This window comes from Pseudomonas schmalbachii, from assembly GCF_017589465.1.
GTDB lineage: Bacteria > Pseudomonadota > Gammaproteobacteria > Pseudomonadales > Pseudomonadaceae > Pseudomonas > Pseudomonas schmalbachii.
Map to the genome: position 1 here is coordinate 576,230 of NZ_JAELYA010000001.1, position 109,635 is coordinate 685,864.

The 109,635-nt window shown below is 62.4% G+C and carries 121 protein-coding genes, 4 tRNA genes and 1 pseudogene (2 of these 126 only partly in view); 49 read left to right on the plus strand and 77 right to left on the minus strand.

Annotated features, from left to right (window positions below; genetic code table 11):
- Together JFY56_RS02375 and JFY56_RS02380 are read left to right on the plus strand one after the other, a co-directional pair.
- Positions 1 to 561, plus strand: the 3' end of a protein-coding gene (locus tag JFY56_RS02375) for a DUF1302 domain-containing protein (protein WP_208311873.1). 1,371 nt of this gene lie to the left of the window's left edge; the window shows 561 of its 1,932 coding nt (coding positions 1,372-1,932); its start codon lies beyond the left edge, outside the window; its stop codon occupies positions 559 to 561.
- 23 nt (positions 562 to 584) lie between these two features.
- Positions 585 to 1,955, plus strand: coding sequence for a DUF1329 domain-containing protein (locus JFY56_RS02380; RefSeq protein WP_208311874.1), 1,371 nt, complete (start codon positions 585 to 587; stop codon positions 1,953 to 1,955).
- Positions 1,956 to 2,368: 413 nt separating this feature from the next.
- Here JFY56_RS02380 and JFY56_RS02385 read toward each other — a convergent pair whose 3' ends face one another.
- Positions 2,369 to 3,223: a LysR family transcriptional regulator gene (locus JFY56_RS02385; RefSeq protein WP_208311875.1), complete on the minus strand. Its 855-nt coding sequence runs from the start codon at positions 3,221 to 3,223 to the stop codon at positions 2,369 to 2,371.
- A gap of 161 nt (positions 3,224 to 3,384) precedes the next feature.
- On the opposite strand from JFY56_RS02385, the gene JFY56_RS02390 reads away from it, so the two are divergent.
- The 3 genes from JFY56_RS02390 to JFY56_RS02400 all read left to right on the plus strand — a co-directional run bounded on the left by JFY56_RS02390 (position 3,385) and on the right by JFY56_RS02400 (position 6,084).
- Positions 3,385 to 3,522, plus strand: a complete 138-nt coding sequence (locus JFY56_RS02390; protein WP_208311876.1) for a hypothetical protein — start codon at positions 3,385 to 3,387, stop codon at positions 3,520 to 3,522.
- Positions 3,523 to 3,657: 135 nt separating this feature from the next.
- Positions 3,658 to 5,172 carry an FAD-dependent oxidoreductase gene (locus JFY56_RS02395; protein ID WP_208311877.1) on the plus strand — a complete coding sequence of 505 codons (1,515 nt, stop codon included), beginning with the start codon at positions 3,658 to 3,660 and terminating at the stop codon, positions 5,170 to 5,172.
- Positions 5,173 to 5,211: 39 nt separating this feature from the next.
- Positions 5,212 to 6,084: a patatin-like phospholipase family protein gene (locus JFY56_RS02400; RefSeq protein ID WP_208311878.1), complete on the plus strand. Its 873-nt coding sequence runs from the start codon at positions 5,212 to 5,214 to the stop codon at positions 6,082 to 6,084.
- Between the two features lie 328 nt (positions 6,085 to 6,412).
- Here the strand turns inward: JFY56_RS02400 and JFY56_RS02405 are convergent, their stop codons facing one another.
- The 9 genes from JFY56_RS02405 to JFY56_RS02445 form a co-directional block, all read right to left on the minus strand.
- Entirely contained in the window at positions 6,413 to 7,984 is a 1,572-nt protein-coding gene (locus tag JFY56_RS02405) for a class I adenylate-forming enzyme family protein (protein ID WP_208311879.1), read from the minus strand.
- 288 nt (positions 7,985 to 8,272) lie between these two features.
- Positions 8,273 to 9,964, minus strand: coding sequence for an AMP-binding protein (locus JFY56_RS02410; RefSeq protein WP_208311880.1), 1,692 nt, complete (start codon positions 9,962 to 9,964; stop codon positions 8,273 to 8,275).
- A gap of 140 nt (positions 9,965 to 10,104) precedes the next feature.
- Entirely contained in the window at positions 10,105 to 11,919 is a 1,815-nt protein-coding gene (locus JFY56_RS02415) for an SDR family oxidoreductase (protein ID WP_236032395.1), read from the minus strand.
- Between the two features lie 79 nt (positions 11,920 to 11,998).
- The gene (locus tag JFY56_RS02420; RefSeq protein ID WP_236032440.1) at positions 11,999 to 13,138 is read right to left on the minus strand and encodes an acyl-CoA dehydrogenase family protein; all 1,140 of its coding nucleotides are present in this window, start codon (positions 13,136 to 13,138) and stop codon (positions 11,999 to 12,001) included.
- Between the two features lie 33 nt (positions 13,139 to 13,171).
- Complete coding sequence (locus JFY56_RS02425; protein WP_208311882.1) at positions 13,172 to 14,314, minus strand: acyl-CoA dehydrogenase family protein; 1,143 nt, start codon at positions 14,312 to 14,314, stop codon at positions 13,172 to 13,174.
- Positions 14,315 to 14,572: 258 nt separating this feature from the next.
- Entirely contained in the window at positions 14,573 to 17,233 is a 2,661-nt protein-coding gene (locus tag JFY56_RS02430; RefSeq protein WP_208311883.1) for a LuxR C-terminal-related transcriptional regulator, read from the minus strand.
- A 231-nt stretch (positions 17,234 to 17,464) separates the two neighbouring features.
- The gene (locus tag JFY56_RS02435; protein WP_208311884.1) at positions 17,465 to 18,817 is read right to left on the minus strand and encodes a glutamine synthetase family protein; all 1,353 of its coding nucleotides are present in this window, start codon (positions 18,815 to 18,817) and stop codon (positions 17,465 to 17,467) included.
- A 26-nt stretch (positions 18,818 to 18,843) separates the two neighbouring features.
- Entirely contained in the window at positions 18,844 to 19,401 is a 558-nt protein-coding gene (locus JFY56_RS02440) for a helix-turn-helix domain-containing protein (protein WP_208311885.1), read from the minus strand.
- Positions 19,402 to 19,439: 38 nt separating this feature from the next.
- Positions 19,440 to 20,729 carry an NAD(P)/FAD-dependent oxidoreductase gene (locus tag JFY56_RS02445; protein WP_208311886.1) on the minus strand — a complete coding sequence of 430 codons (1,290 nt, stop codon included), beginning with the start codon at positions 20,727 to 20,729 and terminating at the stop codon, positions 19,440 to 19,442.
- Positions 20,730 to 20,972: 243 nt separating this feature from the next.
- Between JFY56_RS02445 and JFY56_RS02450 the strand changes: the two genes are divergently transcribed.
- Positions 20,973 to 21,485, plus strand: coding sequence for a hypothetical protein (locus tag JFY56_RS02450; RefSeq protein ID WP_208311887.1), 513 nt, complete (start codon positions 20,973 to 20,975; stop codon positions 21,483 to 21,485).
- Between the two features lie 67 nt (positions 21,486 to 21,552).
- Positions 21,553 to 21,825, plus strand: coding sequence for a type II toxin-antitoxin system RelE/ParE family toxin (locus JFY56_RS02455; protein ID WP_328824785.1), 273 nt, complete (start codon positions 21,553 to 21,555; stop codon positions 21,823 to 21,825).
- A gap of 532 nt (positions 21,826 to 22,357) precedes the next feature.
- Here the strand turns inward: JFY56_RS02455 and JFY56_RS02460 are convergent.
- The 11 genes from JFY56_RS02460 to JFY56_RS02510 all read right to left on the minus strand — a co-directional run bounded on the left by JFY56_RS02460 (position 22,358) and on the right by JFY56_RS02510 (position 28,045).
- Positions 22,358 to 22,606, minus strand: coding sequence for a hypothetical protein (locus JFY56_RS02460; protein ID WP_208311888.1), 249 nt, complete (start codon positions 22,604 to 22,606; stop codon positions 22,358 to 22,360).
- A complete protein-coding gene (locus JFY56_RS02465; protein ID WP_208311889.1) occupies positions 22,599 to 22,841 on the minus strand; it encodes a hypothetical protein in 243 nt (80 codons plus the stop codon). The genes JFY56_RS02460 and JFY56_RS02465 overlap by 8 nt, the downstream gene beginning before the upstream one ends.
- The gene (locus JFY56_RS02470) at positions 22,838 to 23,122 is read right to left on the minus strand and encodes a hypothetical protein (protein ID WP_208311890.1); all 285 of its coding nucleotides are present in this window, start codon (positions 23,120 to 23,122) and stop codon (positions 22,838 to 22,840) included. The genes JFY56_RS02465 and JFY56_RS02470 overlap by 4 nt, the downstream gene beginning before the upstream one ends.
- Entirely contained in the window at positions 23,119 to 23,436 is a 318-nt protein-coding gene (locus JFY56_RS02475) for a hypothetical protein (protein ID WP_208311891.1), read from the minus strand. The genes JFY56_RS02470 and JFY56_RS02475 overlap by 4 nt, the downstream gene beginning before the upstream one ends.
- 525 nt (positions 23,437 to 23,961) lie before the next feature.
- A tRNA-Leu gene (locus JFY56_RS02480) sits at positions 23,962 to 24,048 on the minus strand.
- Between the two features lie 158 nt (positions 24,049 to 24,206).
- A tRNA-Cys gene (locus JFY56_RS02485) sits at positions 24,207 to 24,280 on the minus strand.
- A gap of 38 nt (positions 24,281 to 24,318) precedes the next feature.
- Positions 24,319 to 24,394 (minus strand) — tRNA-Gly (locus JFY56_RS02490).
- Positions 24,395 to 24,459: 65 nt separating this feature from the next.
- Positions 24,460 to 25,020 carry a CDP-diacylglycerol--glycerol-3-phosphate 3-phosphatidyltransferase gene (pgsA, locus tag JFY56_RS02495; RefSeq protein ID WP_208311892.1) on the minus strand — a complete coding sequence of 187 codons (561 nt, stop codon included), beginning with the start codon at positions 25,018 to 25,020 and terminating at the stop codon, positions 24,460 to 24,462.
- 33 nt (positions 25,021 to 25,053) lie between these two features.
- Entirely contained in the window at positions 25,054 to 26,880 is a 1,827-nt protein-coding gene (uvrC, locus tag JFY56_RS02500) for an excinuclease ABC subunit UvrC (RefSeq protein WP_208311893.1), read from the minus strand.
- A 1-nt stretch (position 26,881) separates the two neighbouring features.
- Positions 26,882 to 27,526: a response regulator transcription factor GacA gene (gacA, locus tag JFY56_RS02505; RefSeq protein ID WP_208311894.1), complete on the minus strand. Its 645-nt coding sequence runs from the start codon at positions 27,524 to 27,526 to the stop codon at positions 26,882 to 26,884.
- Between the two features lie 318 nt (positions 27,527 to 27,844).
- Positions 27,845 to 28,045 carry a hypothetical protein gene (locus JFY56_RS02510; protein WP_208312533.1) on the minus strand — a complete coding sequence of 67 codons (201 nt, stop codon included), beginning with the start codon at positions 28,043 to 28,045 and terminating at the stop codon, positions 27,845 to 27,847.
- Positions 28,046 to 28,303: 258 nt separating this feature from the next.
- Between JFY56_RS02510 and JFY56_RS02515 the strand changes: the two genes are divergently transcribed.
- From JFY56_RS02515 to JFY56_RS02540, 6 genes are all read left to right on the plus strand, one after another.
- Positions 28,304 to 29,515, plus strand: a complete 1,212-nt coding sequence (locus JFY56_RS02515; protein WP_208311895.1) for a tyrosine-type recombinase/integrase — start codon at positions 28,304 to 28,306, stop codon at positions 29,513 to 29,515.
- 690 nt (positions 29,516 to 30,205) lie between these two features.
- Entirely contained in the window at positions 30,206 to 30,379 is a 174-nt protein-coding gene (locus JFY56_RS02520; RefSeq protein WP_408004376.1) for a helix-turn-helix transcriptional regulator, read from the plus strand.
- 440 nt (positions 30,380 to 30,819) lie between these two features.
- Complete coding sequence (locus JFY56_RS02525; protein ID WP_208311897.1) at positions 30,820 to 31,632, plus strand: replication protein; 813 nt, start codon at positions 30,820 to 30,822, stop codon at positions 31,630 to 31,632.
- Entirely contained in the window at positions 31,632 to 33,023 is a 1,392-nt protein-coding gene (locus JFY56_RS02530; RefSeq protein WP_236032397.1) for a DnaB-like helicase C-terminal domain-containing protein, read from the plus strand. Before JFY56_RS02525 ends, JFY56_RS02530 begins: the two co-directional genes overlap by 1 nt.
- A gap of 187 nt (positions 33,024 to 33,210) precedes the next feature.
- Positions 33,211 to 33,522, plus strand: coding sequence for a hypothetical protein (locus JFY56_RS02535; protein ID WP_208311899.1), 312 nt, complete (start codon positions 33,211 to 33,213; stop codon positions 33,520 to 33,522).
- A 122-nt stretch (positions 33,523 to 33,644) separates the two neighbouring features.
- Positions 33,645 to 35,309: a hypothetical protein gene (locus tag JFY56_RS02540; protein WP_208311900.1), complete on the plus strand. Its 1,665-nt coding sequence runs from the start codon at positions 33,645 to 33,647 to the stop codon at positions 35,307 to 35,309.
- Positions 35,310 to 35,582: 273 nt separating this feature from the next.
- Here JFY56_RS02540 and JFY56_RS02545 read toward each other — a convergent pair whose 3' ends face one another.
- The 17 genes and pseudogenes from JFY56_RS02545 to JFY56_RS02625 form a co-directional block, all read right to left on the minus strand.
- Positions 35,583 to 36,089, minus strand: coding sequence for an AAA family ATPase (locus JFY56_RS02545; RefSeq protein WP_208311901.1), 507 nt, complete (start codon positions 36,087 to 36,089; stop codon positions 35,583 to 35,585).
- Between the two features lie 35 nt (positions 36,090 to 36,124).
- Positions 36,125 to 37,644 (minus strand): annotated as a pseudogene (gene tnpC / locus JFY56_RS02550) (IS66 family transposase); the annotation flags it as partial.
- A gap of 61 nt (positions 37,645 to 37,705) precedes the next feature.
- On the minus strand, positions 37,706 to 38,041 hold the full coding sequence (gene tnpB, locus JFY56_RS24350; protein WP_328824786.1) for an IS66 family insertion sequence element accessory protein TnpB: 336 nt from the start codon (positions 38,039 to 38,041) through the stop codon (positions 37,706 to 37,708).
- Positions 38,038 to 38,391, minus strand: coding sequence for an IS66-like element accessory protein TnpA (tnpA, locus tag JFY56_RS24680; RefSeq protein ID WP_208312496.1), 354 nt, complete (start codon positions 38,389 to 38,391; stop codon positions 38,038 to 38,040). Before tnpA ends, tnpB begins: the two co-directional genes overlap by 4 nt.
- Positions 38,392 to 38,675: 284 nt before the next feature.
- Positions 38,676 to 41,777 (minus strand): type I restriction endonuclease subunit R, encoded by a 3,102-nt coding sequence (locus JFY56_RS02565; RefSeq protein ID WP_208311902.1) that lies wholly within the window; start codon positions 41,775 to 41,777, stop codon positions 38,676 to 38,678.
- Positions 41,778 to 41,798: 21 nt separating this feature from the next.
- Positions 41,799 to 43,106 carry an McrC family protein gene (locus tag JFY56_RS02570; protein WP_208311903.1) on the minus strand — a complete coding sequence of 436 codons (1,308 nt, stop codon included), beginning with the start codon at positions 43,104 to 43,106 and terminating at the stop codon, positions 41,799 to 41,801.
- Positions 43,107 to 43,109: 3 nt separating this feature from the next.
- Complete coding sequence (locus tag JFY56_RS02575) at positions 43,110 to 44,957, minus strand: AAA family ATPase (protein WP_208312497.1); 1,848 nt, start codon at positions 44,955 to 44,957, stop codon at positions 43,110 to 43,112.
- A gap of 386 nt (positions 44,958 to 45,343) precedes the next feature.
- On the minus strand, positions 45,344 to 48,580 hold the full coding sequence (gene zorD / locus JFY56_RS02580) for a type I Zorya anti-phage system protein ZorD (RefSeq protein WP_208311904.1): 3,237 nt from the start codon (positions 48,578 to 48,580) through the stop codon (positions 45,344 to 45,346).
- Positions 48,580 to 50,217, minus strand: a complete 1,638-nt coding sequence (gene zorC / locus JFY56_RS02585) for a type I Zorya anti-phage system protein ZorC (protein ID WP_208311905.1) — start codon at positions 50,215 to 50,217, stop codon at positions 48,580 to 48,582. The genes zorD and zorC overlap by 1 nt, the downstream gene beginning before the upstream one ends.
- On the minus strand, positions 50,218 to 50,955 hold the full coding sequence (gene zorB1 / locus JFY56_RS02590; RefSeq protein ID WP_208311906.1) for a type I Zorya anti-phage system protein ZorB1: 738 nt from the start codon (positions 50,953 to 50,955) through the stop codon (positions 50,218 to 50,220).
- Between the two features lie 11 nt (positions 50,956 to 50,966).
- Complete coding sequence (zorA1, locus tag JFY56_RS02595) at positions 50,967 to 53,162, minus strand: type I Zorya anti-phage system protein ZorA1 (protein ID WP_208311907.1); 2,196 nt, start codon at positions 53,160 to 53,162, stop codon at positions 50,967 to 50,969.
- Between the two features lie 70 nt (positions 53,163 to 53,232).
- Positions 53,233 to 54,585 (minus strand): restriction endonuclease subunit S, encoded by a 1,353-nt coding sequence (locus JFY56_RS02600; protein ID WP_208311908.1) that lies wholly within the window; start codon positions 54,583 to 54,585, stop codon positions 53,233 to 53,235.
- Positions 54,575 to 56,506 carry a class I SAM-dependent DNA methyltransferase gene (locus JFY56_RS02605; protein WP_208311909.1) on the minus strand — a complete coding sequence of 644 codons (1,932 nt, stop codon included), beginning with the start codon at positions 56,504 to 56,506 and terminating at the stop codon, positions 54,575 to 54,577. Before JFY56_RS02605 ends, JFY56_RS02600 begins: the two co-directional genes overlap by 11 nt.
- Positions 56,507 to 56,757: 251 nt before the next feature.
- On the minus strand, positions 56,758 to 57,087 hold the full coding sequence (locus JFY56_RS02610) for a DUF4258 domain-containing protein (protein ID WP_208311910.1): 330 nt from the start codon (positions 57,085 to 57,087) through the stop codon (positions 56,758 to 56,760).
- Between the two features lie 243 nt (positions 57,088 to 57,330).
- On the minus strand, positions 57,331 to 57,615 hold the full coding sequence (locus JFY56_RS02615) for a hypothetical protein (RefSeq protein ID WP_236032398.1): 285 nt from the start codon (positions 57,613 to 57,615) through the stop codon (positions 57,331 to 57,333).
- 7 nt (positions 57,616 to 57,622) lie between these two features.
- Positions 57,623 to 58,009, minus strand: coding sequence for an ADP-ribosylglycohydrolase family protein (locus JFY56_RS02620; RefSeq protein WP_208311911.1), 387 nt, complete (start codon positions 58,007 to 58,009; stop codon positions 57,623 to 57,625).
- Between the two features lie 138 nt (positions 58,010 to 58,147).
- Positions 58,148 to 58,630, minus strand: coding sequence for a hypothetical protein (locus tag JFY56_RS02625; protein WP_208311912.1), 483 nt, complete (start codon positions 58,628 to 58,630; stop codon positions 58,148 to 58,150).
- A 165-nt stretch (positions 58,631 to 58,795) separates the two neighbouring features.
- Between JFY56_RS02625 and JFY56_RS02630 the strand changes: the two genes are divergently transcribed.
- Positions 58,796 to 59,671, plus strand: coding sequence for a helix-turn-helix transcriptional regulator (locus JFY56_RS02630; protein ID WP_208311913.1), 876 nt, complete (start codon positions 58,796 to 58,798; stop codon positions 59,669 to 59,671).
- Between the two features lie 534 nt (positions 59,672 to 60,205).
- Here JFY56_RS02630 and JFY56_RS02635 read toward each other — a convergent pair.
- Positions 60,206 to 60,454, minus strand: a complete 249-nt coding sequence (locus JFY56_RS02635) for a hypothetical protein (RefSeq protein ID WP_208311914.1) — start codon at positions 60,452 to 60,454, stop codon at positions 60,206 to 60,208.
- Between the two features lie 87 nt (positions 60,455 to 60,541).
- On the opposite strand from JFY56_RS02635, the gene JFY56_RS02640 reads away from it, so the two are divergent.
- Positions 60,542 to 61,240, plus strand: coding sequence for an SOS response-associated peptidase (locus JFY56_RS02640; protein ID WP_208311915.1), 699 nt, complete (start codon positions 60,542 to 60,544; stop codon positions 61,238 to 61,240).
- On the opposite strand, the gene JFY56_RS02645 is transcribed toward JFY56_RS02640, so the two are convergent.
- The gene (locus JFY56_RS02645) at positions 61,227 to 61,493 is read right to left on the minus strand and encodes a hypothetical protein (RefSeq protein ID WP_208311916.1); all 267 of its coding nucleotides are present in this window, start codon (positions 61,491 to 61,493) and stop codon (positions 61,227 to 61,229) included. The two genes, JFY56_RS02640 and JFY56_RS02645, sit on opposite strands and share 14 nt — an antisense overlap.
- Positions 61,494 to 61,664: 171 nt before the next feature.
- On the opposite strand from JFY56_RS02645, the gene JFY56_RS02650 reads away from it, so the two are divergent.
- Positions 61,665 to 62,405 carry a hypothetical protein gene (locus tag JFY56_RS02650; RefSeq protein WP_208311917.1) on the plus strand — a complete coding sequence of 247 codons (741 nt, stop codon included), beginning with the start codon at positions 61,665 to 61,667 and terminating at the stop codon, positions 62,403 to 62,405.
- Here JFY56_RS02650 and JFY56_RS02655 read toward each other — a convergent pair.
- The 21 genes from JFY56_RS02655 to JFY56_RS02755 all read right to left on the minus strand — a co-directional run bounded on the left by JFY56_RS02655 (position 62,391) and on the right by JFY56_RS02755 (position 80,657).
- Positions 62,391 to 63,011 carry a YmfQ family protein gene (locus JFY56_RS02655; protein WP_208311918.1) on the minus strand — a complete coding sequence of 207 codons (621 nt, stop codon included), beginning with the start codon at positions 63,009 to 63,011 and terminating at the stop codon, positions 62,391 to 62,393. The genes JFY56_RS02650 and JFY56_RS02655 overlap by 15 nt on opposite strands.
- The gene (locus JFY56_RS02660; RefSeq protein ID WP_208311919.1) at positions 62,992 to 64,086 is read right to left on the minus strand and encodes a baseplate J/gp47 family protein; all 1,095 of its coding nucleotides are present in this window, start codon (positions 64,084 to 64,086) and stop codon (positions 62,992 to 62,994) included. The genes JFY56_RS02655 and JFY56_RS02660 overlap by 20 nt, the downstream gene beginning before the upstream one ends.
- On the minus strand, positions 64,086 to 64,550 hold the full coding sequence (locus tag JFY56_RS02665; protein ID WP_208311920.1) for a phage GP46 family protein: 465 nt from the start codon (positions 64,548 to 64,550) through the stop codon (positions 64,086 to 64,088). Before JFY56_RS02665 ends, JFY56_RS02660 begins: the two co-directional genes overlap by 1 nt.
- Positions 64,550 to 65,047, minus strand: a complete 498-nt coding sequence (locus tag JFY56_RS02670) for a phage baseplate assembly protein domain-containing protein (protein ID WP_208311921.1) — start codon at positions 65,045 to 65,047, stop codon at positions 64,550 to 64,552. The genes JFY56_RS02665 and JFY56_RS02670 overlap by 1 nt, the downstream gene beginning before the upstream one ends.
- Positions 65,044 to 66,213: a phage baseplate assembly protein gene (locus tag JFY56_RS02675; RefSeq protein ID WP_208311922.1), complete on the minus strand. Its 1,170-nt coding sequence runs from the start codon at positions 66,211 to 66,213 to the stop codon at positions 65,044 to 65,046. Before JFY56_RS02675 ends, JFY56_RS02670 begins: the two co-directional genes overlap by 4 nt.
- A complete protein-coding gene (locus JFY56_RS02680; protein ID WP_208311923.1) occupies positions 66,206 to 67,396 on the minus strand; it encodes a DNA circularization protein in 1,191 nt (396 codons plus the stop codon). Before JFY56_RS02680 ends, JFY56_RS02675 begins: the two co-directional genes overlap by 8 nt.
- Positions 67,397 to 67,406: 10 nt before the next feature.
- Positions 67,407 to 67,811 carry a tail fiber assembly protein gene (locus tag JFY56_RS02685; protein ID WP_208311924.1) on the minus strand — a complete coding sequence of 135 codons (405 nt, stop codon included), beginning with the start codon at positions 67,809 to 67,811 and terminating at the stop codon, positions 67,407 to 67,409.
- An 8-nt stretch (positions 67,812 to 67,819) separates the two neighbouring features.
- Positions 67,820 to 68,659, minus strand: coding sequence for a gp53-like domain-containing protein (locus JFY56_RS02690; RefSeq protein ID WP_208311925.1), 840 nt, complete (start codon positions 68,657 to 68,659; stop codon positions 67,820 to 67,822).
- A 12-nt stretch (positions 68,660 to 68,671) separates the two neighbouring features.
- Positions 68,672 to 70,453: a phage tail tape measure protein gene (locus tag JFY56_RS02695; RefSeq protein WP_208311926.1), complete on the minus strand. Its 1,782-nt coding sequence runs from the start codon at positions 70,451 to 70,453 to the stop codon at positions 68,672 to 68,674.
- 118 nt (positions 70,454 to 70,571) lie between these two features.
- On the minus strand, positions 70,572 to 70,835 hold the full coding sequence (locus JFY56_RS02700; RefSeq protein ID WP_208311927.1) for a phage tail assembly protein: 264 nt from the start codon (positions 70,833 to 70,835) through the stop codon (positions 70,572 to 70,574).
- Positions 70,836 to 71,195 carry a phage tail tube protein gene (locus tag JFY56_RS02705; RefSeq protein ID WP_208311928.1) on the minus strand — a complete coding sequence of 120 codons (360 nt, stop codon included), beginning with the start codon at positions 71,193 to 71,195 and terminating at the stop codon, positions 70,836 to 70,838.
- Between the two features lie 15 nt (positions 71,196 to 71,210).
- A complete protein-coding gene (locus tag JFY56_RS02710) occupies positions 71,211 to 72,680 on the minus strand; it encodes a phage tail sheath C-terminal domain-containing protein (RefSeq protein ID WP_208311929.1) in 1,470 nt (489 codons plus the stop codon).
- A gap of 1 nt (position 72,681) precedes the next feature.
- Positions 72,682 to 72,882, minus strand: coding sequence for a DUF2635 domain-containing protein (locus JFY56_RS02715; protein ID WP_208311930.1), 201 nt, complete (start codon positions 72,880 to 72,882; stop codon positions 72,682 to 72,684).
- A complete protein-coding gene (locus JFY56_RS02720) occupies positions 72,879 to 73,436 on the minus strand; it encodes a hypothetical protein (protein WP_208311931.1) in 558 nt (185 codons plus the stop codon). The genes JFY56_RS02715 and JFY56_RS02720 overlap by 4 nt, the downstream gene beginning before the upstream one ends.
- On the minus strand, positions 73,433 to 73,765 hold the full coding sequence (locus tag JFY56_RS02725; protein WP_208311932.1) for a head-tail joining protein: 333 nt from the start codon (positions 73,763 to 73,765) through the stop codon (positions 73,433 to 73,435). The genes JFY56_RS02720 and JFY56_RS02725 overlap by 4 nt, the downstream gene beginning before the upstream one ends.
- A 3-nt stretch (positions 73,766 to 73,768) precedes the next feature.
- Complete coding sequence (locus tag JFY56_RS02730) at positions 73,769 to 74,152, minus strand: DUF2190 family protein (protein WP_208311933.1); 384 nt, start codon at positions 74,150 to 74,152, stop codon at positions 73,769 to 73,771.
- Positions 74,153 to 74,188: 36 nt separating this feature from the next.
- Positions 74,189 to 76,249, minus strand: a complete 2,061-nt coding sequence (locus JFY56_RS02735; RefSeq protein ID WP_208311934.1) for a prohead protease/major capsid protein fusion protein — start codon at positions 76,247 to 76,249, stop codon at positions 74,189 to 74,191.
- A complete protein-coding gene (locus JFY56_RS02740) occupies positions 76,242 to 77,774 on the minus strand; it encodes a phage portal protein (RefSeq protein WP_208311935.1) in 1,533 nt (510 codons plus the stop codon). The genes JFY56_RS02735 and JFY56_RS02740 overlap by 8 nt, the downstream gene beginning before the upstream one ends.
- Positions 77,767 to 78,066, minus strand: a complete 300-nt coding sequence (locus tag JFY56_RS02745) for a phage head-tail joining protein (RefSeq protein WP_236032400.1) — start codon at positions 78,064 to 78,066, stop codon at positions 77,767 to 77,769. The genes JFY56_RS02740 and JFY56_RS02745 overlap by 8 nt, the downstream gene beginning before the upstream one ends.
- A 67-nt stretch (positions 78,067 to 78,133) precedes the next feature.
- On the minus strand, positions 78,134 to 80,089 hold the full coding sequence (locus JFY56_RS02750; protein ID WP_208311936.1) for a phage terminase large subunit family protein: 1,956 nt from the start codon (positions 80,087 to 80,089) through the stop codon (positions 78,134 to 78,136).
- Entirely contained in the window at positions 80,037 to 80,657 is a 621-nt protein-coding gene (locus JFY56_RS02755; protein WP_208311937.1) for a hypothetical protein, read from the minus strand. The genes JFY56_RS02750 and JFY56_RS02755 overlap by 53 nt, the downstream gene beginning before the upstream one ends.
- Before the next feature lie 317 nt (positions 80,658 to 80,974).
- Between JFY56_RS02755 and JFY56_RS02760 the strand changes: the two genes are divergently transcribed.
- The gene (locus JFY56_RS02760; protein WP_208311938.1) at positions 80,975 to 81,403 is read left to right on the plus strand and encodes a hypothetical protein; all 429 of its coding nucleotides are present in this window, start codon (positions 80,975 to 80,977) and stop codon (positions 81,401 to 81,403) included.
- Positions 81,404 to 81,451: 48 nt separating this feature from the next.
- Here JFY56_RS02760 and JFY56_RS24355 read toward each other — a convergent pair whose 3' ends face one another.
- The 10 genes from JFY56_RS24355 to JFY56_RS02810 form a co-directional block, all read right to left on the minus strand.
- Positions 81,452 to 82,192 carry a BRO-N domain-containing protein gene (locus JFY56_RS24355; protein ID WP_236032401.1) on the minus strand — a complete coding sequence of 247 codons (741 nt, stop codon included), beginning with the start codon at positions 82,190 to 82,192 and terminating at the stop codon, positions 81,452 to 81,454.
- A 425-nt stretch (positions 82,193 to 82,617) separates the two neighbouring features.
- Positions 82,618 to 82,869: a hypothetical protein gene (locus JFY56_RS02770; protein WP_208311939.1), complete on the minus strand. Its 252-nt coding sequence runs from the start codon at positions 82,867 to 82,869 to the stop codon at positions 82,618 to 82,620.
- A 317-nt stretch (positions 82,870 to 83,186) separates the two neighbouring features.
- Complete coding sequence (locus JFY56_RS02775) at positions 83,187 to 83,540, minus strand: hypothetical protein (protein ID WP_208311940.1); 354 nt, start codon at positions 83,538 to 83,540, stop codon at positions 83,187 to 83,189.
- A complete protein-coding gene (locus JFY56_RS02780; protein WP_208311941.1) occupies positions 83,530 to 83,748 on the minus strand; it encodes a DNA translocase FtsK in 219 nt (72 codons plus the stop codon). Before JFY56_RS02780 ends, JFY56_RS02775 begins: the two co-directional genes overlap by 11 nt.
- A complete protein-coding gene (locus JFY56_RS02785) occupies positions 83,745 to 84,149 on the minus strand; it encodes a VRR-NUC domain-containing protein (protein WP_208311942.1) in 405 nt (134 codons plus the stop codon). Before JFY56_RS02785 ends, JFY56_RS02780 begins: the two co-directional genes overlap by 4 nt.
- Entirely contained in the window at positions 84,146 to 84,313 is a 168-nt protein-coding gene (locus JFY56_RS02790; protein ID WP_208311943.1) for a hypothetical protein, read from the minus strand. The genes JFY56_RS02785 and JFY56_RS02790 overlap by 4 nt, the downstream gene beginning before the upstream one ends.
- Positions 84,310 to 84,594: a hypothetical protein gene (locus tag JFY56_RS02795; protein ID WP_208311944.1), complete on the minus strand. Its 285-nt coding sequence runs from the start codon at positions 84,592 to 84,594 to the stop codon at positions 84,310 to 84,312. The genes JFY56_RS02790 and JFY56_RS02795 overlap by 4 nt, the downstream gene beginning before the upstream one ends.
- The gene (locus tag JFY56_RS02800; RefSeq protein WP_208311945.1) at positions 84,587 to 85,201 is read right to left on the minus strand and encodes a replication protein P; all 615 of its coding nucleotides are present in this window, start codon (positions 85,199 to 85,201) and stop codon (positions 84,587 to 84,589) included. Before JFY56_RS02800 ends, JFY56_RS02795 begins: the two co-directional genes overlap by 8 nt.
- A 58-nt stretch (positions 85,202 to 85,259) precedes the next feature.
- Complete coding sequence (locus JFY56_RS02805) at positions 85,260 to 86,495, minus strand: DnaT-like ssDNA-binding domain-containing protein (RefSeq protein ID WP_208311946.1); 1,236 nt, start codon at positions 86,493 to 86,495, stop codon at positions 85,260 to 85,262.
- A 246-nt stretch (positions 86,496 to 86,741) separates the two neighbouring features.
- A complete protein-coding gene (locus JFY56_RS02810; RefSeq protein WP_208311947.1) occupies positions 86,742 to 87,065 on the minus strand; it encodes a CII family transcriptional regulator in 324 nt (107 codons plus the stop codon).
- Positions 87,066 to 87,390: 325 nt separating this feature from the next.
- Here JFY56_RS02810 and JFY56_RS02815 point away from each other — a divergent pair, with 325 nt between their 5' ends.
- From JFY56_RS02815 to JFY56_RS02825, 3 genes are read left to right on the plus strand one after another with little or no spacing between them, the layout of a single operon-like run.
- Positions 87,391 to 87,960: a helix-turn-helix domain-containing protein gene (locus tag JFY56_RS02815; protein ID WP_236032403.1), complete on the plus strand. Its 570-nt coding sequence runs from the start codon at positions 87,391 to 87,393 to the stop codon at positions 87,958 to 87,960.
- Positions 87,932 to 88,774 (plus strand): hypothetical protein, encoded by an 843-nt coding sequence (locus JFY56_RS02820; protein WP_208311948.1) that lies wholly within the window; start codon positions 87,932 to 87,934, stop codon positions 88,772 to 88,774. The genes JFY56_RS02815 and JFY56_RS02820 overlap by 29 nt, the downstream gene beginning before the upstream one ends.
- Positions 88,771 to 89,679 carry a hypothetical protein gene (locus tag JFY56_RS02825; RefSeq protein WP_208311949.1) on the plus strand — a complete coding sequence of 303 codons (909 nt, stop codon included), beginning with the start codon at positions 88,771 to 88,773 and terminating at the stop codon, positions 89,677 to 89,679. The genes JFY56_RS02820 and JFY56_RS02825 overlap by 4 nt, the downstream gene beginning before the upstream one ends.
- 71 nt (positions 89,680 to 89,750) lie before the next feature.
- On the opposite strand, the gene JFY56_RS02830 is transcribed toward JFY56_RS02825, so the two are convergent.
- Both JFY56_RS02830 and JFY56_RS02835 read right to left on the minus strand, forming a co-directional pair.
- Positions 89,751 to 90,164 (minus strand): type II toxin-antitoxin system PemK/MazF family toxin, encoded by a 414-nt coding sequence (locus JFY56_RS02830; protein ID WP_208311950.1) that lies wholly within the window; start codon positions 90,162 to 90,164, stop codon positions 89,751 to 89,753.
- 2 nt (positions 90,165 to 90,166) lie between these two features.
- Positions 90,167 to 90,451, minus strand: coding sequence for a hypothetical protein (locus tag JFY56_RS02835; protein WP_208311951.1), 285 nt, complete (start codon positions 90,449 to 90,451; stop codon positions 90,167 to 90,169).
- Positions 90,452 to 91,140: 689 nt separating this feature from the next.
- On the opposite strand from JFY56_RS02835, the gene JFY56_RS02840 reads away from it, so the two are divergent.
- The 22 genes from JFY56_RS02840 to JFY56_RS02945 all read left to right on the plus strand — a co-directional run bounded on the left by JFY56_RS02840 (position 91,141) and on the right by JFY56_RS02945 (position 100,961).
- Positions 91,141 to 91,410: a hypothetical protein gene (locus tag JFY56_RS02840; RefSeq protein WP_208311952.1), complete on the plus strand. Its 270-nt coding sequence runs from the start codon at positions 91,141 to 91,143 to the stop codon at positions 91,408 to 91,410.
- 22 nt (positions 91,411 to 91,432) lie between these two features.
- Positions 91,433 to 91,633 carry a carbon storage regulator gene (locus JFY56_RS02845; RefSeq protein ID WP_208311953.1) on the plus strand — a complete coding sequence of 67 codons (201 nt, stop codon included), beginning with the start codon at positions 91,433 to 91,435 and terminating at the stop codon, positions 91,631 to 91,633.
- Entirely contained in the window at positions 91,630 to 91,872 is a 243-nt protein-coding gene (locus JFY56_RS02850; RefSeq protein ID WP_208311954.1) for a hypothetical protein, read from the plus strand. The genes JFY56_RS02845 and JFY56_RS02850 overlap by 4 nt, the downstream gene beginning before the upstream one ends.
- A gap of 465 nt (positions 91,873 to 92,337) precedes the next feature.
- Positions 92,338 to 92,580, plus strand: coding sequence for a hypothetical protein (locus JFY56_RS02855; RefSeq protein WP_208311955.1), 243 nt, complete (start codon positions 92,338 to 92,340; stop codon positions 92,578 to 92,580).
- Positions 92,577 to 92,801: a hypothetical protein gene (locus tag JFY56_RS02860; RefSeq protein WP_208311956.1), complete on the plus strand. Its 225-nt coding sequence runs from the start codon at positions 92,577 to 92,579 to the stop codon at positions 92,799 to 92,801. Before JFY56_RS02855 ends, JFY56_RS02860 begins: the two co-directional genes overlap by 4 nt.
- Positions 92,798 to 93,418 carry a DUF3164 family protein gene (locus tag JFY56_RS02865; protein ID WP_208311957.1) on the plus strand — a complete coding sequence of 207 codons (621 nt, stop codon included), beginning with the start codon at positions 92,798 to 92,800 and terminating at the stop codon, positions 93,416 to 93,418. Before JFY56_RS02860 ends, JFY56_RS02865 begins: the two co-directional genes overlap by 4 nt.
- A 22-nt stretch (positions 93,419 to 93,440) precedes the next feature.
- Positions 93,441 to 94,166 (plus strand): 3'-5' exonuclease, encoded by a 726-nt coding sequence (locus JFY56_RS02870; RefSeq protein WP_208311958.1) that lies wholly within the window; start codon positions 93,441 to 93,443, stop codon positions 94,164 to 94,166.
- The gene (locus JFY56_RS02875; protein ID WP_208311959.1) at positions 94,150 to 94,365 is read left to right on the plus strand and encodes a hypothetical protein; all 216 of its coding nucleotides are present in this window, start codon (positions 94,150 to 94,152) and stop codon (positions 94,363 to 94,365) included. Before JFY56_RS02870 ends, JFY56_RS02875 begins: the two co-directional genes overlap by 17 nt.
- Before the next feature lie 74 nt (positions 94,366 to 94,439).
- On the plus strand, positions 94,440 to 94,628 hold the full coding sequence (locus JFY56_RS02880) for a YlcI/YnfO family protein (protein WP_236032404.1): 189 nt from the start codon (positions 94,440 to 94,442) through the stop codon (positions 94,626 to 94,628).
- A complete protein-coding gene (locus JFY56_RS02885; protein ID WP_208311960.1) occupies positions 94,628 to 94,873 on the plus strand; it encodes a hypothetical protein in 246 nt (81 codons plus the stop codon). Before JFY56_RS02880 ends, JFY56_RS02885 begins: the two co-directional genes overlap by 1 nt.
- 10 nt (positions 94,874 to 94,883) lie before the next feature.
- Entirely contained in the window at positions 94,884 to 95,636 is a 753-nt protein-coding gene (locus tag JFY56_RS02890) for an HNH endonuclease signature motif containing protein (RefSeq protein WP_236032405.1), read from the plus strand.
- On the plus strand, positions 95,608 to 95,856 hold the full coding sequence (locus JFY56_RS02895; RefSeq protein ID WP_208311961.1) for a hypothetical protein: 249 nt from the start codon (positions 95,608 to 95,610) through the stop codon (positions 95,854 to 95,856). The genes JFY56_RS02890 and JFY56_RS02895 overlap by 29 nt, the downstream gene beginning before the upstream one ends.
- A gap of 1 nt (position 95,857) precedes the next feature.
- Positions 95,858 to 96,058: a hypothetical protein gene (locus JFY56_RS02900; RefSeq protein ID WP_208311962.1), complete on the plus strand. Its 201-nt coding sequence runs from the start codon at positions 95,858 to 95,860 to the stop codon at positions 96,056 to 96,058.
- A gap of 128 nt (positions 96,059 to 96,186) precedes the next feature.
- On the plus strand, positions 96,187 to 96,543 hold the full coding sequence (locus JFY56_RS02905) for a DUF7673 family protein (protein WP_208311963.1): 357 nt from the start codon (positions 96,187 to 96,189) through the stop codon (positions 96,541 to 96,543).
- Positions 96,540 to 96,923 (plus strand): DUF7694 domain-containing protein, encoded by a 384-nt coding sequence (locus JFY56_RS02910; protein WP_208311964.1) that lies wholly within the window; start codon positions 96,540 to 96,542, stop codon positions 96,921 to 96,923. The genes JFY56_RS02905 and JFY56_RS02910 overlap by 4 nt, the downstream gene beginning before the upstream one ends.
- Positions 96,920 to 97,186 carry a hypothetical protein gene (locus tag JFY56_RS02915; RefSeq protein ID WP_208311965.1) on the plus strand — a complete coding sequence of 89 codons (267 nt, stop codon included), beginning with the start codon at positions 96,920 to 96,922 and terminating at the stop codon, positions 97,184 to 97,186. Before JFY56_RS02910 ends, JFY56_RS02915 begins: the two co-directional genes overlap by 4 nt.
- 85 nt (positions 97,187 to 97,271) lie before the next feature.
- Positions 97,272 to 97,469: a hypothetical protein gene (locus JFY56_RS02920; RefSeq protein ID WP_208311966.1), complete on the plus strand. Its 198-nt coding sequence runs from the start codon at positions 97,272 to 97,274 to the stop codon at positions 97,467 to 97,469.
- Positions 97,466 to 98,338, plus strand: coding sequence for a hypothetical protein (locus JFY56_RS02925; RefSeq protein WP_208311967.1), 873 nt, complete (start codon positions 97,466 to 97,468; stop codon positions 98,336 to 98,338). Before JFY56_RS02920 ends, JFY56_RS02925 begins: the two co-directional genes overlap by 4 nt.
- A 210-nt stretch (positions 98,339 to 98,548) precedes the next feature.
- Positions 98,549 to 98,851 (plus strand): hypothetical protein, encoded by a 303-nt coding sequence (locus tag JFY56_RS02930; RefSeq protein ID WP_208311968.1) that lies wholly within the window; start codon positions 98,549 to 98,551, stop codon positions 98,849 to 98,851.
- Between the two features lie 250 nt (positions 98,852 to 99,101).
- On the plus strand, positions 99,102 to 99,518 hold the full coding sequence (locus tag JFY56_RS02935; RefSeq protein ID WP_208311969.1) for a hypothetical protein: 417 nt from the start codon (positions 99,102 to 99,104) through the stop codon (positions 99,516 to 99,518).
- Between the two features lie 150 nt (positions 99,519 to 99,668).
- A complete protein-coding gene (locus JFY56_RS02940) occupies positions 99,669 to 99,911 on the plus strand; it encodes a DUF4224 domain-containing protein (RefSeq protein WP_208311970.1) in 243 nt (80 codons plus the stop codon).
- Entirely contained in the window at positions 99,912 to 100,961 is a 1,050-nt protein-coding gene (locus JFY56_RS02945; RefSeq protein WP_208311971.1) for a tyrosine-type recombinase/integrase, read from the plus strand.
- A gap of 121 nt (positions 100,962 to 101,082) precedes the next feature.
- Here the strand turns inward: JFY56_RS02945 and JFY56_RS02950 are convergent.
- Positions 101,083 to 101,170, minus strand: a tRNA-Ser gene (locus JFY56_RS02950).
- 130 nt (positions 101,171 to 101,300) lie between these two features.
- On the opposite strand from JFY56_RS02950, the gene JFY56_RS02955 reads away from it, so the two are divergent.
- The 7 genes from JFY56_RS02955 to JFY56_RS02985 all read left to right on the plus strand — a co-directional run bounded on the left by JFY56_RS02955 (position 101,301) and on the right by JFY56_RS02985 (position 105,550).
- Positions 101,301 to 101,966: a Bax inhibitor-1/YccA family protein gene (locus JFY56_RS02955; RefSeq protein ID WP_208311972.1), complete on the plus strand. Its 666-nt coding sequence runs from the start codon at positions 101,301 to 101,303 to the stop codon at positions 101,964 to 101,966.
- A 114-nt stretch (positions 101,967 to 102,080) separates the two neighbouring features.
- On the plus strand, positions 102,081 to 102,473 hold the full coding sequence (tusD, locus tag JFY56_RS02960) for a sulfurtransferase complex subunit TusD (RefSeq protein ID WP_208311973.1): 393 nt from the start codon (positions 102,081 to 102,083) through the stop codon (positions 102,471 to 102,473).
- The gene (gene tusC, locus JFY56_RS02965) at positions 102,473 to 102,832 is read left to right on the plus strand and encodes a sulfurtransferase complex subunit TusC (protein WP_208311974.1); all 360 of its coding nucleotides are present in this window, start codon (positions 102,473 to 102,475) and stop codon (positions 102,830 to 102,832) included. The genes tusD and tusC overlap by 1 nt, the downstream gene beginning before the upstream one ends.
- Entirely contained in the window at positions 102,829 to 103,134 is a 306-nt protein-coding gene (gene tusB / locus JFY56_RS02970; protein WP_208312501.1) for a sulfurtransferase complex subunit TusB, read from the plus strand. The genes tusC and tusB overlap by 4 nt, the downstream gene beginning before the upstream one ends.
- Positions 103,131 to 103,466 (plus strand): TusE/DsrC/DsvC family sulfur relay protein, encoded by a 336-nt coding sequence (locus JFY56_RS02975; protein WP_208311975.1) that lies wholly within the window; start codon positions 103,131 to 103,133, stop codon positions 103,464 to 103,466. The genes tusB and JFY56_RS02975 overlap by 4 nt, the downstream gene beginning before the upstream one ends.
- The gene (locus tag JFY56_RS02980; RefSeq protein ID WP_208311976.1) at positions 103,463 to 104,461 is read left to right on the plus strand and encodes a glycosyl transferase family protein; all 999 of its coding nucleotides are present in this window, start codon (positions 103,463 to 103,465) and stop codon (positions 104,459 to 104,461) included. The genes JFY56_RS02975 and JFY56_RS02980 overlap by 4 nt, the downstream gene beginning before the upstream one ends.
- An 87-nt stretch (positions 104,462 to 104,548) precedes the next feature.
- Positions 104,549 to 105,550, plus strand: coding sequence for a glutathione S-transferase family protein (locus tag JFY56_RS02985; RefSeq protein ID WP_208311977.1), 1,002 nt, complete (start codon positions 104,549 to 104,551; stop codon positions 105,548 to 105,550).
- A 107-nt stretch (positions 105,551 to 105,657) separates the two neighbouring features.
- On the opposite strand, the gene cysG is transcribed toward JFY56_RS02985, so the two are convergent.
- The 3 genes from cysG to JFY56_RS03000 form a co-directional block, all read right to left on the minus strand.
- Positions 105,658 to 107,040, minus strand: coding sequence for a siroheme synthase CysG (gene cysG / locus JFY56_RS02990; RefSeq protein ID WP_208311978.1), 1,383 nt, complete (start codon positions 107,038 to 107,040; stop codon positions 105,658 to 105,660).
- Position 107,041: 1 nt separating this feature from the next.
- Entirely contained in the window at positions 107,042 to 108,322 is a 1,281-nt protein-coding gene (gene serS, locus JFY56_RS02995) for a serine--tRNA ligase (protein WP_208311979.1), read from the minus strand.
- Between the two features lie 184 nt (positions 108,323 to 108,506).
- Positions 108,507 to 109,635, minus strand: partial view of a replication-associated recombination protein A gene (locus JFY56_RS03000; RefSeq protein WP_208311980.1) — the 3' portion only. The gene runs 197 nt beyond the window's last position; 1,129 of the gene's 1,326 nt are visible here — the last part of the coding sequence; the start codon falls outside the window, past its right edge; the stop codon is at positions 108,507 to 108,509.

The window sequence follows — 109,635 nt, forward strand, 5'->3', positions numbered from 1 at the left end:
CAGGCGCTGGGTGGCGATCTGCCGGGCTACAAGCGCATGCCGGTATTCCAGGCGCAGATGACCGCCACCAAGAGCTTCATGCAGGTGCTCGGCGGCGACCGCCTGACCCTCATCGGCGAGGTGGGCTACAACCGCATCAACGGTCTGGGCAGCTCCGACGGCACCGACGTGCGCTTCGGCCGCAGCCCGGTATTCGGCGCCGGCGAGTTCCCCGGCGGGCAGAACGCGCGGGTCTGCGCCACTACGACCAACCCGCAGCAGGAGTGCAACAGCCACGGCTTCTACACCACCGACTCCTGGGGCTACCGCGTCCGCGGGCGCATGGAATATCCGAACGTGTTCGCCGGCGTGAACCTCGCGCCGAGCATCGCCTGGTCCCATGACGTGGACGGCTGGGGCCCGAACTTCGAGGAAGGCTCGAAGGCCGTCAGCGTGGGCGTGGATGCCGACTACCAGAACACCTACACCGCCAGCCTGAGTTACACCGACTTCTTCGGCGGCCACTTCAACACCCAGACCGATCGCGACTACGTCGCGCTCAGCTTCGGCGTGAACTTCTGATCCACCTGGCAGAGGAACCAAGCATGAAATCCATCTCTGTACTGAAATCCGGCGCCCTGGCGCTGTCTCTGCTGGCCACCGGAGTCATGGCCGCCGTCTCCCCGCAGGAAGCGGCCCAGCTGGGCACCACCCTCACCCCGCTCGGCGCGGAAAAGGCCGGCAACGCCGACGGCAGCATTCCGGAATGGACCGGCGGCCTCAAACCCGGCGCCGCGCCGGTGGACGGCAAGGGCTTCCTGGGCGATCCGTTCGCCGGCGAGAAGCCGCTGTTCGTCATCACCAAGGACAATGTCGATCAATACAAAAGCAAGCTGACCCCCGGCCAGCAGGCGATGTTCAAGCGCTATCCGGACAGCTACAAGATTCCGGTCTACCCGAGCCACCGCACCGCGTCCGCACCGCAGAACATCTACGATGCGGCGAAGAAGAGCGCCGTGACCGTGGAACTGGCCAATGGCGGCAACTCCCTGGCCAACTTCACCGACACCCGCTACTACGCCTTCCCGATTCCGAAGAGCGGCGTCGAGGTGTACTGGAACCACATCACCCGCTACCGCGGCGCCAACCTGCAGCGCTTCACCGCGCAGGCCGCACCGCAGACCGACGGTTCCTACGCCGTGGTCAAGGCCACCGACCAGAACAGCTTCCCGCAGTTCATGGACGGCGTGGACCCGGCCGAAGCGAAGAACGTGCTGTTCTACTACATCTTCGCAGTGACCGGCCCGGCCCGCCTGGCCGGCACCGTGGCGATGGCCCACGAGACCATCGACCAGGTCGCCGAACCGCGCAAATCGTGGATCTACAACGCCGGCCAGCGCCGCGTACGCCGCGCCCCGGAACTGGCCTACGACGCTCCCGGCCAGGCTTCCGACGGCATGCGCACCTCCGACAACGCCGACATGATGAACGGCGCCCCGGACCGCTACGACTGGAAACTGATCGGCAAGCAGGAGCTGTACATCCCGTACAACAACTACAAGCTGCAGTCGCCGAGCGTGAAGTACGACGACATCATCAAGAAGGGCCACATCAACCAGGACCTGACCCGCTACGAACTGCACCGCGTGTGGCACGTGCAGGCCACCCTGAAGGCCGGCGAGCGGCACATCTACGCCAAGCGCGACATGTACTTCGACGAGGACACCTGGCAGATCGTCGAAGTTGACCACTACGACGGCCGCGGCCAGCTGTGGCGGGTCGGCGAGAACTTCACCTACAGCAACTACGAGCAGAACCTGAGCGCTCCGGCCGCCCAGTCCTTCTACGACCTGATCGCCGGCCGCTACATCGTCGCGGCGATGAGCAACGAGGAGAAACACGCCCCGCAATTCGGCATGCGCACCAAGATGGCCGACTTCACCCCGGCGGCACTGCGGAATGCGGGGGTTCGCTGATAGCTGATCCAGCTCCAACGCCTTGAATGACGCCCCGCCTTGCGGGGCGTTTCTTTTTCCGTAGGAGCAACTGTCTTGCATGGCCGCGAGGCTACCCCCTCACCCTAACCCTCTCCCGGAGGGAGAGGGGACTATTCGGAGTCGCCGGTTGGCACGGTGTACCACCTCACACCGTCGCGCCCCCTCTCCCTCCGGGAGAGGGTTGGAGTGAGGGGATCGCAACGCCGGAGTATTTGTAGGAGCGGGCCATGCCCGCGAATGGCATCGGAATATCGCGGGTATGGCCCGCTCCTACAAGGTTCCCCTCCCCTGGTGAAAAACCGCGAAGCCTGTCCACCTTCCGCTGAACATCACCGCCAGCCGGGTCGATTACGAAGGCGTCACCGTCGTAATCGAACCCGCCACTACGTGCTTCAGCGATGCAGAATCTCTGCTGTGACATCTCGCACGATCTGCAGGACAAGTCGCAGCGTCTCAGGCTGCGGATCGGCCGGGTACACCAGATAGGCCGGCAACTGGAAGTCCGGCGCGTCAGGGTGCCGATGCAGTTGCCTTGCAGCGAGCGCATGCTCGATCAGGCGTAATGGGAAATACCCGGCGCCGCCGTAAGCCAGGATGTGGGTCAGACCCAGCCAGCCGATATTGGCGCTCAGCCCCGCCCCGAGGAAATCCGGGAAGGCGGCACTGTGCTTGCTGGCGAACTCCGGGCCCCAGTCGATGTACACATAGTCCTCACCGGGCAGGCTGGAGTTGTCGTCGCTGGTGGTCACATAAACCAGTTGCTCTTCCAGCAATAGTTCAACCACCAACCCCGGCCGGTTCTGGGGCGTGTACATCACCCCGATGTTGGTGCGCCCCTCGACCAGTCCCTGAATGAGCTCATCTTCGAAGGCCATCTCGGCGCGTATGGCGATGTCGGGCACAGCCTTGCGGATTCGCGGCAGGCAGGCAAACAGCAGATCGTCCCAGAGTCCGAAACGTCCGCCGATGGTCACGGACGCCCGAAAGCCCAGGGCCACGCCGATGTCCTGGCGGGCACGCTCCACGGTGCGCACGAGCGTGGTTGCGAAGGGGTGGAAGGAAAGGCCGGCCGGGGTGAGCGTCGTGCCGGCCTTGTTGCGTACGAACAGGCTGCAGCCGAGTTGTTCCTCCAGTGCGGCGATTCTGGCACTGACGGTCGATTGCGTGACGAACAACCGCGAGGCGGCATTACGAAAGTTTCCCGCCGCGATGACCGTAAGAAAGGTTCGGGCAAGTTCGGTATCCATAAGCTGCAGTCCCCTCGATCGGTGATCAGGCGTATCCGGTGCCGTTCGGACAGCAATGCCGCCATCCGCCAAATGGATTCGATATCACCGATATTTACGGCCAATTTTTATCGTTATTCAAATTCATCCGGGCAGCGTAACGTCGGAGGTGACATCCGGAAATGGCTCCTGCCGAGGTGATCAAAATGCATTTGCTAGGCTCAGAAGATCGACAATCCCTGCGCAGCATCGCGATTCTGCTGATGGGTTTCCTGGTGATCGTTGGCGTCTTGATCGCTGTTGCCGTGGTGGTTGGCTGAGCGCGCGGGAATTGCCGAAATCGGGATACGCGGAGTGCTCCACGGTGACCTTTCCGGGTCTGGCGTCTCCCCCCTCGCGCTCTGTGCAAAACGGTTGCAACCCAGGCGGATTTTCCGCAGCAAAGGAGTCACGCCATGGCTCACTCCGATTCCCCTCCCCCCGGCCCCGATCTGACCAGGGGTGTGCCCTTGTCCAGTGTTCCGGCCGCGGGCGTACTCGCTGGCCACGTCGAAGGCAATCCCGTTCTGCTGGTACGCATGGACGATGGCCTGCATGCGGTCAGCGGTCTCTGTACTCACTACGGTGCGCCACTGGCCGATGGCCTGGTCGTCGATGAGGAGATTCGCTGCCCGTGGCACCACGCGTGCTTCAGTCTGCGCACCGGCGCCGCCCTGCGGGCACCGGCCTTCGCGGCGCTGGCGACCTGGCGTGTGGAAGTCGTCGGCGAGACCGTGTTCGTGCGCGGCCTGGAAGCAACCCTTCAGCCGTCGCGACCAGATGCCCTCCCCAAACAGCCCGGTCGAATCCTGATCATCGGTGGCGGCGCCGCGGGGTTCGCTGCGGCCGAGCGACTGCGCGAACTGGGCTATTCCGGCGTGTTGTCGATGCTCAGCGCCGACGCGTCCGCACCTTACGACCGGCCCAATCTGTCCAAGGACTACCTGGCCGGAACCGCGCCGGAAGACTGGATTCCCCTGCAGGGTCCGGAGTTCTATGCCGATCGGCAGATCGACCTGCGCCTGGGCTGCGATGTTGCCGCGATCGATACCAATGCACGAGAGGTGCTGACCGGATCAGGCGAACGGCTGGCCTATGACGCCCTGCTCATCGCTACCGGTGCGGAACCGCGGCGGCTGCCCATCCCCGGGTTCGACCTGCCCAACGTGTTCATGCTTCGTTCGCTGGCCGATGCCCGGTCGATCATCGGCGCGAGCCAGGGCGCAAAGTCGGTGGCCCTGGTCGGCGCCGGTTTCATCGGCATGGAGGCCGCGGCAGCGCTGCGGGCACGCGGGCTCCAGGTGCATGTGGTGGCGCCCGAGGATGTGCCGCTGGAGCGCGTGCTGGGTCCGGAAGTGGGCGGCTTCATCACCAGCCTGCACCAGGAACAGGGAGTGGTGTTCCACCTTCGCTCGGTGGCCAAGGGCTTCGATGGCAAGTCGCTCACACTGGCTGACGGCACCCGGATCGCTGCAGACCTGCTGATCGTCGGCGCAGGTGTCGCACCGCGCACGGAGCTCGCAGCCACGGCCGGAATGGAGGTGCAGGACGGCATCCTCGTCAATCCCCGCCTGCAGACCTCGGTTGCCGGCCACTTCGCCGCCGGTGATGTCGCGCGCTATCGGTACGGCGCGGACCTGATCCGGGTCGAGCACTGGGTTCATGCGCAGCGGCAGGGCCAGGCTGCCGCGGCCAATATGCTGGGCGTCGGGCAGGCGTTCACGGATGTGCCGTTTTTCTGGACGCACCACTACGGACTGGATCTTCGCTACACCGGATATGCGCACGGCTGGGATGAAGTCCGCATCGACGGTACGTTGGCGAAGCGGGACTTCACGGCGCGCTACTTTCGCGCGGGAACACTCGTCGCGGCGGCCTCGGTCGGGCGTGATCTGGAGAACCTGGCCATCGAGGCGACGCTGCAGGGCTGATTGCGCCCCTGCGGCGGCGACCAGTCCGGGGCTGTTTGCATGATTCAGGATGAAGCCCGGAAAACCGCCTTCGTGCTGGCCGGCGGCGGCAGTCTCGGCGCGGTGCAGGTCGGCATGCTCAAGACGCTGACCCGGGCGCACATCACTCCCGATCTGATCGTCGGTGCCTCAGTGGGGGCTATCAATGGCGCCTATTATGCCGCTGCCCCCGACGCAAGCGGCATCGCGCTCCTCGAACGCATCTGGCTGGGGTTGCGCCGCCCCGATATCTTCCCGCTCTCGGTATTCGGCACAGCCCTGGGGCTGCTTGGCCGGCGCGATCACCTCGCGCTCCCCGGACACTTGCGCACGCTCATCGAATCGCAACTCCCCTACCGGCGCCTGGAGGATGCGTCAGTACCCTGTCACATCGTCGCCACTGACATACTCGACGGCACGGAGGTCATCCTGTCCACGGGTGACGCCACGGCGGCGCTGCTTGCCAGTACGGCCATTCCAGCCGTGTTTCCAGCGGTGACCATCGCGGACCGGCCGTTGATGGACGGCGGGATCACCAGCAATACCCCGATTTCCGCGGCGGTTGCCCTCGGGGCCACCCGGGTGCTGATCCTGCCGACCGGAACGCCGTGCGTCTTGAAGGCCCCGCCACGGGGTGCGCTGGCCGTCGCGATGCACGCGCTCAACCTGCTGGCCATGCGGCAGTTGCTGGCGGACGTCGATCGCTTCGCGGAACGGTGCGAACTGCTCGTCGTCCCGCCGCTGTGCCCGCTGGCCGTCAACTCCTACGACTTCTCGCACACCGCCGAACTCATCCGCCGGGCGGAGGCCGTTACCGAGCGCTGGCTGAAGGGCGACATGCAGGACAGGGACCCCCGTTGGACTCTGGCTCCGCATCGCCATCGTGCGGACTGAGCCGAGGAGCAAAGCCGTCCATGGGACTTGTGACGTACGTTCGGCAACGGGTCGAATTCCTGTAGGAGCGAGCTCTGCTCGCGAATATCCGCCCCGCAAAAGCTTCGCGAGCAGAGCTCGCTCCTACAAAAGCGGCAAGACAGTTGCTCCTACGGGCTGCAATGCCCACCGTAGGTTGGCGCTGAGCAACGCGAAGCCCAACATCGCCATCGTTGGGCTTCACTGCGTTCAGCACCAACCTACGCGGGTTCTGGCCCAGCCACGTAATTACGTAGGATGCAGGACAGTTGCTCCCGCAACGGCTCCCCTCACCTCGACGGTATCGTCCCTACGAAACCCGCCGCCCCGCATCCTTCCAGTACTTCTCCCGCACGCTGCGCCGCAGCACCTTGCCCACCGCGCTGACCGGCAGCTCATCGACGAACACCAGCGACTTGGGCGCCTTGAAGCGGCCCAGGCGGTTCTTGACGTGTTCGATCAACCCCTCGCTGGAAAGCCGGGCGCCGTCCTTCAGCACCACCTCGGCGTGCACCGCCTCGCCCCATTCCGCGTGCGGGATGCCGACCACGGCGGATATCGCCACGTCCGGGTGGGCGTTGAGCGCGGCCTCCACCTCGACCGCGTAGACGTTGAATCCGCCGGTGATGATCATGTCCTTCTTGCGGTCGACGATGAACAGGAAGCCCTGCTCGTCCACATAGCCGAGATCGCCAGACTTCCAGAAGCCCTCGCTGAACTCCGTCGCGGTCGCCTCCGGGTTGCCGTGGTAGCCGGAGATGGTCGCCCGGCTGCGCAGCCAGAGTTCCCCGGTGGCGCCGGCCGCCACTTCCCTGCCCTGCTCGTCGACGATGAGCAGCTCGACACCCGGCGCAACGCGCCCCGCCGAGGCCAGGCGGCCGTCCTCGCTGGCCGTCAGGTGATCGGCCTTGCCGAGGGTGGCGACCGCCTGCAGGCATTCGGTGGCGCCGTAGATCTGCAGGAAGATATTGCCGAAGCGCTGCTGCAGCCGCGCCAGCTTGGCCGGGCTCATCGGTGCGGCGCCGTAGTAGACGCTGCGCAGGCTGGACAGGTCGTGATCGTCGGCCTGCGGCAGGTCGAGAAGGCGGTAGAGCAGCGTCGGCACCAGCGAACCGACGGTGATGCGTTCGTCCTCGACATGGCGGCACCACTGCACGAGATCGGGAGCGTTCTGGGTCACCGTGCAGCCGCCACGGAACAGCGTGGCCAGCACGCTCAATCCGGAGCCATGGCTGATCGGCGCCATGTGCAGCAGGCGCGTGCGCTCATCGAAAGCCTGTTCGGCTTCGGCATAGAAGGCATCGCGGCAGGCCAGCCAGTTGTCCAGGGTGTACTGCGCGCACTTGCTCTTGCCGGTGGTGCCGCCGGTGAAGCGGTAGATGAGGATGTCCGCGTACGGATCACTTTCCACGCCGGGGTCGTGGTCGCCAATGCCTTCCAGCAGGCTATCGAAGCCGACCAATCCATCGCATGGCTGCTCCGGCGGGTCCATGCACACCACGGTTATGCCGCGCGCATGCAGCCCGTCGAAATAGCGGTCGAGCAATGCGTTTTCGAGGAACACAACTTTCGGCCGGATGTGATCGACCTGGGCGAAATGTTCGTCCACCGAATCGCGAAAGTTGGTGAAGGCCGCCGCCGCTTCACCCTTCAGCGCGGTCCAGGTGTGCAGCAGCGACAGGTTGTCGTTTTCCAGGATGCACAGGTACACGTCGCCACGCCGCAGTTGCAGGCGCTCGCGCATCATGTTGACGATGCGGTTGGTGAGCCGGTGCAGCTCGCGGAAGCTGTAGCGCCTGCCACGTTCGATATTGACCAGCGCCTCGCGGTTTCCATGACGGATGGCGAGTTGGGCGAAGGTGCGGGCAAAGTTCATTTTCATCCTGAAGCCTCGTTGTTCTTGTTGTTGAGCCACAGGGAGTTTTGCGCGGATGGTTTTGCAGCGGCATCCCCTTCAAACGAGGGGGCTGGGCAAGAATTCCGGCTAACTTTTTGGCGGGTTTCACCCGCCCTACGGCGTCAAAAAAGGCCGATGGCAATCGTTCCCGCGCTCCTGCGTGGGAATGCAGCCCTCGACGCTCCCGCGTCGAACGGGACGCGGAGCGTCCCCGGATGGGTCCCCACGCGGGAGCGTGGGAACCATGGGGTTGCTCGCTGGGGTCAGCGCGATTTACTCGAAGATCACCCGCCGCCGACTGGCGACCCAGGCTTCGCCGCGCTGGTGGTAGCGCTCCTCGATGACGCTGCGGCGAATCTTCAGGGTCGGAGTCAGCAGGCCGTTGTCGATGCTCCAGGGTTCCTGCATCACCACCAGGCAATCCAGCTGCTCATGCGCCTCGAACCTCGCGTTGACCTCGTCCAGCAGGATCTCCAGTTCCGTCATCACGGCGTCCTTCCGCTCGCCACAGGTCAGCGCCTGGCGGGTGTCCGCCGACACGTTGAGCAGTGCGATGGGCTGCGGCATGCCGACGCCCACCACGCAGGCCGCCTCGACCAGATTGTGGTTGCCGAGCCGGGCCTCGATGGGGACGGGCGCGACGTATTTGCCCTTGGCCGTCTTGAACAGGTCCTTGACCCGCCCGGTGATGCGCAGGCGCCCCTGCTCGTCGACCTCGCCGCGGTCGCCGGTATGGAACAGGCCGTCCTCGGTGTAGCACTCGGCGGTAAGCGCGGGCTCCTTGTAATAGCCCATCATCTGGCACGGGCTGCGCACCAGGATTTCGCCATCCGCCGCGATGCGGCAGCGCACGCCGGGAATCGGCGCGCCGACGTAGCCGATGCGTACGTCGCCATACAGGCTGAAGTGCGAAACGCCGAAGTTCTCCGACATCCCGTAGCCTTCGAGCAGTTCCAGGCCCAGTTCCCGGTACCAGTTGTGCACGGCGGACGGCAACGGCGCCGAACCCGACAGCCCCGTGTGGCACTGGTCGAGGCCGAGTGCGCCGAGGATCTGTGCGCGCATCGCCGGCGCCTTTTCCGGGTCGGCGAAGGCGGCGGCCTGGACTTCCGCTGGAATGCGCTCGTTGATGCCGTGGAAGAACTTGCCCCACAGGCGCGGCACCGACATGAAGATGGTCGGCCTGGCACGGCGCAGGTCGTCGCTGAAGGTCTGCAGGCTTTCGTTGAAGAACACCCGGCAGCCGCTGTACAGCGATACCGCCTCGACCACCGCGCGCTCCGCCGTGTGCGCCAGCGGCAGGTAGGACAGCAGGCGGTCCGAAGTGCTGGTGCCGCGACGCTTGTCGTACATCACCTGGGAGACGTCCGGGCCGGCGTACATGCCGCCGAAACTGTGCATCACGCCCTTGGGACGACCGGTGCTGCCGGAGGTGTAGATGATGGTGGCGAGCGCCTCGGGAGACGGCAGCGCCACCTCTGCCAGCGGCTGCGCCTGCGCGACGATCTGCTGCCAGGTCGGACCTTCGCCACGCGCCGAGCGCGGCAGATCGATCAGCGGCAGCGCGGCAGGCACGGCGCCGGAAACCTTGTCCCAACCGACGCGTCCGCCATCCAGGCGGCCGACGAACATGAGCCGCACATCCGCATGCCCGATCACATAGCCCACGGTATCGGCGTTGGCGCTGGTATAGATCGGCACGCTGACATGCCCGGCCATCCAGATGGCGAGGTCGGCGATGATCCAGTGCGCGCTGTTGCCGGCGAAGATGCCGATGGACGATTGCGCCGGCAGCTCCAGCGTCGCCAGGTGCGCCGCCATGCGCCGCGCCTGGTCGCCGACCTCGCGCCAGCTGTAGTCGATCACGCTGCCATCGGGACAGGGCTCGGTCAGGTAGATCGCATCGGGGGTGGTGCTTTCCCAATGCAGGAATTTGTGCAGTAGCGTCTGCTTGTTGTTGTTCATTGAACGGTCCTACTGTCTCGAATTTCCAGGTCACGGGAGCATGGGCATTCCATGATGCTCCTATCCGCATCGAGGACCGCTCCCGGACAACAGCAGCGGCCACCGGGAACTCGGCTCCCGGTGGCGCGTTGCTACGGCTCTCAGGCGGGAACGCTGTCGAAGATCTCGACGGAGCCGCCCTTGAGCACCACCACGTCACGCTCGACGGCGCGGGTCTCGAACACCACGCGGTTCGGCGATTCGCGCCACATGCGGGTTTCCAGGGTGTCGCCCGGCATCACGATGGCGGCGAAACGCACGCGGATGTTCTTGAACAGGCGCGAGTCGTTGTTGCAGAACGCCTTGATCACATGGCGACCGGCGTAGCCGAAGGTGCACAGGCCATGCAGGAACGGCTTCTCGTAGCCGGCCTTCTGCGCGTAATCCGGATCGACGTGCATCGGATTCCAGTCGCCGCACAGGCGATACAGCAGGGCCTGGTTGACGTCGGTCTTCTCGGCGATCACCGCGTCGGGCTCGCGATCCGGCAGCGGCACGGCCGGTACGCTCGGAACGCGCTTCAGGCCGGCGCCCGGGGTGCCGGTGTAGAAGCTGGTGAACTCGTTGTAGTAGAGCGGTACGTCGTTCTCGTCGGTGGTGTGGATTTCCAGCACGCTGACCGAGCTCTTGCCCTTGTCCAGGGCTTCCTTGAGACGCATGGTGTGCTTCAGCCTGGCCTTCGGCGGCAGCGGACAGTACATCTCGGTGTACTGCTCGCCGTGCAGGCCCTTGGCGAACGGCAGCTCCAGGCCCTCCAGGGTCGGCTTGCCGGAGAGGATGGCCTTGAGGAACACCTGGGTCGCCGGCAGCACGGCCATGGTCGGCAGCACGCGGAACTCTTCGCCCTTGAACTCGTTGATGTACAGCAGCTCGGTGCGGTCCAGCGGGTCCTTGGCGGCGCCCACGGCCAGCGCGTAGAGCGCGGCGTCGGTCTGGTCGTATTCGGTCTCCAGGGTAGCGACGGCATTGGCGGCCACTTCCATGTCGACGTACTGGTTACCGCCGATGGCGTTGCCGGCCATGCGCTCGAACAGCTCCGTGAAGCTCTCGCCGCCATTGGCCGGATGCACGCTCTTCTCGTCGAAGCGGGTGATGCGCTCCCAGTTCTCGCGCACCAGTTCCGGGCTCAGCGAGTCGGTGTGCAGGAAGCGGCCATACGAGCGCTCCCAGCGATACTTGGCGTGGAAACCGCCACCCACTTCGAACAGGCCGCCGGTGTCCTGGCAGTCCTCGTGGCACAGCCAGCCGACCAGCGGGGCGACGTCCTCGACCTTCAGCTTGGCATGCAGCTCTTCGGGGAAGATGCCGCTGGCGATCACCATGCGCGAGGCGGCAATCGGGGCGATGGTGTTGACGCGGATGTTCTTCGCCGCACCCTCGATGGCCAGGGAGTTGGCGAAACCGATCAGGCCGGACTTGGCGGTGGAGTAGTTGCACTGGCCGAAGTTGCCGAAGATGCCGGCGCCGGAGGCGGTCATCACGATGCGGCCGTAGCCCTTGTCGCGCATGATCGGCCATACGGCGTGGGTCAGTCGGAAGGCGCCCTTGACGTGGACTTCCTGGATCAGGTCCCACTGCTCCTCGGTCATCTTGTGGAACGAGGTATCGCGCAGGATGCCGGCGTTGTTGATCAGGATGTCCACGGTGCCGAAGGCTTCCAGCGCGGTGGCGACGATCTTCTCGCCCTCGGTGACCGAGTGGTAGTCGGCGACGGCTTCGCCGCCCATAGCCTTGATTTCGGCGACCACGGCGTCGGCCGCGGCGGACGAGGTGCCGACACCTGCGGTGGTGACACCCAGGTCATTGACCACGACCCTGGCGCCGCGGGAGGCCAGCAGCAGTGCATGGGCGCGACCGAGGCCATTGCCGGCGCCGGTGACGATGGCGACTTTTCCGTCGAAACGAAGTTCAGACATGATTTCTTTCCTCTTGGGATTTCTTGCTGGCGCGCAGCCGGTGAATGCACGCAGGCGCGCGGATGACGAAGCCCGTGCCTCAGATGGTCCGGGAAATGATTTCCTTCATGATTTCGTTGGTGCCGCCCCAGATGCGGTTGCCGCGCGTATCCAGGTACAGGCGGGCAATCGGGTACTCGGTCATGTAGCCGTTGCCGCCGTGCAACTGCAGGCACTCGTCGACCACCCGGCTGCTCAGTTCGGCGGTCCAGCACTTCGCCACCGCCGCTGCTTCCGCGGTCAGTTCGCCGCGCAGGCACAGCTCGATGCAGCTGTCGATCCACGAGCGGCCGATCTGCAGCTCCACCTTCATCTGCGCGAGCTTGAAGCGCGAGTTCTGGAAGTCGAACACCGGCTTGCCGAACACGCTGCGACCCTTGGTGTACTCCACGGTGTGCTGGAAGGCGGCCTCGGCCTGCATCTGGAAGCCGACGGCGCCGATCAGGCGTTCCCAGGCCAGGTCGTGCATGAGCTGGTAGAAGCCCTTGCCCTCTTCCCCGCCGAGCAGGTTGCTGGCCGGCACGCGCACGTTGTCGAAGAACAGCATGCTGGTGTCCTGCGCATGCAGGCCGACCTTTTCCAGCGGCTGCGACTTGCTGAAGCCCTCGCGGCCGGCCTCGACGATGATCAGCGAGATATCGCCGGCCTTGCCGCTGCTGCCGGTCTTGCACACCACCACGGCGATGTCGCACTGGGTGCCGTTGGAGATGAAGGTCTTGGCGCCATTGATGACGTACTCGTCGCCCTCGCGGACGGCGCGGGTACGCACCGCCTGGAGGTCGGAGCCGGTGTTCGGCTCGGTCATGGCGATGGAGCCGATGGCCTCGCCGGCGCACATCTTCGGCAGCCAGTACTGTTTCTGCTCCTCGCTGCCGTAGTTGAGGATGTAGCCGGCGACCAGCCCGTGCACGCCGAAGCCGATCAGGCCGGAGGCGCCGGAGCCCATGAATTCCTCGCCGACGATCACGTCGAACAGGCGCGTGGCACCCGGACCGCCGTATTCCTCGGGAATCGACGGCAGCAGCATCCCCAGCTCGCCGGCACGCTGCCAGACTTCGCGGGGAATGCGCTTCTCCTTCTCCCACCGGGCGTGGAACGGAGCGACTTCCTCCTCCACGAAGCGCTTCGCCATCCGGCGGAACTCCTCGTGCTCGGAGCTGAACAGGGTGCGTGGAATCAGGTGTTCCATAGCGGGTCTCTCTCCACGGCCAGGTCAGATGGTGCGCGCGACCAGTTCTTTCATGATGTCGTTGGCACCGCCGTAGATGCGGGTAACGCGATGGTCGATGTAGTGGCGGGCGATGGGGTATTCGAGCATGTAGCCGTTGCCGCCATGCAGCTGCACGCCCTCGTCGACAACGCGGGAGTACAGGTTGGAGCAGTACAGCTTGGCCGCGGCCGCAGCCTCGGAGCTCAGCTCGTGGCGCAGGCACAGCTCCATGCAGCGGTCGACGTAGTTCTGGGCGACGGCCAGCTCGATCTTCAGTTCAGCCAGCTTGAAGCGCGAGTTCTGGAAATCGAAGATCGGCTTGCCGAACACGGTGCGGCCCTTGGTGTATTCGACGGTGTGTTCGAACGCGGCCTGGGCGCCGGTGACGCTGCTCACGGCGATGGACAGGCGCTCCCACGCCAGTTCCTTCATCAGCTGGTAGAAGCCCTGCCCCGGCACGCCGCCGAGCACGTTCTCCTTCGGTACGCGGACGTCCTCGAAGAACAGCATGGTGGTGTCCTGGGCATGCATGCCGACCTTCTTCAGCGGCTTGGACTTGACCACGCCGGGGCGGTCGGCCTCGACCAGGATCAGGGAGATGTCCTGCGAGCCCTTGCCGGTGCTGCCGGTCTTGACCACGGCGACGATGATGTCGCAGTTGGTGCCGTTGGAGATGAAGGTCTTGGCGCCGTTGATGACGTACTCGTCACCGTCCAGCACGGCGCGGGTCTTCACCGCCTGCAGGTCGGAACCGGTGTTCGGCTCGGTCATCGCCACCGCGCCGATGGCTTCGCCAGCGGCCATCTTCGGCAGCCAGGCGAGCTTCTGTTCGTGGGTGGCGAAGTTGTTCAGGTAGCCGGCGACGATGTCGTGCACGCCGAAGCCGTTCAGGCCGGTGGCGCAGGCGCGGGCGATTTCCTCGCTGGCGATCATCGAGAAGCGACGATCCAGGCCCATGCCGCCGTATTCTTCCGGGGTGGTGGCATTGAGCAGGCCCAGCTCGCCGGCACGCTTCCACACGGCGCGCGGCACCAGGTGATCCTCTTCCCACTGCTCATGGAAGGGCATCACTTCTTCGGTCATGAAGCGCCGCGCGGTGTTGCGGAATTCTTCGTGCTCGTGATCAAACAGGGTGCGCGGAATCATGGGTAAGTCTCCTCGATGCGGTTCTTGTTGCCGGATGTGATGCCAGCGTTGTTTGAACCCACGATAGGACTCCCCCCCGGCCGCTTGTACCCCCATCACCCCCCCTCACGGTGAGGGGGCCATGATTGACGGGCGCTCAGATGTAGGGCGGGTGCAACCCGCCAGCCAATCGCGATTGCGGTGAGATTGGCGGGTTTCACCCGCCCTACCGGGTACGGGTGCCCTGGCGTAGGGCGGGTGCAACCCGCCACATGCGGCTCAGCGAATCAACCCATGCTTGCGCGCCCACGACATTGCGTCGTAGCGGCTGGATACGCCGAGCTTGGCGTAGATGTTCTTCAGGTTCCATTTCACCGTTTCCAGCGAAATGTTCAGCGCCAGGGCGATGCGCTTGTTGGACATGGCCTGGCTCACCAGCTGGATGATCGCGATTTCCCGTGGCGACAGGGAGGCATGGTCGCCATCGTCGCTGCGCTTGACGCGCGCCAGCAGATCGTCGAGGTAACCGGCCACCGGCGATTGCGCCGGAACCTTGCCGACATACGCCGTCATCAGCTTGCAGAGCAGGTTCCCCTCGTCGATGAAGGTCCGCACCAGGCCGAGTTCGCGGCCGCGCTCCAGCGCCTCGCCGAGCAGCGCCTGGGAGTTGCCCTGCCGGCGCAACTGGCTCTCGGCGATGGCCATCAGCAGGGTTGCGGTGACATCCAGCTGGGCACGCTGGTGCTCGCGGGCGAACTCGCGAACCAGGCGCAACTGTTCGAGCGATTCCTCATGGCTGTTGCCGGCCTGCAGCACGCGGGCGCGGGTCAGCGCCGCCAGCATCGGAATCTCCGCCAGGAAACCGCGAGCGTCCTGGTATTCCCGCCCCAGCTCCACAAGGCGTTCGACGCGGTCCCCGATATCGCCGGCCTTTCCCTCGGCGAGCAGGATGCGCACCTGTTCCGCCAGGCAGTGGGCCAGCGCACGACTCAGGCCGATATTGCGGAAGTGCCGCTCCTGGCGTTCGAGAAACGCCAGCGTGGCATCCGGCGATTCCTGCAGCAGATCGAGCCGGGCCCGGCACAGCGTGGCGCGCATCATGGTGTCGGGCATCGCCCATTGCAGCAGGCCGACGCGATTGGCGAGGACTTCGCGGGCCTCGTCGATGCGGTCCGTCTCGCAATAGACCTCGGCCATCGACGCGGCAGCCAGGTAGGCGCTGATCGAACGATGGCCATGGGCCGCGACCGAGCGCGCGAGCAGGTCCGAACCGAAGCGTTCGGCCTCGACTACCCGGCCTGCATGCAGATAGCTCTGGGTCCGCGCGCCTTCGGCGACCAGCGCCATTTCGTCGTCGCGGTCGACATCCGGTATGACCAGCTCGTCCAGGCAGCGCAGCGCATCGGCATGCCTGCCCGCCGCGGAATAGGCAATCGCCAGCATCGCCGAGGGGCCGTAGCGCATCACCGAATAGTCGTCGGCCAGCGGGTGGATGTCGCCCTCCAGCAACTCGATGATCCTTTCGGAATCGTCGCGCTGGATGGCAATGGCAGCCTGCACGGTGCGCAGGCGCAGGGAGTCCTCGGGGTCCTGGCCGCCGCCGCTGCGCAGGTAGGCCTCCAGCCAGGACTCGGCCTTGGCCGGGCGCGCGGTCAGCACGTAGGCCAGGCAGCCGATGAAAAACAGCCGCGGCCGCGAGAACAGCACGTCCTGCGGCAGGCGGTCGAGCAGGCGCAGCAACGGCCCGACCTGGTCCAGCCCCCAGGTGACGGGAGCCGAACGTTCGATCAGTTCGGCAGCGAACTCCAGGTCGCCGCCCAGGGTGGCGTGGCGCACGGCCTCCGCCAGCAGCTTGCGCTCGGCGAGCCAGCGCGAGGCGCGCCGGTGCAGTTCGGCGACACCGACGATGTCGCGGCGTTCGAGGCGCGTGGCGAGGAATTCGCTGAACAGCGGATGGAAGCGATACCAGGGCTGCCGGTCGTCGGCCTCGACGCGGAAGATCAGCAGGTTTTCCTCCTCCAGCCGTTGCAGCAACTGCGCGGCCTGGTCGTTGGCGGTCACTGCCGCCGCCAGCGATGCATTGAAGCGCCGGCAGACGCTCACCTTCTCCATGAACGCCGCCAGCTCCTCCGGCAGGTGGGCGATCACGTCCTCGGCGAGGTAGGTCTGCAAGTCGTCGGATCGCCAGCCCAGGTCGCGCAGCGATTTGCGCGCCTCGGGCCGGCCGCGCAGCAGCAGGACGATCAACTGCAGGCTGGCCGGCCAGCCGCTGGTCAGGTCATGGATCAGGTGCACCTCTTCCGCGGTCAACTTCAGCGCGGACAGATTCAGGTCGAGAAAGGCGCGGGTTTCCGCCAGGTCGAACGGCAGACCGGCGCAGTCCAGCTCCACCACCTGCCCCATCAGGCGCAGGCGGCTGACACTGAGCGGCGGCACGGAACGGGAAGCGATGAGGAAATGCAGGTTCGCCGGCCCGTGGTCGAGCAGCTTCTGCATGAAGCGGTGCGCGCGCGGGTCGGTCACGTACTGATAGTCGTCGAGGATGAGGTACAGCTCCTTGTCGACCGCCGCGGCCCCTTCGACGATGGCCGCCACCATGCTGTCGACCGACTCGCCGCTGGCGCCCTCCATCGGAATATCGTTTTCCAGCGGCACGCCCAGGCGCTGCAGCGCGGCCAGCAGATAGGCGAAGAACGAGCCCAGATGCTTGTCTTCGACGCTCAGCGACAGCCAGGCAATCTCCGAGCGCTCCTTCATCATCGCCTGGCGCCATTGCATCAGCAGCGTGGTCTTGCCGAAACCGGGGCTGCCGACGACCAGCCCGACGCTGCAATGCTCCATGCGCTTCAGCTCGTCGAGCAGCCTCTGGCGGGAGATGGATTGCGCGCTGATTCGCGGCGGCGCGAACTTGGTGGTTACGAGAAGCTTGTCGGAAAGCATTGCAGAGCGGTTCTCCGGTTTGTACGACTCGCCTGGCGGCGAAACCCAGGATTCGATGGCCGGCCCTGCCCTGGGAACTCCCGAAGGCGCGGCAAGCCCGCGCGCCGCCCGCAAATGATGCGCCGACCCGGCCGAAACGACCCCCCCTCATTCCGGGGAGAGGTCAGATGCGTCTTTTTACATTAGCCGCGAAAAACGCTATCCACCCTCTTCCTGCGCTGCCTCTGCCAGTCAGAGATACCAGCGATACTCCCGCGCGCTCACCTCGTTCATGAAGTCCAGGTACTCCTGCCGCTTGTTCTCGCAGTAGACCATCACGAATTCGCTGCCCAGGCCCTCGTTCACCGCCGGGTGGCTGGCCATGGCGGCGACGGCGGTGAGCATGTCCCGGGGGAAGTCGATGCCGCTGGAGCGATCCTCGTTGAGCGGGGCGATGGGTTCGCGGGCGGCGTCGAGGCCGTGCTCCATGCCGGTGAGGATGGCCGCCAGCACCAGGTACGGGTTGGCGTCGGCGCCGGCCAGGCGGTGTTCGATGCGCAGGTTGCGGCCGTCGGACTCGGGAATGCGGATGCACGCGTCGCGGTCTTCGAAGCCCCAGCTGGCGCGGGTGGCGGCGTTGACCATGGCGCCGTAGCGGCGGAAGGCGTTGTGGTTGGCGGCGAAGATCGGCATGCAGTGCGGCAGCAGGTCCAGGCAGCCGGCCACGGCGTGGCGCAGCGGACGCTGGTCGTTGGCCGCCAGCAGGTTGTTGCCGTCCCTGTCATAGAGGCTGACGTGCACGTGCATGCCGCTGCCCGGCGCCTGCAGGTAGGGCTTGCTCATGAAGCTGGCGCGGTGGCCGTGCTTCAGCGCCACGCCGCGGGTGCTGCGGCAGAACAGTGCGGCCCAGTCGGCGGCCCTGAGGCCGTCGTCGCAGTGGCCGAAGTTGATCTCGAACTGGCCCGGGCCGAGTTCGGCGGTAATGACGTTGGCGGCCACGCCCTGCTCCACCGCCGCATCGACCATTTCGTGAAGCACCGGGGAGAAGCGCGAGAGGCGCTCGATATGCATGTTCGGCTGGTCGTCCTCGTCATCGCACAGCGGGTCGCGGGGGAACTGCGGCAGCCCGGCCTGCAGCTTGCGGTCGAACAGGTAGAACTCCAGCTCGAAGGCCACCACCGGACGGATACCGCGCTTCTCCAGGCGCTGCAGCACGCGGGCCAGCACTTCGCGGGGTTCGAACTCGATGGGCGCCTCGGTGCCGTCGGAGGTGATGAGCATCTGGCCCAGCGGCTCGCGTTCCCAGCGCACTGGCTTGAGGGTGCCCGGCACCAGGCGGCGCGGCGCATCCGGATCGCCGTCGGCGAAGCAGTAGTCGCCGATGGGATAGAGCCCGCCCTGGGTGCCCAGCAGCACGCAGTTCTGCGGCACTTTCAGCGGGCTGCCGGCGGCCACTTTTTCCAGCATGTCGATGGGATAGCGCTTGCCGTAGAAGTGCCCGGGGATGTCGAGGCAGATCAGGTCGACATAGCAGATTTCCGGGTACTGGGCGCGGAAGGCGCGCACTTCGCTGAGCAGGTCGGGAGTATGGCTGGTCGTTGTCATCGTTCTTGTCCTGCGAATCGTGGTTCTCAGGTGAAAACCCACAAGACTCGCGTCGGTTTGTCGGAAAGATTGGCGTAGCGGAACTGTGCGTGGGGCGGCAGCTGGAAGCTGTCGTTGGCCGCGAGGGTGACCGGCTCGGCGTCGTCGCCATACCAGACGGTCAGCTCGCCTTCGAGGACGAAGCCGCCCTGCTCCGAGCTGTCGTCAAGATGGCCTTCGCCACTGGTGGCGCCGGGCGCGAGGTGGCTTTCCAGCATGGAAAAGCCGCCGGACATGGTCGGCGAGGCCAGCACGTCGGTGACGCCGCCGGCGTAATAGAGGGTGCGGCGCTCGTCGGGGCGGGTCACCCAGGCAACATCCCGGGGCTTGCTCAGGCTGTAGAAGTAGGTGGTGGGCACGCCCAGCGCCTCGCTGATGGCGGTGAGATCGGCCACGGTGGGGCGCGAAAGGCCCCGTTCCACCTGGGAGAGGAAACCCACCGAGCGGTCGATGCGCCCGGCCAGGTCGCCCAGGGTCACGTTCTTGTGCTTGCGCAGGTCGCGGATGAGGATCGCGAGGCCTTCGATTTCGTCTTGCTGGTTCATGGGCGCTCCTCCGGCTGCCGGGTTCGAAAGACGTGGCCTCAGATCACGTCGCGCAACCGGTAGTAGGCCTTGCCGGCCGCTTCCAGCGGCGCAGCCAGCAGCGAGCCGCCGGGGAAGCGCGGATTGCCGATGGCCTGGTAGAGATCGAGCAGGTCGTCGTTGCCGAGAATGGCGTCGCTCACCGCCTTGGCTCCGGCCAGGGTCGGCAGAATCCCGTGCCCGGAGAAGCCCTGCAGCCAGTAGCGCGAGCCTTCGCGGCCGATGTCCGGGGTGCGCTTCATGCTGACGTCGATATGGCCGCCCCAGCCGAACTCGATCTCCACGCCCCTGAGCTGCGGGAAGACCCGCTCCAGGTAAGGCCGGGTGGCCGCCGGCACGTCCTTGGGCAGACCGCCCAGGTAGGTGCAGCCGCCGCCGAACAACAGGCGGTGGTCGGGGGTCAGGCGGAAGTAGTCAGGCACGAACTGGTTGTCGATCACGCAGCTGTTCTTCGGCAGCAGCGAGCGCGCCAGTTCCGGCTCCAGCGGCGCGGTGGCGACCTGGTACGAGCCCACCGGCAGCAGACGGCTGGAAAGCCCGCGGTCCAGGCGGTCGACATAGGCGTTGCAGGCCATCACCAGGACGCTGCCGCGCACTTCGCCCCGGGCGGTACGGGCCACGTAGCCGTTCGGCATCTCGCGGTATTCCAGCACCTGGCTCTGCTCGTAGATGCGCCCACCACGGGCCTCGATGGCAGCCGCCAGCCCCTGGGCCAGCTTCAGCGGATTGAGATGGGCGGCTTCCGGGTCATAGAGCGCAGCCTGGTAACGCGGGCTGTCGATCCACTCCGGCAACTCGTCGCGGCCGATCAGGCGCATCCTGTCGTAGCCCCACTTCTGGACGGCATCGTGCTGCGCCTCTTCCAGCAGTTTCACGCGGCGTTCCATCACGGCGGTCCACAGGCTGCCGACGCGGTAGTCCACGTCGAAACCATGGCGGCCCGGCAGCTCGCGCATCTCGTCGGCGGCCCAGCGCATGCTGTCCCACAGGCGGCGGGTGCGTTCCAGTCCCAGCGCCCTTTCCAGCGGCGGCATGTCGCAGGACCAGCCCAGCAGCGCCTGCCCGCCATTGCGCCCGGAGGCAGCCCAGGCCACGCGGCTGGCTTCCAGCAGGGTCACACGCTTGCCCGCCTCGGCCAGGCGCAGGCCGGTGTGCAGGCCGCTGAAGCCGGCGCCGATGATCAGCACATCGGTCTCCTCGCTGCCCGCCTGGATCGGACGCAGGGGAATGGCGCCGGGCCAGGTGTGGGCGTAGTAGGTACCGACATGCTGGGCGGACTGCTTGAACATGGGAGGCCTCGTGAAATTTTATTTTGTGAATTTCATGAAAATATAAACATAAAAATTCACAAAGCCAAGATCCGTGTTTGAAATTCAGAACAGGGAGGATTGGCGAATGGCTGGAGGCGGCAACGTGAGCCAGTTGTGCGGATGCGTTCAGGATTTTGGGTTGCGTGCTGGTACCTGAATTCCTATGCCACTCTCGATCAGTGATGGCAGAATGATGCGACTTTTCAGACAAGGAGGTCGCTAATGCGCGCCATTCCCCTCACTGTGCTCGCACTCATTGCCGCAGCATCCATCAGCGGCTGCTCCACCCGTGTTGCTGACCTGACAGTCGCCAGCAGCAAGAATTTCAACATGCACTCGTCCGGCCTTGAAACCGGACGTCGCGTCGTAGGCAGTAACAGCGTCCCCGTCATCCTCTTCCCCCTCGGCCAGCCGAACCTCAAAGAAGCGATAGATCGAGCGGTCGAAAAGGATAAGTGCGCCGTCGGCCTTTCCGATGTGGTGATCTATCAGGAGGTCTTCTCCGTCCTCGTCGGATATGTCGCCGTGAACGTCGAGGGCAACCTGGTCATCGACCATGAGCAGCCAGGCTGTGGTGGTGTCGCGTCGCAAGGTTATCGCCAGCCATACAGCCAGGCCGTCCAGGCGCCATCTACTTCCTACAGGGCACAGCAACAGCAGCTTGAGCAACTCAGCCGTGAAAGCTTGAGCTACGAGGAATACCAGCGTCGCTACCAGCAGATCATGAGCCAATAACACCAAGCCCCGCCACCGAGCGGGGCTTTTCGTTTCTGCTCCAGGCACACTCGGCAGACATCGTCTAGTGCGCAGATGGATTCACTACCCGATCGATGAGAGGCTTATAGGGAGTTCCATTGCCAACCCCGAGGCTGGATACCTGATCCAAAGCTCAGGTGGGCTACGAAAGATCAGGCTCGCGGCAACAGGACACGGGAAGCGAGGCGGCGCCCGGATCATCTATTACCACTTCGTATCTGCCCCACAAATTGCATTCCTGCTGGCCTATCCAAAGGGTGAGCAGGAAGACCTGACCAGCGACCAGAAAAAAGTGATGCGCCAGGTTGTCGAGAAATAGAGGTAACCATGGGCAAGCATCTCTTCGACGAACTACTGGAAAGCGTTACGCAGATGGACGAGATCGTACGCGGCGAGCACCATCCATAACGACCCTGTACACGTCCTGGCTGCGCTGAGTGACGGGCCCGCAGAAAGATGATCTGAATGGATTCTGATGACCCGGCCTTGTGCCGGGTTTTCTTTGGTCGAGTGCGTGAATCACAGGATGCGCGCCAAAGATGAGCTCGAGCGGAAATGGGCGGCCGGCAAGATCGATGCTCAAAAAGACCAAGGGGCCTCTAGGCGTTTATCGGTTTCAAACCGGAAACCTTCGGCGGGATGATCCAAATTTGGACCGCGGACTGCTTCCGTCTGAAATGTTTAGTTTACAAGGCCCGGACACTCATGCCGAGATGCTCCACCATCAGCAATCGGCAGCCGGTCCAATTTACCGAAGACTACCGGGAGTTCCTCACGGGAAACGAATTCAACTCTAGCCCGAGCAAGCAGCCCTCTCCCCGTTAAATGACGGGGAGAGGGCTAGTCATGGGTTATTCCTCGGATGCCTTGGTGATGCGGCTCGTCAACTCCTCGCGATTGCAATCAAGGCAGTTGTGCCAATCGTCGATGTTGTAGATCGCCAGACTGACCAGCATCGCATAATGCTCCAACAACCCTTCCTGCTTCAGCCGGTCCCGCAGGACATGGAGAGTGCTGCGCAGCCAATTCAATTGCTCCATGGCACATGCAACCTGGAAAACGCCATCCTCGGCAATCTTCTGCATTTCAGCCTTACTCATGCGGCACCTCCAGCAAGTCCATGAGTTTGCAGAAGTCATCGAAGATGGATTGCGAAAGATATATCTGCGCCTGCATCAGAGAACCGGCACGGCGGTTGTCGAGATATGGCCCATCCTGACTACTATCCATCGCAGCGTTGTCGAGGGTGATCTCGGCCAGAACGACAGCAGTGTCGAGCTTCATTTCAAGTTCGCCTGCCAACGCCTTGGCCTTTGAATTTTCCTCCCGACTCATGGCTGTACCTCCTCAGCGCCTCGTTTCGACACGAGGCCAGAAGAGCAAGCATCAATCATCGCCTTTGCCATCTCGATCTGATTCCGCACGATGTACAGGGTGTTTTGAGAAATTCCCATATCGTGTCCGGCCTGCTCCCTGAGTAGTTCCAATACCTCAGCGAGGCGGCAGGAGCCTAGCTCAAGCAAATCGTAAATCGGCAAGCCGGCACGAACTGCCAGTGCATACTGCTGATCGCAAGAGAGGTCCTCAAATAGCGATTCACGGGAAAGTGCGCTCATTGCCGTCCCCCTTGTACCTCAACCGACTCAGGGATCGAGCGTGAAACGGAAGCGGTAATGGCTGCAGCGGCCTCGGCACAAAACGACAGCGCAACCAATTCGTCCATATACACGAGCTCACCCTCATTGACAGCGTCCGCCAGGCGCCGCGCAAAAAGCCGTACGCCTTCGGAAAGGCTAGAGGCGACCTCAAGTGAGGCCTTTACCTCGCATTCGCCTTCTGTCGTAAGCAAGTGCTCCCCGCCTGGCAACATAAGAAAAGCGCAGGTGCTGGTGGTGGTCATACCTACTTTCAGTTCAACACGAGCATTCATTTCATACCTCCAACATTCACAGTTTCGAGGGCGCGGATGCGCCGCATGTGAGCGTTGTAGCGAGCAAGTCGGGGCGCAAGGTAGCTAGGTGAAATGCTGCACGAGTGCGAGATGAATTGGGGATAAGTATTCGACGCGCGATCCTGGCATCGCTTCCTATACAGCGGTCTGAATTACCGCACCCCGATGCCAACCAAAGAGGAATGCTGAGATAGAGGAAGTGCACGCAAAACTCGAAAGCATTTCGATGATGCCTGGGAGGCGAACGGCATTCCGAAGTCAGCCTTCCAGTTCCGCGATTTGCGGGCCGAGGCAAGAGCGGACAAGGCTGAATTGAGCGGGGACATACTGCAGGTTCGCGACCAGTTTGGTCATCCTGCAGTCGTGAGTACGGAGCAGCACATCAGGGAGAGAAAAGGCAAGTTGCTGACGACAGCCAAGTGAATTGCGGAACAAGACTGGAATTGCGGAACAAAACTTATGACTTGGAGCAGCCGCCAGGCACTCCAGGTCATTGATTTCAAATGGTGCCCGAAGCCGGACTCGAACCGGCATGCCCTTGCGGGCGAGAGATTTTAAGTCTCCTGCGTCTACCGATTTCGCCATTCGGGCGGTAGCGCTATACAGCGTGGTGCGGAGCCTCGCGTGCCTTGTGGCGGCGTGGCAAGGGCAGGAATATATACACGCCCTACCCTGTCTGCAAGCTTGCTGGCAAGTTGCGATTACCCAAAGAAAAAGCCCTGTAGATCATCGATCTACAGGGCTTTTATTGGAGGCTGAGGTCGGAATCGAACCGGCGTTCACGGATTTGCAATCCGGTGCATAACCACTCTGCTACTCAGCCTTTAAAACGAACGGGCCGTATTACGACCCGTCTTGATTTGGAGCGGGAAACGAGACTCGAACTCGCGACCCCGACCTTGGCAAGGTCGTGCTCTACCAACTGAGCTATTCCCGCGTCGTGTTGACGGGCGCCATTTTATCGATTGCTGGAGCCCTGTCAACTCTTTGATTCAAAAAAACTTATTTCTCTTTTGGGGTGGTGCTCAGGTGCGGCCAGGCAGCCAGCAGGTAATGCAGCATGGACCACAGGGTGAGCGTCGCGGCGATGATCAGCAGCACATAACCGAGCACGACCCAGAAGTTGAACACCGGCGGATTCGCCAGAAGGATCACCAGGGCGACCATCTGCGCGGCCGTCTTCCATTTGCCCAGGTTGGAAACCGCGACGTGGGCACGCGCGCCCAGCTCGGCCATCCATTCGCGCAGGGCGGATACCACGATCTCGCGGCCGATGATGATGATCGCCGGCAGCGTCAGCCAGAGGTTGCTGTGCGCCTCCACCAGCAGGACCAGGGCCACCGCCACCATCAGCTTGTCCGCCACCGGGTCGAGGAACGCGCCGAACGGCGTGCTCTGTCCCAGCTTGCGCGCCAGGTAGCCGTCGAGCCAGTCGGTAGCGCAGGCCAGGGCGAATACGGCGCTGGCTGCCAGATAACTTCCGGTGAACGGTAGATAGAACAGCAGGATGAAGATGGGAATGAGCAGAACGCGAAGCAGAGTGAGCAGGTTCGGAATATTCATCGGGTGTCTGGTCTACAAGTTGAACGGGCAATTCTACTCGCTGTGCAGAGCGGCATAAATCTGCTCGGCCAGCTTTTTGCTGATGCCTGGTGCCTTGGCGATTTCGTCGATGCTGGCACGCGACAACTCCTGCAAGCCGCCGAAATGCTTTAGCAGATCACGACGGCGCTTCGGCCCGACGCCGGACACCTCTTCCAGCGTCGACGTGCGCCGCGCCTTGCCGCGCCGGGCGCGGTGGCCGGTAATGGCAAAGCGGTGCGCCTCGTCGCGGATCTGCTGGATCAGGTGCAGGGCCGGCGAATCCGCGGGCAGGGTGAATTCATTCTCGGCATCGTTCAGGTAGAGGGTTTCCAGGCCCGGTTTGCGGGTCGCCCCCTTGGCCACGCCAAGCAGGATCAGTCCGGCCACCGCGAGTTCCTGAAGCACGTCCTGAGCCATCGCCAGCTGCCCCTTGCCACCGTCGACCAGAAGGATGTCCGGCATCTTGCCCTCGCCTTCCTTCAGGCGGCTGAAGCGCCGGGTCAGTGCCTGGTGCATGGCAGCATAGTCGTCGCCAGCGGTTACACCTTCGATATTGAAGCGGCGGTAGTCGGATTTCAGCGCCCCTTCCGGTCCGAACACCACGCAGGAGGCCACGGTCGCTTCGCCGCTGGAGTGGCTGATATCGAAACATTCCAGGCGCTGCGGCGGTTCGGCCAGGTCGAGCGCCTCGGCCAGCGCCTCGAAGCGTGCCGCGACGTGCTGACGATTCGCCAGACGCGCAGCCAGCGCCTGCTCGGCGTTGGTCACCGCCAGTTGCTGCCAGCGCGCCCGAGTGCCGCGCACGCGGTGGCTGATCTCCAGTTCGCGGCCGCGCGATTCGGCGATTGCCGACACCAGCACCGGGAAATCTTCATGCACGGCATTGACGATCAGTTCGTTGGGCAACTCGCGCTCGTGGTGGCTGAGGTAGTACTGGCCGAGGAACGCCAGCATGACTTCACCCACTTCCTCCTCGATGGCGACCTGCGGGAAGAAGTTCTTGCTGCCCAGCACTCGTCCGCCGCGCACGCTGATCAGGTGCACGCAGGCTCCGCCCGGGTTGACCACGGCGGCGATCACATCCACGTCGCCGCTGCCGCCCTCCATGCTCTGCTGATCCTGCACGCGGCGCAGGATGGATATCTGGTCGCGCAGCACGGCGGCCTTCTCGAAGTCCAAGCGCATGGCGGCCTGCTCCATGCCGGCGGTCAATTCCTCGGCCAGCGCATTGCTGCGCCCTTCGAGGAACATCGTCGAATGGCGCACATCCTCGGCATATTCCTCGGGACTCACGAAGCCCACGCACGGCCCCTTGCAGCGCTTGATCTGGTATTGCAGGCACGGCCGGGTGCGGTTGCGGAAGTAGCTGTCCTCGCACTGCCGGACGAAGAACGCCTTCTGCAGCAGGTTGAGGCTCTCGCGAATTGCACCTGCGCTGGGATAGGGCCCGAAGTAGCGCCCCTTCTGCTTCTTCGCGCCGCGATGGATGGTCAGTCGCGGGTACTCGTCCTCGCTGGAGAGGAACACGTAGGGATACGACTTGTCGTCGCGCAGGAGGATGTTGTACGGCGGCCGCCACTCCTTGATCAGCGTCTGTTCGAGCAGCAGCGCCTCGGTTTCGTTGGCGGTGATGGTGGTCTCGACCTGGGCGATCCTCGCCACCAGGGCGGCGGTCTTCGGCGCCAGGCCGGTCTTGCGGAAGTAGCTGGCGAGGCGCTTCTTGAGGTTCTTCGCCTTGCCCACGTAGAGCAGCCTGGTGTCCGCATCGAACATGCGGTAGACACCCGGCCGCCCGCTGCAGGTGGCCAGGAAGGCAGACGAGTCGAACCCCGCGCTCATTTCAGTGTGCTGCGTCGACCATGCCGTGACGCACGGCCAGCAGCGCCAGCTCGACGTCGCTGGTGATCGAGAGCTTCTCGAATATCCGGTAACGGTAGGTGTTCACGGTCTTCGGCGACAGGCAGAGCTTGTCCGAAATGCTCTGCACCTTGTGGCAGTTGGCGATCATCAGGGCGATCTGGATTTCGCGCTCGGACAGGCTATCGAACGGTGTGCCGTTGCGTTCCGGCTCGAAGGATTTCAGCGCGAGGCTCTGCGCAATCTGCGGGCTGATGTAGCGCTGGCCGGCGAACACCTGGCGAATCGCCTGGACCATTTCCGTCAGCCCCGCGCCCTTGGTCAGGTAGCCCGCCGCACCGGCCTGCATCAGGCGGGTCGGGAACGGGTCCTCCTCGCAGACGGTGACCACCACGACGCGCACGTCGGGCTGGCTGCGCAACAACTTGCGGGTCGCTTCCAGGCCGCCGATGCCGGGCATCTTGAGGTCCATCAGGACCACGTCGGGACGCAATTCGCGAGCGAGTTTCAGGGCGCTTTCGCCTGAGTCGGCTTGCCCTACGACCTGCAAGCCGTCGATATCGGCAAGCATGCGGGCAATACCAGTGCGCACCAGATCGTGATCATCGACCACAAGCACCTTGATCACTCAGCACCTCATCGCACAGGTAAAAGGGGGGAGACTGGTCGCTCGCGAAGAGCTTCGGAAACCCGCGAACCTTATCAGAAAGGATTGGCATGACCTAGCTTAGCCGACGGGCGCCAAAAAATTCACGCCAATAAATACACGCCCGCACCACAACTGGGGAATACCCTTTCCGCATGAATCCGCCGACAAATGCTCCGAAAGCATCTGCCGGAGCATTTCTGTACTGCTCGATGGGAGAAGAAGCCCATGTCCGGACGTCTGTCTCACTATCGGAGCATTCAGGACTTCGCCGATGCCCTGGACACGAGTGAACGGATATCAGTCCGGATCGGCGCAATCTTCGCAGACGAAGTTGCCGCGGCGGTCGCTGCGATCCGTCAGATCGCCGCAGAACTCGCACTCCCCTTCGGGTTGATCGAGCGGGTCCGCGTCTTCATCGTCGAAGAACTCGTCCAGATCGTCGTCATTGTCGAGCAGATGATCGTGCTCGGGCTCGTGAATATCGTCTTCGTCGATCATTTCGTGACTCGCGAGTGCGGGAACTACCAGACCCCAGAAACACGAAAGCCCCGACTGGCGGGGCTTTGCGCTATAAAGGATGGCGGAAGCGCAGTCCGCCATCCAATAGTCCGCACCCTTTCTAAAAAATCCACAAACCCTAGATCCTACGGGCCTTACGACCTATTATCTGTTCGTAATCGTTCATATTTGTTTGCCGATTTTCGCAAGACAGTGGGGGAACAAATGGGGGAATAGATTGGCAAGGTGGAGCAGTGCATGGGCAAGTTGAACCCAAAGCAAGTCGAGAATCTGGCAGAACCTGGAACCTATGAAGACGGCGACGGCCTGCGCCTTGTCGTGAAGGTGACGGGGCGCAAATCATGGGTGCTACGCTTCCAGCTCAACGGCAAGCGCCGGGAGATGGGGCTGGGCGGCTTCCCTGATGTGAGCTTGAAAGCCGCTCGCATGGCCGCTGTCGACCAGCGCAAGCTGCTGAGTGCCGGTATCGATCCGATGGCCGCCCGAGATGCCGAGCGGGAGCGCTTGCGCGTCAGCCAGCAGGCCGCCGCCGCCAAGTCCGAGTCTTTCAAGAAAGTTGCCGCCGATTACATCGCCGCGCACCGTGCTGGCTGGAAGAGTGCCAAGCACGCCCAACAGTGGGAGAACACCCTCGCCACCTACGCCGAGCCGATCATCGGCCACCTGTCGACCGATGAAATCACGACTGCACACGTTCTAGAAATTCTGCAGCCGATCTGGACGGAAAAGACGGAAACGGCAAGCCGACTGCGAAACCGGATCGAACTGGTCCTGGATGCTGCCAAGGCACGCGGACTGCGCGCGGGGGAAAACCCGGCACGTTGGCGCGGGCATCTGGACAAACTGCTGCCAAAACAATCGAAGATACAAGTCCGCACCCATCACGCTGCCCTGCCCTGGCAGTACCTGCCAGCCTTCATGATCGAATTAGTCAAGCATGACGATCTGACCTACAAGGCCATGCGGTTGACCATCTTGACCGCATGCCGCACATCCGAAGTGCTGGGGGCTACCTGGGATGAGATTGACGACCAAACGCGCACCTGGACGATTCCCGCCGCCCGCATGAAGGCCGGCAAAGACCACCGTGTGCCGTTGTCTGAGGCTGCCGTCAATGTCCTAAACAGTCTTCCGCGTATTGCGGGCAGCCCCTACCTATTCCCAAGCATCCGCCAAGGTAAGCATTTGTCCAACATGGCTATGCTGATGGGACTACGTCGGATAGGACGTGAGGATCTGACCGTGCACGGATTCCGTTCCACCTTCCGCGACTGGGCAGCCGAGCGCACGCACTACCCGCGCGAAGTCTGCGAGATGGCGCTGGCCCACAAGATTGCGGACGGAGCCGAAGCCGCCTACTGGCGTGGGGACATTTTTGAAAAGCGCCGAGCACTCATGAACGATTGGTCGTGCTACATCACTACACCACCGCCAGTGAACGTTATCTAAAGCGACCTTTAGAGGAGTACGCATTGATGGCGAAAAGAAGGCAGAAGGAAATGACCCGTTCACTCCGGAGGGAGCTTATTCGTCTACCCGGCCTTCTTCCGTACTTGGAGGAGGAGCTCCGGGCGGCTGCGGCTGAAGTTAAGTCGACATTTAGCTTAGGCCTTGGCTCTTGGGAGGAGCGGCATAATCCCGCAAGGGATTTTACGAGCGAGGCGCACCAAGCAGCCAAGCGAAGGTTGCAGGGTGTGCAAGAGCAAATCGCTCGAATCTTGAACGAGCCATTGGCAGGCGTCAGCCGTTGTCAGGCAGCGGAAGTGTTAGATCACTTCGGTGGCATAGTGATTTCTGAGCGGCAAGCCGAGTTGGGTCGCAGGACACGAGTCACTAAGGGTCTCCTGCCCACGGATGAACGCCGGGATGAACGGATTGCTGAGGAAGCGAAAAAGCGAGGCTATGCAATCAGTAAGAACAAGAAAGGCACAGTGTCCGATTTGATGGAATTCTTCGAAGTGAGTGAAGCCACTGCTCGGCGCGCTCTGCGCCGTCACGGCTTGACCCGAAAGCGATCCTGAATTTGCTGTCACACAACCGGTTGTGACAATTCCATGGGCCATCGTCTTGAGACAGCAATCCGCTGTCGACCTGGAGAAACCGACTATGGCCCTGCCTATTCAGCAATCTCGCCACATTATGCGCCTCCCGGCCGTGAGGGCCGCGACCGGCCTGAGCCGCACCACGATTTACGACCTCATGAAAGCGGGGCGCTTCCCGAGAGGTAGGCGTATTGCCGGCACTGGCGCCACTGGCTGGGACTCGCTGGAGATCAATGCGTGGGTTAGCAAACAACTGGGTGAGGTTGCATAGGGCAACGGACGGGGCCGATTGCGAGCCCCTCGCCCTGGTGAGCGCCAGATAGTAGTGGAATCCTGGCGCCGCCCCGCCTCACCCCCTCCCCAGGCACTCTGGCAACGAGATTTCCGATGAAAACGAAGAACGACGCATCAGCGACGGCGGGATTTCATTGCCCGAAACTCCACCGTCGCGGATGAGGAAGTGGGTTAAACGGGAAAGATAAGGCCATTCCATAGCAAGGCCTGAGCAGGGCCTACCGAGGACTTGATGTCACGCAAACGACTGCTCCCCGAAGACTACGCCGCAATGGCAGTGGCGGCTGAAGAGCTGGTGGGGATCAGCGTTGGCATTCGGAAGGAAATGAACAAGGCCCTGCGTGAGCACTACAGAGCATTGTCTGTGTGCGTCCCGGTTGCAGGTTAGCACAAGAAAAATACGATGGAGGCCTCAGTATGAGCAGCGTTGTGCATGTGAATAAGCCTCAAGGATTCACCCGCATGGACAACAACCTGTATGAAGCCCTGATCGGGGCTGATCTGTCGGGTAGGGAGCTCCGCGTTGCCCTGGCCATTCACCGTCTGACCGCTGGATACCAGGTGGATGTGGCGCGTATTGCCGCTTCCGTGATCGCGGATATGACCAGCATCCACCGCGAAGACGTTTCCCGCGCCATCTGCGAGTTGATCCGCCAGCGTGTGATCTACCGCACCAGAGGCAGCCGCAGTCCGATTGGTTTCGCTCCGGTTTCCGAGTGGTCGATTGACCAGAAAAACACCCACCCACACAAGCCGAAAGCAGTGCCACAGCGTGGCGTTTCCACCACGTCCAATGTGGCGTTGGTACCACACTATAAAGAAAGTAAAGAAAATCTAGTTCCTTCGGAACTTGTCGCCGCTGCCCCACCGACTTCGGCCGAACAGGTCGCTGAAGCTCACGCAACCAACGCCCCCCCTGATCGGCCCCCGCAGACCCACTCCGAGCGCATTCCGTTCCAGAAGATCGTCGATCTGTACAACCGGGTGTGCGGAAAGCACCTGCCGCAGTGCCTAAAACTCAACGAGAAGCGCAAGCGCAACATTCGCAAGTGCTGGAACCTGGAGCTCGACGGCGACTTCCCGTTCCGCAGCCTGGAGTGCTGGGAGGGGTATTTCTACGACTGTCTGCAGAACCCTCACTGGATCGGCTACAACGACCGCGGTTGGCGTGCTGACCTAGAGTTCGTAACCCGCGAAGATAAGGTCTTGAAAGTCCTGGAGGGGGCGTGATGACTTATCGCCCTCTCGTAGCGATGGAAGCTGAGCATGGCGTTCTTGGTGCCTTGATGCACCAACCTGAACTCTGCGAAGAGATCGGCGCCTTCCTGGCCCCGACCGACTTTAGTGAACCCGACCATGCCGCCCTGTACGCCCAGATCCTTGCCTGCCACTCGAAGAAACAGCGCCCGGACAGCATCACTCTGTCGGAGATCCGCCGGGAACTCCCGAGTGGCGAGCTGACCATCGTCTACGCCTCGGAGATCATGCGGAACGTCCCCAGCGCGGCGAACGGCAAGCACTACGCTCAGATCGTCGTGGAGCGCGCCAGGGCCCGCAGCCTGTACGCCGCCGGCGAGTGTCTGATGGAGCTTGCCCAGGAGCGCGGCCACATCTCCGAGCAAATCGCCCAGGCCCAGAGGATCGCGTTTGACCTCAGCGCTCAGGATGAGAGCCCGGACGTGGTAACCCTGCGCGAAGCGATGCTGCCTGTCTTCGACGAGATGGAGAACCGCAGGAATGGCACGCAATCGGTAGGGCTGAAGTTCAACCTGCCCGACCTCGATGACTTGGTGTGCGGCCTTCGTCCTGGCAACCTTGTCATCATTGCCGCCCGCCCCAGCACCGGTAAGTCTATGCTCGGCGTAGGCTTGGCCGATGAGATTGCCGTTCGCGCGGACGGCTCTGCTCTGCTGTTCTCGCTGGAGATGCCCCAAGCCGAGCTGGCCAAGCGTTGGCTGGCTTCGCTGTCGGATGTATCCCAGGCGCTGATTGACTCCGGCAAGGCCCTGGAGGATGACGACGCTTGCGCCAGGATGAATGCCGCGGCTGCCAAGGTAGCGGATGCCGACGTGCGCATCTGCGACAAGGGCTCCCTGACGTTCAGCCGCATAGCTTCCATCGCGCGCTTCGAGCATCGGGCGCGGCCGCTGAGCGTGATCATCGTCGACTACTTGAGCCTGATCGCGCCGGAGCCGAACAGCCGGCACCAGAATCGCAACCAGGAGCTCGGCGCCATCAGCCGTGGGCTCAAGGCACTGGCCAAGGAACTGGGCATCCCAATCGTGGCTCTGGCCCAGCTCAACCGTAGTATCGAAATCCGGGTGGACGCCAAGCCGAAGATGTCCGACCTACGCGACTCCGGCGAGATTGAGCAGGACGCTGACGTGATCATCATGGCGCACCGAGACATGAACAGTCCCCAAGGTCAGAACGGCATAACTGAACTCAATGTGGTGAAGTGCCGTCACGCGAAGCCGGGGAAATGCTGGCTGCAGCTCCAAGGGGAATTCGCTCGCTTCGTCAGCTGTGCGCAGGCCCCGGAGGAGCAGCAGAAAGTACAGCGGCCATCTAGCCGCTCGTACTTTCGCGGGGCCAAGGAGCAGCGTGGCGGAGACTGGTGATAATAGTTGTCGGTAGCACCGGCGTGATGCAACGCCTCAGCAGGCGCGAGGGCGAGACTATGGTGGTGATCGACAGCCGCATGCGCCTGTCGCATGAGGATGCGTACTACGACATTCGCACTCATCTCGCGTAGCCTGGCCGCGGGCTCTAAAGTAGAACGTATTAGACCTGCAGGAGGACCTGCACATGGCCGTTGGGAGAAAAACGGGCGGGCGCCTGAAGGGAACACCAAACAAGGCAACCAAGGAAGTGAAGGATGCTTTGGCCGAAGCGTTCGAAAAGCTGGGAGGTGTTTCTGCCCTCGTGCGCTGGGGGAAGGAAGAGCCCGGTGAGTTCTACAAGCTCTGGGCAAGAATGCTTCCCCATGAGATCAGGCACGGTGTTCCGCAGGAGGACTCGCTCTCTGTCCTGCTTCGACAGATATCAGGTGCGACACTAAAGCCCGCCATCCTAAATAAAGGCAGAACAGTAGGTACTGGCAGTCGCTGTAGTGAATAGCCCCATCAGCGCCAACAAATTTTATTAGCATTTTGGTCAGTCGCCTCGTGACTGCCTTTATGGGTAGATCCCAATGCAAAGGTGCCCAATCGCTGCTTGGTCGAACCACCAAAGGAGACAGCTTGAACAAGCCCAACAACCCGCAGATGCCGTTTATTTGGCCGGAACCGCTCGGGAGTACAGGCGTCAGTCGATATGAGACGGAGTTGCCATTTGAGGTGGCTGCGCAGGCCGCCCAGTGCGTGTTTGGCGTGGTTTCCGCGATCGACGCCAGAGCAACGGATTGGATGGAGCGGTACCTCGCTGACAACACCGAAACCAGGCTCCGACTGGTCGTCAGCATCCACCCGACTTGTCGGACGTCGGAATCCGACTTACAGAACCTCCTGCACCTGGTCGAGCGATACGGCGATCGCGCTGCCTTCAAGGTGTTCCCCGAAGCATCGCTGTTTGATCGGTCCTCTAACCTTCTGTGTCTGTGCGGGGTGGGTGGTGACACAGCGGTTTCAGTTGGTCCGACAGAAAATATGGGGTTCGCTCCCACGTCACCTTCGCAGGCAAATCTGGCGTCGGTTGTGACAGCGGCGACGTTTGAGGCTTGTAGGAAGTGGTTTGACTACCTGTGGGGCATCGCCGGTCCGCTGCACTCGGATGTCGCGACGGCGATGCCCAATCTGGTGCTACCCGAGGGCGACGTGGAGGCTGCCCGTCAGTGGGAGGACTACCGGCGCAGCTGTCTTAACCACGAATCAACCACCGCGCCACCGGTAAGGGCCGTCGTCGACCCAGAATCCGGCGAGGTTGTTCTGGTTGACCAGAATAATGAAGCAGTCCCCTCCCCGACCGAAGCCATTGGTGTCCCCAAGCTCGACCCCCTTGCAGAATACGTGGCACGGGTCTTCGAGCTCGGAGCGCTGGTCTCCGTTGACAAGTTGAGCAGGATTCCACCATTGGAGGCACCGGTGAAGCCTGAGTGGTTCGGCGTGGATAGTTTTCGCCAGACTGGAATGGTCAGGGCGCAGACCTCGATCAAGGTCGCGCCCTTCGATGAGGCCACGCTCAAAAAGATCGACAGGCTGCGCCGAGTGTCCGGTGAACTGTTGCCGCACTATTCGTTCGCTCTGGCCGATGGTGTGCGGTGGATACCCAAGCAGGCCATCCCCCTCTTTGAGGCGGCACTGACTGCCGCAAACGAGGACGCGAAGAAGATACTCGGACAGACTATCGGTGATGACATCCAGGCCTTTTTGGGAACGCAGCGCGAGCGCATCCGAAATGATGCTCAGCGTATGTACGAGACCTATCACCCTGGCGGGAAGATCCCGGATAACGCCGTTACTAATATTCTGGACGAGCTCAAGGCGCGCCTGGATAAGACAAAGGCCGACAAGCTGATCCCAAAAGTTGCGTACTCACCCGTAGCCTTCAACCCGTCGCAACAGTCGGAGTGGTCGTCGCCCTGGGGCCAAGCGTTCGCGCTCCTGAAAGGCATTGCAGAATTTCCGCGCGAGGCCATGACCAACCGATTCTTCTGGCAAGGCATCAGGACGGATGAGGATGTCCTGATCCAGGCAATGAATGTGGCCCGCGACTACCTCGTTGAGGAGTACGGTGGGCGCAAAGCCAAGCAGCGTGCCGAACTTGAACTGGACCTGATCAAGCAACTCGAGAACGCGTCGGGCGACACGCTGGCGAAGTGCCAAGCCCTGTGGAGCTTGATCACGACCGGAAAAGAGGAGGCAGTGCTAGCGCTTGTAGCTGACAGACCAGTGAGCTGCCCGGCTTGACATACTCATCGACGACCTGAGCCTTGAAGGATCTGGAATAGGCACGGCGCTGCATGATTCCCCGCCAAGTCTTGAGATGGTGTCCACGATAAATAGGTGAATACCATCTCAAGGCTTGGCAGAGTCAATCTAGACGGGAGGACCGGACGGTTACGCTCAAGTTAGCACAACATCCGAACATCAGATCCAGCCAGCTCATCAAATGCGAGGGAGCCTCCGAATGGAAGTAAGCGTCTGCTGATCACCCCTTGCGGTGTTGGGCGTTAGCGGACGCTACTCATTGGAAAGAAATCGCTCTGTGATCAATGCCACAGCCGCCGCCGGCGACATCAGGGCCGTGTCTACGGTAAACGGAGCCTCATCCCACACCGCATATTCATGACCCAATACAGACTGCCAGGTTGGTGGTGTCAGCCCGGGAATATCAATCTCCCTCGTCTCTACCCGGCGCTGGTGCTCATGCTTGTCAGAGCAAATGACCTGAACATTCACTAATGGAGCATCAGCACGCCTTGCGATTTCGCTCCATGCCTTTCGGCTTTCGATTACCGGGTTCACGCAGTCGACTATGACCGTGTTGCCAATACGGAGATTGCTCAGAGCAAGCTCATTGGCCACCATATACCCGCTCCGCCCCACGCCTCGCGCCAGAGCTTCTGAGTTTCGAATCGCTTGCTCAATCGCGTCGATCCGCAGATACACCGCAGTTAATCGGGTCGCAAGGTCTCTCGCGATGGTCGTCTTTCCGGTGCCTGGAAGGCCGCTGAAGACAATGAGCATTCCCTGTCCCTCGGTTGGTGAGTCAAGCCAGCAGGCGGTTGCCAGTTATGCGGTAGTAATTGCCTAATCTCAGTCCCCGCTGCGTCGGTAGCCGTGTGAGCACATCTTTGAGATAGGCATACGGATCGTGTCCATTCATCCGTGCCGACTGGATCAGGCTCATGATCGCCGCCGCTCGCTTGCCGCTGCGCAGCGACCCGGCAAACAGCCAGTTCGAGCGACCCAGCGCCCACGGCCGGATCTGGTTCTCCACCCAGTTGTTGTCGATGGGCACGGCGCCGTCATCAAGGTAGCGTGTCAGTGCCATCCAGCGCTTCAAGCTGTAGTCGAGCGCCTTGGCAGTCGCTGACCCTTCAGGCACCAAGTCGCGCTGGACCAGCATCCAGGTATGCAGGGTTTCGAGGAGGGGAGCTGCGTTCTCCTGCCGTATTCGCCGGCGATCTTCATCGCCCAAGTCGCGCGCTTGCCGTTCGATTTCGTAGAAGCCGGCAATTGCGTGCAGTGCCTGCTCGGCCAGTTGGCTTTTATTCGCCACGTGCAGGTCGAAGAACTTGCGCCGGGCGTGGGCCATGCAGCCGATCTCGGTGATGCCCTGCTCAAAGCTGGCCTTGTAGCCGGCAAAGTCATCACAGACCAGCTTGCCCTTCCATTGGCCGAGGAAGTTGCGCGCATGTTCGCCGGCGCGGCTGGGGCTGAAATCGTAGACCACGGCGCTCAGGTCGGCGAAGGGCGTGGTGCTGTAGGCCCAGACGTAGGCACGGCGGGTCTTCTTCTCGCCAGGCGCGAGCATCTGAACCGGGGTTTCGTCGGCGTGGATCACGCGTTGGGCGAGTACCGCTTCGCGCAGGGCATCGACCAGCGGCTGAAGTTGCACGCCGGTTTGCCCGACCCACTGCGCCAGCGTCGAGCGGGCGATAGCCAGGCCGGCACGACCGAAGATTTTCTCCTGCCGGTACAGTGGCAGGTGGTCGGCGAACTTGGCCACCATCACGTGAGCCAGGAGGCCGGCGGTGGGGATGCCTTTGTCGATCACCTGGGCCGGCACCGGTGCCTGGATCAGCGTTTCGCATTGGCGGCAGGCCCATTTCCCACGCACGTGCTGTTCGACGGTGAACACGCCCGGCGTGTAGTCGAGCTTTTCGCTGACGTCTTCGCCGACGCGCTGAAGCTGGCAACCGCAGGCGCACTGGGTGTTCTCCGGTTCGTGACAGATCACGGTGCACGGAAATTGTGGTGGCAGCGGTGTGCGCTTGGGCTGTTGGCGTGGTTCGGCTGGGGCAGCCGGGGGATTGACGGCTTTCAGCTCGGCCTCGATGGCGGCGATGTCCGTGTCGATCAGATCTTCCAGCAAGCTGCCTTGGGCCGGGCTCAGTTGCTCGCTGCGCTTGGCGAACTTGTGCCGTTTGAGCAACGCGATTTCGTGGGTGAGCTGTTCGTTGACCGTTTCGATGCGCTGGAGCTTCTTGCCCAGCGTGTCGACTTGCGACAGCAACTGCGCGGCCAGTGCGCGCAGTTGGTCAGGGGTCATCTGGTCGAGATTGGGCGAGGCAGTCATGCCACCGATGGTGCCAGAGCAGGCGCTCGGCGACGATGACGCGATAGGCTAATAGCAGGGGTCAAAGCACCGTGATCGAGCCCCTGGCACCGACGCGTTGCCAGGGTAAACCCAGCACCAGGGCTCGAAGTTGCTTGGCGTCCAGCTCCATTTCGATTCCATGCCGGAGGCCCGGCCAGATGAAGCGCCCCTGGTGCAAACGCCGGGCGGCGAGCCAGATTCCGACACCGTCGTGCACCAGCACCTTCATCCGGTTGGCCCGTCGGTTGGCGAACAGATAAGCGCAGTGCGGCTTCGCCGCACCGAATACCGCCACCACACGGGCCAACGCAGTGTCGGTGCCGGCACGCATGTCCATCGGCTCGGTGGCGAGCCAGATGGCATCGATGCGGATCACTGCGTAAGCCCCCGTACAAACCGGGCACAGCCTTCGGGATCGGAGGTTGGCCATTTTACGGTCAGCGTTTGCTGCCCAAGCGGTAGCTCGATGATCACCGCTGCCTCGGGTCGGCACTTCGGCTCAGTGGTTAGCGGGATGAAGGCAGGCAATGTCGTCGCCGGCTGATCACGGTAAAGCGGTAGCCATTTGCGGACGACATTGGCGTTGATGCCGTGGCTCAAGGCGACACTGGCCACCGAGGCGCCTGGCTGGAGGCACTCCTGGACGACCTGAGCCTTGAAGGGCTTGGGGTAAGAGTTTCGCTGGCGTATGAGGATCCGCTTGCAAGGGCTAAAAATGGTGGCCAGTAAATTAGGTGGACACCATCGCCCTTAATGCAGGGATCAGGTAGGTGGGTTGGCCGGACGGTTACGAATGGAATCCCTCCAATCCACCTACTGGCTGCCCAGCAGCCTTATTATTGGGTGAAGACCGTAGCGTCTGAAGTGTGGCCCCTGCAATTAACCATCGAGGTGTCGGGGTGCTCACCGAGTCGCACGGGAACGGCCTCAACCTATTGCAGTATCTAATCCTGCAATTCTGCAGACTTGGTGAAGAGCTCCTCTATTGGCATGTTAGCCACGCCATCACCTTACAGCCAAGCGTCACAAAGCGTCTCAGCCTGCGCCAGCACTAGCTGAGCCGCTTCCTCCTGCTGATCAGGCGGATATTTGTACTTGCGCAGAATGCGCTTGACCATCAAACGCAGCTTGGCACGCACGCTTTCACGATTGTTCCAGTCCACAGTCACGTTCTTCCGAAGGTTGTCGGTCAATTCATGAGCAATTCTGGCCAGGGTCTCATCACCCAGTTCGCGCACTGAGGCCTCGTTATTGGCCAAAGCATCGTAGAACGCAAGCTCATCATCGTTCAGACCCAGTTGTTCACCGCGCTTGCTGGCCGCAGCGAATTTCTTGGCCATTTCGATCAGTTCTTCGATCACCTGTGCGGTTTCGATGGAGCGATTCTGGTAACGCTTGATCACATTGCCAAGGAGCTCGGAGAACTTCTTCTCCTGAGCCAAATTGGTGGAGAACTTGCTCTTGATCTCACCTTCCAAAAGCCGCTCTAGCAATTCGACCGCCAGGTTCTTCTCAGGTAGGTTGCGGACCTCAGCAAGGAACTCATCATCCAGCAAGCCGATGTTTGGCTTGTCCAGACCAACTGCCTCGAACACATCCACCACCTCGCCAGAAACCACCGCATTACCAATGATCTGGCGGATAGCGAGCTCGCGTTCCTCGTCGGTTTTCTTCTGCGCGCTGATATCACGCTTGGTCAGAAGAACCTTGATGGCCTGAAGGAACGCCACCTCTTCACGCAAAGCCTTGGCCTCATCCAAAGTGCAACAGAGAGTGAAGGCCTTGCTCATGGCCAGGGAGTTGTCTGCAAAGCGCTTCTTGCCGTCCTCCAGACCAAGGATATGATTCGCCGCACCAGCGAGGAGCTTGTGCCCTCCAGTGAGGAAATCGCTGTAATCAAAACCGTGCAGCATGCTGCGCAGCACCTCGAGCTTTTCCTCCAGCACGGCGTAGGCTTCGTGTACATCCACCGTCGGCCGGCCCCGCCCCTTGCTCGAGGTGTATTCCCTTAGGGCGGCCTTCAACTCATTAGCGATGCCGATGTAGTCCACCACCAGGCCGCCTTGCTTGTCCTTGAAGACGCGGTTCACCCGAGCAATGGCCTGCATCAGGTTGTGGCCTTTCATGGGCTTATCGACATAGAGAGCATGTACGCAAGGTGCATCGAAGCCCGTCAGCCACATGTCTCGCACGATCACCAGCTTGAGAGGGTCTTTGGGATCCTTGAAACGTTTCTCCAGGCGCTTCTTCACCTGGCCGGAATGGATGTGCGGACGCAGCAGGGCCTTGTCGGAAGCACTGCCGGTCATCACGATCTTGATTGTCCCCTTCTCGGGGTCATCGTCATGCCAGTCTGGCCGCAGGGCGATAATTGCGTCGTACAAATGCACGCAAATTTCGCGACTCATTGCGACCACCATGGCCTTGCCGTTCTGGGCCTGATTGCGTTCCTCGAAATGCGCCACAAGATCGGCAGCCACGCTCTTGATCCTAGGCTCCGCCCCAACCACCTTCTCCAGGGCCGCCCAACGACTCTTCAAACGTGACTGCTGGTCTTCTTCCTCATCCTCCGCCAGTTCATCGACTTCCTCGTCGATTTTTGGCAATTCACTGTCCTTGAGCGACAGTTTGGCCAGGCGCGACTCGTAATAAATCGCAACGGTCGCCCCGTCTTCCTTAGCCTGCTGCATATCGTAGATGTGGATGTAATCGCCGAACACCGCTCGCGTATCACGATCCTCACTGGATACAGGCGTACCGGTGAACGCGACGAAGGTTGCGTTTGGCAGCGCATCGCGCAGGTGCTGCGCATAACCCACCTGGTAACGTGCGCTGGCTTCCGCCACCTTGAGATCCGGCACCTTCAATTCTGCCGAGAAGCCGTACTGAGTGCGGTGCGCTTCATCAGCTATCACCACGATGTTGTGGCGTGTGGAAAGCACCGGGAAGCTGTCTTCATCCTCCCCCGGCATAAACTTCTGGATCGTCGCGAAGACGATACCGCCACTCGGCCGATTACTGAGTTTCTCACGCAAATCGCCGCGGGTTACTGCCTGCGCCGGTTGCTCACGCAACAAATCCTGGGATAGAGAGAACACTCCGAACAACTGACCATCCAGGTCGTTGCGGTCTGTGATCACCACAATGGTTGGGTTTTCCATTGCAGTTTCCTGCATTACCCGAGCGGCAAAGCAGGTCATGGTGATGCTCTTACCGGAACCCTGGGTATGCCACACTACCCCACCCTTCTGCGTACCACCCGGGCGCGAAGCTTGAACCACCTGGTTGATCGCGGCCCGCACCGCATGAAACTGGTGATAGCCGGCAATCTTCTTCACCAACCGCCCATCATCCTCGAACAAAACGAAGTACCGCAGGTAATCGAGTAGCATCTCCGGCGCAAGAACCCCTCGCACCAAAGTTTCCAACTCGTTGAACTGCCCTAGCGGGTCGAGGCTGACTCCATCGATGGTCCGCCAGCGAGCGAAGCGCTCGGAGTCGGCGGAAAGTGACCCCATGCGCGCTTCGCTACCATCGGATATGACCAGAATCTCGTTGTACTGGAACACATCGGAGATCTGCTCCTTGTATGTCTGTATCTGGTCGAAAGCTTTCCAGATATCCGCGTTCACGTCTGCTGGGTTCTTCAACTCCAGCAATACCAGCGGCAGGCCATTGACAAAGAGGATGATGTCCGGGCGGCGGGTATGTTTCGGCCCCTGAATGCTGAATTGATTGACCGCTAGCCATTCATTGCCATGCACCTTCGCCCAGTCGATCAAACGAACAAAGTCACCACGTGTCTCGCCGTCCTTTTGGTACTGCACCGGCACACCACTGACTAGCAGCCGGTGGAACAGCCGATTGGCCGAAAGCTGCACTGGTGCACCCAGTTCTATTACCTGACGAAGGGCATCCTCGCGCGCGGCAAGTGGAATTTGTGGGTTCAACCGGGCGATGGCGTCACGCAGCCGCTCCACTAGCAGCACCTGACGGTAATTTTCGCGCTCCGGACTACCGCCGTCATGGGCAATATCCGGACCATACAGATGCTGATAGCCCAGGTCACTCAGCCAGCCGAGGGTTTCCTGCTCCAGTTGGTCTTCGGTCATTCCTGAACCCCGGTTCTCTCTTTATGCCAGCAACGCTAATGCATGAGTTTTTTGACTCACACAGCGCGCAAAGTCCACGTCATCCAGCCCAAGCAAGGTATCGGACTCCAGATCAAAGGGTAGAACCCAAAGCCGCAGTTCAGGGCTGAAATCGAACGGAGCCAAAGGCTGGTGAAACTGAGCCGAACGCGGATAAATCATCGCCATCTCACCACGTCCATGTAGGTATTTCTGCCCGTAGGCAAACAATTGATAGAAGTCCGCTTGGCTCAAGCCGTAATTATTCCGGCGGTCCGCGCCATCCAGCTTCTTCCACTTGGTATCCAGCACCCAGGCCTGCCGATCTTTTTCCAGCAGCAAGTCGGGCTCCAGTCGAAACATGGAACCTTGCTCGTGTTCGCACAAACTGTGGCGTGCAGCCTGTGAAGTGAGTCTAGCGCCAGCGACTAGCTGCCTACGCAGCCAGCGCTCCACATAGCACTCAAACAGCTTCTCCATGGGAAATAGCATGCTCATGCCCTGCCACTGGCCACTCACCGCCAAGGGCATCTGCTGGTTGAGGATCAGCTCGCACCACGGTTTGACGGCCTGGTAGTGCGCCATCAGGCGATCACGGCTCCAGGCGCGGAAATCCAGGCTTATATGGCGACTGGCTGGTACCTCGGCCAGCATCGCACGCAGCTCACTGGCCAAACGCCAGTTGGCGGCATCCTGGGTGGTCTTGGCCACCTGCTCCAGCGCCAGTTTGAGTAAGCGGTTCTCGGCACGATCCGGCAGGAATACATCGTGACGAAGCTGGAAGTGGTGCTGTCGTCCGGGAGGCTGACGCATCTGCGCCACTACATTGAGCTGCCCCCGCAGAAAGCGCTGCTCTTCCTCAACGCGCTGGTAGTCGAAACGCACCCCGCGCTTAACCAGCAGGTCCAGCTCAGCCAGGAACTGCCCCATTACCCACTCGCTCAGCGGCGCATCAAACAGCTCCAGGTTGGTCGCCGAGGCCTCTCGCGGCTTAAGTTGCAAGGCACACTGAATCAGCTTTCGCAGCAATTGCCGGCTTTTACGCAGGCAGTCGCCCTCCTCGAAGTGCTTGGGCAGGATCTCCAGCTGAGTGCCACAAGGGGTTTCCAGCACACCTACATAAGAGTCCCACTTCAACCAGCGACGCCCCTGCACCTGCAGCAGCGTGACGCCTCCACGGTTAAAGCGTGCGCTGAGTTCACACAGCCAATCGAAGGCGCTGCTCGACACCTGGGCAATGTCCAGCGAAGGCTCTACCACTTCAGTGGTCAGCCTGGCGTATTCGCGGATGGTGATCAGTCGGCTGCTCAAGATTCAGCCCTGGATGTTGCGATAGCTATCAATCGAACCAAAGGCTCTGTCATTCAGCTCCCAGCGTTGATCAGTAAGTTTCTCCGCCACTTCAGCGCCAAACAGGGCAGACAGCCCTTGTTCGTTCGGGGGCCGCATCACAAAGGGCTCAGCTCCTCTCAAACTCGCTTGCTGGTCATTCAACACCCAGCCAATCCGCTCCCAATCCTCGAAGAAGTACTCCTGCAGCAATGGCAGAATCTGGTTGCGGAAGATGGCAGCCAACCGATCCAGCGTGGACTCATTCCTGAGCGGCATAAAATAGGCGTGCCCCAGGCAGTGGTCACGATCCAGCAGCACCGAGATGCGCTGATTCATCGTCCTCAACAGTTGGCCGATATTCAGCCCTTCGACCGTAATGTCGTCCAGCAGCTCAGGCCGTGGCGGCATCTCACGGAATACAAAGCGCCGACGCAGCGCGATATCCAGCCCGGCCAGCGAACGGTCAGCGGTATTCATAGTGCCGATTAGGTACACATTCTGCGGCACACTAAAGGCCGCTTTGGAATACGGCAGCACCACCGAAAGCGCCTCATCAGCACCGGCACGCTTGGAGTGTTCGATCAAGGTGATCAGCTCGCCAAAGATGCGAGAAACACTGCCCCGGTTGATCTCATCGATGATCAGCACCCGAGCATCGGGTGTTTGCGGTTTGGTGCTTGGTTGCAACAAATGCTCGACCAAGGCAGCGAATAGACTCTGGTAGCCATTGACAAAGTACTTCTCCAGTTCCGCTTCGGCGACCTTCTCAAACACTCGCCCCTGGCGAATATCATCCACCGTTAATCGGTCGGCGCGAACATATGCTAGCAACTGCTTGATGATGCTCAACGGCAGCGGCAAAACACCACCCCTGGGCTTTTCGAACTCCACCTGCTCGCTACCCACGCTGCGTACCACATAGCCCTGGCCGAAGCGTTGCCCCACCTGAAACAAAGCAGCTCCATCGCTCGACACCCTGCCAAGTAGCGCTGCCAACTTGTCACGGTCTAAGCTCGGGCTGCGAAGCTCATACAACGTCATTTGGCTGAACTGGCCATTGAGTAGTTCGCTATGTGGCAGCGATGGCTGGTACTGGCGCAGCCACTTCACCGGACGCATCTGCGAATAGCCAGCCTCGAACTCGGCGTGCGGCTTGAACTGGTAGTCGCCGATCACCTCGCCAATGGCGCGGAACTTGAAGTTGCCATCGGACACGACGACTAGATCACCCACCTTCATCCGGGTGACAAAAGTGGTGACGCTGGTAATTGCATAATCCGTCGCCGGATTCTCCGGCACCACGCCGGCTTCGGCAAAACGCGCTTGAACCTGCTCGCGGTTGGTACAGCCAGAAAAGTTGATACTGTCGCCATAGCCCAGCAGTACATAGCCGCCCGCCAGGCACTCCTGGTAAATGCTGGCGTCCTCACCCAGGGTATTGCCCAGCGACATCTTCCAGATTCGCCGCTGACCAAGTTCTGCCGGCGCCTCAGCTTGTTGCGTCACCTTCACAGCAGCCGCTTCGCACAAGGACTTAAACACGCCATCTACTACCTCATAGCGCAGTTGCTGGCTGGCTTCATCGGTAGTGGCACGCAACCCTTCGACAAAGTCCTCGTAGCTAAAGCTCTGGTGGAAGGTAACGAAGCGAATACGGTCTTGCTGTGCCAACTCGTCGAAGCGCCGCTTGAGAGCACTACGGTTGCCCTGCTGTTCGCGTAGATACTCCGGGTCAAGCACCTGCAGCGCAGCCTCAATGGTCGCGTAAGTTTTACCGGTACCCGGCGGACCAAAAAGTATTTGGTTCAACACCACTTCGCTGCGGGCCATTTTTGAATCCTCGACAATCACTTCTGCAGTCTCTTCTGCAAAGGCCAGGTATCCCAGCTCGATCAGTCCCTTATCTTGCGGGTTGTTGCCACTCTCTCGACTGTTGGCGAAATGACGCAGATCGAAGCGCATTGCGTCCTGCTGTGTTTTTGATCGCTGTCGCCCCGGGAACTGGGGCTCCAAATCAGCAATTGCTGCAACCCCATCTTGACCTGCATGCTCAGCGATGAAATCCAGCGACTCCTGAGCCTTCGCAGTATCGGCACTCCGCCCGAGTACTCGAACATGGGTAGCCTTCACCCAATCCACCCGCTCCCCGTGACCTAGGCGAATGGGAAAAAACTGCAATGCCCGCAGGTCCCTATTACTTACCTGCCCCCCCTGGCTCATCCATTAGCCCTCAACAACTCACCAAACTCCGACACCTGAATGTCCGACGCTCCATGCAACATATCCCGCGCCAGCGTCCGCCGTTTTTCCAGCAACTCATCTAGCGTCGCCTCGAATGTCGGCATCTTCTCGTCGCGCACCGTCGGGTAATACACGTACACATCCTTCTCCTGACCAATCCGATAGGCCCGGTCAGTCGCCTGGTCTTCCTTGGCAGGGTTCCAGCAGCGAGTGAAATGGACAACGTGGTTAGCCGCCTGCACGTTCACGCCGAATCCCACGGCAACGGTCGAAAGGATGATCACCGAGAAGCCCGGTTCCTCCTGGAAGCGGTCGATCAGACGCTGCCTGCTTTGCGCGCTCTGACTACTGGTGCTCGTGTCGCCGTTGATGATGGTCGCCTTGAGTCCAAACCGCTCCTGAATGGCATGCTGCAGTTCGCGCTGGATGTCACGTAGCTCGGTGAACAGGATGACCTTGTCTCCCCTACCGGACCTTTTGATACGGTCCAGTGTGTCGAGTAGCCACTTGAGCTTTGGTGAGTGCTCACGCAACCGCTGATCCGGGCGGACACTGAATGGATGCGCGCACACCAGCTTCAACCGGTGCAGCAAACCGAGCATGCTGCTTTCACGCTGCTCCAGTTGTTCCTGCATCTGCTGCTTGTGGCTGTAACTCGCTACCTCGGATAGGTACAGATCGCGTTGCAACGGATGCATGCCAAGCGCACGACAAACTTGATCTTCGATCTTTGCCGGCAGGTCCTTGGCCACGTCCTGCTTCGTGCGTCGCAACGTTTGCGGCTCGATCAGTTCTCTCAGTCGATCCAGCGCAGCGTCGTCACGCTCCACTCCCGCCTCGATAGGGCGCTGATACTCGCGACCGAACTGATTCAGCCCTCCGAGGAACCCAGGTTGAATGAAGTCGAACAGGCACCAGAGATCGATGAGCGTGTTCTCTACCGGGGTACCGGTACATGCCACCCTGAATCGTGCGGGGACTGCCTTGGCTGCCTGGGTAACGAGCGCTGCGGGATTCTTGATCTTCTGGGCCTCGTCGCAAACCACGATGGCCCACTGCTGCCGTGCCAATGAAAACTCCTGGTCCCGCAGGGTTTCATAAGTAGTCAGCACGATGCGCGCCTCTCCCATCCAGCCAGGGCGAAGCAAATTCTTGATGCCCTTTGCCCGAAGCTCGTCCGGAATCTCCTCCTTTCTGAACTTCACTGCGCTGAGCGCGCTGCCGTATAGCTTCAACACTTGAAGCGCGTCGGCATAGAAGAAACGTTGCAGCTCCCGCTCCCAGTTGTCCAGCAGCGAGACCGGCGCCACGATCAGCACTGGGTCGCCTTGGGTCTGTTGCTCCAGGTACCACACCATAAAGGTCAGCAACTGGATGGTCTTCCCCAACCCCATATCGTCCGCCAGCAAACAGCCTGCGACGTGGACGGGCGAAAGACCAAAGAGATGCTGCATCCATGCCACGCCTTGCAGTTGGTGCTCGCGTAACTGAATCTCGGGCCTGAGCAATTCAGGCAGGTCCGCATTGGCGTTTCGCCCCGCCAGAAGAGCGGCCTCTCGTTGTTGGGCGTAGGTAGCCTCCTCGATGTTGTGTTCGATCTGCAGAACCGCCCGTGGTCCCTTGTCTACCTTCGGGGAGGCTATCTCTTTGGGATTCAGCTTTTTCGACCAAGCTTCATATAGCTGCTCGGCCACCTTGATCGGCAACGTGGCTTCGGTACCCGGCAGACACACGTGCTCATCTCCGGCTGCGCGAGCCTCGTCCAATCGATGCTCGAATTCCTTGAAATGCTCGCGATTGGCCGGATCCCACTGAGTCAGCAACTCGTTGTCCAGCCCCAGTGCCTTCACATCGCTGGGGAGCCAGTTTTCTGTTGCCTCCTTGACCAGGAACGGTGAGGTAATGCGCTCTGCTTCGCCAATACCCACTACCCTGTCGCCGTACGACGATAGATCGAGTACAGCATCGAAGGCCTCTCCAGCTTCCTGCTTCTGCCAGTATCTAAGCAGGTTGGTGACCCCAGCCAGTTGCGCCAGATCGAAGTCACTCAACTCCAGTTCATAGCCCTGCCAAAGCCCAGCCGGCACACCAGCGGCCAACTTGACCTGCAATTCATTGACGAAGGGAGCGAACTCGTACGCCGCGGAAAAGTTCAGCTCGACCTCAGGTAGCGGCTCGTTCGAAATCGGTTCCAGGAACAACTGCACCGAATCAATTCGCTTACCCTCAATGAAACGGGGCTCCAGGCGGAATCGATGGAAGTGGATGCCGGCTTCGGCCAGCCCGGATTCATACTCCGCCGGATCGACGACCTTCTCGGCCGCATCTCCAATTACGCTATAGGGATTGCGTAACAGCATGAGCGCATCGTCGCCCGCAACCCGGCGGCCCGGCAATGCGCGGACAGATTCCAGGACGACTTTCACCTCGGGCTCAATCAAAACATGCGTCACCGAGCCGTCAGGTCCGCTGACGCGATAACGGTCCTGAACCTGCTTGTAGCTATCGAAGCTCGCCAGCCAGTTGGAGGGCTGACCGTCGAAGGAAACATCCAGTTCGATGACAGGCGTTCCGCCCACCACAGCCTTGCGCGGCTTGAGCTGCAGCCGCTCGGGCTTGACCACCACACTCTTCTCTAGAAAGCCGTCCAGTCCAGCGCCAGCCTTTTTGGCCAGCTTACGAATGTTGGCCCAACCAATCTGATTGGTAGCTTCGCCCGGTGATTCCTGCTGGCTGGCGCTCAATGCTCGCACAGCCTTTAGTAGCGCCCATACGTTCGCCGGCAGCAGCTCCTGCGAGTTTCCATGGCGCACTGTCGCACCAACACGCTCAATACTGGCTGTCGTTCCAGTTTCGGAATTACGCCAGACCTGGACGAAGACCTTGAAATCGACATCGGCCAGGCTGCCGCTACTGGCCAGTTCTGGGCGCAATGAAGAAATAGCAGGAAGTCCGAGCAGCGAAATACTGGTGCTGTGCTCTGGGTCATCTAGCAATTGGTAAAGCGAATCCCAGGGTAACAGCCAGCAGTCACTAAGCTGCGACGCCAGATCCTCTTCAAAGAGCTGATCGAGATAGGCTGCCAGTTGCCAGTGTTCGTCCCCATCCGCAACGCTCAACGGATAGCGCAGCCCCTGCTCGTCGATCTGCCAGACCACAGGAGTGTCTTGTTGCGGGCGCTGGCCCTTACCTGAAAAAAAGCGCTTGAGCATCAGTTTCTCCAGAACGTTAGGGGTTCGCCCTTCATCGGCTTGAAGCCCAACCGCAACAGAGCCGCCCTGGCTCGTGCGTCATCCTGGGCGAGCTGGACCTTATAGGCGCCACCCTTGCTACGGTTATCGAACTCCCTGTACTTCACATGCTGCAGTTGCTCCGCCAACTGAGTCTTCAGTGAGGTAGTGGCGGTAGGCTTGGGTGATACCGAATGGCTACCCGGCAATTGCGGGACGATCCCCAACGAGCGCAGTTCTGCATCGAATTTCAGCAACCAGCCATCCACCAGATTTGGGCGACTGGGCCTGGGGGTGTGCGGAAGTCGATTGAGCGCTGCATGTTGTTGCTTCAATTCGGTTGTCAGGTGCAGAACGCCCTTGTCCGGATTGAACGGTGCCGTATCTGCACGGTAGATGTAACAGGCGTTGCCAGTTCCGGAGAACTCGACAAAGAAGTAATTGCCGATCTGCATTACCACGGCGTTGTTGTGGCTGGGGCCGCCAGTCAACTGGCTCAGGCGCCCCTTGTTCTTCGTTCGGAACTCCACGAAATCGCTGCTACGGTCATGCAGGGCATCGAGACCCATCACGATGCGCGTGTAGCTCATCTGGTTGGCAAAGCGCAGCCAGTAGAACAACCGCGCCTGATCGACCTCCGCCTCGCCCTTGAGTAGATTGAAGAAGTGCTCCAGATCCTCTTTGGCAAACCAGGCCACCACCATGGCGCACACCGGCTGCTTCACGTATTTCAGCCAGGCGTTCTGCTTGGAGCGCATTTGCGGACTCCCCCAATGATCGAGGGCGAGTTGCTTGAGCAATGAGGATGATTGTTCGCGATATCGCGAGTCGTAGTAACGCGTCAGGCAGGCACTCAGTACCTCATTGACATACAGCGTATTCAACTGGCCAAGCTGAACCATCTCAGGCAACCGTTTGAGGAATGCCTCGTCGCCCAAATGGAAGATGCGTGACAACAAAACCGTGAAGATGCGCCGCCACAGCCAGCTGCTTTCGGATATCTGCGCGATTGCCTGTAGAGCTGACAGATCCCGAATCCTGCCCTCGAATATCTGCTCGGCAAGCCGGGTACCTGCTTGCGCGCCGAATAGCTCACGATGCTGCTCGACGATTCGCATCCATTCCTTTTCGCGGCTGGCACCCTCTCTGATCGATTTGAAGCCGCGATCGATGTCCTCGCGCAGGGTGCACCAGTTGCGATTATCGTCGGGCTTGTCGCCGTCATAACCGAAGTAGCTGAAGCACAACGCCAACCAGTCGCGCCGGCTCAAGGCCTGACGCTCGATTCGCCCGATGACCTCGCGATGCACCCGACTGAACAACTGATCGTCGTTCAATACCGGCAGCGTCTTCTTATCATCATCGGCCAGACCGGCGAAAACCAGTCGCCACTCCAATGATGTCAGCGACTGCTCTTGTTTGAACTTGCGTAACGCTTCTCGACGTTTTTCCAACGGCGGGGGCAGTGCCTTTTCAACTTGATCAAAGCGCTGCGCCAGATCAGCGTTAGCTCTGCGTAGGGAGGTGAATCCAGCGAGCCCACTATCAGGCGATTGTTCGCAATGACGCTGCAGGCCTACCGAAATGGCCGCAGCCAGAGAGGACAGCGCGCCACTCATCTAGCGCATCTCCAGCTGGCACTTTTCCAGCGCCGAGGTAGTGAAAACCGGCGTGTCCTGGACGACCGCACCGTCCTTGTCCTTGAGGCCAAAGAACTGCATTCGCAGCTCCACTCGCCGGCTCTCCTCCTTGCTTTCCTTGGCGTTGTTGAACGACACACCACCGGCCAGGAACATGCTGCGAATCTGTTGCTGGCGCTCCTCAGAAAGGCCCTGCTGCACCGGGCTGCGGCTGTCGAGCAGGCTGCACATGACCCACTCCGAGCGCTGCAACGACAGGTGCAGGTTGTACAGGTAGGATCCATCAGTATCGGTAAAACCTTCGATTACCACCTGCTTGAGCCACTTGCGCCCCTCCTCGCTATTCGCCGCGTCCAGAATCAGCGGTACCACATCCTGCAGCGCCTTCTGCCCCTGACTATTGAGGAGATACTGGTTGTGTCCGAAGCGCCCCGCTTCACCAAAGCTGATGCGGTTATCGTGGCAATCCACCACGATAGTCTGATTGCGGCCACTCGCCTGGAGCTTGAGATCCTGACAGAGTTTCGCGATGTCCTTGCCGCGTTGCTTTTCACCCTGCTCCGCCTGCTGGATCCGTTGAGTCACCGAGCTCAGGGACGCAACCATCACCACTAGGAACAGGATCATCATCGCCGTCATCAGGTCGGCGAAGGAAATCCAGAACGGTTTTTCCCCCTCATCCCGCGCGCGGCCAGGGGCAGCTGGTTTGCCAAACATACGCTAGCCCCTCACTTGCGCTGGATGCGATCCATGATGTCGCTGAAGTCTTCCAGGCTTTCCTTAACACCTTCGACACCGCCAGCCAGGCTGGTCATCGCCTTGTGCAGTTCGACATCCAAGCTGCCCAGGGTTTGGCGCAAGCTGCGATCGACACCCTCGGTGAAGTCGTTGAAACCCTTGCCCAGCACTTCGCTGATGTGCTGCAGGTACTCGTTCACTTCGCGGTTCAATGCTTGGAGTCGTTCGCCCTGCTGCTTGAGATCGAGTAGATACTGACTGCGTCCGGCAGCCTCGCCGTGAGCACTGGCCACCACGCTTTCGATTACCGCCAGGGTCTTGTTCAGCGCTTCGCGGTTGTTGCGGTAATCCGCCACGATGCTAACCAGCTCGCGGGAAGCCCCAACCAGTTCAGTGCCAGTGCTCTGCATGGCGCCTAGCACGCCCGCCGTAGCTTCGCCAGCCTTGCTTACGCTCTGACCGGCACTGTCGAAACGCTCTGCTGCAACGCGCATCTTGTCCGCACCCTGCTGCATGCTTTGCAGGTGTTGCTCGGTTTGCGCACTGAGCAGCTTGATGGTGTCCTGCATAGCGCCATTCTGCTCGGCCACCGCGTCCAGCAGATCCTTCACCTGCCCTTCGAGGCTGCCGACCATTTCACGGGTACCGCGATGCAGCTCGACCTGGGCAACCTTGGTCGCTTGGTCCATCTGCGCGCGCCCTTGTTCCATCTGCTTGAACATGGCGCCGAGTTGTTCACCTAGCACATCCACCGATCCGGCGATCTTCGCCATGGTTTCCTGCTGGCCCTGGCCAATGCTCTGCTTGATCGATTCGACGAAGGCCTGCAGATTTTCCGCCATGGCTTGCTGACGAGCCTCGCTGTCGGCGAATAGCTTCTCCAGTTGCTTCGCCATGCGTTCGCCAGCGCCCTCGCCCTCGCTGCCGATTCGGGAGATGGATGCCTGCAGGTTGGCCAGCATTTCGTTCATGCCCGCCTGCATGCTGTTCTGCCCCGCCTGCATGTCCGCTAGCAATTGCGCGATCATCTTCGTACTGTTCTGTGTGGAGGCTTCGCTGGCCGAACGCATGTCCTCCACCAGAGCATTGAAGCCCTGCTGCATGGATTGCATGGCGGCTACCGACTGGCCAAGCATTTCGTGAAGGCCGTTGAATTGCTGGCCGAAGGTGCTCTCCAGCTTGCTCATAAAGGCGGTGAGTACTTCGGTAAGCAGATTCTGGACCTGCCCACTCTGATCACCACTGGCAGACTGCACCGCCCCGGCGATTTGCTCCAAGGGCGCCTTCAAACTGTTCTCGATAGCACCGCCAATCTGCTCGGCGAGCACCTGGCCAGAGTCTCGGTAGCTGGCGGACAGGGTATCCGCCAGCTTGAGGCTTTCCCGAACCTGGGTATCCACCAGGTTCTGCAGCATCTCACGCAGATCGGTGACCAGGCTGTCCTTGAGCTGGCGGGTCTGGATCGAGCTTTCATTGCTCGACCGCACCAGCTCCGCAAGGTACTCCTCGCCTACCCCGCTATCAAACAGGCCATCGATTGCCTCGGTCAGCGTTTCCAGCAGCTTGTAGCAGCGCGCCAGCCGCCACTTCTCGGTCAAGGTCACCGCGATGGAGGCCAGAATCGACACGAACGAGCCCAGGAAGGCGAACATGACGTCCTTGAGCAGTTGATCGACGCTGGCATTCACCTGCTCGGGCGTGCCTGGGTTGAAATGCTGCAAACCCAGCATCAGCCCGAAGAAGGTGCCGACAATGCCGATACCGGTCAGGATGCCCGGCAGGTGCTTGTAGAACTCGGTACCCAGTGGGGTCTCCACTACCGTTTGCGCAGTGAAGAAGTGCGCCGCGCCAGCGGTGGAACGCGAACGCACCAGTAGCTGCTCACCGTCCCTCAGCTCGAACTGGTCATGCAACGTTTCGGCATACTCCTGCCAGGCATGCCCAAGAGAGTGGCGCTCGAACAATGTGGCAAGCGCAGCACGCCGCTTTCCCGGTACCAGCTCGCCAATCGCCTTGATCTCACGGGTCAGCCGTCCCAACCGGCGGCTTAGCCCGAAGGAACGAAAGAAATAGCGAATCAGGTACCAGAGGCACAGAACCGTGACCAGGCCTACCACTGCAATGGGAGCAAACTTCTGCTCGGGGGCAGCTTCAGCCCAAAGTTGTAACCAATTTAAATAATTCATAGCCCTAGCCTTTCGTATATTTGTTTAATGACCTCTGCGGGTCTTTATTGAGTTCGTGTCGATTCAGTATTTATCCGGCAGCCTCTACCATGGTCTTGGCATCCGGCAGGAGCAGTTGGCCCGAGATCAGGCGGGGCAAGAGGGTGTCGCGGAGCCGGGTGAGGGTTTGGGCTTTCTGGTCGTAAATCTTGTCATAAATTTTTATCGCAATATCGGCAAATACGGACAAGACATCATTCGAAGGCAAAATAATTTTTTTGGTCGAGAGCAGAAGTTTGTCATCCAGATTTGGCACAGAGGTACCATTAATAAAATTCCAAATCTCCTCGCTCTTGCGCATTTCAGCAAGCAAACGATCTACATAAATCGCACGTGCAGCTGTCCCACACTCTAGGCGCTTCACGAAATTCGAAAAAATAACAGGGCGACCATAAATAGCCTCAAATGGGGCTCCTGCCCACAATGGTCGACCACATGGCCCAGCTCCAGATGCAGCAACGAGTACCTCTTTATCAGAAAGTCGCCGTTTCTCCATTGCCGCTGGCTTGACCCAGCGCACCGGAGCGTCCTTTGAGAATCCATTAACGCGTAAGTGTTCCAGATCTACGCCCCGCAGACTGATAGCAGGAACAAGATCGCTATCACCCGAATCATCATTGCCCCACAACCCTCCAATCGTCACACAGCAGATATCCCCGAGGGGCAACACTTTCCACCCCTTCGGTACCAAGCCCAACTCGGACTCTTCGAAGCTATCGGGAAACAAGGCGGCCGTGGCGGCGTCCATCCCTTCCGGCGGTCTGCCTTCGGCCTTGGCGCGCACGGGGTCGAAATCGACGAACCAGGATTTGAACAGTGTCTGAGCGATGGCTTCCAGAGTGGCGTTGGTTTCACGTAGGAGGGAGATGCGGTCGTCGATTTCAGCGAGCAATCCTGCTGCTTGATCTTGGTATCTTTTAGCTGGAATCGGGACCTGAACATTTACCAGATCACTTCCACGGATCCCAGAAGCTCCAGCACCTTGTTCAACTATCGCCTCTATCGCACGTCGACCATCAGGCGACCGGAAAAAGTAAAAATAGAAATGCGGGTTGTACTTTTCCTGATCAAGCCGGCAGCGAATCAAGTGTGACTCAAAGACTGTCGCTGTCTTGTTTCCGAGAAATATTGAGCACTGTCCAGCTCCTGCTAACACCAAGGACTGACGTGCAAAAAGCAGGTCACCGTCTTGCAGAAAGAACTGCTGCTCCTTTTCACTTACTGGCACGAGATCCATTTCCAGATCTCGGATTCGATAGTGAGCGAATAACTCCCCCATGTTGACCATGGGAAAACCAACGCCACGAACCTTCTTGGGACGGGTCAGCCCATTTCGTTGCGGTTCAGAAAACAGATCACCAAAGCGCCCAAAATCAGAACCCATACCCCAGCCCCCCCAACTTCTGCCGGATCAACTGATCGAGCTCCGCGCCCTTCTGCATCTGCTCGCCAAGCTGCTGAGTCAATCGCTGCATATTCTCGGCAAAGGCTTCGCCGTCATCTTCCACCTCCTCGGCACCCACATAGCGGCCCGGGGTCAGCACATGGCCATGCTCGGCAATTTCCGCCAGTTTCACACTGCGGCAGAAGCCGGCAATATCGGCGTACTCACCCACCTCGCCGCCTTCATCCAGCGGCTCGCCGCGCCAGTTGGCGACGGTCTGGGCGATGCGCTCGATATCGGCATTGGTCAGTTCGATCTGCACCCGGCTGACGTTGGTACCGAGCTTACGAGCGTCGATAAACAACACTTCACCGGGACGGGCGGTCTTCTGCTTGGCCAGGAACCACAGGCAGGCGGGAATCTGGGTGTTGAAGAACAGCTGGCCGGGCAAAGCGACCATCACTTCCACCACGTCGGCCTCGGCCATGGAGCGGCGGATATCACCTTCGCTGTTCTGGCTGGAACTCATCGAGCCGTTGGCTAGAACAATGCCGGCGCGGCCGTTGGGTTTGAGGTGATAGAGCATGTGCTGCAGCCAGGCGTAGTTGGCATTGCCTTGCGGCGGAGTGCCGTAGACCCAACGCGGGTCGCCCTCCAGACTGCCATGCCACCAGTCGCTGATATTGAACGGTGGGTTGGCCAGCACGAAGTCAGCGCGCAGATCCGCGTGCTGGTTGCGAACGAAAGTATCCGCCGGTTCCTTGCCCAGGTTGAAGTCGATGCCGCGAATAGCCAGGTTCATCGCCGCCAAGCGCCAGGTTGTGGGGTTGGATTCCTGGCCGTAGATGGAGACATCACCCAGCTTGCCGCCGTGGGCTTCGATGAACTTCTCCGACTGCACGAACATGCCACCGGAGCCGCAGCAAGGGTCATAGACCTTGCCATGGTGCGGGTTGAGCACTGCCACCAGGGTTTTCACGATGCTCGCCGGGGTATAGAACTGTCCACCCTTCTTGCCTTCAGCGCTGGCGAACTGGCCGAGGAAGTATTCGTACACCTGACCAAGCAGATCGCGGGCCTTGCCGGCGTCGTCACCAAAGCCGATGGTGGAGATCAGGTCCACCAGTTCGCCGAGCTTGCCGTCCGGCAGTTGGGCGCGGGCGTAGCGCTTGTCGAGAATGTTCTTCAGCTTGGGGTTTTCCGCCTCGATGGCAGCCAGCGCGTCGTCGATGCGCTTGCCGATATCTACCTGCTTGGCGGCGGCGCGAATCGACTCCCAACGCGCCACCTCCGGCAACCAGAACACGTTGACCTCGCGGTAGTAGTCGCGGTCTTCCAGTTCAGCCGCCAGCAACTCCGGATCGTCATCACCCAGGTAGTAATCGTCGTTCTCGTCGGTAAGCTTGCGCTCCAACTCTGCGCGGCGGCCGGCAAAGCTGTCAGAGATGTATTTGAGGAAGATCAGGCCGAGCACGATGTGCTTGTACTCGGCGGCATCCATATTGGCGCGCAGCTTGTCGGCGGTGGCCCAGAGAGTTTTTTTCAAGTCTTCCAGGCCGGTGGCTGGCTGCGCCTTGGCAGTCCCACGCTTAGCTGGCGCTGGCTGCACCGATTGCGACACAGAGCTAGCTGATACGTCGGCCGCCTGCCCGGGTTCGAAACGCTGACGCGCCTTGCTCAGCACCTGCTCCGCCAGGCTTGCCGCCTTCGCTTCGGCACGCAGAACCGAACCACCACGCCCGCGCCCCTTCACCAGCAGCCCTTCATTGATTAGCGCATCGCGCACGCTCCAGAACTGCTCTTCGCCCAGACCGGGAATCTGCCCCTTGAGCCGCTCGAACAATGACTGATTGCCAATGCTGCTGCCATCTTCCGGCACTGCATCCAATATGGGTTGGCGAAGGTGGGTTAGATCCGTCATTTACTGCTCCTAAACAACCCCGGTCGGGGCCAAACAAGCTGGTGCACAAGAGTTCTGCGGGCGAAAACTGAAGCTGGACAAGCGCAAGAGGAAAATGCCCCTACGGCACTGCATTTTGCATTGCTGCAAGGACGGTCACATTATCCGTGATGTCACCAAGGGGTAAAGCCAGTCGTCTGATCATTATTTGACCAAAAACAAGTCATCCGTCGGCTTACATGTCTACCGCCCGACCGGATCGCAAATCACTCTCAAGCGGCTCGTGTCTGCCCATGCCGCCAATCCACACGCCGATGGTGGTGACTCCCAGGCTTGCTCGTACAAAACACCGCTTGCCGGTGTCCAACGGTCAGCACCTGCTCCCCCTTCATAACCACGTAGCTATTGCGCGCCTTCTCGGCCAGTTGCCGCTCAGAGACGGACAACCCGAGCAGAAGCCGCTGAAACCCGGAGCGATCAAAGAAGAACACCTGCGCACCACGATTCCAGGTGTAGATGCCATAGCGAACCAGCCACTCCACCTGCTGAATCCGGATCCCGCGCTGGCTGCAACGCTGCACGGCGTGTGCGGTGAACTCCATGCCCCTGCTCCTCTGCCTGAATGCCAAGCGCTTTGTTGTAGATGAGCCATCCCTGGCTCCCCGGAATCCGTTCCTGCCCACATCCCGTTGGGCACAGCAAAAGGATATGTCGTGCTACTGGACACACCAATATTGGGCATTCGTACAGGTCAACTATTCAGGCAGGTCTATCCGTAGAGTGGACATCCAAGCTTGCGAGCGACGCAGTAACAAGCGGATATCCGTCAAATTTCGGCACTGGCTTCAGGTGAGGCTTCGCAACCAGGGCTCGACGATACGCCTCCGCTCCCCAACAGCTAATGTGGCGACTCCGTTCTTGACCAACGCTTTCTTGTCTCCGGTGTGTGGGTTGGTCACATAGGTGCCAATGTTCTGCAAGGTGTCGGGATTGGCACTCCACCGCAGGTTGAACGCAGCCAGCTTGGGGAACCAGAGCTGGCTGGCATAAGGCAGATGATCGTGAACCCACCAGGCCAGAGGCGTCCAATCGCCATGCTGCTCGTACCAAGACAACAGCGCAGAGATCATCGTCGTATTACCACCCAGGGTACCGACGCCATATCTGCGCATCGCTGTCTTGTGTATCGCTGCCCCCCTCGTATACCCGAGGCACCCAGTCGATATCTGCAGCGACTTGGTCGATTACGTCATGCAATTCCAACGCTTCCAGCCAACGCGCAGGAATCCCGTGCGATACCTGCCGGACATGCGCACGTAGTAGCCCTTCAGCAGTGAACAACATCATTTGCGTATCGTCGGTAATGGCTCCCATCACACCGTAGGCTTGATCGAGGTCGCGAATACCTGATGGGCCGTATTTCTGCTGAATGGCCGACCAATCCAGGAACTCCACTGGAGCCCCCAACGCATCACCCACTGATCCGCCCAGCAGACAGCCCCTGATTCGTTCCAGCCGGGTCATTGTGCATGCCTCCTATTAGCTCTGGACCAACGCTGCCTTGGAAGAACCAAGGCAGTTGATGCAACCGGCGTTTGGTTGGTCATTGTTACGGCTCTTTGGTACGAGACGATGCTCATCGTACGTCAAGCCCTCGCGGCACTACGGCGCCGCCAGGCCCCTCTGGGGATCAAGTTCGGCAGCACCCAACGATGGAGTTGATTGAGACATCGGGACCTGAGGCTGAGCAACTGCCAGGGTTGCGCCTGTGCTGGGCGGCAGCTTGAACATCGCGCCCGTAGCAGGATCCACCAGGAACCAACCGATCAGCCCACCAAAGCCGATGTTGCCCCAGTACCAGCCATTGATACTGGACTGGATTGTCGAAAAGGCCTTCTGGTAACCCGGCGCGTGGTATTCCACGGTGTACGTCTCGCCATCCATGTAGCCACTGGCCGAATCAAGACTTACCTGAGCCGGCGTGGTGCCGGTATGCACGGTCTCGCCATCCTCGTTACGGATCTCGAACTCGGCAGGGACGTTACTGGTCACCCTGACCGGGTAACGGCTCTCCGAGACAATGCTGGCGCACCCAGCAGAAGCCAAAACCAATACCGCGAGCGGTGCCATAAATAGCTTGTTCATCAGACTTCTCCACCTACTTGATTAACCCAGGCCGTACCGGGAACTGCCAAAGTGCGAACCGGCAGGCAGTCGCACTTGTCACTGGCATTCAAGATATGTAGCGTCTAATGACGTATCTAGAGTGTTTACCCGTACAGGTAAAGTTTTCGAGCAGGTGGATTAACCATGAAACGCAAGCAATCAATCGAATCAGTGCGCTGGGATCTGGCCCTACGCTATCGTCTGATCGAGACCGTGGCCTGGTGGGAAGGCCGCCTGACCACGAATCACCTGATGCAAAGCTTCGGCATCAGTCGCCAGCAGGCGTCGAAGGACATCAACACCTACGTGAACGAACACGCGCCGAAGAACCTCGAATATGACAAGCATTTGAAGGGGTATGTACCGAGCAAGCACTTTAAACCGCTGTTCATCGACGATAGCGCCAGCGCCTATCTGCACTTGCTTAACCAGAACTACGACCGAGCTCCGCACGTCGACGGGTTAGCCCTTGCTTACGCACACACGGAGGTTCTGCGTGTACCGGATCGGACAGTACGCCCCGAAGTCTTGCGACCGATTCTTCGCGCCTGCCGCGAAGGACTACGCCTGGAGTGCGAGTATCTATCCTTCACCACTCCGGACGCGGAAACCCGCTTGATCGTTCCGCATACCCTGGTTTACACCGGCATGCGCTGGCATGTACGTGCTTACTGCGAGAAGAATCGCGACTACCGCGATTTCGTGCTTAGTCGCTTCCGAGGAACACCAGATCTGATGGAAGACGCATCCGAACAGGGCCGAGATCAGGATTCTGGCTGGAATACAGAGGTTCAGGTAATCATCGAGCCCGACTCACGCCTCAAACCTGAACAGAAGGCCATCATCGAGACCGACTACGGCATGAACGATGGCCAGCTCGTGATCGAAAGCCGTGGAGCTCTGGTGCAGTACGTTCTGCAGCGCTATCAGATCGATCCAACCAAGGTACACGCCAAAGCAACTGCTCAACAGATCGTGGTCTCCAACCTGGATGAGCTACAGCCCTGGCTGTATCACTAGGCACTTCGTGCCAGAACAGAGCGAACCGATATCGCGATTGCGATGCGGTTGCGGGCACCACTCATCGGGATTTCAGGGCGGCACTCAGCGATAGCTGCCTAGCCCAGGTGCGAACCACTGTCATCTGCGAGAGAAGGATGTGGGCCTTTGCGCCATGGTGTTTCGATGATTGGACAGACCGCCCGCTAGCGTTTATCGGCTAGTCGTAACGAACGCAACGCAACACGCAACGGCGAAGTGGGGGAATAAGTGGGGGAACAACTCACAATAAAAAAGCAAAAGCCCCGAATTTCGGGGCCTTTGCTCTATGAAATGGCGGAAGCGCAGAGATTCGAACTCTGGGGGCTGTTACACCCGGCGGTTTTCAAGACCGCTGCATAAATCCAATAACGCCGCCGGCTACAGGTCATTCGGCGTTCCAATAGTATCCGAAAACATCACCCTGTCCACCCCGCGTCATTGCTGAATACCCGGCCCGAGTTTTGGGACTGGTTTTCACGCCCCTCCTCGCCCGTTCTGGGCACCTCAGTTTCCCTACTTCCTGCGATCACGCTCCTCCGACAGCAGCACCTTCAGCACGTGCAGTGCGACCAAATGCCCACCGCCCAGCTCATGCCATGCCCCCTGGATCGAGGCATAGATAGAGTCGACTTCGGCCATCTTCCTCCTACCTCGCTCAACCTCTAACACCAGCCGGCGGATGTTCGGATCAGGGTATTCCGTCCAGAGCCGGCGGAGTTCGTCATGGGTGACGGGGCGAAAATGCGGAAGCTTGCTGGTCATAGGGAGGTCCGAATACTGTATTTATATACAGTAATAACCCTGAGCTACCTTCTACAATAGCGAGTTGGACAAGCGGAGGGTCTAGCGATGTGCGGACGGTATGTCACGCGCGAAGAGGCAGCGATGGAGCGCTACTGGCATATCGGTGCGCGCAACTCCGGCCGCTGGATCCGGCGGATCTATAACGTGGCGCCGACCAATCAGGTGCCCATGGTCGTTCTCAACGACCAGGCCGAGCAGGAGGTCGTGCCGGCGCGCTGGGGACTGATCCCGACCTGGTGGAAACAGGCGAAGCCGCCGTCCCTCTCCTTCAACGCCCGCAGTGAAGAGGCCGCGACGAAGCCGATGTGGCGCCAGGCCATCCGCACGCACCGATGTCTGATGCCGGCAGCGGGCTGGTACGAATGGAATGAGCACGAGCAGGTCAGGAACAGGGCCGGCCGCCGGGTGAATCAGCCCTACTACCATCACGCCATCGATGACCAGGTCCTGGCGATCGCCGGGCTATGGTCCAGTTGGATCGGTCCGGACGGCCAGGACGTGCTGTCGTGCGCCCTGCTCACCCGGGACTCCGCCGGCCCGGTGGCCGCGATCCATCACCGCATGCCGGTGATCCTTGCGCCAGAACAATGGAGCCTCTGGTTGTCGCCGAGCACGCCACCCGAGCAGGTGCACAGCGCTATCGCCCTGAGTCGCACCAATTTCGACGCTTACCGGGTCAGTACGGACGTGGGCGACGTCCGGAACCAGGGCGAGCAACTCATCGAGCCGGTCAGAACCGCTTGAAGGTGGCTGTCCCCTTGCCGAGGAGCTTCCACTCCTCCTGCGGCGCGCCAGGCTTCAGCAGCGCGAAGAACTCGACCTCCTGCCCCTCCTTCGGCTCGGCTGGCAGCACCGCTGCGTGCCGGCCAGCCTGAAGGCCGGCGAACATCTGCGAGTTTTCGGCGCAGTGGAATTCCCATATGCCGTACTTCCCAACACTTCCGACCTGGCGCTCCAGCTTCAGCCGGGCGTAACCGTTCTGCATGATGGCAAGCATGCCGACCTCCTATTGATCAAGGCCGGCATCATACCTTTCCCGACAAGCTGGGAGGCCCCTGGATCATGCGCCTGATGGGGAAGGAAGCGCACAATCCAGAGACCCAAGCAACTATAGCGTCATGCCGGCCGGCCCCCGCCGGGAGATGACGGCCGGCGCTGGAGGTCAGGCATGCAACCCCTTCCTCTCACCATCGATCCGAAGCCGATCAAGCTGCTGCAGAAGGCACTGGCGAACGTCAACAAGGATCAGATCCCCTTCGCAACGGCGCTAGCCCTCACGCGCCTGGGGCAACGGGTCAAGGCCGAGGAAATAGCCGCGATGCGGCAGGAGTTCGACCGGCCTACACCCTGGACGCTCAAGAGCCTCTATCTCAAGGCAGCCAACAAGCGCACGCAACAGGCGCGGGTCTGGTTCATCGACTATGCGAGCAAGGGCACGCCGGCGGGCAAGTACCTCATGCCCCAGGTGTTCGGCGGCCAGCGGCGGCAGAAGCCCGGCGAGTCGGCCATGACCAGCCGGGCCAAGCTGCCGCGCAATCGCTACCTGGTACCGGGCAAAAAGGCACGCCGCAATCAGTACGGCAACCTTGCGGGGAGCGAGATCCAGAAGGTCCTGGCCAACATCCGCGGCGGACGCGACGCCCACACCGATACCAAGAGCCCGGGCAAGGCGAGCTACTTCTTCGGCAAGCCGCGTGAAGGCCGTGGCGGCGATCTCCGCCCCAACCGCCCGATCGCCGTGTGGCGTCGGCAGGGGCGCAAGCTCTGGCCGTACCAGGTGGAAGTTGCGCAGACCAACTACCAGCCGCGCTTCGATTTCTTCGGCATCGCCGACGAGGTAATCGCCAAGCACTACGACCAGGAACTGGCCAAGGCCCTGGCTGATGCCATGCGTTCAGCCTGGAAGTGAGGGCTCGTCCTCGGCGTAGCCGAACAGCAGGATGGTATGCGCCGGCTTGATCTGGCTCATCCGGCACTCAAGCATCTCGTTGCCCCAGGTGCGCAGCGCCTCGCCGACCGTGGATAGGCCGACCTTGAAATCGAGGGTGGTGGTGCCCGGCGCGTTGATGCGCCAGGTGTAGACCCAGCCAGCATCGGCATTGGTCAGCGCTTCGCCGACCGTGCTGCGGCCGACCTCGAAGGGGCGGAACTCGGTGATGGTAATGGTGTAGCCGAGCGCCGCCGCGACGCTAATGTAGTAGTCGGCCGACTGGCCACCGGTGGCGCGCAGTTTGGCGAGCAGCGCCTGCCGGCGCGCCTGGATGCTCGACGGCGCGTTGGCCGAGCACTTGTCCGGCAGGCCCGCAACCCGCTCCCAGTCCGGCAGCAGCTCGTTCGTGGTGGCGGGATTGACCTCCAGCAGCAGCACGTCGCCCCGAGCATCGAGGCGGGCGAGCTCCTGGGCCATGCCATCGAGCAGCTCGTAGGCGGTGCTGCCCGGATCCGCCGGAATGGCCCGGCCGGGCGGGAGCAACTGCTGCAGCTGGTTGCGGTATTCATCGGCCGAATGCGCCATCACTGCCCTCCTGCAGGCTCTGGAAGGTGATGGTGCCCATCAGCGACATGTGCCCCTGCGGCGAGACGACGTCGGCCGCCGGGGCGATGACCTGGTTGTCGACCTCGCCGGCGGCGATGCTGACAGCCTCGCGGATGTGGCTGATCAGGATGGTGCCGCCCGGCTCGGCCTCGCGCAGCAGCAGGTCGGACAGTTCCGCCGTAACGGCGGCGCGCACGCTGGCGGTGTTCGGCGACAGCTTGATGGTGAAGTTCAGCGGATCACCGACCGGCGCGACGACGTAGACGGTCGCGGTTACCGGACGTTCCTCATCGATGTGCGCCTGCACCTCGGCCACGGTGGCGGCATCGGGGATCGGGCTGATCGGGTCGTCATCGGTGGTGAACATCACGGTCACCGTGCCCGGCCCCATCTGCATCGGGTAGACCCAAACCCGCGTCACGCCGGGGACTTCCTTCGCCCAGGCGACATAATCCGATACGGCCCCGCCCTGCGGCGGCTGCTGGATCCGCGCGAGCAGACGCTCGCATAGGCTGGCATCGTCCTCGACGTCGGTGCCGCTGCGGATCCCGTCGCCGAGGATGGTCGCGGTACTCTGCACGCCGGCGACCGGCGAGAGCAGGGTCAGGCTGATCCCGGCCGGGGTGTTGGCGGCAGCGCCGGGCTCGACCGCCAGCAGGTCAACGGCGTTGGTTCCAGCGACCAGGTCGACATCGACGAGGCTCGCATACTGGGCGCCATCCTGTCGCTGGAACATGGTCCCCGCCAGCAGGGTAATCGGCGCATTCGCCGTGACCTCGACCGGCCCGACGGCAAAAGTCGCCGGCCTGCGGGTAATCTTCCAGATCGCCGCCCAGCGCTCCAGGTACTCCGATTCGGCGGTATCTGGAATCGCCTGCCGGGCAATCCAGTCGAGGTAGCCGTAGAGCAGGTGTACAGCTCCGGCGTAGACGCGGCCGAGGATGCCGATCAAGCTGCGGCGCAGGACCGAGCCGGCCTGGCTGACCAGCCGCGAGGCAATGTCGGAGGTGACGCGCTTGATCAGCTCGGTCAGGGTCGGACGGGCGAAGGGCATCAGACTATCCTCCGGGCGGCCTGGCTCGCCCATTCGTAGCCGTAGCGATAGCGCACGACGTCGCCACCTGGCCGGTAAATGTCGATCTGCAGGAGCATCCAGCCGGTCGCCAGCCAGGAGGCCGCGACGACGACCTGCTGCGCGACCTTGTCCTCGAGCATCCAGCGCAGCGCGTCCTCGGCGTATTGCCGCGCCCTGGCCAGCGTCGCCGGCAGCTGTTTCTCGCGGGCCAGCAGCCAGAGCAGCGAGCCGGTCTGGTCGCCCTCGACCTGCGGCGCGACGTCGCCCCACCAACCGCGCAGGTCATCCGCCGGAAACTCGACGGGCAGTTGGTCCAGGGCCGCGCGGCGGTCGGTGAACAGGCTGACGATGACCGCCGTCTCGAGGCCCTTGTCGGCCTCGAGGTCCTCATCGACAACCACCACGTCGCCGAAGTAATCGCCCATCACCAATGCATAGTCCATCAGTTGGGTACTCCCGTGCTGCCGCTGCCGGGCGTGACGCCCTTGTGCGTGTGCCGGTCGTCGAGCACCTTGCCGTTACTGGTGATGGTGCCGGTAAAGGCGACGTCGCCGTCGATGCTGATGGTCGGCGCACTGATGTTGAGCGCCTGCACGGCCTGCACCTGGACGCCATCGCGGCCGAGCTTCACCAGGTTGCCGAGATCGTCGGCGAGCGCGATCTCGCCCTCGGCGAGGGTCAGGTGGTAGCGGCGATCGGCCGAGGCGATGGCGATGCCCTGCTCGCGGTTGCCGTTGATGAAGGCGACGGCGAAGTCGGCCCCCGGCAGCGGCCGGCTGTACAGGCCGTAATGGGTCATGTACTCGACGCCGTCGCAGAGTTCCTTGTCGAGAACCTCGACCTGCAGCTGCATGCGCTGTCCGGCATCGTCCGAGCGGCGCAGCACGGCGCGGGCGAAGGACATGGCCACCGCATGGGCCAGGCGCCGGAGCTCGCTCATTTCTTCACCCCCTTCGGCTCCGGCGGCGGATCCTCGAGGCCGACCCCTTCCGCCCAGATGTTGCGCCCCTTGTTCTTGCCCCTGCCCTTCTTCTGCCGCGCCTGCGACTTCTCGGCATCCGGTGGCTCCGGTTCGAAGGCCTGCGGGCTGATCAGCTCGAGGACGGTGGTGGTGCCATCGCTCGGCGAGCGAGTGAACGTGACCTGGCGGATTAGCATCTCGCCGTCCATGCGCAGCCACTCCGAACGCACCTGGACCAGCAAATTCGGCCGCCAGAGATCGCCAGTCAGGCCGAACTGCCGCCAGCCGAACACGGCCACGGAGGCGACCGCGCTCTGCCCGAGGCGGCTGTTCGCTTCCCAGTTGACCCGTTCCTGCACACTGGCTGGCGTGCCTCCAGCCTCGGCGATGATCAGCAGCGGCCGGTAGCGCGGGATCTCGCTGTCGGTCGTGCTGGCCCGCAGGTGCGCCTCGCCCTCGCCGGAGGTCGTCGCCGAGTAGGCCGCCTGCGCCTTGCCGATGTACTCGCTGAAGCGCTGCGAGTGGTCGATCGTGCCGTCGGCGCCCTTGATGTTCTCGCCCTGCACCAGGGCGGCGGCGGCGCGGGTGTTGCCCGTACGGGTCAGCAGCAGGTTCCCGGTGCCGTCCGGCATGCAGAGGATCTTGCGCTGCCGCGCGTAGCGGCTGATGGCCTCGAATGCCGTCTCGCCCTGCTGCAGCTTGATGGTCTGGAACTTGTCGCCGACGCTGACACCCTGGTCGACGCGCACACTGACGCCGAACGGTTTGGCGAGGATCTGCGCGAACTGCAGGAGGTCGAGGTTCGTCCACTGGTCCGGGTCATGCACGGCCGAGCAGTCGATCATATCCGAGGTGCGGTCGCGGCCCTGGACGTTGATCGCGTGACTGGTGACGTCGAAGGACGGGCGGAAGATATTGACGTAGCCACTGATCATCGATTCGCCGCCGAGGCGGATTTCGCACTCGTCGTCGGGCAGGATCGGCCAGGCGTCCAGCTGGGCAGCGAGACTGCCCTGCCCCTCCCATCGCTCGGTCAGGTCGACGGTGAACGCGCCCGAGGCGGCATCGATCGCCATCGTCACGCCGATCGAGGTCCAGCCGGCATAGATGCGGCCGTTGACGAGGAGCTCCAGGTCGTCAGCCATCGGCCAGCACCTCGAGCGGCTCGCGGCCTACCAGGAAGCCGGGATGGCGGATGCGGTTTCGCGTGGCAATCTCGTCGGCGCGCGAGGCGTCGGCGTAGAGGGTCTGTGCCACCTTGAGCGACGGCTGCGTGATGTTGGGCGCGTAGACCACCAGCTGCGGCAACTGCTGGTCCGGCTGCGGAATGCCGGTGGCCACCTCCGCATGCAGGTCGCCGAGGGCGGTGTAGACCTCGTCGGAGGTAGTCCGCTCCTGCTCGGCATCGATCGCCGCATCGAGCTCGTTGCGCGTGTCGCGGGCCTCATCAAGGCTGTCGAAGTCCTTCTCGACGGCGACGATCGCCGCCTCGCTCAGCGAATCCAGCCGGACCAGGTCCTGCAGGGCGTCGTAGTTGATCTTCTCCTGCTGCCGGCTCGGCGTGTCGACGGGGCCGGTCCATGGCTTCTGGAATTCCTGCACAGCGGCCGACAGCACCGGCCCGGCATTGCTGCCGAAGGCCAGACGGATCTCGCGGAATACGTCCTGCAGGGCGCCGCCGAGGTTCTGCGGGTTCCTCGCCAGCACGCCGGCGGTGCTGCTGATCGCCTTGACCTTGGCGTTGTAGCGGCTGATCGCCAGGATACTGCCGAGCAGGGTGAAGCCCGGCGAGGACAGGAAGCCTGTGATGGTGTGCACCACCGCGACCGCCGACTGCAGGACAAAGCCGGGAAAGCCCTCTGTCAGGAACTGCTCGACGAAGGCGCCAAGACTGGCCGTCTCGAGGTCTATCGCTGCGCCGCTGACGGCGTTGACGCTGTCGACCATCGAACGCGGGAACGATGCCTCGCCGGCCTCGATGAACGTCATGCTGATCCGGCAGTAGGCGAGCTCACCCTCGCTCTCGCTGACCCGCAGGCCGTCGCAGCTGACAGTCAACTCGCCGCGATAGGGATGCACCAGGGTGGCGGCACCCACGCCCTCGCAGGCATCGATCAAGGCGTCTCGGGCGAGGTGGTAATCCGGCCCGAGTAGGTAGCCGTCGACGGTGAAACGGCGCGCCTTGCGGCCGTTGTCCTCGGTATAGGGAATGTCGCGCTGCGCATGCTCATGTGTGATCAGGCGCCGACCATAGTCTGCGTCGGCTGTCGAAACGTAGAACGCCGCCCCGCGGAAGGACGCTTTTCGGTAGTTGTCCAGCCATGACATGTCGCGCCCCTTATGCCGGCGGCGTCGGCCATTCGATGTTGTCTGGCCAGCCTGCAGAAGTGGGGAGGCGGTTCAGGGCGATCCGGTAGCGCTTCCATTCCTGCAGCGCGATTACCTCCTCCGGCGAGGCCTCGCCCAGATCGACCGCGTCCTGCAGGGGGGCGACGTGCATCGAGGCCTCGACGAGCAATTGCTGCCGTTTCGCTTCTGCCATCACCTTGACTTGTTCAGGAGTCGGTGGCGGTGGGTCGGTTAATACCGGATAGCCATTCGCGTCAGGAGTTATTTGCTTGCCGGTGCTGTTACCGATAAGCAAGGCCTGCCACTCTTCATCGCTAACTTCAATTGCATCGACTGGCAATGGATCATGAATCGCCGGATCAAAAAAGCCGCGCTCCTTTGCCGAATAATACATATTGCCTCCTAGTTCCCGATCGCAAACCAGCAGACATTCACCGCACCACGCGAACCGGCCAAGTATCCGCCTATATTAAATTGAGTTTTTCTGCTTGCTATATAGTTAGCACTCATACAATAAGCAGCAACAGATGGTGACTCACCAACATACGGCGCAACAAAATATTCCCACGGTGAGTTAGGGAAGGCGATCGGCAAAGTAACAACCACGTCTCCCGAGGCGCTTGTCAATGTTGTCCCCCACTGCCAATAAACACCGCTTGGGAACTTTTGATAACCTGGCACGCCTTGCTGCGACCTAAAGGCAAACGACGACGACAATTGCATGGAGCCAACCGCCGCCCATAATCCAGGCGTGCCGTAATTTGTAATACGTATCCAGTCGCCATTACGCAGAATTATTGGCGTTTGCGGCGTGCCAATTGCTGTAATTCCATCCCCAGCAGACGGAACAATTGTTACCGGGTTAGCATCGGTAGAAAACGATTGAATTTCGAATGCATCGCCTATGCGAGTTGTTGCCATAGCCGGCAGAGTAATTGTCACCGGCGCACCAGCGCCAACTAGAATTTTTCGATTAGCATCAGCGGCAGTTAAAGCTACAGGTCCAGCGGATATAATTTTACCGTTTGAATAACCGCCGCGTAGGTTATAAATACCGCTTAAAACTTGATCTTGTTTTGATTTGTCTGGGGCAATACCGGCCGCAGTGAGAATACTCAACAATTCCGCCTGCACGTCATTGCACCAGTTATCCGTGACGGTCGTCGCGGCGACCCCGGCAGCCGGATCCCCTTCGGTGAACTTGTTATCTGCGGTCGCACCTGGACCGTCGATTGGATACATATGCGCTCCTCGTCAGCCAGTCGGCCGCATGGAATAGCCGATGTTGGTATCGAATCGGGCGCCTTTGCTGCCCTCGGTCTGTAGGCGCGTCCCAGGCGGGGCGTTGTTCAGGTCGACCGTGACCTTGACCTCCTGCGGCTGAGCCTTCAGCTGGGCGACCTGCTGGGCGAGTACGGAAGGTGCGGTCGTCGGTGGTCGCGGGAATATCAATGGCGCGGCCAGAGCGCCGGCGCCACCGGCACCACCTGGACCGCCCGCCCCACCTTCGCCGCCGGGTGCGCCTGGGAGGCCGCCGCCCATGAGGTTCGCCGGCTGGTTCAGGCCGGCAGCCATCCCGGCACCAGGTGCGCCACCCTCGAGGCCGATGAATTGCTTCAGCCAGCCGGGGATGATCGATTGGATGGCGGCCACCGCCGCACGGAACTTGTCGCCGAGTACCTTCGCCAGATCCCAGCCGGTCAGGTACTTGATCAGCCCGGTGAAAGCCTCGTACATCAGCGTGACCGGGTTGAACTGTTTCCACAGCTCCAGCAAGCCGGACAGCAGCCCGTCCTTGAAAGCCGCCTTCACCTCGTCGAACTTGGCCGACAGGCGTGCGGTGATCTGGTCCCAGTTCTTGTAGATGACCACAGCCAGCCCGGCGATGGCGGCGATCGCGGTCAGCACCAGGCCGACCGGCGTCGTCAGCATCACTGCACCGAGTTTGACGAAGGCGCCGATCAGGGCACCCACCGACTGCACCAGGGCGCCGCCGATCAGCACGGCCAGCGTGCCGAGGACCAGGTTCAGCCAGCCGACCTTGTCGCCGATCCAGCTGATCACCTTCGCCACTGGCCCGAGCACGTTGCCGAGATCCCTGAAGGCGGCGACCAGTTGCTCGATTCGGTCCGGCAGGCCGGCGGCAAACTGCGTCGCCCATTCCTTTATCTGCGGGAGGTTGGCGACGATTACCTCGCGGAACGCATCAGCGAGTTTCGTCAGGATCGGAATCACCGCCGCGCCAACTGTGTTGCGCAGCCCACGGAATACGTCGGACAGCTTGTCCAGGCTGTCGCCGAAGTCATCGCCCTTGGCGACCGCCTCGTTGTCCAGCACCAGGCCAAGGCGCCGCGCCTCGGCGGACATGTCCGCCAGCCCGGCGGCGCCATCCTTGAGGGTCGGGATCAGCTTGACGCCGGCATCGCCGAACAGCCGGGAGGCGGCGGCCGCGCGCAGCTGCGGATCCTTCATCTGCTGCAGGCGGTCGGCGATCTGCGGGAGGATCTGTTCCAGCGAGCGAGCCGAGCCGTCGGCATTCTTCACCGCGATCCGCCAGCCGCGCAGCACATCCTTTGCCTTGCCCTGGCCGGCCGCGGCAAGGCCGACATTCTTCGACAGGGTTTTCAGGCTGCTCGCCAGTTCCTCATTGGACACGCCGTTCTGGTTGGCGGCGAAGCGCCACTCCTGCAGCTTCTCGGCGCTGACGTCCAGCGAGGCAGCGAGGTCATTCAGTTCGCCGGCGTAGTCGGCCGTTTCCTTGGCCAGCGCCACCAGCGTCCCGCCGACCAGCGTCGCCGCGCCGGCCACCGCCGCGCCGATGGTGGCGATCCGTCCGACAAGCCCGCTGAGCGCTTTCCCGACACCGCCAATCGCGCCGGTCAGTTGGCCGAAGCCGACCTTCTGGCCGATGGCCGCAAGCCGGCTGGTGATCGGCGCAAAAGCCTTCGAGATCCCGGCCGCCGCCTTGCGCAGCGGCGCGGTGAACTGATCGACCGCCTTGATGACGATGTCTAGGCTGTACTGCTTGTCTGCCATCTTGCCCAGTCCTCCGCCCGTTTGAACCAGAACATCAGGTCATCCGCCGTCATTCGGTCGATCTCGCTGGGCTGGATATGTAGGGCGCCGGCCAGGGCGGCGCCGATGTCGGCATAGTTCAGCGGCCAGCGGGCAAAATCTTTGCGAGGTGTTCCGAGATCGCGTCCAGGTCCTCGCCGTCGAGTTCGTCGATCACCGCCTTCGGCTGGCCGCTGATGCGCTCGATCAGGTGGCCGAGCTCGTCGGTGGTGATGTGCTGCAGATCGGGGATCTGCCGCAGATGCTTGAACTTCACCCGTTTCAGGGTCAGTTCGGTGATCGTCTCCGAGCCGAACTGGATCGGCTCGATCAGAGGCACGGTAACGCTCTGCAGCCTGGACATTCAGCGGATCTCCTCGGCGCTCATGCCTTCGAAGCGCACCGTCTGGTTACCCTCTTCCGTGTTGCCGGTGCCGTCGCTGGCTTCCACGGCGTTGCGCAAAGCGATCAGCTTGCCGTTGGCCAACTGCAGCGTGACCGTGGCGTTCGTGACGTTACGGATCTTCTCCATGCTGATCTCCGCGCTGTCGGTAATTTCACCCTCGATATAGGGGACCTGCGGCAGCTCCTTGTAGCCGTGGATCCCGTCGGCGCCGACGACCATCTCTTTCTTGTTGGCGCCGAGGTTGTAGGAGAAGTTGCCCTTCGCGTCGTAGCTCTCGCCGTCGATCTTCAGGCTGATGATGCCGCCCACTCGTGCCATGGTTGCCGTCCTCCCTCAGAGCCGGAACTGAATCTTGACTGCGACCACCCGCAGGGCGTTGACCAGGTCGGGCGGAAGCAGCATGTCGAGCCGGTTCGGGTCGGACAGGTTGCGTTCGCTGATCAGGTCCTGCTTGAACTGGTCGGCGTTCTCCACCAGACCGAGCAGTTCCCATTCGCGGAAGCGGTTGAGCGCTTCGGCCGCCATGGTCTTCGGCGTGACCACCTGCTGCCCCGGGCCGTAGCGGGTGCCGTCGTCGGCCAACTTCGAGCGCGGGTATTTACGGCGAACGAGATCGGCCCAGTCGTGACGGATATACATGACAGTGAACAGCGTCTCGACGTCGAGGTAGCTGAAGTCCTCGGCGCCGGCGGCATTCTGCTGGTAGGTGGTGATCAGTCGTTCAGCGACCATGTCGGCGACCACGACCTTTGTCGTCGCGATGCCGTCGAACAGCAGGCTGTTGCGCTCGGCATCGGTCAACTTGTCGCCGGTCTGCGGCGGCAGGCACCAGGCGTAGTTGATGTTCTGCAGCGGGCGGGCCGGATCGATTGCCGCATATTTCGCAGCGATGGCCATCGTCTCGGCGGCCTTCTCCCAGTTCGGCATCGGCTCATAGCTGGCATGAGGCAACCCCAGATGCGGCGAGTTGTGCAGCGCGCCGATGCTGGCCAGCTCCCCCACCGTGCCGCGCACCGCGCCGAAGGCATGCGCCTCGATCTCGCGATCCCAGGCGAAGCGGCTGGCAAGCTCGTTCTCCAGCTCGCTCAGGTTGGCTTCGTCGGTATAGCCGACCGCCCAGACCTGGAACCATTCCTGGCCGATGGCGGCCAGCGCGTTGGCGATATCCGGGTTGCCGGTACCGCCCGTGAACGCGGTCGTCGCCACGGTCAGCCCGGCCGGCAACGCCTGGCCGTCGAAGTAGTTGGCGCGCACGTCGAGGCCGTTGCCGGCTTCCCCGGTGTTCTTCGCCGTCAGCGTCACCACCTCCGCGGCGGCGGCAGCCGTCACCGGCAGATTCGCATTGCTGGTGATGGCAGCGGCGATCTTGGTCGCCACGGCCGCTGCCGCATCCCCAGAACCGACGCCGACATCGACCCGGCGCCCTGCGACGAACAGGTACAGCGTGCCGGCAGCCGTCGCCGTGCCGCCGACCGTCACGGTCGCGGTCGCTGCGGCGCCGGCGGCGGAGTCCTCCAGCGGCATCGCGTGCAGTTCCGTGTAGGTGTCCTGCGCCATGGCGGCGCGGACCATGCCGGCGAGCATGCTGCCGGGACCGAACAACGCATCGGCCTGGGCCACGCTGGTCACGCGCACCAGTTTCTCCGCAACCGCGCTGCCGCCGGCGGTTTTCGAGCCGATGATCAAGCGCCGGTAGGTGATGCCCTGCGGGCCACGCACTGCCTGGCTATTGTCGACTTCGGAATAGACCCCGGGCTTGCGCAGGCTGGCCGGTCCCGGAATGGTGTCGAAGGAGATGGGCATGTCATTCGCCTCCCTTGTTCTGGCTGGACGCGGACTTCGGCGCGGCGGGCTTGTTCGCCACGACCACCACGTCGCCGGCCTTGATCAGACGGCGCCAGTAACTGTCGAGCTCAACGCGTTCGCCATCCGGCGAGAGCAGCTGGAAATCGCCCGGCCGGCGCACGCGGCGTCCCTCGGCGGGTTTCACGGTCGCGGTAGTCATGGTCCGAGGTCCTCGATATGGGAGTGCGCCTGATCAGCCGGATCGGGCTGTTGGTTCTCCAGCGAGTAGTCCACCCAGACGCGCCGCAGCCATGGCAGGTCGGCCGCACTTTCCGCGGTGGGCTGGTCGTCCAGGTAGATGGCGTCGAACAGCAGCCGGGCGGCGCCGATGTTGAGGTCGCCGGCATCGCTGAAGTCCATGCTCGTGCTCTTGTAGATCAGGTCGTTGAGCAGCCCGCCGAGGGTGTCATCGGCAAGCATGAGGATTTCCACCTGGCGGCAGAGATTGTCGAGCTGGCTGTCGAGTGCGGCATTGCCCTCCACCAGGATCTCGATGGCGAGGTCGCAATGCCGCTCATAACGCCGCGGCGCGCTGTTGAAGAGGCCCGCGGTCTCGTTCAGGGTGTAGATGGCGATCGCTGGCAGCTCCGTCGCCCAGGCCTTCGACAGGAAAGGACTGGCCCGGGTCGAATAGACCGAGCCGCCCGCACTGGTCTGGTTGAGCAACTGGGTGACCGCCTGCTGCCGGATCGCCTGCCGCGGGTGCATGCTCATGCCCTCCGCAGGATCAGCACGGCGCCGGAGACGCCGTCCTGCTGGACATCGTCTATCCGGTACAGCACATCGCGGACGCGCACGGTATCGCGCCGTGTCGGCATGCCCGGCATATCCTGCAGGCGCACGCCGAGCGCGGGATTGGTGCTCGACACCACCGCCTGGGTCTCCGGATCGATGACCAGGTGCGCCTTATCGAACACGGCCCAGGGCAACCGCACGCCCTCGCCGACACCGCCGACGAAGTAGGCCACCTCGTGGGTCTCCACCTCATCGAAGGTGCGGAGCGCGACGCCGAGCATGCGATCGGCCATCTGCTGCCAGGTCATGGCTTATTTCGCCTTGGCGGTGGCCGTGACGCCGCTCGCAGCGGCGACGCTGACACCCACGCCATTCAGGCGCACGCGCCCGCTGCTCGACGGGTTCGCCGCTTCCTCGGTGGCGTAGCCGATCAGCGTGTCACCGGCCAGGCCCACGGTGGCGCCACCCTCTGCAGGCGTGGCGAAGATCGGCACAAAGCGCGTCCAGGCCTCGGCCGGCGTGGTCTTCGGGAAGGCGAACACGCCCGTGGTCTTGAGCTCGACCTCGGCGCCCTCGGCCGCGTCGGCTACGGCGACGCCGACCAGGTCGCCGATGGTGTACAGCCCGCCACTGACGCATCCGCCGGCAGGTGCGATGCCGGTCAGGGTGTCGCCGCATTGGATGAAGTTCTTCATGGTGCAGCCCTCGCATGGAATGGTCCGGGATCCGACTCAGGCCTTCGCCTTGGCCTGCAGCGTGCTCGGCGCCGCTCCGGGGTTCTGGTACATGCCGCGGTAATCCTCCCAGGCGCCACCGAACACCAGGCGCGCCTTGACCTCCAGGCCATCCACTTCGAAGCCCTCGCGGGTCTCGGTGAAGATCCCCTCCTCGCCCTCGAGGTACGCATAGGCGATGGTGCCGACCAGCGCGGGATCGGCGGACAGGTACCAGCGGTAGTCCTTGATCCGGCTCTCGACGATGACCTGCAGGCTGGTGTTCTGCTTGGTGTTGACGTTCTTCGGTTCAGCCGGCACGTAGTTCGGGCTGGTGTATTGGTAAGCCGCCAGCTCCTGTTTCGGGCCGACGATCAGGTAGGCCGGCTCGATGTTCAGCTCGTTGCCGTTGGAGGTGGTCTGGAAGCGCATGGCTTCGCGGCCAGCGGACAGCGACTCGACGGTGATCGCCGAGCCGGCGGCTGCCAGGTTGCCATGCTCGGCGCTGAACACCGGCTTGCCGTCGCTGTATTCGGGGTTCGACAGGACGAGGTCCCAGACGATCGCCGACTCCTTCTGGCTGGCGGCGGCGCCGAGCATCGACGGGATGCGGTCGAAGGCGTTGAGGTCGTCGTTGACGATCGCCTCCCAGGTGATCGCCACGATCTCGCCGTACTTCAGCACCTTCAGCCAGTTGCCGGACTCCCCGAAGGTGCCGTACTTGTACTCGCCGCCCTCGTTGACCTTCTCGAACGGCGTCAGGTCGCCGAGCTGGACCATGGCGATCTGCTTGAAGTCCGGCACCGTGGTGCGGCGGGTGAACGCCTTGAAAGTCTGCGCCGCGAGCTGGTAGGCCGCCATCAGGGTCTTGCCGACCGAGTTGGCCAGGATCAGCGGGAAGTCGCTGGTCGAGTGCATGCCGGCGGCGCGGATGGCCTGGGCGTTATAGTTCAAGGCCGCCTGCGCGATTTCGCGCGGATACATGCCGGCCGGATCGCCGCCGGCTGCGCGGATGCATTCGGCGGCCATGCCCAGCAGACTGAGACCGCGGTAGCGGCGCCACTCCGGCTTGATCTCCACCGAGCCGGGGCGGATACGATTGCGGAGCATGCCCTGCATTGCCTCGCGCATCAGCTCGCTGCCGCTGGTATCGACCTCGATGCGCAGGCCGCTCTTGATATCGCCCTGCTTGCCCTGGCGCTCGGCCAGCTTGTCGAGCAGCTCGGTACTCGAGTCGGCGACACTCACGCCACGCTTGACCAGGTCGTCGGCAATGTCCTCGCCCAGCCCCACCTTGCGCACCATCAGACGAATCTTCTCGGCACGCTCGCGTTCGGCAGCTTGCGAACGTTCCTCGGCCTCTTTGCGGATGCGGTCCTGCTCGGCACGCGCTGCTTCCTCGGCCGCCAGGCGTTCTTCTTCGGTCATGGTGTCCACCTCGTTGTCACGGGTCGGGGAAGAGTCGGCCGGCGCCGAGGCCTGCCGGGTCGGGAATTCCGTGGTCACACAGTGCCCCTGATAGTCCTGGGCACGGGCGAAGGTGCGCGCGGCGTCCATTCGCACCTGGGCATCGGCATCGAAGCCGAACGGGACGAAACTCACCTCGAAGGGTTCCCAGTCGGTGGCGCGATAGATTGGCAGCTTGTTGTCGGATTCCTCGGTGACCGTGTAGCGGTGCACGAAGTAACCGACCGAGAGGTTGCGGATGATGCCGTCGCGCACATCGCGGAAAATCGCCTCGACATCCTCGCGCTGGCTGAAGCGCACGGTGGCCAACGCCTCCTCGCCCTCGAGCCAGGCGCGCTCGACCACGCCGATGACTGTCGACAGATCCCAGCGCTGATGGGTATCCAGCAGCGGCGCCCCGTTGTTCAGTCGGTCCAGGCGGATGGCCGCGGCGGAGATCTCCAGCTCCTCCAGGTAGTCGCCGATCTCCCAGGACCAGCGCAGTCCCCGGGAGCCAGTCGACCAGACAATGTCGACGGTGCGGGCATCGATGTTCAGCGACTGCGGGCGTACCGCCGCACGGACATGGAATGCCGGTGTCACGAGGCGGGTGGTCGGTGCGGGTTCAGGCATCGCTGGTCGCCTCCGTCTCGCTGGTTTCCTTCGACTTCTCCTGGTCATCCGGTTCGCTACTGCCCGAAACTGTCCCGGCGCCGGCGGCGCCGACCTTGCGCGGATCGCAGTCGAGGACAATGCCGAGCTCGTCGAATAGGGTGTTGTCCGCGGCGATCGCCATCGCCAGCGCGCGCGGATTGCGGTAGCCCTGCTCCCGCACGCTGTCCGACCAGCTCATCTGGCCGTTGCGGATCGATTCCTTGGTAGCGTCGCCTTCGGCCTTCGGATCCAGCACCACCTTGCGCGGCGGAACCCATTCGGCCGGCACGTCCTCGAACACGGCGTCCGGCTGCAGCAGCTGCGCTTCGAGGAACCAGCGCCACACGCCGGCGCACAGCAGCGGGATCAGCATTCGCCATTGCCAGACGTGTACGCGCTGGTAGAAGCGCAACCAGCCCATGCGGCCGGATGAGAAGTTCACGCCCTTCAGGTCGCCATTGAGGATCTCGTATGGCACGCCCAAACCGACGCCCACTGCATGCAGGGCCTGCCACGAATAGGCGCTGTAGCCGGAGAAGGTGGGCGGCGTACCGAAGGTCACCGACTCGTTTGGGCCAAGTTTTTCGATGATCCCCGGTTCGACATGGTCGATCAGCGGCGGCGGCTTGGCAGCCTGGACTTCGCCGGTGGGGTCGGAGCTGACGAAGGCCGCGAAGCAGGCTGCGATCTTCGCCTGCTCGATGACCGCATCGTCCATCTCGTCCAGGTTCTTCATGCGCTGCAGCACTGGCGCGAGCCAGGTGTAACCCCGTGCCTGGCCAGGGCGCAGGATCATGAACACGTGCAGGACATCGTCTGCCGGCACCCGCTTCGACTCCAGGCCGTGGCGGTACCCCATGGCGCCGGGATGCTCGCTGAACAGCCAATAGGCGACGCGCCGGCCGATCGCGTCGAACTCCACGCCCTGGATGATCCGGCCACCATTGGCCAGGTCGCCGCTCTTTGATTCGTCGAGGTAGTCCGGTTCCAGCACCTGCAGTTGCATGCCCAGCGGCAGGCCATCACTGGCCTTGCGCCAACGACGGCGGATCAGCACCTCGCCGGCCTCGGGGATAGTGGTGGCACAGAGATGCTGCAGACCGTAGAAGTTGTTCAGGCCATCGGCATCGCACGCCGTCGTCTCGGCCCAGGCCTTCCACAGTTCAGCCAGGTGCTCGTTGACCCGGTCGGTGCGACCGAGCGGACGCGGCACAATGCCATGTCCCACGGAATAGTCAGCGATGGCGGAAATGCCGGATTCGGCATAGGGATTGTTGCGGCGCTGGTCGCGCGCCCGGTTGCGCATGCGCGCCAGGGCCGGCGCCAACTCGGCGTTGGCATCCTTGCTGGTGGCCTTCCAGCCCTGGTTGCGGCGACCGACGGCCGCGGCCTCGAAGGCACGGCGGACGCCCTGCTCGAGCAGCTGGTAGCGCGCCATCTTCAGGCGCGCCTCGGCCCGGCGGGCGGCCCAGCCCGGCATCAGCTCGACGAGCCAGTTAGCCATGGCAGCCGCACCCGCGGCCGGCGATGTGATAGCCGCCACAGCAGCCGCAGAAGCTGCACTGTCCGCCGGCGCCGGCGGTGGTCTGGCCCTTGGTGAAGGAGGCGTAGGTTCTTTGCGGGGTGCTGAGCCCCATGCCGAGCTGGCCGGCCATGAGGTTGAGGATGCGGATCATCTCGTCAAGCGACCGGTAGGTCACCGACTTGTTCTGCCCCGCACCGGAGTAGTGGACGGTCAGCGCGCCGTCCGCAATAGCCGCCTCCAGGGCGTGATATTGCTCAATGGTGTAAGCCACGTCCGGCAATCCTGACGTGGCGCCCTTCCCCTAACGCCTGCTCAATCGTCCGAGCAGCGCCCTTCCCCTAACGCTCCCGGTCCCAGTACCGCGACCGGCGCCGCTCCGGCTGCTGCTCTCCAGCGCCGTTAGCGTGCTGCGTTCCACTATAAGCCGCGGATTTCGTACTGTCAGCTTTCCGGCTTATACCCAAACTCTCCTCGACCGCCAACCAGTGCTCTTCCGTGTAGCGATCGACGCCATGCAGATAGGCCGCGGCGCGCGCATAGACCGCATCGTCGAGGGCCTCGACCCGCAGTCGCGTCGGCTCCCAGGCTGATACCAGGCGCCCCTTCACCAGGCGCGAAACCAGTTGCTCACCAGTGAGCTGACGGAAGAACTCGTCGTCGAGCTGAGGGAAATGGAGGAAGCCGGTCGGCATGGGGTCATCGGGACCCGGCAGCTCACGGCGCAGGTCGGCATACAGCTCGGCCTTGATCAGGTTCTGCCCGACCATGAACAGCTTCACCCCGCGGCGCGATTTCTTGCCCTGGCGATCGGACTGAACCGGCTTGGCCGCGCCGACCAGGACGGCCATGTTCGCCCCCTTCAGCACCCGCACCCGCATGGAACTGTGCCGTTGCGCCCAGCGATAGACCACGGCGGTCTGGTCGCCGGAGTCGATGCCGAGGGCGGAGATCTGCATGCATACACCCGCATGCGCGTGCGGCCAGACCTCCTCGAGCATGGCATCGAGCTTGCGCCAGGGACTGTCCTTCGCATTCTCGTCCGAGGTATCGCCGAGGAATTGCCGGTGGTCGATGACCCATCGCTCGCGGTTACGCCCCTCGGCCAGGACCAGCACGTCGAGCCAGCCGCCGTCCTTGCCGCTGCCGCGCTGTACGTCGACGCCGGCGAACAGCAGCAGGCCGCCGGCCGGCACGACGTTGCGCGGATAGTCCTCTCGACGGTTGTACAGGCGTTGCCAATCGGGTGCCTCGCCCTTGTCCTTCCAGGTCTCGGCCAACTGGGTGTTGATAAATACCTTCAACAGCTCCTGCGAGCGCTGCGCCTTGACGAACTTCTTCGCCAGCTTGCTCACCGGCTCCCAGGGGCTGGCCAGCTTGGAGACCTTGAAGCCGGCATGGCCCTCGAACGGCGCGGTGGCGATCCAGCCGTAGTTCGGCAAATGGCGGGCGGCCTTGATCGCCCGGCGCCGCTCGAGCTCGCTCCAGGGCTGCTCGCATGACGGGCAGTGGTATAGCGCCTCCTGCGGGCGCCCCTCCGGCCAGCGTACCGATGACCAGAGCATCTCGTTGCGTTCGCCGCAGTGCGGGCAGGCCGGGACGAAGATACGCATGTCGCTCTGTGCGTAAGAGATGGCGATGCGGCTGCCGCGGCCGTCCGGCGTTGGTTCCAGGGTCGGGCTGCAGGTGAGGATCTGCTTCCAGTTCCAGAAGGTCGCCGCACGCTCGCCCAGCAGTGTGGGCGGGTCACCCTCATCGCCGGCGCTGCCCGGGTACTTGTCGATCTCGTCGCAGAGCACGATGCGCACCGGCCGCATCGCCAGATCGCCAGGGGCATTGGCGCCAACGATGGTCAGGTGGCCGCCGGGGAATTGCTTGTGCAAGAGAGTATTACCGCCGTCCCGGGCGCGCTTCGGCGGCAGGATGCCACGCAGCTTCGGGCTGTCGCGGAACATCGGGTCGATGCGGTCCTTGCTGAAGGTCTCGCCCATGTGCACGGTCGGCAGCATGACAACCATCGGCGCCGGGTCCTGGTGGGCGTAATAGCCGATGGTGTTGAGGATCAGCTCGGTCTTCAGCAACTGCGTGCAGCACATCATCGTCACGGTGTGCACGGTGGGGTCGGTGACTGCCTCCATCGGCCCGCGGGCCACCTCGACCATCGAGGTTTTCCAGCGGCCCGGCTTGGACGAGGCCTCGGGCGAGAGGTAGCGGTATTCGTCCGCCCACTCCCAGAGGTTCAGGCTAGGCGGCGGCCTCAGTACCGCGCGGGCCTGTGCCAAACGCTCCAGCAGCATATGGATCCGACAGCTCCTGCAGGGCCTCGAGGACATGCCGATCGATGATCGCCTCGATCTGCACCAGGTCGTCGAGCCCCTGCAGCTCCGGCGCCATGATCACCTTCAGTGCCAGCAGACGTGCCCGGATCGCCGCGTACTCCTTTTCGACAGCCTTGGCGACCTCATCCACCGCCACGTGCTGCCCATCCAGAATGCGATATTCGAGCTCCTGCTGGAGCGATTTGAAGTGCTCGTTCCGGCGCCGGCTGATGGCGATCTCGGGAAGCTCTTCCTCGTCGATCTCGCCCTCCCCCTCATCGTCACCGCCTTCCGCCACCCTCGACCGCCGCGCCGGCGTGAAGCCGGCAGCCGGGCCGGCCTGGACACGGACCGGGTGCGGCACCAGATCGGGTCGGCCCGAGTTGACCTGCCACAGGCGAACACCTTCTGCCTGGTCGATCTCGATCTTGCCGGCTGCATTCAGGCGCGTCGCTCCCTCCAGACGGCCTCGCTTCACCGCCTTGCACACCGCCGCCCTGGAAATACCGAGCAGCTCGGCGAAGTCCTTCTGCGTTACCCAGACCATCTGCCAACCTCGCAGTTAACTCAGCCGAGGGTAGCACCGCGCCATGGACCGATATAGGCAGGATCACGGTCATCCAGATACTCAGACACACATCACCGCCTGTCAGGTCTCTTGTGACCCGTGGAGTCCCACCGTCATAAGTCAATGGTGGGCTGCCGCTAATCGTTAGGATTCCGACCTTTCTGACCGCCCTTGGAGGCACTAGAGGTAATCCCATGCGCATTCTGAAACTGCTTGCCGCCTGCCTGGCACTAATCCCACTGCTTTCCTTTGGCGAGGCATCCTCCGTTCAACCGCCTGCCGACCAGGTGCAGTTCATGAATATCGTCAAGGAATACGCCGAGCTCTACCAACAGGCGCCGAACGAGCTGAAGAAGTCGACTGTGGTGCGCAAACGCAACGATGCATTCCAGGCGGTCAAATCGGATCCGCGCAAGCTGAAAGGCTGGATCGGTACCATCGAGAAGCTCGGTACCACCGGAGATGGCGATGCCTACCTGGTGATCAAGTCGCCCATGGATGGAATGACCTTCGGCACCTGGAACAACTCCCTGTCCGACTTCCAGGGCAAGACCCTCATCAAGAACGGCTCCCCGCTCTACGAGGCGTTGTCGGAGTTGCAGGAAGGCGATGTGGTCAAGTTTTCCGGTGCATTGGCGGGGTCGAAGAACCTGACCGAGGAAGGCAAGATGACCGAACCGGACTTCCTTTTCCGCTTTAAGGCGGTAGAGAAAGTCGGCGGCTAGCGCCGATCCCCTGGCCGTCGCTTGCCGGCGGCCAGGAGAAAATGACGGTTAGGGCTGCGGGCTGTCCGCCGGCGGCGTGACCTGCCGGGCCAGGGCGAGCCAGTCGACCACCGGCGGCAGGATCACCTGGTGCTTGAGTTGCTGGGTCAGCTTGGCCTTGATCGATGGGGTCCATGGCTGGCCGCTGCCGAGCACTTCGCGTTCGAACCAGATGCGCGCCTCGGTGAGGAAATAGGTGAAGTCAGTCGCCGCCTGTTGTTTGCTCCTGACCAGTTGCATGGCCAGGGCGAACATCTCGTCTGGAATGTCTTCGACACGGGCGACCTGGAAGGCCACGCGCAGGTGATTTCTGACCCATCGCAGGGATTCCTCGCGCATGGCCCAGCTGATACTGGTCAGGCTGATCTGTTGATCCAGGGCTTCCCAGTGTTCCTTGGTCAGCGCCGGGCGCATGGCTGGCGCGTGGATGTAGGCGCCGGTCTTGCGGATGGCTGGCAGCACCTCACTGGTCACCCATTTCTTGAAGCGTTTTGCCTCGGCCTTGCGGCTGCGCAGGATGGCCGAGTAGAGACCGGACTCGTTGATGACCAGCAGCTCTTGCTCGCCGCCGGGGGTGTGCACAATTGACACACCCTTTTCATCTTCATCGAGATGACGAGTCATTGCCGAGGCAATGCTGTACTCCAGCGCAGCGGCAATGTCGGAAGCGACAAACCACGGCTGATCGTCGATCAGCAGGGTGCGGATTTCACGGGAATTGAAGTGGAACGGAATGATGTCGTTGGACATGGCAAAGCTCCTGAACTGATGGAGTTCCCGCCACCCCGAGACCAATCAGGGAGGACGGAACCGTGCAGGGTTGGTCTACCGGGTTCAGGATCCGGCGCACCCGAAGGTGCCCCCGCACGGCCCGCCCATAACACGGGTGCAGCCATGCTGCGGACACAAAAACGCCGCTCGTGAGCGGCGGTTCGTATCCGCCTGAACTTCCGGGAGACCAATCCCAGGCCGCTGGATTGACAGCGACGAGGCGAAAGGTAGCCAGTCCCCGGAAGCGAGTCAACCGGCATGCCGCAGTGGCCGGTTAACGGTTAACCGTGCTGCGGGCCAGTCTCTAGGCAAAAATCGGGCCTCGAATTACCCGCAATTCACTCCCGCGGGGAAGGACCCGTGACGGGGGGGGGTAGGCCATCACCGCGCATGGGTCCCGCCTCTCACCGCCAGGTCCTGAGCAGCTGCAGCACCACCGGCAGCAGCTCGACGAAGCCGACGATGACCACGACGATCGCCGCGGCACCACGCATGAAGCCGAAGGCACGCGTCTGGCGCGTCTCGATCCGGCCCAATACCTCGCGAAGGTCCTTGCGCTCGTCCTCCAGCCCGCTGATCCGATGTTCGTGCACCGCAGCGCGCCGCTCCAGAGCGTTGACCCGCTCGGGAATGCTGCTGGGCGGCAGGGCATCCATCAGATGCGGACCAGGTGAAGCGGATTATTCGGCATGCTCGTTCTCCTCTTTCACAGGCTGCATCGCCTTTGGATGGATATCCCGATGCACAGGTGGCCGTTCCGCCCTCTCCAGTACCCCCAGGCTGAGCACGTCGGCCAACACCGCATCACGCCAGTAGCGGAGTAATTCTTTCGGTGTTCCGGGTGGTGGTGGAGCCCGGAATCCAGGACGAGCTCTCCAACCGAGATCCCAGTATTCAACCTGCGGAACGATTAGGCCTAGAAATCCACGGCGGACACGCACACGCCCGGTAAGTTGCCCGCAACTGGGTGAAGTCATGTCGCCTCCTTCCCCTCGCCGACCAGCACGTCGATGGCTGCAAGCAAAATACGCTGTTCGCTCGCCGCTATCGGCAACCTCCTGATGCTGGCTGCCATCGTCTGCAGCTCGGCAGGATCCGTCGCTCCGACCAGATCGCCAAGCGCGGCGCGCAGGCGATCGCCCTTGGCCAGCGCTGTTGCCAGTTCGGCGCGGCTATTGACCAGGGCGCGGTCGCGCTCGCTGACCTGCTGGCAGATCCCTTTGCTGCCAGCATTCCATGCGCGCCAGGCATGCTCGTCGGCCGAGCCCGGTGCCTGGCCTTCGGCCGAGGCCAGCCAGGCCTCGAAGCGCTCGCGCTCAGTCCGCATGCTCGCCTCCAACGCGCAGTAGCTCGCGATGCCCGCTGGAGTCCATCGGCGACACAACGCCGGCGATCTCCATGGCCTCCAGCAGCCGGGCGGCTCTGTTGTAGCCGATCAGCAGCTTGCGCTGCACGAACGAGATGGATGGCCGCTGGTTCTTCGTCACCAGGTGAACGGCTGCCTGATAGAGCGGATCTTCCTCGCAGGTCGTCATGCGTTTTCTCCCCCTTGTTCCTCTCGCAGATAATCCTCGATGGTCGCCTTGGCCGCCTCGAAGCCCTTGCAGATCACCGCCATGAAGCCCTGCCTGGCCAGCCACTCCAGCCAGTCGGCCTGCTCCGGCTCGAGGTGGCCGCCCTTCAGCCGCTTCAGCTCGATGATCAGGCCGGAGAAGCCCTTGCGCGGAGTCAGCAGGCACAAATCTGGGAAACCAGCACGCATGCCGGCGGCCTTCTGCCGCTTGGCCGTGCGCGGGCGCATCCGCGCGCCGGCGCTGGAAGCGGCCAAGCGGCCGCGCAGCGCCGGGTAGGCCAGGTCGAACCATGCGACCAGAGCGATCTGGTCCTGCTCTTCCAGCGGCACCAACTGGCGCGACCTGGCGGCATCCGACCTCATGGCCGACTCCGGATCTGTGCCTCGCCGAGCTCGCCCAGCAGGACCAGCAGCCGCCGCGAATCGCGCAAATCCCGGCGCAGGCATGCGCCGACCCGCAGGTTATGACCCGCCACGAGCAGGTTCAGCGCCGCCGCCAGCCACATCATCGTTTCGGCCATGCTCATTCGCTCCTTCCCTCCAGCCAATCGGCGAGCAGCCTGGCCAGGACACGCACCGCACCGAGCTGCTCGGGCTCGGGGCAGACCTGGTACTGCAGACGCTCACGGGCCAACTCCAGCACCACCTGGGCCAGCTCGGCCGGCAGCACCAGCGAATCGGCCGGCACGGGGTACAGGCGCTGCCAGTGGCGCAACACCTCGTCGCCGCCGACCGGCCGGAGCAGCTGGACCTTGCGCCGCAGGCCGCTCTGGAAGTACCAGGCCACCGGCCTGATCGGTTCACTCATGGGGTGCTCCCTTGGTCTCGTCCCGCCGGATCCGCAGGGCGGCCAGCAATTGCTCACGTGCCGTAACGCCCGTTACGTCACTCAGTCCCTGGACCTCCATCACCCTGCGCAGCCAGCGTTCGCCCTGCTCGTCCTGCAGCTGCTGCTGGGAACGCATCGCGTCGTTGCCGATCGCCTGCAGCACCGGCCCGTCGAGCGGCTCGCCCTGTTCCAGACGGTGCAGCACCACGGCGTAGTGGTGTTCGAAGCGGGCACGCAGGCCGGTGTCGAAGGTCTCCGCTCGCTGCAGGTCGAACAGCCCGGTCAGCTTCGCCGCCGCGCGCACGGCCGGGTGGCTGTAGCGGCTGGCCAGCGCCTCGTACCAGGCGCCCGCGGCGGTCGGCACGCCGTCGATGTGCCGGCACAGCTCGATGAATTCGGCCGGATTCGGCGGATACTTCGAGACCTGCACCATCCGCTGCAGGCCGCGATCGATCTGGGCATCGCTCAGCGCGCGGACGGCGGTCAGCCAGATCCGCTTGGCCAGCACGGACGCCTCGGGCTCCGCGTAGTACTTCGCGTACCAGGCCGGCCAGGTGATCCGGATCGTCGTGAAGATCTGCTTCACGGCATTCCGGGCCATGCTGTCGAGCGGTGTGACGGCCTCCGTTACGCGGTCCGTAACGTCACCAGTTGTCGTCGGTGAGGATGTCAGCAACGCTTGGCACACGCTTCGCGTCAACTCGTCCACTCGGTCCATCGGTTCCTCCGGAGGCCTGCGCCTTGCGCAGGTCGCGTTTCATGGATTTCGCCAGCTCGTGCTCCCACTGGCCCTGGCTCCGGGCCGTGTCCGGCCGGTTGATCCAGTACGAGCGGAACTCGAGCAGCTGGTCGTTGGTGAGCGTGACGCCGGACAGGGCGTTACGCGTTACGGTCGCCGGCCAGCCCCTCGGACTGGGCACCCAGGCGTCGTGCATGGCGAAGCGCTGCTCAGGCGACGTCGCGGCGCCGGCCGGCGGGCGCTTGCCGCGGGCGGCGCCGATCGGCAGGACGCGGGCCTTGCCGCCTGGTGGCCGCTGCTGGTGGAAAAACTCCTGCCAGGCGACGAACCAGTCGGCGCACAGCGCCGCGGCGCCCTGCCGGGCATGCCAGTGCTCGGCGAACTTCTCCGCGGTCAGACGGATCTTCGAGGCGCCGAGGCCCGGGCGCTCGGCCTCGGCCCATTCGAGCCAGGCATCGGGCAGCGCCCAGTCGGCGGGCAGTGCCGTGCCGGCTGGCGGTGGGGGTTCTGGGGAGCTGGCCGCGACGGTATCGGGCGATGGCGCGTTCGCCGGAGGGGGCGGGGTCTTCGCGTGCGCGTTACGCGCGCGCTCCCCCTCTCCGTCAGGAGAGGGTTCTTTTCTACTCTTATCTACTCTAGGGTCACTTGTGACGTCACCTGTGACGTAACGCGTTACGTCACTTTCGTTACGCAGACGCTCGGCCTTTTTCCGCTCCCGATACTCCCGCTGACGCTGCGCGCCGGACTTGGCGGACGCCCCGCGAATCTGGCTGCAGACGTTGTATTCCGCGAAGTTCGGCAGGGTGACGGTGCATTCGGCGGCATCGAATTCGGCCCAGCCGACCGCTTCAAGCGCCAGCCCGAAACCAGGAATGCCGACCAGGTCATCGATGTCGGAGAGGTCGTAGTTGCGGTACACGCCGTCACGCGTGTTATTACTGGCGTCACTCCAGAGCGTAACGAGTGACGCAACCGTAACGTGACGCATAACGTTACGCGTGACGACGTCACGCATAACGCCGTCACGGCCGTGACTCATCACCCGGCAGACCGCCGGGCTCTGCTCCAGGATCCGCGCGATCCCGTTCACCTTGGGATCGGACAGCAGGGACGAACGCATCTTGATCCAGGCGCCAGCCATGATCAGCTCCCCGACAACGCCGTTACGTCACGGACCGTCACGGAGCCGGCATCGATGCCATTGCAGGGCTTGTTGTTATGGGGCGGCAGGTGCCCGTCCTGGGTACGCATGGCATGCCTCCTCTGAGGCGAACGAGGCCCTCGGGTGGAAGCTGGCTTCCCCGATAGGCAAAGGTTGAGTGGATTTCTGGCCAGCACGCAGCCACGACCAGGACCAGATGCGAAGAAGCCCTGGTCCTGGCCACGGTCAGTCGCTCCAGTCCAGTTGATCGGACAGCTGATCGATGTGTTGAACGTGCTCCATCCAACGCCTGGCCTGGTGCAGGATCGTTTCGATGTCCCGCTCGTTGAAGCAGCGCATGTCGATCGGCACAACCTTCAGGTCGAGCACGGCGAGGATCCGGGCGAACTCCAGAAACTTCTCGCACTTCATGCGGCTGATGGTTGACTCGTCGCAACCGACCGCAAGCGCAACGGGTGCGTTACCGACTGATGCCAGTCGACGCATGATCAGGGCGTTGTTCCTGTTAGCCCTTGCTGTTTGCTCCGGGTTCAATACCTGCGGTGACATTTACACCACTGCCCTAGGCGACCGATTTTTTTTGAGGATGACTGGATGGATGGGGAGCAGCCAATTGGCTTTGGTCTTCCCTGTAATTGATTTCTGCCTGTCCAGAGGGGAATCGCTCCGGATAAAGAATGTGGATCTCTGTGAGAGCCCCCTCAAACACCAGGCAAAGCCGCTCAGCAAGCGTTACAGATGGCTTCTGTACGCATCGCTCTACTCGGGACAGGTTTCCCGTATCTGTTTCTTCGCCTAAAAGGCGCAAGCGAGCGACAACATCAGCTAGTCGCCACCCCCGCGCGATCCTGGCTGCTTTCAGAGGACTCATGCATTGACCTCGTTGAATGAATCGGTCATGCGCAATTCTGCGCAATGCGCAGATTTTAGGCAAGGCAATTCTGCGCCACGCGCTTTGCGCACGGCGCAGATGAAAGATCAACATCGGCGGATGGATATCGGACCAGCTATACGAGCCGCCCGTAGGGCGAAAGAAATGACACTAGAGCAACTTGCCCTCCTGGTTGAAACGGATACGGGCAATTTGTCGCGCTTGGAAACTGGAAAACAAGGTGTAAGCAGCGCCTTGCTGGACAGGATTTTGAAGGCTCTGGACGTTGACCTTGCTGCAGTCATAAGCGGCAGTAATCACCCATCAAACACAAATGAAGTAACCAAACGTGCCGACCTACTTGCAGCAATTGCGAGTCCTCGCTCACGGGTGATCCTCCAGCGCATAGCCCAAGCAGCGGCGGAAGGTCACCTGACCGATGACGACCTGGCACTACTCGACCAGGTCGCCACTCGTATCGCCAATAAGAACGAAGCTCCCAAGACTCCAGGCCCCAACCAACGGATTGCAGGGAAGATCAAGGATGCCGTTAAAACTCCTGACGGAAGATAACTATCGCGGCGCCAGCAAGGGATCGGTGGTTCAGGATGGGCAGATGGCCCATACCCACATCGCACTCCTGGACATCGACCAATCGCCTCGACCGGCACGCTGCTACGTCAAGCTCTACCCCGATAAGGTCAATGGCCGCGAGCACCGCGGCATCGTCAATGAGATGGTCGGGCATGTACTGGCCAGCCTTATGGGTGCACCTGTCGCGAAGGATGCTGGGCTGATCACCCTGCAGGGCCACCAGCTCGCCAGCCTGCCGGCCTGGGCCTCCACCGGAAGTGTGCTGGTCGGCTGGTGGGTGCGCGACATGATCTCGCCCTCGCTCAAGATCTACTACGAACTGAACGATGTGCTGATAGCCACCGAGGCGTTTCGCGCTCGCCTGACCAAGCTGCGCAGCGAATTGCTCGCCTCCGAGCAGATCAACCTGATCATTGCGCTGGACGACCTGATTGCTAACGTTGATCGCAACGTCGGCAACCTGCTGCGGGTCAAGCAAGGCGAATATGTGCTGATCGATCATGGACTGTGCCTGACCAGTGACAACTGGATCGCCGCCGAGCTCGATCCGCAGCAACGGTACGTCAACACGCTCGATACCCTGTTGAGCCCGGAGTCTTCCTATCTGCCGTTCAAGCACGCCACGGTGAAGGCGCATGAGAACCTGGTGGCCAACCTGGAACCGGCAATGGCTGCCCTCCTCACGTGGCTGCCGCTCGCCGTTGACATGGCGGAGGCGGCCGCCATCGAGAACTTCGTCCGGCACCGGGCATCCCCTGGAAGCGTCACGGAACGCTTGGAATTGTTCATATGAGCACGTCGGCAAGGCTGTACCAGAAACTCAAGGCAAAGGCTTCCGAGCCGGAACGCAATCCTATCCGGGGGCAGTGGTTCAATATCCGCCTGCAGCCCGATCTGCTGGCCGGCGAACAGTTCAATATCGGCGTGGGTTTCGTCGACCCGAACGGCACCGTCCATAGCCGCTTTACCGACGACCTCGTGCGCCTGACCTGTTTCTACGATGAGCGGATCGACCTGGAAGAAATGAGCTTCCTCGTCGATCTGGCTGCCGCGCATTACGACCGCGCTTCGTTTCACGACGTCATGCTCAAGGTGATCAGTCCGCAGATTGTGCTCGGCGACCTGGCCTACGCCTCCGGGCAAAGCGTGACCAGTATCCTCGATGACTTCTTCCACGAGACGATCTCGCTGGTGTCCTTTGCCGATGAGAGCAAGGCCCCCAAGCCACGCTTCCAGGGCAGCAGCAACGAACTGCTGAGGGAGGAGGTCTTCGCCTGGATGCGCCAGCACCATCACATGGTGGCCAAGCACATTATTCCCGCGGATCCGCGTTTCCGGGTTCGCTCGGCGGACCAGTCCGACCTGCAGGAGCACCAGGTCGAACTGCCCCTGCGTCGCCCCGGCAAGGCGGCCGGCACCATCATCTCGGCCAACTGCAAGACCCTGCAGACTGCTGAGCTGCGCATTCTCCAAGGCGCCATCAACCTGGCCACCGCCATGCGCCACTTGGAGAACGAGCGCTTCGGCATGTTCATCCTGCGCCCCGACGAAAACAGTGGACTGCCGGAACAGAGCCTGACGAAGTTCGACGACCTCATCGATGAGAGCGTCTGGAAGCTGCGCGATGCCGGCGTGCACGTCGGCGTGGAAAGCTCGGTACCGGAGCTCGGGCAGGAGATCGTGTCCTGGGCGGCATGACACCTGCCTCTAGCGCACTTCAAAAAGCAAAAACCGGCACAAGGCCGGTTTTTCCCAAGCAATGGTCGCAGCTAGGTCTTCTTCTTTGGCTTCATTGAAGCAACTGCTTTTTTGGCTACGGGCATATAGCTGGGATGTAGAACTCCAAGCTTCGGAACGGGTAACTGTCCAGAGTAACCAGGAGCGATAGCGAACCAATCGGAATCGAATGGCAGTTTGTAGCGCTGGTTGAAGTCGAATTTGGTTCGTGCAGCGAGGCCAGAGACCGAAAAGCCAGGATCAGCCGGGTCGATCACGAACTCACCAGGATAGATCCTGTTGGTTTTCTGGCTGGTGCCATATACCACCTCGACCGCATGATCGCTGGCCGAAATGGCGGTCACAAGCGCTGGACGCGACTTGGGACCAGGCTTACCGATGATCTCAGGAAATTGGCACCAAACGATGTCGCCTGGTGCCGGCAGTGGTTGGAACTTGGTTGTCATTCTTATAAGAGTCTCTCATTGAAGCGCTCCTCCGGGATGTCAGTGGCTTTGCTTGCTCGACGAATCGCCTTGGATTGCGCTGTGGTTAATGGGCCGTCGTCCAGTTCATAGCGGGGCAGATAGCGATCAGCCATTTGCCTAAGCGCCAAGTGGGCGAGTTCTGTTTTGCTCAAGCCGGTGGTTTCCATCAACTTCTCGATGGTCGAGTTGCTGACTCCTGTCGGGGTATCCTGTTTGCGTAACCGCAGAAGGAATCCTTCAGTTTGCTTTTCGGCGGTGAGGGTCATTTGGTACATCCTACGTTGGGCAATCCTTGCCAGTTCTAAAGAGCGTCACCCAGATCCTTCTTCATTGGGTGATATCTATTTTATATCAAGTGGTGGTACCAGTCGATAGTGGCACCACCCAGTCTGGTCAACGCCAAACCTCTGGCAGATCTCTGCTCTAGTCACCGAAGCCCACCTCGCGCGGGCTTTTTCGTGCCTCCCCCCTCCATCATTCGACATCTCTGAAATTTCCAGCTCAGAGGAGTGCGAGTCATCTTACAAAATATTCTGCGCTTGACGCAGATTAAGGCCAATGCATAATGAAATAAATTCTGCGCAATGCGCAGATTAAAAATGCAACGCCATCCCATGGTGCATTGGGGCGGCTACCGCTCTTTTCACAACTCGGGAACCTCGCGGCGGATCCCCGGCAACGGGACGCAGCCATGCGACCAGCTCGCCCAGCGGCATAGCCCTGGAGGGGTTGGACAGCGCGAGCAATAAATTCCGCCCCATGCAGGCTCTGGAACCTGCCGGCTCAACGAGCCGCACGCCGATAACGCTGACCTGGTGCGCTGGGCTGCGGGCGTGAGCAAGTCATCGCCCCGCCAGCGTGGCGCGTAACGCTGGCCAGCAAGACCGAATGCATCACTTCTGCCGCTTCCCTCCGAGGCGGCAGCGGGATGCCACCCACCAGAGGACAACAATGGATGAAGGATTTCGCAAAGCTGTTCCGTTCAGAGGGCACCGGCCAGGTCCTCGCCCAGATAGTCGACGGAGACCACGGTCCGGAGATCCAGCTCTGCTACGAGATCGATGACCTGATCCGTCGCGTACGTATGGCGACATTCATCGATATGCCCCTCGGTTGGGATATGGCCAGGGACGCCCTGAACATGCTGGATGAAGCCAAGGCGCTGGAGATTGCCCGCGAGGGCCAGATGGCAAGCCCGTTTTCCATGCTGCCCGGCCGACACTGAAAACAACAGGAAGGAACTGCCCATGCTCGTGCTCAATCGCAACCCCGGCCAGACCATCCGCATCGGTGACGACATCGTCACCACCATCGTGCGGGTGGACAGCGGCTATCACGTCAAGGTCGGCATCCAGGCGCCAGCGGATCTGCCGGTGCACCGCGAGGAGATCTACCAGCGGATCCAGGCCGGCATTCCCAAGAAAGCCGCAGAAGGCCGCCAGCCATGAACGTCGATATCCACCCTGAAGTGCTGAAAGAGCTCGAGTACATCGTCGAGCTGCATGCCAAGCACGGCGCACCGAATCCCATGCAGACGGTCGAGCAGCTGGTTGCCTTCGTCTTGGCCTCGATTGCCGACGGCTCCCGCCGGCCAGGTGCCTGGGAACGGCAGATGCTGGACATGATGGGGCTGGTCGCCAACTGCCCGGAGCATTGCGAGTACCGCAGGCAGTACGGCAGGCCATAGAACCCCGTAGCGCTGGCGAGACAGTCGCGCGCAGGCCAGCCAGACAGTGCACCTGCCGTGCAACGCCAGCGGGCCGGGAGTGGAGCGGCGACGCTCCCGGTCGGTATAGCCGCCACCTGTCAGCCCTGCGGGCGCTGACGCCGGACGCGAGTAACCGGCCCGAGGCACCTGCCGGCCAGTGGCAGGCTGCATCGGAGAGTGATCGGCTGGCCTAGGGTCGCTCCCGAAAAGCGGACTACTCACCCGCCTGTTCCGTCGATCACTCCCCGATGCGGGTACTTCCCTGCCCGCATCCTTGGCAGTGTTGGACGTTCCTCGCCCGGCCCGCTCCGGCCGGGCACCTTTCCCCTCCCTCGCCGGTTTTCGCATGCCCTGGTGCCCACGGCTGGACCGACCCTCCTCTGTGGAAACTCATCGCACCAGGGCAGCCGAAATCCGGTGCCTACCCATGCCTGGAGGTGACTCATGCAATGTCGTGCCGAAATCGCGGTGCAGGTCATCCGCGATGAAGTCGAATGCCAGCGTCGTGCGGACTGGCCGAGCATCAACCCGGGGGTCGGCATGATCCGCATGGCCTACGCCCTCGGACTGCTCGGCGACCTGCAGGAGATCGTCCTGACCCGGTCGCTGATCGAAGCCGTCCGCGATCGCCGCAACGAGCTGCGCCACCAGCGCCATCTCACCCTGATCCAGGGGTGCGAACCATGATCAGCTGCCCTTCCATTCCCGACCACTTCGCGCCGGTCGAGGAAGTCGCCGGCCGCTCGATCCGCCAGGCCTGCGACCTCGCCCGCCGGCGCCAGCTCGGCCAGCCCGACCGCATCCTGATCTGCGACGGGCTGATCGTCCTGCGCTACGAGCGGCCGCTGCCGGCCGCCCTGCCCTGCATCGAAGACCCCGCGACCCTCTACTGGGAGGACGCCTCATGAGCGACAAGCCGTCTATCCCGAAGGGCTACCTGAAGAACGCCATGAACCACCTGGTGCCGGAATCCGAGGTGCGTAAACAGGACCTGGCGCGCGATCGGGTCGCCCGCAAGTGGGCCATCAAGGCGATCAAGCTGAACGCCGCGCTGACCGCATTCAAGAAGGAGTCCCTGGCTGACATCGCCAAACTGGTGACCGACTCCGGCAAGCACTACGGCGCGAAGATGGGCGGCACAAAGGGCAACGTGTCGATCATCAGTTACGACGGCCAGTACAAGATCGTGCGCCAATACGCCGACCGCATCGCCTTCACCGAGGAGATGGAGGTGGCCAAGAAGCTGGTCCTGGACTGCGTCAACGCCTGGAGCGCAGGCGCCAACGGCCACCTCAAGGCGGTGGTTCAGCGCGTGTTCAGCCCGAGCAAGCAGGGCCAGATCAGAACCCAGGACGTGCTCGACCTACTCCGTCTGGAGATTGACGACGACCGCTGGCGGAAGGCCATGCAGGCGGTGAAGGATTCCATTTTGGTGACCGGAACGGCGGTGTATGTGCGGGTCTACGAACGCATCGGCAACACCGACCAATACAAGGCCATCCCCCTCGACCTCGCCGCGGTTTGACCCGGCATCCCCTGGATATCCCATGACTGCGATCGTATTCGACACTGAAACCACTGGCATTGGCCCTCACGACGAGATCATCGAGGCGGGCTGGATCATCCTCCCCGACGACCCGATGGAGTTGAATTCCGAGGAGCCGGCCGTGTACCGGCATCATCGCGAGCTGTTCCGTCCCAGCGTGCCAATTGCCCTCGGCGCCATGGCTACCCATCACATCGTCCCGGAGGACCTGGAATTCTGCCGCCCTTCCAGCGAGTTCAGCCTGCCGCCCGACATCACCTACCTGGTCGGGCACCACGTCGATTTCGACTGGCGCATGGCTGGTCAACCGAATGTGCGGCGGATCTGCACCCTGGCGCTGAGCCGCACGCTGTTCCCGCAGCTCGACAGCCACACCCAGTCGGCAATGCTCTACCACCTTTTCTCCGGGAACCGCCGCTATATCCGCACGCGGCTGAAGAGCGCCCATGCGGCACTGGACGATGCAGAGAACTGCCTGCTGCTGCTCACCCGCCTACTCGAGGTGCTGGGCACGTCGCTCGGGGTACACCCGACCACCTGGGACGAGCTCTGGCAAATCAGCGAACAAGCCCGAGTGCCGAGCGTCATGCCCTACGGCGTGCACCGTGGCACATCGATCGCCGACTTGCCCGACGACTACGTCAGCGAGCTGACTCAGCAATCCGATCTGGATCCTTACCTGCTGCAGGCATTACGCGCCCGGAGGCCTCATGCCCTTGCTGAATGACCGCGACTACCACCGCACCCTCGTCGACGTGATCGAGGAGGCCGAGCGCCTCGACGATGACCAGTGGGACACGATCCACATCTCTCTGAACAACGGCCGGGAGCTGCTGCTGATGGCAGTGGTGGGCGACTACCTGGGTCCGCTGGCCAGGGTGCTGGAGGGAATCCACGAACTGCGGGAAGAGGAACGCAAGCTGTGACAAGCCTTTCAGTCGTCGCCAGTACAGCGCTGGAAAAGCACCGATCGAAGTCACCCAAGCAGGATTCCCGCAACTTGGACAAGTTCATCATCCGGCTACCCGATGGCATGCGCGATCAGGTGGATGCGATAGCTGCTGCCGGGCACATGAGCATGAACGCCTTCATCGTCCAGGCGATCGAAGAGAAGCTCGCTGGCGGTACCCGCCAACGGCTGCTGCTCGACGCCCTGGAGCGGGCCTTGAACGCGCAGGAGCCAATCTGATGGCCCGCCAATTTCCAATGATCGAATCGCGCGCCCAGGCGATCGGCGTAAAACCGAAAGTGCTGGCAGCACGCACCAAGCGCTCACTGAAGAGCATCCGCACGGCGATGGAGAAGCTGGCAGAGCCTTGGACGGATATCGACGGCAGCGTCGAAACCGCTCAGGACGAGCTGTTGGCGGCACTGGACCGGTTCGAGGAACACATCAACGGCACGGTCGAGTGGCTGACGGAGGCGGCGGAATAACGAGGTAGACATGAGCATGCTGTCATCGATCGCCCAGGCCGCCCTGGACAAGGCACGAGCACACCACCAGGATGCGACCTCCCCACCCACGCGCCGGCCACGGCAACCCTGGTCTGAGGTGGAAGTCGAGCAGCTGGTCGCCCTCTACCCGGACACGCCGATGTACCAGCTGGTGGAGCGCTTCGGCCGCACCGACCAGAAGATCTACGCCAAGGCCAACAAGCTCGGCCTGCGCCGCAGCGAAGCCTTCCTTGCCAGCCCCTTCGCCGGTCGCATCCGCCCCGGCGCCGAGCTCGGCAAGGGCACTCGCTTCCAGAAGGGCCACAAGACCTGGAATGCCGGCATCAGCTACCAGGCCGGCGGCCGCGCCCCCGCCACCCGCTTCAAGCCCGGCCAGGTGAACGGCCGCGCGGCGCAGCTGCTCAAGCCCATCGGCTACGAGCGGGTTACCGACGACGGCATCCTGCAGCGGAAGATCCGCGACGACGGGCCGCCGCAGCGGCGCTGGAAGTCGGTGCACATGATCCTCTGGGAAGAACAGCACGGGCCGGTACCGGCCGGCCATATGGTCGCCTTCCGCGACGGCAACCGCCGCAACTTCGCCCCGGAGAACCTGGTGTTGATCAGCCGCGCGGAGAACATGCAGCGCAACTCCATCCACCGCTACCCGCCCGAGCTGAAGGACGCTATCCGCGCGGCCGGCAAGCTCAAGCGCACCATCCGGGAGAAAGAACATGAAGAACAAGATCGAGGATCTGCGTAACCACCTCTTCGCCACCATCGAAGGCTTGCTCGATCCGGACAAGCCGCTCGACATCGAGCGCGCCAAAGCGGTCGCGCAGGTCAGCCAGCAACTGATCGAGTCGGCCAAGGTCGAGGTGAAGTTCCTCGAGGTCACCGGCGCCCCGGGAACCGGCTTCATCGAACCGGCGCCAGCACTGCCGGCACCGGCTCACCTGCGCTCCGCCGGCGGTGGGAGCTGACATGAGCCAGGACCATCCCTTCTACAGCGGCACCTTCCACGGCCACCACTTCTACTGCATGACCGCGGACGACCGGATCCAGCGCGTCGCCTCGTTCGACCTCGACACCTGCCACCGCGCGCTCGCCCTGGGCGGCCTGCAGAAGTCGGTGCGTCAGGCCATCGAACGGCGCATGCGCCAGTTGGAGAGAGCCAGCCAGTAGGCTGGCAGGGTCCTCGCCCTCCCCGCCAGCCCTCCCTGTCCGACGCACCGGCAGGGAGGGCGGAACCCCCGCAATAGACACCTTTTTCCTATCAAGCTCAACCGATCACGCCACGGCGAGGACTCCCCATGCCCCCTTCTGACTGCATTCCTCACGCCCTGAGTGAGGCCCTGACCTATCTCGACCGACGCCCAGCCATTGTGAGCGCCGGCACGGATGCGCTCCGCAGGTTGATTCCCGTCGCCCTTCGCCCAACCGGCCAGGGTGGCGTAATCGGCCGCTTCCTGCTCGGCCTGTACAACGGCCAGGACTACCCCTTCGATCTGACCGACCTGCGTCGCCTTGACCTGGCGTTGTTCGACGACTGCCTGCAGGTGCTGCAGATGGATTTCCAACCCGAGGTCGAAGTGCATGGCCGCGTCGCCGATGGCCAGGCTATCTGGGCCGAACTGGTGATCCTATGGGCGCCAAGGGAGCCGACATGACCTTCCATGCCCCCGAGAAATACCGCGTGACCGAGGGCAGACTTGGCTCCGACGCGAGCTTCGGCAACAACGGCTACTTCCGCGTCAAACTGCGTCGCGGCCGGCATGAGTTCTTCGTCAATGTGATCGCTGGCGAGGGTGAGGGCTGGGAGCACGTCTCGGTCTCCCGCCCGCACCAGACGCCCGACTGGGAAATCATGTGCGCGGTGAAGGCGCTGTTCTGGGATCCCGAAGACGCGGTGATGCAGTTGCACCCGCCGAAGTCCGACTACGTCAATTTCCACCCGCATTGCCTGCACCTGTGGCGGCCGATCGGCTGCGCTATCCCTCTGCCGCCGTCGTGGATGGTCGGACCGAAACGCATCGAGGAGATCCCATGAAGTCGACCGGAACTGAGCAATACGACTTGAGCTGGCACCTGGAGCAAGCTGTTCAGGAGCTGGATGCTGACTCGATCGGCCTGGCGCACAACATGGGTGAAGCCACCCTGGAGCAACTGCATGAGATCGTCGCGTTTGCCGAGCGACTGAAAGAAGGCGCGCTGGTGGAAATGTACCTTCGCGAGCGACAGGCCAACGGTGATGACGCTCTCCGGCTGATTTTGCCGCCGAAGGGCTATGCCGGCTATAGCCCGAAAAGTTGAAAGCCGTGGATATCTACATCGTGGCCAACATGCGCCACCTCTGGCTGCAGCCCGAACCCATTCCTTATGCCTGGAGGCGTAGGCCATGACCGACCTGCACGAATCTGCCGACGAGTTCCGCCAGCAGCACCAGGAACGCTACCTGCACAAGCCCACCGGCCAGCGCTGGGCAGCCGTGGCCTTCATCGGTTCCGTCGTGCAGCTGGAGGACGTCGGCGGCCGCCGGCGCAACGCCACCAGCCAGGAACTGCAGAACCGCGACGTTTGGGAGCGCATACCATGAGCGAAGAAGTGAACACCCGCTGCGACCAGGAGCTAGTGGAGGTGGCCGGCTACCGCGACGGCCAGCACGGCGACTTCAGCCACATAGCCCGGGTTGGCTGGGATGCACTGATGACCGTCGAGCAGCATGAACGAATCCTCGGCGCGGTACTGGCCGAGGTCGCGCGGCTGCGCGACAAGCGCAAGCAGGCGGCGGACCAATACGAAGCAACGATTCTCAGCGTGGAGAAAGAACGCGGCGCCCTCGCTGCAACCCACCACCCGGTGCCTGCGCTGGAGCGCCGCGAGTACCCGAGCCGTACCATCTACCCGGATGCATCCGAGTTTTCCCTGGAGTGCGCCGAAATCACTGGATGGAACGCGGCTGTCACCCAGCACGAGCGCGTCGTCGCGGCGCTGCGGGCGGAGATTGCGCGGGAGCAGGCATACAGAGAGTTCCTGCACTCGGCTAATACCGGGTTGGCCGAGAAGGTCGAACGGCTTGGAGATGAACGCGACGCCCTCGCCGCGCAACTGGCCGAGCAGAAGGGACAGGAGCCGGTAGACCCGCGTTTCGGCGCTGCCGCAATGATTGTTCGTGACGTATGTGAGTTAGCCGAGCCTGCGGACAGTGAGCATGTCGTCCGTGTCCATGTCGATGATTTGCTTAGGATCGCCGAAGCGCACATCCAGCCAGTCGCTCCGGCGCAGCAGGCCGTGCCAGAAGGGTGGAAGCTGGTGCCGACAGAACTGACTAAGGAAATGAAGGAGGCAATGATCGCGCCAGACGGCCTAACAGAAGACGGATACATCCACGCTTTCACCGTTAAAAGCCAATGGGCGGCAGTACTCGCCGCCGCGCCTCAGCCGGCGAAGGATGGTGGCGCATGAAGACGACACCATGCAGCCAGTTCGACACTGCTGCTAATCGTTGCAGCAGCGGATTCCAGCGAATCCACCCCGTCTGTTGGGGCGGAAAGCCAGGCTGCCCGACCTGCGGGAACATCAGCACTCGCCCGATGTGCATGCAGGACGAGATACCGAAGCACCTTGCGCAGGAAAACGGGCTGCCGATTGGCTGGCCGGTAGCGGGAGATGGCCATGCCTGAGCAACAACTGAAGCCGGCCGCTATCGTGCGATCGCGCTACGGCGATCCAGAAGCATTCGGAGAGCGCTGGCTTGAGGTTGTCGCCGACATCCAGGTCATGCCCTACGGCACCAAGCTCTACGCCATCCCCGCCGACCAGGTGCTGGTGCCGCGCGATCTTGTAATTCGTGCCATTGCTTTGGCCGAAGACGCCATGGGCCTCGACTTCAGCGAGCACGACGCCATTCGCGACGAGCTCCGCGCCCTCCTCCAGCAGGAACCATCCGGCGCCGCCGGCGAAACGTCCGAGCCGTAGCGCAGGTGATTGAGGCGGCGCGCGGCATGGAGACAATTGCACCACGGCGGCCGGCAAAGTGGTCCCTTTCATCCATGGCTCACGGACGAGCCGCTGGCCGCCATCTCCCTCCCCGCTCCTCGTCTCTTCGCCGCACCCACCGAGCAAACGTCCGGCTAGCGATCGCTGCTGGGCACTGTCAATTCCAACCACCCCCATCCATCACCCGCTCGGGAGAATATCCCGTGCCCGTTATCTATCGGGAGGAAACATGAGTTTCATCGTGGAAAAGGATTGGATCACCAACGTCGGGCTTCGGGCGGTGGTGATCTACATGCAGGACATGGGGCATCGCTGTGGCTACGTCGGCGTAGCTCCAGACCATTCCTGCTACCGACTGGATTACTGCGAGGCGACGCTCGCCGAGATCGAAGTGCATGGTGGCCTGACCTATGCCGCCGGGAAGGATTATCCGGTGAGCGGCACTGGGCTCTGGTGGCTTGGCTATGACTGTGCGCATGCATGGGATCTGCCGGCGCCTGACAGCGAGTTCGGGCGGCGTTTCGACAATGGCATCCGGACAAGCGATTCCGTTCACCGCGACCTGCCGTACTGCGTCCATGAATGCGAACAACTGGCCAGGCAGCTCATGCAGCTACCGCAAGCAAGCCCTGGAGATAGCCGATGACCGATATCGAAGATCCCGACGTGCGCGAGCGCCTGCATCGCGCTGGATGACGCCTGGCCGAGCTGACCTCGGCTCGAATCTCCGCTTCTACGACTTCCCCTTCCCTTCCACACACCGCCGACCCTGGCCGGCGCGATGAGGTATTGCCCCATGGAGAGCGAAATCCTTTCCGACGAGGAACTCGCCGAGATCACCGGCTACACCGCCAGGGCCTGGCAGCGCCGCTGGCTGGACAGCCACCACTGGTACTACGTAGAAAGCCGCGGCAAGCGCCCCCTGGTCGGCCGGCTTTATGCCCGCATGAAGCTCGGCCTGCAGCCCGATATCACGGTACACCAACCCCCTCCGCTACCAACTCCAACCTGGTCACCGGATTTCTCACGAGTGAATTGAATGCGTCCCCGCAAGAAGGAAAACCGAGATCTCCCGCCCAACATGTATCGCCGCAGGCGCATTCGGAAGAACGGGAAGGTCTGGGTTGGGTATTACTACCAAGACACCAGCGGGAAGGAGATCCCGCTGGGCACCGACCTCGATCTGGCGCGCCTGAAATGGGCCGAGCTGGAGGCCAAAGAGAAGCCTCTGGACCTACGCATCATGCGCTCGATCTTCGATCGGTACGTACGGGATGTAATACCGAAGAAGGCCCCGCGCACCCAACGGGACAATCTGGCGGAGCTGCGCCAGCTGCGCCCGCTCTTCGACGAAGCGCCGATCGATGCGATCACCCCGGCGATGATCGCCCGGTATCGCGACGCGCGGAGCGCCAAAGTGCGGGCGAATCGCGAGATCGCCACGCTGTCCCACGTGTTCAACATGGCGCGGGAGTGGGGCCTGACGGTCAAGGAAAATCCCTGCCAGGGCGTACGCAAGAACAAGGAGGCACCGCGGGACTACTACGCCAATGATGTGGTCTGGAATGCCGTCTATCGGAAGGCCGTGCCCGAACTGAAGGACGCCATGGATCTGGCGTACTTGACCGGTCAGCGTCCGGCGGATGTACTCAGGATGCGCAAGGACGATATCGAGGGGGATTTCCTGCTGGTCCAGCAGGGGAAAACCAGCAAGAAACTGCGGATCATGCTGCGCAGCGATGAGCAGGAGAACAGCCTGGGCACGCTGCTGAAACAGATCGCAGCGCGGAATCGGCAGTTCACGAGCCCCTTCCTCATCGTGAATGAGCGGGGTCTCCGTGTGTCGCAAGTGATGCTACGGGACCGCTGGGAGGCTGCGAGGGACAAGGCCAAGGCGGCGGCGCTCGAGGATGGCGATGCCCACCTTGCACTCAGGATCGGTCAGTTCCAGTTCCGGGATATCCGGCCGAAGGCGGCCTCGGAAATCACCGACGTGAAGGATGCCAGCCGGTTGCTCGGCCACACCGAAGAGGAGATCACGGAGCGGGTTTATCGACGCCTGGGAGCCATCGCGAAGCCGGCGAAATAGGCCGAGTTTCGGAACTCGTTCCGTTTTATTTCGGAACTCGGGCTCTTTTTGCCTCGTTCAGAGCGCCCGCATACCGCTGGGCTAGAATGGCAAAGGCCCTGACAAATCAGGGCCTTGGATATGGCGGAAGCGCAGAGATTCGAACTCTGGGGGCTGTTACACCCGGCGGTTTTCAAGACCGCTGCCTTAAACCACTCGGCCACACTTCCCTATTTGCGGGGCGCAATAGTACCGGATCGCAACACACTGTCAAACTCTGCTCGTTGGCCGCGGCCGGGCCTTTGTTATGATGCGGCTACTATCGTCATGGACTCGTTTCCAGTAACAGGAGTGCTAACCATGCAAGAACGCCAATATCTCAACGCCACAGCGGTGGAACAGAAGGAGGTCAGCGGGGTCCTGCGCAATACCTATGGACTGCTGGCCATCACCCTCGCCTTCAGCGGCATCGTGGCTTACGTATCGCAACAACTGCGCCTGCCCTACCCGGGTTTCCTCGTCGTGCTGATCGGCTTCTACGGCCTGTTCTTCCTGACGATTAAACTGCGCAACAGCGGCTGGGGTCTGCTCAGCACCTTCGCCCTGACCGGCTTCATGGGCTACACCCTCGGCCCGATCCTGAACATTTACCTGGGCATGGCCAACGGCGCCAGCGTGATCTCCTCGGCGTTCTTCATGACCGCCCTGGTGTTCTTCGGCCTGTCCGCCTATGTGCTGACCACCCGCAAGGACATGAGCTTCCTGTCCGGGTTCATCACTGCCGGCTTCTTCGTCCTGCTGGGCGCGGTGCTGGTGTCGATGTTCTTCCAGATCAGCGGCCTGCAACTGGCGATCAGCGCCGCTTTCGTGCTGTTCTCCTCGGCGATGATCCTGTTCCAGACCAGCGCGATCATCCACGGCGGCGAGCGCAACTACATCATGGCGACGATCAGCCTGTACGTGTCGATCTACAACCTGTTCCTCAGCCTGCTGCAGATCTTCGGCATCATGGGCAGCGACGACTGATAGTTCCCAGGCACTCCGGAAAAGCCCGTTTCGACGGGCTTTTTCTTTTTCGGCGCAGCAAAATGCTCCGGCTCGCCGTATCATCCTGCGAAAATCCTCCGCCAAAGCCCGCCCATGAAATTCGCCATCGCCCTGTTCGCGCCGCCCCACTCGCCCGCCGCCCGCCGCGCCCTGCGCTTCGCCGAAGCGGTGCTGGCTGGCGGCCATGAGATCGTCCGCCTGTTCTTCTATCAGGAAGGCGTGCACAGCGCTTCGAGCAACGCGGTGGCGAGCCAGGACGAACTGGACGTCGCCGCCGCCTGGACCCGCTTCGTCTGCGACAACCAGTTGGACGGCGTGGTCTGCATCGCCGCCGCCCTGCGCCGTGGCGTGCTGAACGAAGAGGAAGCCACCCGCTACAGCCGTCCGGCGGCCAACTTGCAGGCGCCCTGGGAGCTGTCCGGACTCGGCCAATTGCACGAAGCGACGCAACAGGCGGACCGGCTGGTCTGCTTCGGAGGCAACTGATGGCCAAGTCCCTGCTTATTGTCAGCCGCCAGGCGCCCTGGTCCGGCCCGAGCGCCCGCGAGGCGCTGGATATCGCCCTTGCCGGCGGCGCCTTCGAACTGCCCATCGGCCTGCTGTTCCTCGACGACGGCGTGTTCCAGCTGGCTCCCGGCCAGCGCCCCGCCAGCATCGAGCAGAAGGACCTGCAAGCCAATCTGCAGGCCCTGCCGCTGTTCGGCATCGACGAACTCTACGTGGCCGCCCGCAGCCTCACCGAACGCGGATTGGTCACGGATGGCCTGAAGCTCCCGGCACAGGTCCTCGACGACGCGGCATTGCGCGACCTGATTCAACGCTACGACCAGGTAATCACCCTCTGATGGCCACTCTTCACCTGCTCTCGCACTCCCCGTTCAACGACGGCCGTCTCGCCAGTTGCCTACACCTACTCGGCCCGGACGATGGCGTGCTGCTCAGCGGCGAGGCCGTGCATGCCCTGCGCGCCGGCACCGCACCGTGCCAGGCGCTGGAGCTGATGCCCGCCGGCAATGCGCTGTTCGCCCTGCTCGAAGACCTCCAGGCACGCGGCCTCGACGACGTGCCGGCGCGGGTCGTGGCGCTGGACTACCCCGGTTTCGTCGAACTCTGCACCCGCTTCGACAAGGTCAACGCCTGGCTATGAACTCGCTACTGGTGAACGGGCAGCATATCGCCCTCGACAAGGACGGCTACCTGCAATACCTGGACGACTGGTCCGACGCGGTCGCCGAGGCCCTTGCGCACAACGAAGGGCTCAGCCTGACGCCGGCGCATTGGGAAATCCTCCTGCTGCTGCGCGAGTTCTATGGCGAGTTCCAGCTGTCGCCGGCCAACCGCCCGCTGATCAAGTACGTCGCCCAGCGCCTGGGCGCGGAAAAGGGCAACAGCCTGCACCTCAACCTCCTGTTCAAGGGCACCCCGGCCAAGCTCGCCGCCAAGCTCGCCGGCCTGCCGAAACCGACCAACTGCCTATGACGCCCAGCCCGCTCGTACTCCAGCCCCCCGCCGAACACCCCTTCGCCCAGTTCGTCCGCATCCTCGGCAAGGGCAAGCGCGGCGCACGCAGCATGACCCGCGACGAAGCCCGCGAAGCGCTGGGCATGATCCTCGACGGCCAGATCGAGGAAACCCAGCTCGGCGCCTTCCTCATGCTCCTGCGGCACAAGGAGGAAAGCGCGGAGGAACTGGCCGGCTTCGCCGAGGCGGTGCGCAGCCGCCTGCAGGCACCGGGCATCGCCGTCGATATCGACTGGCCGACCTACGCCGGCAAGAAGCGCCACCTGCCCTGGTACCTGCTGGCCACCAAATGCCTGGCCGGCAGCGGCACGCGCATCCTCCTGCACGGCGGCGGCGCGCATACCGCCGGGCGCATGTACAGCGAGCAACTGCTCGACACCCTGAATATCCCGCTGTGCCGCGACTGGCCAAGCGTGGGCAAGGCCCTGGATGAACACGGCCTGGCCTTCGCCCCGCTGGTGGACTGGATGCCGCGCCTGCAGCGGATGATCGACCTGCGCAACACCCTCGGCCTGCGCTCGCCGATCCACTCGGCGGTACGCCTGCTCAATCCGCTGGGCGCCACCTGCATCCTGCAGAGCATCTTCCACCCCGGCTACCAGGAAGTGCATCGCGAAGGCAGCCGTCTGCTCGGCGATCGCGCCATCGTGATCAAGGGCGAAGGCGGCGAAGTAGAGATCAACCCGGACAGCCCCGCGCACCTTTATGGTTGCGAAGGCGGCGCGAGCTGGGACGAGGAATGGCCGGCGCTTTCCGCCCAGCGCCACGTCAAACCGGAGAAGCTGGAGCCATCCGCCCTCCTCGCGACCTGGCGTGGCGAACGGGACGACAGTTACGGCGAGCTAGCCGTGCTCTCCACCATCGCCCTGGCACTGCGCGGACTCGGCCTGCCGCGCGACGAAGCCTTCGCCGAGGCCCGTCGGCGCTGGGATTCGCGCGACAAATCGATCTGATCGATTCTTCAGGTCATGTTTTTGCGCTAATCGATCGAGCAGAAGCCGAATAGACTGGTTCCAACCCAGTCTTTTCGGAGCCGGAACATGGGACAACTGATCGATGGACGCTGGCATGACCAGTGGTACGACACCGGCAAGGATGGCCGCTTCCAGCGCGAGAACGCCCAGCGCCGCAACTGGATCACTGCCGACGGCAGCCCTGGCCCGAGCGGCGAAGGCGGCTTCCGCGCCGAGGCCGGCCGCTACCATCTCTATGTTTCCCTGGCCTGCCCGTGGGCCCACCGCACGCTGATCTTCCGCCAGTTGAAAGGCCTGGAGAAGCTGATCGACGTGTCCGTGGTGAGCTGGCTGATGCTGGAAAACGGCTGGACCTTCGACCGCGAGCTCGGCTCCACCGGCGATGCGCTCGACGGCCTGGACTTCCTCCACCAGCGCTACACCATCGACGATCCGCACTACAGCGGCCGGGTGACCGTGCCGGTGCTGTGGGACAAGCAGCAGAAGCGCATCGTCAGCAACGAATCGGCGGAAATCATCCGCATGTTCAATTCGGCATTCGACGACCTCACCGGCAACCGCCTGGACCTCTACCCACAGGGGTTACGGGAGGAAATCGACGCCCTCAACGCGCGCATCTACCCGGCGGTGAACAACGGCGTCTATCGCGCCGGCTTCGCCACTTCCCAGGCGGCCTACGAGGAAGCTTTCACAGCGCTGTTCGAGGAACTGGACTGCCTGGAAGCCCATCTCGCCACCCATCGCTATCTGGCTGGCGAATACCTGACCGAAGCCGACTGGCGCCTGTTCACCACGCTGGTTCGCTTCGATGCGGTCTACCACGGGCACTTCAAGTGCAACCTGCGCCGCATGGCCGATTACCCCAACCTCTCCGGCTGGCTGCGCGAGCTATACCAGTGGCCAGGCGTGGCCGGAACGGTGAACTTCCAGCACATCAAGAACCACTACTACGGCAGCCACCGCGCCATCAACCCGACCGGTATCGTCCCGCTCGGCCCGCAGCAGGACTTCGGTTTGCCGCATGGTCGGGAGCATCTGCCGGGCAAGGGCATGGCAGTCAACCCGTAGGTTGGCGCTGAACGCAGTGAAGCCCAACATCTGTCGGACTCTGCACCGTTGGGCTTCGCAAGCTCAGCGCCAACCTACGCTGTTTCCGGCAAGCGTCACGGCTTTGATCACTGCCCCTCGAACCAGGCCAGCTTGTCGCGCAGTTGAACCACTTCGCCGACGATCACCAGCGTCGGCGCATGCACCTCATGCTCGGCCACCAGTTGCGGCAGGTTCGCCAGGGTGCCGGTGAATACCCGCTGGTGCACCGTGGTGCCTTGCTGTACCAGTGCCGCCGGCGTTTCCGCCGCGCGGCCGTGGCGGATCAGCTGTTCGCAGATCACCGGCAGGCCCACCAGCCCCATGTAGAACACCAGGGTCTGTCCCGGCGCGACCAGATCCGCCCAGGGCAGGTCGGAGGTGCCATCCTTCAGGTGCCCGGTCACGAAGCGCACCGACTGCGCATAGTCGCGGTGAGTCAGCGGAATCCCGGCATAAGCCGCGCAACCGCTGGCCGCAGTGATGCCCGGCACCACCTGGAACGGGATGCCGTTGGCCGCCAGTTCGTCGATTTCCTCGCCGCCACGACCGAAGATGAACGGATCGCCGCCCTTCAGGCGCAGCACGCGCTTGCCCTGGGAAGCCAGCTCCACCAGCAGCCGGTTGATTTCATCCTGCGGCACGGAGTGATCGGCACGGCGCTTGCCGACATACAGGCGGTCGGCATCGCGCCGGCACAGGTCGAGGATCGCCGGCGCCACCAGGCGGTCGTAGAGCACCACGTCGGCCTGCTGCATCAGGCGCAGGGCACGGAAGGTCAGCAGGTCCGGATCGCCCGGCCCAGCGCCGACCAGATAGACCTCGCCACGTGCCTCGGCCTGCCCGGCTTCGAGTTTTTCACTCAGCAGCCGCTCGGCCTCTGCCGGGCGACCGGAAAGCACGCGCTCGGCAATCGGCCCCTGGAATACGTCCTCCCAGAAGATCCGCCGCTGCTGCAATTCGGGCAGACGCTGCTTCACCGCATCGCGGAAGCGACTGGCCAGCCCGGCGAGCTGGCCGTAGGTCGCCGGAATCCAGGTTTCCAGCTTGGCCCGCAGCAGCCGCGCCAGCACCGGCGCATCGCCGCCGCTGGAAACCGCCACGATCAGCGGGGAACGGTCGACGATGGCCGGGAAGATCACGCTGCATAGCGCCGGAGCGTCGACCACATTGACCGGCACGCCCCGCGCATGGGCATCGCGCGAAACCCGGGCGTTGAGCGGCTCGTCGTCGGTTGCGGCGATTACCAGCATGCAATCGACCAGATCGCCCTCGGTATAGCCACGCTCGCACAGCTCGCCCTGCCCCTGCTCCACCAGTTCGCGCAGCTCCGGATGAACCTCCGGAGCGACTACGCGCAGCAGCGCACCGGCGTCGTTGAGCAGGCGCGCCTTGCGCAGTGCGACCTCGCCGCCGCCGACCAGAAGGGCCCGGCGACCGCGCAGGTTATGGAACAGCGGCAGGTAGTCCATCTCAGCCGATCACCTCGATGCCGGCCATGTAGGGCTTGAGCACTTCCGGTACGCGAATGGAGCCGTCGGCCTGCTGGTAATTCTCCAGCACCGCCACCAGGGTACGGCCGACCGCCAGGCCGGAACCGTTGAGGGTGTGCAGCAGCTCCGGCTTGCCGGTTTCCGGGTTGCGGAAGCGCGCCTGCATGCGGCGCGCCTGGAAGTCGCCGCAGTTGGAGCAGGAGGAAATCTCGCGGTACTTGTCCTGGCTCGGCACCCACACCTCGATGTCGTAGGTCTTGGTCGCGCCGAAGCCCATGTCGCCAGTGCACAGCACGATCGTGCGGTAAGGCAGTTCGAGCAACTGCAGGACCCTTTCGGCATTGCCGACCAGGCCTTCCAGCGCCTCGAAGGACTTCGCCGGCTCGACGATCTGCACCATCTCGACCTTGTCGAACTGGTGCTGGCGGATCATCCCGCGGGTGTCGCGGCCGGAAGCGCCCGCCTCGCTGCGGAAGCACGGGGTATGGGCGACGAACTTCAGCGGCAGTTGCTTGGCGTCGAGGATCTGCCCGGCGACGATGTTGGTCAGCGACACTTCGGCGGTCGGGATCAGGTAAAGGTCGGGATCGCTCTCGCGGCCGATCTTGAACAGGTCTTCCTCGAATTTCGGCAACTGGCCGGTGCCCTGCAGCGCCGGGGCCTGGACCAGGTAAGGCGTGTAGGCTTCCTCGTAGCCGTGCTCGCGGGTGTGCAGGTCGATCATGAACTGCGCCAGGGCGCGGTGCAGACGGGCAATCGGCCCGCGCATCAGGGCGAAGCGGGCGCCGGACAGGCGCGCGGCGGTCTCGAAGTCCAGCCAGCCGTACTTCTCGCCGAGGGCCACATGGTCCTGAACGGCGAAGTCGAAGGCCTTCGGGGTGCCCCAGCGGCGCACTTCGACGTTATGGTCCTCGTCCTCACCGACCGGTACGGACTCGTGCGGCAGGTTGGGGATGTTCAGCAGCAGGTTGTCCAGTTCTGCCTGGATGGCTTCCAGCTCGCGCTTGCCGGCCTCCAGCTCGTCGCCCATGCGGTTCACGTCGGCCATCAGCGGAGCGATGTCCTCGCCGCGCTGCTTGGCCTGGCCGATCGCCTTGGAGCGCGCGTTGCGCTCGGCCTGCAGCTGCTCGGTACGGGTCTGCACGGACTTGCGCTGGTTTTCCAGCGCCTCGAAGCGCGCCACGTCCAGGGTGTAGCCGCGGGTGGCCAGGCGCTCCGCCACTTCCTGCAGTTGGGTACGTACCAGTTTGGAATCGAGCATGGTCTGTTCTCGTATCTCTAGTGAGGGCGGCATCTGTTGCCGCACAGGGCCGGTCCATGATCCCGCAGACCAGAGCCAGCGGGACGAAACAGGCGAAAAAGCGGAGTTTACATCTGGCGGCTGCGCATTCCGAGCCTGTTACCACCACAGAATGGCCGATGCGCGACGAATCATGGACAGGCGATCAGCGTTTTCTGCGTTTTCGGGGGCTGGCACGATCCAGGGCAGCGAGGTGCCTGAGCTTTTCGCCGATCTTCAACTCCAGGCCACGCGGTACCGGCTGGTAGTACTGGCGCGGCTCCAAAGCCTCGGGGAAATAGTCCTCTCCCGCGGCGTAGGCATCCGGCTCGTCATGGGCGTAGCGGTATTCCTCGCCGTAGCCGAGATTCTTCATCAGCTTGGTCGGCGCGTTGCGCAGGTGCAGCGGCACTTCCAGCGAACCGTTTTCCGCGGCATCGCGCATCGCCGCCTTGAAACCCATGTAGACGGCGTTGCTCTTCGGCGCACAGGCGAGGTAGACGATGGCCTGGGCCACCGCCAGCTCGCCTTCCGGACTGCCCAGCCGCTCCTGCACGTCCCACGCCGAGAGGCACAGGGTCAGGGCGCGCGGGTCGGCGTTGCCGATGTCCTCGCTGGCCATGCGCACCACGCGGCGGGCGATGTACAGCGGGTCGCAGCCGCCGTCGAGCATGCGCGCGAACCAGTAGAGCGCGCCGTCCGGGTTGGAGCCACGCACCGACTTGTGCAGGGCGCTTATCTGGTCGTAGAAGGCCTCGCCGCCCTTGTCGAAACGCCGGCGGCTGTCGCCCAGCAGGTTCTGCAGCAGCTCGGGACTGATCGCCGTGCCGTCCTCGGCGAGGTCGGCGGCATTCTCCAGCAGGTTGAGCAGGCGCCGGCCATCGCCGTCGGCGGCGGCCAGGAGAATCCGGAAGCTTTCTTCCGGCAGGCTCAGCTTGCGTTTGCCGAGCCCCTTGTCCTCGTTCAATGCGCGCTGGACCAGCTTGCGCAGCGCCTCTTCGTCCAGGCTCTTCAGCACATAGACGCGGGCCCGCGAGAGCAGCGCATTGTTCAGCTCGAAGGAGGGGTTCTCGGTGGTGGCGCCGATGAAGATCAGCGTGCCGTCTTCCACATAGGGAAGGAAGGCGTCCTGCTGGCTCTTGTTGAAGCGGTGCACTTCATCGACGAACAGGATGGTGCGGCGACCGTACTGGGCAGCGTGCTGCTTGGCCACCTCGACGGCCTGGCGGATTTCCTTGACCCCGGAAAGCACCGCGGAAATGGTCTCGAAGTGCGCATCCGAGACCTTCGCCAGC

Excerpts from the sequence above, each read along its gene's own strand:
- JFY56_RS02700 (WP_208311927.1), bottom strand. The coding sequence starts at position 70,835 with ATGTCCAGGCTGCAGAGCGTTACCGTGCCTCTGATCGAGCCGATCCAG.
- JFY56_RS02685 (WP_208311924.1), bottom strand. The coding sequence starts at position 67,811 with ATGTATTATTCGGCAAAGGAGCGCGGCTTTTTTGATCCGGCGATTCAT.
- JFY56_RS02900 (WP_208311962.1), top strand. The coding sequence starts at position 95,858 with ATGAGCCAGGACCATCCCTTCTACAGCGGCACCTTCCACGGCCACCAC.
- JFY56_RS02475 (WP_208311891.1), bottom strand. The coding sequence starts at position 23,436 with ATGAATGCTCGTGTTGAACTGAAAGTAGGTATGACCACCACCAGCACC.
- JFY56_RS02760 (WP_208311938.1), top strand. The coding sequence starts at position 80,975 with ATGAATATCGTCAAGGAATACGCCGAGCTCTACCAACAGGCGCCGAAC.
- JFY56_RS02910 (WP_208311964.1), top strand. The coding sequence starts at position 96,540 with ATGACCTTCCATGCCCCCGAGAAATACCGCGTGACCGAGGGCAGACTT.
- JFY56_RS02530 (WP_236032397.1), top strand. The coding sequence starts at position 31,632 with ATGACTTATCGCCCTCTCGTAGCGATGGAAGCTGAGCATGGCGTTCTT.
- JFY56_RS02535 (WP_208311899.1), top strand. The coding sequence starts at position 33,211 with ATGGCCGTTGGGAGAAAAACGGGCGGGCGCCTGAAGGGAACACCAAAC.
- zorA1 (WP_208311907.1), bottom strand. The coding sequence starts at position 53,162 with ATGAATTATTTAAATTGGTTACAACTTTGGGCTGAAGCTGCCCCCGAG.
- JFY56_RS02460 (WP_208311888.1), bottom strand. The coding sequence starts at position 22,606 with ATGAGTAAGGCTGAAATGCAGAAGATTGCCGAGGATGGCGTTTTCCAG.
- JFY56_RS02680 (WP_208311923.1), bottom strand. The coding sequence starts at position 67,396 with ATGTCATGGCTGGACAACTACCGAAAAGCGTCCTTCCGCGGGGCGGCG.
- JFY56_RS02435 (WP_208311884.1), bottom strand. The coding sequence starts at position 18,817 with ATGACAACGACCAGCCATACTCCCGACCTGCTCAGCGAAGTGCGCGCC.
- JFY56_RS02465 (WP_208311889.1), bottom strand. The coding sequence starts at position 22,841 with ATGAGTCGGGAGGAAAATTCAAAGGCCAAGGCGTTGGCAGGCGAACTT.
- JFY56_RS02615 (WP_236032398.1), bottom strand. The coding sequence starts at position 57,615 with ATGATCTCTGCGCTGTTGTCTTGGTACGAGCAGCATGGCGATTGGACG.
- JFY56_RS02690 (WP_208311925.1), bottom strand. The coding sequence starts at position 68,659 with ATGTATCCAATCGACGGTCCAGGTGCGACCGCAGATAACAAGTTCACC.
- JFY56_RS02380 (WP_208311874.1), top strand. The coding sequence starts at position 585 with ATGAAATCCATCTCTGTACTGAAATCCGGCGCCCTGGCGCTGTCTCTG.
- JFY56_RS02695 (WP_208311926.1), bottom strand. The coding sequence starts at position 70,453 with ATGGCAGACAAGCAGTACAGCCTAGACATCGTCATCAAGGCGGTCGAT.
- JFY56_RS02905 (WP_208311963.1), top strand. The coding sequence starts at position 96,187 with ATGCCCCCTTCTGACTGCATTCCTCACGCCCTGAGTGAGGCCCTGACC.
- JFY56_RS02620 (WP_208311911.1), bottom strand. The coding sequence starts at position 58,009 with ATGACCCGGCTGGAACGAATCAGGGGCTGTCTGCTGGGCGGATCAGTG.
- JFY56_RS02935 (WP_208311969.1), top strand. The coding sequence starts at position 99,102 with ATGAGTTTCATCGTGGAAAAGGATTGGATCACCAACGTCGGGCTTCGG.
- JFY56_RS02865 (WP_208311957.1), top strand. The coding sequence starts at position 92,798 with ATGAGCGACAAGCCGTCTATCCCGAAGGGCTACCTGAAGAACGCCATG.
- JFY56_RS02565 (WP_208311902.1), bottom strand. The coding sequence starts at position 41,777 with ATGACCGAAGACCAACTGGAGCAGGAAACCCTCGGCTGGCTGAGTGAC.
- JFY56_RS02785 (WP_208311942.1), bottom strand. The coding sequence starts at position 84,149 with ATGAGGTCGGATGCCGCCAGGTCGCGCCAGTTGGTGCCGCTGGAAGAG.
- JFY56_RS02985 (WP_208311977.1), top strand. The coding sequence starts at position 104,549 with ATGGGACAACTGATCGATGGACGCTGGCATGACCAGTGGTACGACACC.
- JFY56_RS02395 (WP_208311877.1), top strand. The coding sequence starts at position 3,658 with ATGGCTCACTCCGATTCCCCTCCCCCCGGCCCCGATCTGACCAGGGGT.
- JFY56_RS02400 (WP_208311878.1), top strand. The coding sequence starts at position 5,212 with ATGATTCAGGATGAAGCCCGGAAAACCGCCTTCGTGCTGGCCGGCGGC.
- JFY56_RS02385 (WP_208311875.1), bottom strand. The coding sequence starts at position 3,223 with ATGGATACCGAACTTGCCCGAACCTTTCTTACGGTCATCGCGGCGGGA.
- JFY56_RS02655 (WP_208311918.1), bottom strand. The coding sequence starts at position 63,011 with ATGGCGCATTCGGCCGATGAATACCGCAACCAGCTGCAGCAGTTGCTC.
- JFY56_RS02630 (WP_208311913.1), top strand. The coding sequence starts at position 58,796 with ATGAAACGCAAGCAATCAATCGAATCAGTGCGCTGGGATCTGGCCCTA.
- JFY56_RS02855 (WP_208311955.1), top strand. The coding sequence starts at position 92,338 with ATGCAATGTCGTGCCGAAATCGCGGTGCAGGTCATCCGCGATGAAGTC.
- JFY56_RS02510 (WP_208312533.1), bottom strand. The coding sequence starts at position 28,045 with ATGATCGACGAAGACGATATTCACGAGCCCGAGCACGATCATCTGCTC.
- JFY56_RS02750 (WP_208311936.1), bottom strand. The coding sequence starts at position 80,089 with ATGCTGCTGGAGCGTTTGGCACAGGCCCGCGCGGTACTGAGGCCGCCG.
- JFY56_RS02390 (WP_208311876.1), top strand. The coding sequence starts at position 3,385 with ATGGCTCCTGCCGAGGTGATCAAAATGCATTTGCTAGGCTCAGAAGAT.
- tusD (WP_208311973.1), top strand. The coding sequence starts at position 102,081 with ATGAAATTCGCCATCGCCCTGTTCGCGCCGCCCCACTCGCCCGCCGCC.
- JFY56_RS02810 (WP_208311947.1), bottom strand. The coding sequence starts at position 87,065 with ATGTCACCGCAGGTATTGAACCCGGAGCAAACAGCAAGGGCTAACAGG.
- JFY56_RS02740 (WP_208311935.1), bottom strand. The coding sequence starts at position 77,774 with ATGGCTAACTGGCTCGTCGAGCTGATGCCGGGCTGGGCCGCCCGCCGG.
- JFY56_RS02735 (WP_208311934.1), bottom strand. The coding sequence starts at position 76,249 with ATGCCTGAACCCGCACCGACCACCCGCCTCGTGACACCGGCATTCCAT.
- zorD (WP_208311904.1), bottom strand. The coding sequence starts at position 48,580 with ATGCTCAAGCGCTTTTTTTCAGGTAAGGGCCAGCGCCCGCAACAAGAC.
- JFY56_RS02665 (WP_208311920.1), bottom strand. The coding sequence starts at position 64,550 with ATGGACTATGCATTGGTGATGGGCGATTACTTCGGCGACGTGGTGGTT.
- JFY56_RS02635 (WP_208311914.1), bottom strand. The coding sequence starts at position 60,454 with ATGACCAGCAAGCTTCCGCATTTTCGCCCCGTCACCCATGACGAACTC.
- JFY56_RS02770 (WP_208311939.1), bottom strand. The coding sequence starts at position 82,869 with ATGGATGCCCTGCCGCCCAGCAGCATTCCCGAGCGGGTCAACGCTCTG.
- JFY56_RS02790 (WP_208311943.1), bottom strand. The coding sequence starts at position 84,313 with ATGAGCATGGCCGAAACGATGATGTGGCTGGCGGCGGCGCTGAACCTG.
- JFY56_RS02980 (WP_208311976.1), top strand. The coding sequence starts at position 103,463 with ATGACGCCCAGCCCGCTCGTACTCCAGCCCCCCGCCGAACACCCCTTC.
- JFY56_RS02875 (WP_208311959.1), top strand. The coding sequence starts at position 94,150 with ATGCCCTTGCTGAATGACCGCGACTACCACCGCACCCTCGTCGACGTG.
- JFY56_RS02670 (WP_208311921.1), bottom strand. The coding sequence starts at position 65,047 with ATGAGCGAGCTCCGGCGCCTGGCCCATGCGGTGGCCATGTCCTTCGCC.
- JFY56_RS02525 (WP_208311897.1), top strand. The coding sequence starts at position 30,820 with ATGAGCAGCGTTGTGCATGTGAATAAGCCTCAAGGATTCACCCGCATG.
- JFY56_RS02470 (WP_208311890.1), bottom strand. The coding sequence starts at position 23,122 with ATGAGCGCACTTTCCCGTGAATCGCTATTTGAGGACCTCTCTTGCGAT.
- JFY56_RS02795 (WP_208311944.1), bottom strand. The coding sequence starts at position 84,594 with ATGAGTGAACCGATCAGGCCGGTGGCCTGGTACTTCCAGAGCGGCCTG.
- JFY56_RS02520 (WP_408004376.1), top strand. The coding sequence starts at position 30,206 with ATGCGCCTCCCGGCCGTGAGGGCCGCGACCGGCCTGAGCCGCACCACG.
- JFY56_RS02640 (WP_208311915.1), top strand. The coding sequence starts at position 60,542 with ATGTGCGGACGGTATGTCACGCGCGAAGAGGCAGCGATGGAGCGCTAC.
- JFY56_RS02600 (WP_208311908.1), bottom strand. The coding sequence starts at position 54,585 with ATGGGTTCTGATTTTGGGCGCTTTGGTGATCTGTTTTCTGAACCGCAA.
- cysG (WP_208311978.1), bottom strand. The coding sequence starts at position 107,040 with ATGGACTACCTGCCGCTGTTCCATAACCTGCGCGGTCGCCGGGCCCTT.
- JFY56_RS02445 (WP_208311886.1), bottom strand. The coding sequence starts at position 20,729 with ATGTTCAAGCAGTCCGCCCAGCATGTCGGTACCTACTACGCCCACACC.
- JFY56_RS02720 (WP_208311931.1), bottom strand. The coding sequence starts at position 73,436 with ATGAGCATGCACCCGCGGCAGGCGATCCGGCAGCAGGCGGTCACCCAG.
- JFY56_RS02895 (WP_208311961.1), top strand. The coding sequence starts at position 95,608 with ATGAAGAACAAGATCGAGGATCTGCGTAACCACCTCTTCGCCACCATC.
- JFY56_RS02860 (WP_208311956.1), top strand. The coding sequence starts at position 92,577 with ATGATCAGCTGCCCTTCCATTCCCGACCACTTCGCGCCGGTCGAGGAA.
- JFY56_RS02920 (WP_208311966.1), top strand. The coding sequence starts at position 97,272 with ATGACCGACCTGCACGAATCTGCCGACGAGTTCCGCCAGCAGCACCAG.
- JFY56_RS02755 (WP_208311937.1), bottom strand. The coding sequence starts at position 80,657 with ATGGTCTGGGTAACGCAGAAGGACTTCGCCGAGCTGCTCGGTATTTCC.
- JFY56_RS02610 (WP_208311910.1), bottom strand. The coding sequence starts at position 57,087 with ATGGAGTTCACCGCACACGCCGTGCAGCGTTGCAGCCAGCGCGGGATC.
- JFY56_RS02915 (WP_208311965.1), top strand. The coding sequence starts at position 96,920 with ATGAAGTCGACCGGAACTGAGCAATACGACTTGAGCTGGCACCTGGAG.
- uvrC (WP_208311893.1), bottom strand. The coding sequence starts at position 26,880 with ATGAGCGCGGGGTTCGACTCGTCTGCCTTCCTGGCCACCTGCAGCGGG.
- JFY56_RS02675 (WP_208311922.1), bottom strand. The coding sequence starts at position 66,213 with ATGGCTGACGACCTGGAGCTCCTCGTCAACGGCCGCATCTATGCCGGC.
- JFY56_RS02890 (WP_236032405.1), top strand. The coding sequence starts at position 94,884 with ATGAGCATGCTGTCATCGATCGCCCAGGCCGCCCTGGACAAGGCACGA.
- JFY56_RS02625 (WP_208311912.1), bottom strand. The coding sequence starts at position 58,630 with ATGAACAAGCTATTTATGGCACCGCTCGCGGTATTGGTTTTGGCTTCT.
- JFY56_RS02955 (WP_208311972.1), top strand. The coding sequence starts at position 101,301 with ATGCAAGAACGCCAATATCTCAACGCCACAGCGGTGGAACAGAAGGAG.
- JFY56_RS02710 (WP_208311929.1), bottom strand. The coding sequence starts at position 72,680 with ATGCCCATCTCCTTCGACACCATTCCGGGACCGGCCAGCCTGCGCAAG.
- JFY56_RS02850 (WP_208311954.1), top strand. The coding sequence starts at position 91,630 with ATGAACGTCGATATCCACCCTGAAGTGCTGAAAGAGCTCGAGTACATC.
- JFY56_RS02780 (WP_208311941.1), bottom strand. The coding sequence starts at position 83,748 with ATGACGACCTGCGAGGAAGATCCGCTCTATCAGGCAGCCGTTCACCTG.
- JFY56_RS02405 (WP_208311879.1), bottom strand. The coding sequence starts at position 7,984 with ATGAAAATGAACTTTGCCCGCACCTTCGCCCAACTCGCCATCCGTCAT.
- JFY56_RS02870 (WP_208311958.1), top strand. The coding sequence starts at position 93,441 with ATGACTGCGATCGTATTCGACACTGAAACCACTGGCATTGGCCCTCAC.
- JFY56_RS02885 (WP_208311960.1), top strand. The coding sequence starts at position 94,628 with ATGGCCCGCCAATTTCCAATGATCGAATCGCGCGCCCAGGCGATCGGC.
- tusC (WP_208311974.1), top strand. The coding sequence starts at position 102,473 with ATGGCCAAGTCCCTGCTTATTGTCAGCCGCCAGGCGCCCTGGTCCGGC.
- JFY56_RS02450 (WP_208311887.1), top strand. The coding sequence starts at position 20,973 with ATGCGCGCCATTCCCCTCACTGTGCTCGCACTCATTGCCGCAGCATCC.
- JFY56_RS02545 (WP_208311901.1), bottom strand. The coding sequence starts at position 36,089 with ATGCTCATTGTCTTCAGCGGCCTTCCAGGCACCGGAAAGACGACCATC.
- JFY56_RS02605 (WP_208311909.1), bottom strand. The coding sequence starts at position 56,506 with ATGACGGATCTAACCCACCTTCGCCAACCCATATTGGATGCAGTGCCG.
- JFY56_RS02730 (WP_208311933.1), bottom strand. The coding sequence starts at position 74,152 with ATGAAGAACTTCATCCAATGCGGCGACACCCTGACCGGCATCGCACCT.
- JFY56_RS02940 (WP_208311970.1), top strand. The coding sequence starts at position 99,669 with ATGGAGAGCGAAATCCTTTCCGACGAGGAACTCGCCGAGATCACCGGC.
- JFY56_RS02845 (WP_208311953.1), top strand. The coding sequence starts at position 91,433 with ATGCTCGTGCTCAATCGCAACCCCGGCCAGACCATCCGCATCGGTGAC.
- zorC (WP_208311905.1), bottom strand. The coding sequence starts at position 50,217 with ATGAGTGGCGCGCTGTCCTCTCTGGCTGCGGCCATTTCGGTAGGCCTG.
- JFY56_RS02775 (WP_208311940.1), bottom strand. The coding sequence starts at position 83,540 with ATGCGGACTGAGCGCGAGCGCTTCGAGGCCTGGCTGGCCTCGGCCGAA.
- JFY56_RS02440 (WP_208311885.1), bottom strand. The coding sequence starts at position 19,401 with ATGAACCAGCAAGACGAAATCGAAGGCCTCGCGATCCTCATCCGCGAC.
- JFY56_RS02840 (WP_208311952.1), top strand. The coding sequence starts at position 91,141 with ATGAAGGATTTCGCAAAGCTGTTCCGTTCAGAGGGCACCGGCCAGGTC.
- zorB1 (WP_208311906.1), bottom strand. The coding sequence starts at position 50,955 with ATGTTTGGCAAACCAGCTGCCCCTGGCCGCGCGCGGGATGAGGGGGAA.
- JFY56_RS02575 (WP_208312497.1), bottom strand. The coding sequence starts at position 44,957 with ATGGCCCGCAGCGAAGTGGTGTTGAACCAAATACTTTTTGGTCCGCCG.
- JFY56_RS02515 (WP_208311895.1), top strand. The coding sequence starts at position 28,304 with ATGGGCAAGTTGAACCCAAAGCAAGTCGAGAATCTGGCAGAACCTGGA.
- JFY56_RS02945 (WP_208311971.1), top strand. The coding sequence starts at position 99,912 with ATGCGTCCCCGCAAGAAGGAAAACCGAGATCTCCCGCCCAACATGTAT.
- JFY56_RS02705 (WP_208311928.1), bottom strand. The coding sequence starts at position 71,195 with ATGGCACGAGTGGGCGGCATCATCAGCCTGAAGATCGACGGCGAGAGC.
- JFY56_RS02975 (WP_208311975.1), top strand. The coding sequence starts at position 103,131 with ATGAACTCGCTACTGGTGAACGGGCAGCATATCGCCCTCGACAAGGAC.
- JFY56_RS02425 (WP_208311882.1), bottom strand. The coding sequence starts at position 14,314 with ATGATTCCGCGCACCCTGTTTGATCACGAGCACGAAGAATTCCGCAAC.
- JFY56_RS02725 (WP_208311932.1), bottom strand. The coding sequence starts at position 73,765 with ATGACCTGGCAGCAGATGGCCGATCGCATGCTCGGCGTCGCGCTCCGC.
- serS (WP_208311979.1), bottom strand. The coding sequence starts at position 108,322 with ATGCTCGATTCCAAACTGGTACGTACCCAACTGCAGGAAGTGGCGGAG.
- pgsA (WP_208311892.1), bottom strand. The coding sequence starts at position 25,020 with ATGAATATTCCGAACCTGCTCACTCTGCTTCGCGTTCTGCTCATTCCC.
- JFY56_RS02430 (WP_208311883.1), bottom strand. The coding sequence starts at position 17,233 with ATGCTTTCCGACAAGCTTCTCGTAACCACCAAGTTCGCGCCGCCGCGA.
- JFY56_RS02415 (WP_236032395.1), bottom strand. The coding sequence starts at position 11,919 with ATGTCTGAACTTCGTTTCGACGGAAAAGTCGCCATCGTCACCGGCGCC.
- JFY56_RS02825 (WP_208311949.1), top strand. The coding sequence starts at position 88,771 with ATGAGCACGTCGGCAAGGCTGTACCAGAAACTCAAGGCAAAGGCTTCC.
- JFY56_RS02925 (WP_208311967.1), top strand. The coding sequence starts at position 97,466 with ATGAGCGAAGAAGTGAACACCCGCTGCGACCAGGAGCTAGTGGAGGTG.
- JFY56_RS02410 (WP_208311880.1), bottom strand. The coding sequence starts at position 9,964 with ATGAACAACAACAAGCAGACGCTACTGCACAAATTCCTGCATTGGGAA.
- JFY56_RS02930 (WP_208311968.1), top strand. The coding sequence starts at position 98,549 with ATGCCTGAGCAACAACTGAAGCCGGCCGCTATCGTGCGATCGCGCTAC.
- JFY56_RS02715 (WP_208311930.1), bottom strand. The coding sequence starts at position 72,882 with ATGACTACCGCGACCGTGAAACCCGCCGAGGGACGCCGCGTGCGCCGG.
- JFY56_RS02805 (WP_208311946.1), bottom strand. The coding sequence starts at position 86,495 with ATGGCTGGCGCCTGGATCAAGATGCGTTCGTCCCTGCTGTCCGATCCC.
- JFY56_RS02660 (WP_208311919.1), bottom strand. The coding sequence starts at position 64,086 with ATGCCCTTCGCCCGTCCGACCCTGACCGAGCTGATCAAGCGCGTCACC.
- JFY56_RS02835 (WP_208311951.1), bottom strand. The coding sequence starts at position 90,451 with ATGACCCTCACCGCCGAAAAGCAAACTGAAGGATTCCTTCTGCGGTTA.
- JFY56_RS24355 (WP_236032401.1), bottom strand. The coding sequence starts at position 82,192 with ATGTCCAACGACATCATTCCGTTCCACTTCAATTCCCGTGAAATCCGC.
- JFY56_RS02645 (WP_208311916.1), bottom strand. The coding sequence starts at position 61,493 with ATGCTTGCCATCATGCAGAACGGTTACGCCCGGCTGAAGCTGGAGCGC.
- JFY56_RS02830 (WP_208311950.1), bottom strand. The coding sequence starts at position 90,164 with ATGACAACCAAGTTCCAACCACTGCCGGCACCAGGCGACATCGTTTGG.
- JFY56_RS02820 (WP_208311948.1), top strand. The coding sequence starts at position 87,932 with ATGCCGTTAAAACTCCTGACGGAAGATAACTATCGCGGCGCCAGCAAG.
- JFY56_RS02650 (WP_208311917.1), top strand. The coding sequence starts at position 61,665 with ATGCAACCCCTTCCTCTCACCATCGATCCGAAGCCGATCAAGCTGCTG.